We start from the raw sequence: 115,343 nt of genomic DNA, 5'->3' as shown, positions 1-115,343 counted from the left end.
GTATTGCTAGGCATGTGTTGTCTAGTTACATTAAGTATATGTTATTTAGGTAAAATATATGTTGATGAGTTAATTGGTGCACAGAATTCACGTAACCAATTTTTACAAACTCAGACAATTATTTTAGATCGCCGTATTGCAGAAATACGTAACATTAAAAAAGAAAAAGCAGAATTAGTGCGACGTATTAATTTGATTCAAGAATTGGAGGAGCGTCGTAATTTGATCACGCGTTTTTTTAATACCTTGCCCGTAGTGACTCCCGCGGGTGTTTATGTTGATTCAGTGACCTTTAAAGATGGACGTATCGATGTGAAAGGTCTTACTGAGTCTAATGGTCGAGTTAGCAATATGGTCCGAAATGTTGATAATTCTGGTTGGTTAGGCGATGCATCATTGCCTTCTATTGTTAGTGGTCCTGATAAACCGATTAAGCTTTATAAGTTTGCCATGAATTTTATTGTTCTTCCTGAAAAAGGATTAAAATAATGAATATTAATGAGTTGGATTTAGAAACTATCGGCAGTTGGCCTAATCTACATAAAGCAATTACCATTTTAATCGTTTGTATTTTGTTTGTAGGTGGTTTTTATTACTATGTTATTGATGATCAATTGAAACAATTGGAGCGAGTCGAAGCAAAAGAAATTGCCCTTAAAAAAGAATTTACTGTTAAAGCGGCTATTTCTTCAAATCTTGAAGCCTATCGTGAACAAATGAAAGAGATCGAAGTGATATTAGATGGCTTAGTTAATAAACTACCAAGTAAAAAAGAACTAGCAAGCCTGTTAGACGATATTAGCTTTATTGGTTCCAATAATGGTCTTCAATTTAATAGTTTAAATTGGGGGGTTAAAAAACAATTAGAGCTTGCTGAAGAAGTGCCGATTAGTATTAAAGTGGTGGGTACTTATGAGCAACTAGGTAAATTTTCAGCGGATATTGCAGCACTTCCTCGTATTGTGATATTGGATAACTTGCGTTTAAAACATAATGATAAAAATACTCTACTGTTAGAGATAGTTGCTAAAAGCTATCGTTATAAAGAGGAGCCTTAGTGAAAAAATTATTACCTTTATTAATGAGCTTTTCTTTGTTTGCTTGTGTTGATGTACAGGTCGATGATCTAGAGGTGTTTGTTGCTGATAGCAAATCTAAAGTCTATCCGCTAAATGATGACATTCCAGTGTTGAAAAAAATTGATACGCTGACTTACACTCAGGAAGAAGCCAGAAGCCCTTTTTCTCAGCCTCAAGCAGAAGTTGCTACAGAAGTCAGAAATACACCTAAAAGTTGTCCTCAACCTAACTTTGAGCGCAAGAAAGAGGCATTAGAAATGTTCTCTCTTAGCAATATGAGAATGCGAGGGACCTTAGAGATTAATGATCAACTGTGGGCATTGGTACAAGTTTCAGGCAATGAAATACATAGAGTTAAACCTGGATATTATTTAGGATTAAATCATGGGAAAGTATTAAAAGTGACCTCCTCACAAATTGATTTATTAGAGCTAGCATCAGATAGCAGCGGTTGTTGGCAAGAACGTATTACTCAGCTTACTTTACAGTCAGAATGAATTTAATCAGGGATGAAATTTAAATCATGAAATTTAGAAATATTAAACAAACAATGCTGTCATGTATTGGACTTACATTGTTTTTGTTGTCTTCCATTGCGGCTGCCGAGCCACAACTTAATAAGCTTGATGTCAACCCGATGACTGATGGCAGGTTAGAACTAAAATTTGGGTTTAATGCGTTGATTAATAACTACGTAGATAAGCTTCATTATCGCCCAAATAAATTGGTTATTGATATTAAAAATGCGAGTTCAGTGCTTGAGAAGAATCCTGTCGCTATCAATAAAAACGGTATCAATGATGTTGAAACTAGTCGAACCTCAGGCGGCCTACGTTTAGTGATTAACCTTGAAGGATTATTACCATATCGTATTTTTCAACAGGGGAATTATTTGACGGTTCGTTTTGGTGATGCGGTACAAAAATCGATCACAACGCAATCAGAAGCAAGTATTGCTGCTGCGATTTTACAAAATACAGGTGTTCAAACCTCGCAAAATACTGTCACTAAATCTGCTAAAGAAAAGTCAGCCACAGTAGCAGTTGAGAAACCTAAGGGTTATGTTAACACTATTTCAGATATCGATTTTAAACGTGGTTCAGAAGGTCAAGGTAAACTGTTTGTTTATTTAGATAACTCAAGTGTTGCTGTGGATATTAGACGCCGTGATCAACAGTTAATTGCAGAGTTTCAAAGTACTTATATTCCTAACGAATTATTATACATAATGGATGTGGTTGATTTCTCTACAATCGTAGAGAAGGTCGAAACCTTCAGAGAAGACGGTAAAACACGGTTTGTTTTTAATATCAAAGACGAGTACAACTACCGCTACGATCAGTTAGATACATTATTTATGATTGAAGTATCTGAAAAACCAAAAGATAAAAAAGAAACCGTTTACGAAGGAAAAGCTATTTCGCTTAACTTCCAAGATATTCCTGTACGTACAGTATTACAGTTGATTGCTGACTTTAATGGTCTTAACTTAGTGATCACGGACTCTGTAAGCGGCAATATCACATTACGTCTTGATGACGTTCCTTGGGAGCAAGCTTTAGACATCATCTTAAAAGTAAGAGGTTTAGGTAAACGCATGGACGGTAACGTGCTGATGATCGCACCTGCCACTGAATTAGCCGCTAAAGAGCGTGAACAACTAGAAACTAATAAACAAGTAGAAGATTTAGCTCCTTTATATTCAGAATTTATTCAAATTAATTATGCAAAAGCAGCAGATATCGCAGCTATGTTATCAGGTAATAGTGCAAGCCTGCTTTCTGAACGTGGTAATGTCAGTATTGATGCACGTACCAATACGTTATTAATTAAAGATACTGCATCCGTGATTGATTCAGTCAAAGAAATGGTTGAAGTATTGGATATTGCTGTGCGCCAAGTTGTTATCGAAGCGCGCATGGTCACCGTGAGTGATTCCGTAGGTGAAGATTTAGGTATTCAATGGGGAGTTTCAGGCAATGCAACGGATCCTTCATCTAGTACTACGCTATCTACTTCAGGAACTATTGCTGGTATTGAAGGAGGCACAACGGGTGATGTTAATGATCGTTTAAACGTTAATCTGCCTTCAGCATCGGTTGCCGGTTCTATTGCGTTTCAAGTCGCTAGGTTTGCAAATGGCGATATTTTGGATTTAGAGCTATCAGCATTAGAGCAAGAAAATAAAGCGGAAATCATTGCTAGTCCACGTATTACCACGTTAAATCAACAAACGGCTTATATTGAACAGGGTACCGAAGTGCCTTATGTGGAATCATCGTCGTCAGGCGCTACCTCGGTGAGCTTCAAAAAAGCGGTACTCAGCTTAGAAGTGACGCCACAAATTACACCCGATAATAAACTCATCTTGGATTTGGTGATCACTCAAGACTCTGTTGGGGACACTATCTCTACGGGTACAGGTGAAGTCGTTTCAATCAACACACAAGAAATTGCAACTCAGGTATTAGTTGATAATGGGGAAACCTTAGTATTGGGCGGTATTTACCAGCAAGAAGTTACATCTTCGACTAAGAAAGTACCTTTTTTAGGAGATATTCCTTACTTAGGTTATTTCTTTAGAAGCACTAGCCAGGATAATAAGAAAGCTGAGTTATTAATTTTTGTTACACCGCGTATTGTCATGCAAACAAAATATTAATTAGATACCGATATTTACTATCAGCCTGAGGTTTATCTTCAGGCTTATTTTTTTATGGCTTGCAATACCTTATTAACAATTGCGATAATAAGGCACTTCTCTTTAATTTTTAAGGGGCTTCCCAGTAATCAACCACTTGAGTAAACATTCAACATGGCAGAACAGCGTAATATATTTCTAATTGGCCCAATGGGGGCTGGTAAAAGCACAATTGGCCGTCAACTAGCACAAATGCTGCACTTAGACTTTCTTGATTCAGATAGTGAAATTGAACGTAAAACCGGCGCAGATATTGCCTGGGTATTTGACGTGGAAGGTGAAGAAGGTTTTAGAAACCGCGAGCAAGAAATGTTAGATGAACTAACTAAAAAGCATGGCATTGTTTTAGCGACAGGCGGTGGAGCGGTTATTCGTCAAGAAAACAGAACTCACCTATCTGCTCGTGGCATTGTCGTTTATTTAAAAACAAGCGTGCAAAAACAGTTAGCAAGAACGTTAAAAGATAAACGTAGACCTCTTTTACAAACAGATGATCCTCAATCAGTACTGGAAACATTGGCAGAAAATCGCAACACACTGTATGAAGAAGCTGCAGATTATGTTATCGAAACTGACGAGCAAAGTGCAAAAGTTGTTGCAAGTCAAATCATCGCTTTATTGGATTTTTAATGGAAAAATTACTCGTTGATCTAGGTGATCGTAGTTACCCTATCTCTATTGGACCAGACTTATTAGCTGATACTTCATTGTTTAGTAGTGCTATTAGCGGTAAAAAGGTCATGATTGTGACTAATGATGTGGTTGCTCCGCTTTATTTAGAAGCGTGTAAAAACACATTAAAAGATTATCAAATAGATGAAGTCATTTTACCTGATGGCGAGCAATATAAAAATCTGAGCACATTTGAGACGATATTAAGTGAGCTGTTAGCAAAAAAACATGCTCGAGATACTACTATTGTTGCATTAGGTGGCGGTGTTATTGGAGATATGGCAGGTTTTGCTGCTGCATGTTATCAGCGTGGTATTGCTTTTATACAAATTCCAACCACTTTGTTATCACAAGTTGATTCATCTGTGGGCGGTAAAACAGCTGTTAATCATCCTCTAGGTAAAAACATGATTGGGGCTTTCTATCAACCACAAGCTGTTGTCATTGATATTGAATGTTTAAAAACACTACCTGCACGTGAGTTTGCGGCGGGCATGGCCGAAGTGATTAAATATGGCATTATTTACGATCAAGACTTCTTTATTTGGTTAGAAAACAATATTGAAGCGATTAAGTCACTTGATGCAACAGCCATCACTTATATGATTAAACGTTGTTGTGCGATTAAAGCAGAAGTAGTGGCCTTAGATGAAAAAGAACACGGTATACGAGCGCTATTAAATCTTGGCCATACTTTTGGTCATGCCATTGAAGCTGAGCAAGGTTATGGCAACTGGTTACATGGTGAAGCTGTTGCTGTGGGAATGGTGTTAGCTGCGGAAACTTCTTATGTTTTAGGCTTAATCGAACATACAGAAGTAGAGCAAATCATTGATCTTATTGAAGCCTTTGATTTACCATTAGCCGCACCACCTGAAATGCAATACCAACATTTTGCAGAGCATATGCAACTGGATAAAAAAGTCCTTAACGGGCAATTACGTTTAGTTCTGCCGACATCAATCGGTACTAGTGCATTATTTGATAATGTGAGTGATGTTGTTCTTCGTGACGTTATAGAATCATAATCAATCATGGTCGAAAGGACATTAATTTCGCTCCCTTCTCAGTTGCAGCTGATAGAAAGGCTGCAACATCTGATTTACTTATCTTCTTCTCTTATCTTTGTGTCTGGCGAAGCTGGCGCCGGGAAAAGCACACTGACAGAAAACTTATCCAATACATTACCTACTGATTTAAAACAGGTTTATGTTTCATTGGTTAATGAGCCAACAGCTGCTAAATTGCGTCAGCAAATAATTTCTCAATTATTTGATAAAGCATTATTCAATGCAGAAGATAAGTTGTTGGATAGTATTTTACGTTTACAACAGGCTGAAAACCGGTCCCTTAATAGACTCATTATTATTGATAATGCAGATCATTTACCTACTGACTTTATCGCCGAATTATGCGAGCTATTTTCAGATAACAGCCTTGCCCAAGACAATACACTTAATGTCCTGTTACTTACTGAACAAGCAGCTACAGAGCAGTATTTAGACTATATAGATACACATCTAGCCAGTCGAACCAAAGACTTTTTAAACCACGTTGAATTAACGCTGCCAGTGCTTAACACACAGGAGGCGAATGCATTATTACAACATAACTTTCAACAAGTCGACTACCATGCAAAACTTCAACATCAAGACGCACTAAATCAACAACTTAGGTTATGTAATGGCAATCCACAAAAAATAATTAAACTAGCTGATGATTTAAGCCAAGGGTTGTTAAAGCCTATTACTACTTCATGGGTTCAAACACGATTACCTGCTATTGCCTTGATGCTTTTTTTAGTCGCTATTGTGAGTGCTATTGCAGTTTACTTATACCCAAAATTTATTCCCAACAAATCACTCTCGGAAGCTGAAAATGCACAGGCGCCAATTGATAGCACTTATATTGCCTTAGAAGAAATTAAGGAAGTAGAAGGAATGCCCGAAGAGCACAATAGCTCTGAAGTAAATGCTGTAGAGGATAACGAGGAAGACAGTGAAGACTCAAAAACTGCTGCTGCAGATACTCAAGCACCGCTAAATGAAGGACCAGAAAAACTAGCGGCTTCATGGGCAGATCTCGATCTTGATGTTATCGACAACCAAAGCCAGGTGGGTTTATCTGATGCAACAGAGAAGCGAGTGGTGATTTCTGGACAACAACTATTAGAATTGTCCGTTGCGATTGAAGCAAAAGATGCCGATGTAAATGAACAAGTATTGCTTGAGGATGATTCATCTACTCCTTTAACTGCTCCCTCAATTACCACTGAAACTAGCGTTGAAGCATCTACCGGTAAAGTTAATCAAACAGAGAATGAACAACAAGTTCCCTTATTGTTAAGGCTTCCGGTTGATAACGAAAATAATCTAGTTGAAAATGAAACAATTACAGATAATCTAAATGACTCCAAGGCTCTGTTAAACAGTGAGCAAACTGCAACTACGGCACAAGAAACAGTATTAGATAAACAAGATACTATTGAAACAGTTACAGACGCTAGCAGCGAAGGTTTAGTCAACGACAATGAGCTTGAGAATAAAGCACTTCCGTTAAGTATCGCAGAGCAATTACCTGTGAATATAAGTACCGCTGCAGCAGAAACCGCGGTACAACCAGTCAATAATATCAGCACAAGTGTTAAGCAAGAGAGCTTGTTTACCGACTCAGAGACTCTGTTTGCAAAGGATGCTAGTCATTACACGTTACAACTATCAGGTATGGCTTCTCGTGAATATTTAATTGAATTTCAAAACCAATATCGTTCATCGTTGGAAAATATATATATCTATCAGACAGTTCGTCAGGCGAAACCTTGGTATGTCATTATTTATGGTGATTATGACTCAGTAAAGTCTGCCCAATTAGCGGCTAAAAACTTACCCAATGCATTTAGAAACATGCCTTCTTGGGTTAAAAAATGGCAAGTAGTACACAATGATTTGCGGTTAAATAATGAATAAAAAAAATAGAGCTTTTTTAAAGTGGGCTGGTGGCAAATACACATTAACGGAGCAAATTAATGCTCGCTTACCTGCAGCAAAGCGCCTAATTGAGCCTTTTGTTGGTGCAGGTTCTGTGTTTTTAAACAGTGATTATGATGAGTATATACTCAATGATATCAATCCTGATCTCATTGAAATGTATAAGATTATTAAGCGTAAACCTAAGCAGTTTATTCGTGATGCAAAAGTCTATTTTCAGCCTGAATATAATCAAGAGGCTGTGTATTATGAATTACGAAATAAATTTAATTGCAGTCAGGATGTATATCTACGTTCATTATTATTCTTATACATGAATCGTCATGGTTACAATGGCTTATGCCGTTATAATAAAAGCGGTGGTTTTAATGTACCTTTTGGACGTTATAAACAACCTTATTTTCCAGAGGCGGAGTTATTATTTTTTTCTGAAAAAGCAAAAAAAGCTACGTTTACCTGTAAACCCTACCAAAAACTCTTTTTGTATTTACGTGATAGCGACGTGCTGTACTGTGATCCTCCCTATGTACCTTTAAGTAAAAGTGCCTCTTTTACTAGTTATGCAACGCAAGGTTTTAGCTTAGATGATCAAGCTCAACTAGCAAAATTGGCGCGGGAAAGTAAAGCGGCAGTATTATTGAGTAATCATGATACGACGTTAACGCAAGAGTTATACAGAGAGGCTGATTGTGACAAAATTTTTGTATCGCGAACGATCAGTAGTAAGTCTACAGATCGTAAACCTGTTGCAGAGTTATTTGCCTTTTTCCCCGCTAAAAATGGATCCTAGGGACAAACTTCAAAAATAACTTATTTAGTCGCCACATAGCAAATAAAAATTAGTGTGTTAGAGCCGCCTTAGGTAGAATAATGCACTCATTATTTAGCTCATTTCTATTTAGGGAAGCACTACCATGACTGATTATTTAATTGCACCTTCAATTTTATCTGCAGACTTTGCGCGTTTAGGTGATGACGTTCAAAAAGTACTTGATGATGGTGCAGATGTTGTGCATTTTGACGTAATGGACAACCATTACGTACCCAACTTAACGATCGGTCCAATGGTATGTAAAGCATTACGTGATTTTGGGATCACAGCACCTATCGATGTTCATCTAATGGTTGAACCAGTAGACAGTATGATTGTTCAGTTTGCTGAAGCGGGTGCCTCTATTATCACTTTCCATCCTGAAGCATCAAAACATGTGGATCGCTCATTACAACTTATCAAATCTTACGGTTGTAAAGCTGGGTTAGTATTAAACCCTGCAACCTCTTTAGAAGAATTAACACATGTTATGGATAAATTAGACGTAGTGTTATTAATGTCTGTAAACCCTGGTTTTGGCGGACAATCATTTATTCCCCATACACTTGAAAAATTACGTCAAGTACGAAAATTGATCGATCAAAGTGGACGCGATATTCGCTTACAAGTGGATGGTGGTGTTAAAACTGACAATATTAAAGAGATCGCAGAAGCGGGTGCTGATATGTTTGTTGCCGGTTCAGCTATTTTTAACCAATCTGATTATAAAGCTGTGATTGACGAAATGCGTGAGCAATTAGCACAAGCAAAATAGTGAAATTTTATTATGTCTCAATTAACTGATATTAAAATAATTTGCTTTGATCTTGATGGCACTCTCGTGAACAGTGTGCCAGATTTACGTTTAGCATTAAATGCAATGTTAGATGACTTAGCTTTACCTCACGTTAATGATCTATTGGTTAAAACGTGGGTTGGTGATGGCATTCCTAAAATGGTTGAGCGTAGCTTGCTGCATGTACAAGGTAAAGCAAGCTCTGAAGCTGAATTAACCCAAGCAGTGTCTATTTTTGAAGAGTATTACCAGCAATTTTTAAATACCGAATCTGGGTTATATCCTGCGGTTCGAAGCACTTTATTTTCACTCCAAGATAAAGGCTACAAAATTGCGTTAATCACTAACAAAGCGGAGCAATTTTTACCTAAATTACTGGCTTACTTTGGGATTAATCGTTGCTTTGATTTACTACTGGGTGGTGATACCTTAAGTAAAAACAAACCTGACCCAATGCAAGTAATCCATGCCTGTGAATATTTTAATGTACCATTATCTCAAGCGGTGATGGTGGGTGATTCACGTAATGATATTTTAGCTGGGCAGAATGCAAAGATAAAAACAATCGCACTAACATACGGTTATAACTATGGTGAACCCATCGCAGATATTAACCCTGATTATATTATTAATCATTTCGATGAATTATTAACATTACTATAAACGTAATGAAGGAAATTAAAGATGACTAAACCAGTTGTATTAAGTGGCTGTCAGCCTTCAGGTGGCTTAACTATTGGCAACTATATGGGCGCTCTACGTCAATGGGTTGCTATGCAAGAAACTCATGATTGCTTATTTTGCCTTGTTGATTTGCATGCTATCACTGTACGTCAAGACCCTAAAGCATTGCGTAGTGCTATCTATGATGGATTAGCAATGTACCAAGCAGTGGGCATTGATCCACAAAGAAGCACTATGTTTATTCAGTCACAAGTCCCTGAGCATGCAGAGCTTGCATGGATTTTGAATTGCTATACGCAAATGGGTGAATTGAATCGCATGACGCAATTCAAAGAAAAATCACAGCGAAATGTTAGTAATATTACTGCCGGATTATTCTCTTATCCTGTATTAATGGCTGCGGATATTCTTTTATATGGTCCACAAAGTGTACCTGTAGGCAGTGATCAAAAACAACACCTTGAGCTAGCGCGAGATATTGCTTCCCGCTTTAATAATGCCTATGGCGATACGTTTGTTGTGCCTGAACCTGCGATTCCAGAGCATGGAGCGCGCATTATGAGTTTACAAGAACCGACTAAAAAAATGTCTAAGTCCGATGATAATGAAAAGAACTTTATTGCATTATTAGAAGATCCTAAAAAGATCATGAAAAAAATAAAAAGTGCAGCAACAGACTCAGATGAAAAAGCACGTATCTATTTCGATACAGTTGAAAAACCTGGCGTGTCTAACCTACTGACCTTACTGTCATGTTCTACGGGTAAAAGTATAGAAAGCTTGATCCCGGAGTATGAAGATAAAATGTATGGGCATTTAAAATCTGATACCGCGGATGCTGTTGTGACATTACTTGAGCCAATTCAATCACGTTTTAAAGCATTACGTGCAGATGAACAGGCATTACAAGCAATGGCAAGAGTAGGCGCTGAAAAAGCACGTCAACGTGCCGCAGAAACACTTGCAAAAGTTTATGACAAAGTGGGTTTCTTACCAAAATAAGTGACTAATGCTTATATCTTGAATGCTAATAGTTATAAAAGGCTGATTTAAAAATCAGCCTTTTTGCTTTCAATTAGTCAAAAATGGCAATTTAAAGTGAGGATTCACCCAAACCTTTACCTGCATCTTTTTTATTGATCAATTCAATCATATAACCGTCCGGGTCTTTCACGAATGCAATCACTGTTGTACCACCTTTCACTGGGCCAGGCTCACGAGTTATCACACCACCTAAACGTTTTATTTTTTCACAAGTTTGGTAAATATCATCCGTTTCGATAGCAATATGACCGTAAGCATTGCCTAAGTCATAGCTCTCTGTTCCCCAGTTATAAGTTAGTTCGATAACCGTTGTATTAAGCTCATCACCGTAACCTAAGAAAGCAAGAGTGTATTTATACTCAGCATTTTCGGATTGGCGTAATAATTTCATATCCAATACTTGTTGATAGAAATCCAATGACTTTTGTAAATCACCTACACGCAACATAGTGTGCAATAAACGCATAATCTATTTCCTTTTCATAAAATAAAAACAAAAAAAGCGAATATCAATTCGCTTTTTTATTGAAGGAGCAGTTTAATTAGTTGATTAATATAAATCTTTAATTAAAAACTTAACTGTTGAAGCGATTTCATCATCGCTACAGTCGCTACAAGTGCCTCGAGCAGGCATCGCATTAAACCCTTGTATTGCATGGGTAATTAAAGTTTCTTCACCCTGTGCAACACGAGGCTGCCATGCATCAGCGTTACCTTTGATAGGTGCGCCAGCGGCACCAGTAGCATGACATGCTACACAGTATGTATTGTAAATTTTCTCACCTGATCGAGGGCCTGCTGGTTCACTTGAATCGTTCCCTGCACTTGCAGTTTCAATTTCACCATCAATATAAACGTCACCAATCGGGGCGACACGATTTGCAATCGCTTCTTCAGATAGATCTTGTGTAAAGCTTGGTGCACTAAATAGGCTCAATGAAAGAGCAATAAATAGGCTAAGACGTTTAATAAGGATCACGTGAACTCCTGTAAATGTTAATAAAAACTAATATTCAAGTTAGCTTGTTGTTAAAGTATTAATTATAACGAGATTGCCATTAACTACCAATCTCTTTATGGATATTATTGTTTCCAGTTCACTATTTTCTTTTCATTACCGGTCAGTAGCCGTCGAATATTACTGATATGACTAACAATAATTAAACACGACAACATTAGAACAGGTAATGTGAACTCCGGTTTAATATAATTGACAAAGACAGGAGCAGCAATAGCAGTGATGATTGCCGCTAATGATGCGTAGCCACTGAGAGCAACGACTATTAGCCAAGTAATTAGTGTTAATCCGGTCATGTCCATGCCTAAGGGTAATAATATGCCTAATCCTGTTGCTACACCTTTTCCCCCTTTAAAATCAAAATAAGGTGGAAAAATATGTCCTAAACAAGTCGCAATACCAATAAAACCGATAGCAAAAGGTGGGATACCCAGATAATAAGCAAAATAAACAGGAAAAGCACCTTTCAAAAGATCGAAAATGAACACTAAACTGGCAGCTTGCGCACTGTGAAGGCGAAGGATATTAGTTGCTCCAGGATTTTTCGAGCCCTGTGAGCGAGGATCTGGCCAACCTTTTATTTTACATAATAAAATTGCGCCATTTAACCCGCCAATAAAATAAGCAGATATGCTAAAAATAAGTGTAGCCAGTATAATCATGGTACTTATTTAATCCCAATCAGGTAAAATGTGGCGCATTATAATAGACACCAAGATAAAAATTTGAGTATCTTATTATAATATTTAATTTAACGTGTCGAGTTTACGCGTTAAGGGATATAAAAAAAAGCATCAGCGATTAAAAAACAGACACATCACGGGGTTTAAAATGGATATTGTTTTTATTAAACAGCTACAAGTAATTAGTACGATTGGGGTATATGGCTGGGAAAAGTCAGTACAACAAAAGCTGTATTTTGATTTAGAAATGGCTTTTGACAACCGTCCTGCTGCCGATAGTGACGATATCAACCTTGCTCTGAACTATTTCAGTGTCTCTGAATGTGTGTCCCAGTTTGCTCAGCAAAATCAGTTTGAATTAATTGAAACAATGGCTGAACGTGTTGCGGCATTAATTATGCAATCATTTCCAGTGCCATGGATTAAGTTAACGTTGCATAAACCTGGTGCGTTAGCTAATGCTCAAAGCTTAGGTGTGCAAATAGAACGCGGCAGTAAGTAGTGGCACATATTTTTATTGGCATTGGTTCAAGCATCAACCGTGGTGAAAATATTCGTGAAGGTGTTTTAATATTAAAAACCTATTTTTCAGACCTGCAATTATCTACTGTTTATGAAAGTGAAGCTGTGGGCTTTGACGGTGGCAATTTTTATAATTTAGTGGCTGAATTTAATAGCGATTTATCCGTCAAAGAAGTGATAACAATTCTTAAACGGATAGAAGTGCAATTAGGACGCCCAGAAAAAGCCATTAAATATGCACCGAGAACTTTAGATCTGGATTTATTATTATATGATCAAAAAGTTGACTCAAATAATGATCTCCCACGTGCTGAAATCACTAAAAATGCCTTTGTATTACAGCCATTAGCTGAACTAGCACCTACTTTAAAGCATCCTATATTGACTATCAGCTATCAGCAGCTGTGGTCACAGTACCCTAAAAACAAACAAAAATTATGGGAAGTAACCACGCCTATTTTCGATTAATAGCACCATCACTATTTTAATAAATGAGAACATAATGAGTATTTTAGAAGTTGTAGTCTTAGCCTTAATACAAGGTTTAACTGAGTTTTTACCTATTTCTAGCTCAGCACATTTAATTTTACCTTCGGTATTATTTGGCTGGCAAGATCAAGGCTTAGCCTTTGATTTAGTATTAAACATCGGCACATTAGCGGCAGTTCTTATCTATTTTTATCGTGAAGTGACTAATATGTCCGTGGCTTGGGTTGATTCAGTTAAAAATAAAAATCATAGCCAAGACAGTAAGTTAGCATGGTGGATTATTCTTGCCACCATTCCTGCTGCTGTAATAGGTTTTTTAGGCAAAGATTATGTGGAAATGTATTTGCGTAGCGGTTACGTGATAGCGGTCACCACTATTTTATTCGGTTTATTACTGTGGTGGGCAGATAGTAAAGCGAAACAAGTTAAAACTGAATATCAAACGGGATTAAAAGGGGCTATTTTTCTAGGTTTTGCGCAAGCATTAGCACTTATCCCTGGTACATCTCGTTCAGGCATTACTATTACGGCTGGCTTGATGTTAGGTTTAACACGTAATGCAGCGGCTCGTTTTTCATTTTTAATGTCAATTCCAATCATTTCTATGGCATCGGGTTATGATTTATTAAAATTTATTTTATCCGATGAATACGTAGATTGGCCATCACTACTATTAGGTGCAGGTGTATCATTTATTAGTGCTATTTTATGCATTCATGTTTTCTTAATACTACTGAACAAGGTCGGTATGCTACCTTTTGTTATCTATCGTTTATTATTAGGCGCTGCTTTATTTTATGTATTAGCGTGATTTTTAATAAAGGCCGACTTTTGGTAACTTTTTACTTTTACTAAACCCCGACTAAAGACTGCGTTATCTGTTCTTTAGTCGGGTTTAATTAACGTGAGTGCTGCTCTTTGAACGCTTGTACTTGCTGAATACGCTGTTCATTTAGTTTGTGTCTGATTTCAACGCCTTGAAACCCTTCTTTGATGATCTCTTGGATATCAACCTTTAGAGCTTGTTGAAATGCTTGCCACATATAATCGGCTGTCGGATAAGGTAATAGCTCAAAACCGGTGCGTCCTTTTGAGTCTGCAACACAACATTGTAACATTTGTTGGAATCGTTCTGGTTTACGCCATGCATCACATTTATCCATGATCCCAACCATAGTGCTTGCTCTTAATTCAAAAGCACTGTGGATATTGGTGTGGTGTTCGCTAACTAACAGTGCCAAATCTCGACAATCATTAGGTACCTTTAAGCGCTTACAGAATTTTTTGATCACTGATAAGCCTTTCATACCATGACCTTTATGACTTGGCCATTCACTCTTGGGAGTTAACGCTTTACCTAAATCATGCACTAAACAAGCAAACCGAAAGGCAACAGAATCAGAGAGTAGAGCCGCTTGCTCGACCACCATTAAGGTATGAATTCCGGTATCTATCTCTGGATGCCAGCGTTTAGGAGCGGGGACGCCATATAAGTTATCAACTTCAGGAAATAGTGCCGCTAAACCACCACAGTCTCGTAACACTTGAAAATATGTTTGTGGGCTATCGGTTTGTAAGGCTTTTTCTGTTTCGGTCCAAATTCGCTCTGGGCTTAAGCTCTGTAGCTCACCACCTTCAGCAATATTTGCCATTAATTGTTGTGTTTCTTCTGCGATACTAAAACCGAGTTTAGCGAAACGTGCTGCGAAGCGAGCCACCCGCAATACTCTTAAGGGATCTTCACTAAATGCAGGACTGATATGACGTAATATTTTTCTCTCTAAATCTTGTTGTCCACCATAGGGGTCAATTAATTGTTGATCTGTAGATTGGGCTATTGCATTGATCGTGAGATCGCGTCGTGCGAGATCATCTTTTAAACTGACATCTTGACCTGCGTAACAACTAAAACCCGTATAACCAATCCCTTGCTTGCGCTCTGTTCTTGCCAGTGCATATTCTTCTCCTGTTTTAGGATGTAAAAATACTGGGAAGTCTTTACCTACTTGATTGAAACCCTGTGCTAGCATGTGCTCTGGGGTACTATTAATTACCACGAAGTCACGGTCTTTAACTTCGAGCCCTAATAGTTGATCTCTAACTGCGCCGCCAACTAAAAATACACGCATAGTTTCCCCCTTAATGAATTATTTGGTTATTATACTGAAACTATCTGAAGATGCAGAAGCTTGTCACCATCTTTCTAAAATAATAGCAGGTATCTCGCTGAATAAAGCATCTCGATTGGTAACGGGTATATAACTCTTGTTAAGCTTGAGTAATGTCGAAGCAGTAATGGCTTTATAAAACGTTTATGATATTCATTAAGACAAGCTAGCTCTCTGATCTTGCGTCAATAGGGCTCAACACATTGTTTAAGGTTTAAAATGTATCAAGAATTTTTTTCGTTAAAAGAACAACCATTTTCAATTTCTCCGGATCCCGACTTTTTATTTTTGAGTGATCGCCATAAAGAAGCGCTTGCACACTTAATGTATGGCTTACAGGGCAATGGTGGTTTTGTTTTATTAACAGGAGAAGTCGGTACAGGTAAAACCACGGTATGCCGAGCACTATTAGAGGATATGCCTGCACAAACGGATATCGCTTTCATCCTGAACCCTGCTCAAACAGAAGTTGAGTTATTAGCTACTATTTGTGATCAACTTAATATTGAATATGAACAGAGTAGAGCGAGCTTAAAAACGTTATTTGATGCGATCAGTAGTTGGATGTTGCACAATTTAGAGAAAGGACGCAGTGCAATTGTGTTGATTGATGAAGCACAACATTTGAGCTTCTCAGTGCTAGAGCAATTAAGGTTGTTAACTAATATTGAGTCAAACAATAAAAAACCATTACAAGTTATTTTGATTGGACAGACGGAGTTACAACAAAAACTGAAAGAAAATCAATTGCGCCAATTAGCACAACGCATTACTGCACGTTATCATTTGTTGCCACTGACTTTGCAAGAAAGTGAATATTATATACAGCATCGCCTCAATGTAGCGGGGGCAAGCTATCCTATTTTTGAAACACCATTACTAAAGCGTATATTTAAATATAGCCGAGGCATTCCACGATTAATTAATCTTATTTGTGATCGCAGTATGCTCTGTGCATATAGCCAAAGTTCGCCTAAAGTAACGGCTAAAATGATCGATTTAGCGGTAAAAGAAATTGATTTAAGTCTAGATGATGGTCATGCAACTGAATCCGTGAAGCTGTTCTGGCGCTTTGTTTTATTATTAGTATTAACGGGGTTCACGATCTGGCAAGCACCTAAAATATATCATCATTTTAATCAACCTCAACAAGCTATCGAAACCCTTAGTGAGCTCGGTTTTTCTGACTCATCTACACCTACATCGCCATCAACATCAATGCAAGTAGCAGAAGTTAAAGTAGAGCCGTTGCAAACAGACTCAGAAGTTAGTCCCTTGCAATCTTCAACCACAGATAACCTCAACTCAGAAACTGATACTTTCACTTGGTTCGATAGTTATCCTGAATTAGACTTAAGCCAAGGTTATTTTGCAAATGCGCTGCAAACCCTATATGCGGTTTGGGGTTATCAAGTTGATTTAGCCGATGCAAGCTGTGAACAGGGAGAAGTTGCTTCATTGTTATGCTTTTCTGATAATACTTCGTTACAAAAACTACAGCAGTTAAATTATCCTGCTGTAATTAAGTTAGCTAGCGATCAAGATATTGTATATGCGGTGCTTTATAAAACCCAGCAACAAGATCAAGCGCAATATGAAGTATTAATAGGTAAGCAAAAAATATCCGTATCCGAAGCATGGTTAGAAGAGTATTGGAATGGCGGCCTGACTTTATTATGGAGAACACCCTTTGATATTAGTAAGCCATTAAAGTTTGGTGAAAAAAGTCAACGAGTTGTTTGGTTAAGCACGCAATTAAATAATTTATCTGGTCTGACAGTGGCTAATAAACAGCGCTTTGATTGGAAGCTTAAGGAGCAAGTAATTGAATTTCAAAAAGATAATGGGTTAGTTGCTGACGGCATTGTAGGGCGACGCACCTTGATGTTCTTAGTGCAACAATCAGAACCTAATATTCCATCGTTGTTATAGGATCATTATGTCTACGATATTAAAAGCTTTAGAAAAAAATAAGCACCATCCCCAGACGCTACTGATAGATAAATCAACGGATAAGAATTGGAAATTAGTCGTGGCTGCTGCTTTATTAGTGATCGCCTTGTTATTAGGACTGGTTTTATACTTATTATTTAAACCGCTAGAGCGTGTGATAGAAAATGCTAATAATGTAACCATGACCGCAACTCCTACACAAACAACTAGTCTTCAAGTTGCACCTGTAATATTACAACAGCCACAGCAGGTAAAAGAGCCTGTTAATACGGTTAGTGAAATCGATTTCAAAACTAAACCTTTACCAAAGTTACAGAAAAAAGTACCAGTGACGAGTACGGAAACTTTTATATCTGCAGAAAAAAACACACAGAATGAGAAATTAGAGCTTGCTGCAACAAGTGATGACGTTACAAATAGCCTTGCACTAGCCGATGTACCAAGTGATTTACAGCAACGTTTTGCGTTAGCTGTTGAACTTGAGCAAGGACAGCAATCAATACCGAACCAAGTTGCCAATGACCAACCTGTTGTTGAGTCAGATATTTCACAAATGTCCGCACAGTTCCAATATCAAGTCCCTGTGATGAGTTATGACTCCCATGTTTATTCCACTAAAGCCAATGATCGTTGGATCCGTATAAATGGTGTGGATATGCGAGTGGGTGATTATGTTGGAGCGGTTGAACTGGTAGAAATAATGCCTCAACAGAGTGTCTTTCGTTTAGGAAAACAGCGTTTTACTCTAGAGTCATTAAAGGATTGGAAAGGTTAAATAGGTTGGTTTCTCATGCGTACTATTGGCCGCATAATAAATAAACTAGGTATAAAAAAATAAAAAGAGTTTAATAAGCAATTTAGTGACTTTTAAACACCTTTTAGTTTTTATGATATGACTTGTTAGTTGCAAAACGCTTACTCTTTATGCCTTTAAGAGTAAGCGTGATGATTAGCTGCTATCGATTCTAGTTATGAATTACCAATTATCAGTACGTTTTTTACGGCGTGGTAAAAACGGAATAATTAAGCCAATTAATAAACCAAAGAATAAAACACTACCGCCGTACATTAACCATTCCATCTTAATGCGCTCATCTTTAGTCGATTGTAATAAATCTAATTCCATATTACGTTCTTCTAGATCAGCAATGGTATCGCGTAATGCTCTTTTTTCACTATCAAGCTGAGCGATTAAACTATCTTTATCGATAATAGCTTGCTCACTTTCTGTTAATGCTTGTTTATTATCATCGTTAATTGTTTTTAACTTGTCTTGGCTTTCTTGATACTTCTTTTGTAGCTCAGGTAATAAGGATTTTGCTGGAGGTTGCTCTTGAATCTCACCTGATTTTACCCACCCCACTCTGCCAGTCGAAGATCTGACTTGCATGAATTTTGTTTTGCTATTGTATTTTAAAGTGCTGACCGCTGTGCCGACTTCGATCGTACCAATAATGCGGTACTCAAGACTAGGACCTGAATGCATATAAATTGAAAGATTATCACTGACATATTGTGTGGCTGCAAAACTGCTTGAAGAGAACAGCAAACATAAGAAAAACTTAATTGATTTCAAAAGAAATACCTTTTTAGCAAATAAATTGAATGGTCATTCTAAAAGTTATTAAAGCTCAGTAAAAGTAAAAAGAGAGCCTAAGCTCTCTTTTTTCGATCAATACATGACTTAATGAGCAGCGATTAAGAAAAAATACTCTTTAAGATGTAGAAAAATATAATTGATAAACCAGCGCCGATAGGTAATGTCACTATCCAAGAGATAACAATATTACGAACAACGCCTAAGTTTAATGCCGCGATACCACGTGCCATACCTACACCCAATACTGCACCAACCAAAGTTTGCGTAGTAGAAATAGGTAAACCGGTACCCGATGCAATTACAACCGTTGAGGCAGCAGCTAATTCTGCGGCAAAACCTCGGCTAGGTGTTAAATGTGTAATACCATTGCCTATGGTCGCCATCACGCGCTTACCAAAGATAGCAAGGCCCAGTACAATACCAACACCACCTAGTGGTAAAATCCACCATGCAAGCTCTGCTTTTGCTGCAATTTGACCATTATGTTCAACGATACTTACTACCGCTGCAAGAGGTCCAATAGCATTTGCAACATCATTTGAACCATGTGCAAATGCCATTGCACATGCCGTTACAATCATCAATACCGCAAATATTTTTTCAACATTAGCAAAGTGCATACGTTTATCAGCTTGTGGATCAATTTTAACGCGATTAACAAAGAATTTACCAGTTATTGCCACTAGCAAACCAATGATCACTGCAGAAACTATTGCTTCGATAATACTAACATGTAACCCAACATGTTTAAGGCCTTTGGTAATCGTCACTAATGACAGGATAAAACCAGCCAAAAACATATAAAAAGGAACAAAACGTTTTGCATTAGCAATAGGATCTTTGGTATTAAATATTAGCTTTTGCGAACTCATAAAAATGAAATAAGCAATAATCCCTGAAATCAGCGGAGTGATTATCCAACTACCGATAATACCGACCACTTTGCTCCAAGTTACACTATCAACACCGACACCAACAGCAGAAAAGCCAACAATAGCACCAACGATAGAGTGCGTTGTTGATACTGGCCAGCCGAAGTAAGAAGCTATAATTAGCCATAAACCTGCGGCTAATAGCGCAGCTGTCATACCAAATACGAGCAACTCGGGTTGGTCAATAAAGTAAGCGACATCAATGATCCCTTTACGGATTGTCGAGGTTACTTCTCCGCCTGCTAGGTAAGCACCAGCAAATTCAAAAATCATTGCAATGATTATTGCTTGTTTAATGGTTAGCGCTTTTGAACCAACAGAGGTACCCATTGCATTAGCAACATCATTTGCCCCGATGCCCCAAGCCATTAAAAAGCCTACCGCACCAGCAAATATAACTAACATGCTGCCGTATGTGTTTAAAATTTCCATAAAAAGTCCTTAGAGCTACGATCTAGCTAGAATAAGTTCTAACTGGGTGCCGATTAATTCTGAGTGATCGGCAAGACTACCTACCCATTCGAGAATTTTATATAAAAACATGACATCTACAGGTTTGTAATTATCTTCAATGGCTAATAAGTTACGACGAAGTTTAATTTGCAATGAATCTGTATCATCTTCAATCGTTTCAAGTACTTCTATCATTTTAGTGACGATATCCACTTCACGACCTTTAAAGCCCGCTTCAAGTAATTCATCTAGCCCATTAATCGCATTTTTTGCTTGCTGTATCGCATCTAGGCTGCGTTGTACATAGGCCATAAAATCAACGAAGATTTCACTAGGGATCTGTAATTGGCGCCCAAAAGTACGCCCAGCAATGTCTTTTGCTGTATTGGCAATTTTATCTTGGCGATTAACTAGCTCTAATAAATCAGCGCGGTCAATAGGCATAAACAAACCCTTTGGCAGCGTCAAACGTAATTCACGTTTCAGCTCATCGGCTTGTTTCTCATATTGAGATATTTGCTTTCTCACAACTCCTGCTTCTACCCAATCATTTTTTGAACATGCTTCAAAAAATGGAAGTAGCAATTCGCTACAAGTCGCAACTTTGTCCATGTGTAATTGGATCGGTTTGATTGGAGATTTTGCAAACACTCCAAATATCGAATTAACTGGCATGATTCACCTTAATTTTTGATGGTTTGGTAACCACATAATGATCAAATAGAACATCTAATATGCGGCGCATGTTAACTTTCTTTTGCACACAATAGAACATCAATTTAGTATAATTGAGAAAATTTTACGATTAAAAATGATCTTGGTTATTAAATGAAGGGCTATTTTAGGTATAAATTATGGAAACAGAGATAGAAATTAAGTTCTTTTTTAATGCGCATTTTGCCGATGAACTATTGGCTAAAATAAGTCAATACACGGTTATTTCTCATAAAAACCAAATGCTATACAACGTTTATTTTGAGACGCCTCTGCGTGCACTAAGAACCATGGATATGGGATTAAGAGTACGTCGAATTGATGATCAATGTACGCAAACGATTAAAACCTCTGGTCGAGTGATAGGGGGGTTGCATCAACGACCTGAGTACAATGAACCAATAGAGGGGTTGCAACCAGAACTGTCCCGATTTAATAGTAAAATTTGGCCAGAAGATTGTAATATAAATCAATTGCAAGCACAGTTATCTCCTTTATTTAGTACTGATTTCAACCGTTTACATTGGTTGTTGGAAATGCCAGATGGGACGTTAATTGAAGTCGCTTATGATTGTGGAAAAATTATTGCGACGCAAGGCGAAGCTGATATTTGTGAAATTGAATTAGAATTAGTGAAAGGTGATGAATCTAAATTATTTGTTTTAGCACAAGATATTGCTTCATTACCGCAAGTACGTCTAGGTAATGTAAGTAAAGCTCAGCGTGGATATATGCTCACAGAAGGGGTTGATTTTGTCGTTAAACCAATCGACTTTTCTACTTTAAATCATGATATGAATTTACAAGAAGCGATGTCAGTAAATTTTCAACATGGTTTAAAACATTTGCAGTATCATGAAAATTGCTACCTTGAAGGAGGTGATTTTAGCGCCTTAGTTGAGTTGCAAAAAAGTATTATGTTTTTACATCAAAATATTCATCTTTTTAAAGAAGCAGGCGTTTCTTTTGTCGGTTGTGCTTGGATTGAAGACCTACAATGGCTTGCTAGAAGCTTTTCATGGGTAGATGAACGTTTAGTTTTTAGAAATTTATTAGAGAATAAAGCTTACTATATTCGAAAATTACCGAGATTAAAGCAATTACAGAAAAAACTACACTTAGCTGATCAGGCGCTGCCGAGTGAAGAAGATATTTTTAATATGTTGCACAGCTCTCGCTATTGCCACTTTGTTTTAGGATTAACAGAATGGTTAATTCAGCTTGAAAAAACACCACAAACTGATGCACCGCCAGTATCATTACTTTCTTTTTCAGATACCGCATTAACCGATGGATGGTCTAAATTAAAAATAGCATTATCTTCTGAACCCTTGCTAAGTATTGATAAACTACTCGCACACCAAGGGTTGCTAGCGGCAAACTTGATGACAGGGTTTAGCTTTGGTAATTTATTTAGCACGGAACGAATTGCTGAGTATTGTTATCCATGGTTAGATATTTATCAGGGGATTCATGAGTTATCGATGCTTGATACTATATATGAGTTAGCTCTTGATGAAGAAAACAGCGAAGCGAAAAATGAATATCTTAAGTGGGTTAAGCGTAAACAATATTCTTTATTAAGTGCGATTGAACAATCTAAACATCGCGCACTATTAAATGAAATGTATTGGATTGATCCTGATAATTAACCCAAATTCAAGGCAACTTGAACGACTCCCATCATTACCTTCTTTAATTTTTTAGGTTAGCTGATTGAGGCTATAAATAGTTATTGCTTCAATCAGTGCTTTTCAAAACCATGTCTTTTTGTATGAAATAGATACAAATTTTCTGTTTATATTTCAATTATGCGCAATAAGAAGTCAAGAGTAGGTAAATAATCACAAATGTGTTGGTTTTAACTATAATTGAGTAGATTTTAAGAATATTTCAACTAATATTTCTCGATGACAGTCGATAGATTACTATTCCTCTTTATTTCCCTTTTATTGAATCGAGTTAATATATGCCACAAGTACAGTTAAATAGCTTAGAAAAACAATTAGTTAATACATCTCCTCTGACCAAAGGTATTATTCTATTTTTCCTTGGTGCACTGTTTATATTAGTGATTAATCAGTTTTTTGTGGTTAATTTAGTGGCTACCTTTATTGTTGTATTTTTATTAGTTTTAGTCGTGGTATGGCAACATCACTGTAATCATAAACAACTCGCCGTTTTGCAACAATACCTTCAAGACCCTACCACCTCAAAACCAGAGCAATTAGAAGGTGCATTCTCTCAGCTTTATCTCGTTGCTAATGATCAGATCGCCGAAGCTACAAAGTATGGTGAAAGTACAGCTAGTACTTTGACTCAATTGCATGAAGTGACTGAGCAATTTGGTGCCTGCATGGAAGTTATTAATGAATCTGTAGCCGAAGAGTTTGAGCAAATAGAATTACTAGCGACGGCGATGAATCAAATGACGACTGCCGTAAAAGAAGTAGAAGGTAATGCAGAAAGTGCCTCAACTTCTACTTTGGAAGCGACAAATGTCGCTGAAGAAGGCCGCAGGGCTGTTGATGCGACGATCACTTCCATTAATTCATTGTCTAAAAATATTGATGATTCAGCGATTGCCGTTAATAACGTAGAAAGTAAGGTTGAGAGCATTGGCAGTGTAGTTGATACTATTCGCAGTATTTCTGACCAAACCAACTTATTAGCCTTAAATGCAGCGATTGAAGCTGCACGCGCCGGTGAATATGGACGCGGTTTTGCAGTGGTGGCTGATGAAGTGCGTAGCCTTGCTAAACGCACACAAGATGCGACAGTTGAAATCCAAGCAATGATTGAACAGTTACAAAAGAGTGCGCAACAAGCCGTTGGTTTAATGGATAGTAGTGTTAAAGAAGCAGAAATTGGCGTGAAAGAAGTGACCAAAGCGGGTATTAAACTTTCAGACATCGTTGGTAAAGTAAGTCATATTTCTGAGTTAAATTATCAAATAGCCTCTGCTGCTAAGGATCAGGCAACAGTTGCTGAAGAAATCAATAATAGTTTGGTACAAGTGAAAGAAACAGTAGAAGGTTCTGTGGTTGTATTGAAAGAAGTAACTGATATGACTGATGAAATTTATGGTTATACGGTATTTTTAACCAAAGTTTAATATTGCTAGATACTTTATAGGCCTGTTTGTAGGCGGATCTATTTTTAGCGTAAAGTCACTCGTTATAAATCTATAATCGGTGGTCTTGCCAACAAGTATTGTTGCTCTGTAGTGATGTACCCTTTACCATTCAAGTAGCTAAAGCCTTTTGATTGGTAAAGAGTATTGTATTTATTTTTCTTTAAAATATTCACTATTAGAAGCAAATTTAGTTAACTCCTCGATTACACACTTTTTAATATCTAATTGGTTTTCAGATGAAATATTATAGCGTTGGCCTAGTTGCATATAATCTTCTGCACTTAAACTCACTGTTAAACGCGGGCGTTTAGGCTTTTTGTGTGTGGTTAATTCTAATAAGTCTCTGATCTTTTCTGAAGGGCTGATCCCTTCATCTAATGCGCTACGGCGAATGCTATATTGCAGCTTGCTATCCATATCGAAAGCTATTTGCACTGCTTTGACAACTTTTGCTGATTGCTGCCATTTTTTAGGTAATTCACCAATTGGCATGTTTATTCTCCTTTGATCCATAATTCTGCAATATCACTTGCAGGGCGCAAGCTTGATAAATATACATCGGTATCACCATTCTCAAAAATAAAGATTTCTATCTTACGTAAACCTTCATTGCCTTCAAGTGAATAATATTCAAATTCTTGACCATGTTCCTGATCAGAATATTGTGGTGGTTTACTGTCCCGATAATCGGCTTGATGAATATAGCCAGATGTTGAAAAGTCTTGCTGGATATATTCCGTGGCTAACATATCTGCATAAGTGTGTTGTTTTGCTGTCGGTGTTAAACGTGCGTTGCCAGGAGCATTAAAAATATCAGAAAAAGCATCCATATCAAATAAAGCTTCTACTTCAGCACGAGTTAATAATAGGCTGCACTGTATAAGATTTTTAGGGTTTTTAGGAAAACTCAGATAAACCAATTTTTGATTACTACCTTGCGCAACCAATTGTACATAATGCTGATGTTTAAATTCAATGGTAATGACATCGTTAACTTGTAGCTGTTGCTTACGCATTACTTCAGGTAATGCAAAACTATCATCGAAACAAAAAATATCACCGATTAATAGCTGATCTGGTTGATTCAAAGCACGTGTTGGTGTTGTTGCTTGTTTACTAAATAACGATTTTAAAAAACGCATAAATATCCTTTAGCAAATATGTGATGGTAAGCGTTAGCTAGATGCAAAAAAACACGACTGCCTAAGCAAGTCGTGCTTTATTGTTATAATAACCGTATTAGTGATGTTTCAAAATAAAATTTATTTATTTTTTAAACGATCTAATACCGATTGTGCACTATTTTGTTGAGCCCCAATGCCTGCATCTTGCAGTTTATTTTTTAATGATTGGTCTGAGTTCTCAGAGGCTAATTGCTCTGCTGCCTGCAGTTTATCATCAAACATTGCTTGTTTTTGTTTGATTCGTTCTAGTGAATCTTTGGCATTTAATAATTTAGAGTTGCTTGCAGTAAAGTTATCTGAGATTGCAGAAGTTGCTTTTTGTACACTCTCAGTGGTTTTTACCATGGTTAACTGGCGTTTGTATTCAGTTAACTTACGTTCACTCTTTTTAATCAATTCTTTTAAGCGATCAATGCTATTTAAGAAGCTTTCATTTGCTTGTTGTTGATCTGCTGCATTACTTTCAAGTTCTGCTATTTTTTCAGCAACTTCAATAGCTAATGCTTCATTGCCTTGGTTTAGCGCTTGCATTGCGTAACCTTCATGCTCTTTGATGCTGGCTTGTAATTGCGCTAATTCACGAGCTGTTTGCATTTGTTTAGCCATCACTGAAGTCAAATCACGCTTGGCAATTGTGATATGTTTTTCTGAGTCACGAATTTCTTGAGCAAAAATTCTAGTTGAGTTAGCATCTACAATTGCTTCACCAGCTTCTGTTGCACCACCGCGTACTGCAGTGATTATTTTTCTAAATATGTTCATTTTTAAACTCCGAATTAATTTAAGTAGCTATCCATTTCACTGATCACTTCAAGGCTGTTATCGCTGAGAGTGACTAATTCAAGCTCTATATCTTCTAAGCTTGAGTTGATTGATAGCGCGCCAAAGACAACATATTTGTCTTCGACTTTAGCAAAAGAGGAAAGCGGCATAGGAATGTTCATTTCTAACATTGCTTCCATCATATTTGCTTTAAGTTCTGATTTAATTTCATCTTCACCCCATAAGTAGGCAATACATAAAATTTGGTTATCACTGATAGAAACAAAAATTGGGATCTCTTCGCGGTCAATAATTTCTACTTGTAGTACATCTATTTCACCATTGATTGGCGTACAGTCAAAATTGAAGCCCGTTTCGGTATCGTCTGCTAATTTATTTAAATGGGTAGCAATAGTATGAATATTCATCGTGTTCCTTAACCGTGTTTGACATTAAATGTCATGTGAGTATTAATTTAGTAGCCAAGCCATTATATGTCAATGGATTTCTGCGTTTATTTTCGTCGTTTTACTTAACTCGGTGTGAATGCTGTTATTAAAGTCTACTCGTTGTCATTATGTTAGTCAGCTACTTATCGGTTTTAAATTGTTGCTAGTCTCATAATAATGGTGCTTCAAAATTACTTTTCAATGACTGTCATTGTAAAAATGTAGAGCAGGTTTGTTATTCTTGTCTGTCATGACTGACTTTAGTGGTGCTTAGTACGTCATTAGTAATATTTTATTCTGTGCGTAGGATCATGCATTTCAGACTAGGGATCTGCTTATGATGCTTTTTTACCTCACTTTTTATTTTAAGGAAGGTAAACTCTATAAGAATAGCGCCTTCCTCAACTATCGAATCTTATTGTGAGCAATGTATGTCTTTATTAAATGAAGTAGCACAAAAATATATGCAACAACTTGGTGAACGTTTTGATTTATCCAGCTTAAGTGATGATCACTCTCAGCAATTATATGACGTTTTTGCATTGAGTGATTTTGTTGCAGAGTCTTTAATAAAGCAGCCAGCTCTTATTCCCTGCTTATTCGAAAGTAACTTATTAACCACAGCCGATCGCACTGAGCAATTGATAATAGAGCTAAAAACCGCTCTGTCAGAGACTGAGAATGAAGCACAATTACACCAAACATTACGTTTTTTTAGACGTAAGCATATGGTGGTGATTGCTTGGCGAGAGCTCTTAAACCTAAGTACTTTACAGGAAAGCTTTGTCCACATTTCGTTATTAGCAGATCAGTTAATTTTGCAAAGCTTAAATTGGTTATATCAGTTGCAATGCCAAGAGCAAGGTACGCCAATCGGAGAGTCCGGTGAGCAACAAACAATGTATGTCTTTGCCATGGGTAAGTTAGGTGGTAAAGAACTCAACTTCTCTTCTGATATTGATCTTATCTTTTCTTATCCTGAACGCGGCCAAACCGAAGGCGGGCGACGCGTTATTGAAAACTCTGCATTTTTCACTAAATTAGGGCAGCGTTTAATTGCTGCACTACACCAAATAACCGTTGATGGTTTTGTATACCGTGTAGATATGCGTTTACGTCCTTTTGGTGAGTCTGGGCCATTAGTGACAACCTTTAACTCTATTGAAGATTATTACCAAACTCATGGTCGAGAATGGGAGCGTTATGCGATGGTTAAGGCGCGTGTTTTAGGTAAGGAAGGGATTTACAAGCAAGAGCTCGAAGGAATGCTTAGGCCCTTTGTGTTTAGACGTTATATTGATTTTAGTGCCATTGAGTCATTACGGAAAATGAAAGCAATGATCAGTGCTGAAGTTCGCCGTAAAGGTTTAAAAGATAATATTAAATTGGGTATGGGCGGGATCCGTGAAATTGAATTTGTTGCACAAGCTTTTCAACTTATTCATGGTGGAAGGGATTTGCAACTGCAATGCAAAGGGTTACAAGAAACCTTAAAAGTAATTGCAAAAACTGAGGTCTTGCCGGCGGATAGAGTTACTTGTTTATTGGATTCATATCATTTTTTACGGGCAGTAGAAAATGTATTGCAGCAAATTGGCGACCAGCAAACGCAGACATTACCGAATAACGAATTAGATAAGCTACGCTTAATTAAAGTAATGAAATTTGAAGACTGGGAAAGTTTTTATACGCGCTTAAATCAAGTAATGGAAAACGTACACAAGGAATTCAACTGGGTTATTGGGGAATCTGAGGAGCAACAAAATGAACCGCAGGAAGAGTTTGTTGAATTGTGGGAGTTGCAGCTTTCTAGTGAAGAAATTGAACCTATTTTAAGTAAACATATTAAACCAAGCAGCAAAGCCGATAAGCAGGTTGTTGCATTTTCAAAAATGATTGTTTCTTTAAAAGAAGATATTAGTCGCCGTCCGATTGGCCCACGAGGACAAGCAACAATTGATAAATTATTACCAAGAATTATTGCTTTAACTTGTGCCTTTTCTCATCCGGACAGTCTTTTTGAGCGTATTCATCATCTGATTTTAAATATTATGCGCCGTACCGCTTATTTGGAGTTATTGAATGAAAATGAGGGGGCACTAAATCAGCTATTAAAATTATGTTCAGCTAGTCCTCGAGTCTCCGCGCAGTTAGCTCGTCACCCTATTTTACTCGATGAGCTGTTAGACCCTCAAAAACTCTACCATCCAACGGAGTTAAGTAATTATAGAAGCGAGTTACAGCAGTTTATGCTACGTATTCCTGAAGAGGATATGGAGCAGCAAATGGAAGCGTTGCGTCAATTTAAACAGATGCAATTTTTACATATTGCCACCGCCGATATTGCAAAGGGTATTAAATTACCTCAGGTAAGTGATCATTTAACTTGTTTAAGCGAGGCTATTCTTGAGTATGTGGTACAAATAGCTTGGGCTCAAATTACTGAAAAATTTGGTATACCGAGTAATGTTGCGGGCACTGACCGTAAAGGTTTTGCAGTGATCGGCTATGGTAAAATGGGCGGTTTAGAGCTTGGTTATGAGTCTGATCTCGATGTGGTATTTCTACATGATACTAATATATCAGGTGTAACCAATGGTACTCGTAGCATCGATAATCAGTTATTTTATTTCCGTTTAGCACAACGTATTATTCACCTATTTAGCTCGCGTACTAACTCTGGAATTCTGTATGAAATAGATATGCGTTTACGCCCATCGGGTGATTCTGGACCACTTGTCGCAGGTATGGCTGGGTTTCATCGCTACTTAAAAGAAAACGCATGGACATGGGAACATCAAGCTTTAGTTCGCTCCCGTCCAGTATTTATTGATAGCATTATGCAACAAGAGTTTACGCAAATACGGGCAGAAATATTAAGTCAAATGCGAGATCAACAGCTATTAAAAAAAGACGTATCGGAGATGCGCACTAAAATGCGGGATCATTTGAATCGTGCTGAAAGTCAGGAGTTTGATCTTAAGCAGTCTCCAGGGGGAATGGTCGATATTGAGTTTATTGCACAGTACCTGGTGCTAGCTCATGCCAACGAATTCCCTGAGCGCTTAACAGAGTGGTCGGATAATTTGCGTATTTTTGCTGCTTGCGAGCAGCTTGGGTTATTAACTGAGCTGCAAGCAAAACAATTGATTGATGCCTACTGTCATATTCGAGATGCGGCCCATCGTTTAAGCCTGGGTAAAAAGAAACGCATTACACAGGCAGATCAGTTAGTTGAAGACCGTAATGCTGTAATTGCAGTATGGGAGCAGCTTTTTTAGACTGAGTCAGTTCCTAGCTTAGGCTCCACTAATGTTTTTAAATAAATCAAGATGCAGCGGAGTCGGCAAACTAAGAGGGAGAAAAATAAAGGCGAGACTGCTTTGTAACGCAACTCGCCTTTATTCGTGTTTTTAATGCACATTAAATCAAACTTTATTAGTGCTATTGGTACACCGAAAGTTCTCCCTCTGGGCGGGTCTTAAAGCGACGGTGTAGCCACATATATTGATCATCACACTCGCTAACCATGCGCTCTATCTGTTGGTTAGTATAAGTGGTGTCAGCCTTTAAATCCTGGCTTGGAAAATCACTTAATGCTTCATAAAAAATTAATTCATATCCCTCTGAACCAGGCAGACGCTTTAAAAACACAGGAATAACAACACTATCTTTAACACGCGCTAAAGTACTTGTGCCAGATACTGTGTTAGCGCTCTCTACATCGAAAAATGGTGCAAATATGCTGCTTTTGTGTCGACCATAATCATGGTCGGGTGCGTACCATAATGCTTGTCCGGTTTTTAATACACGTAACATCGCTTTAAAATCTTTGCGATCTAGCATGGCTTTATGCTCGCGCATACGTCCCCAGTAGAACCAATAATCTAAGACTTCGTTACTATTTTTTCTATACACCGCATAACTTGGGTGAATCAAGCCTAATGCACGCGCGCCCATCTCTAAAGTTAAAAAGTGTGCACCTAAAAAGATAATACCGTTGCCTTGTCGGGTGGCTTGTTGTAGATGTTGAATGCCTCGCACACTTAGTAAACCACGTACACGCCAACTTGGCCAAAACCAAGCCATGCCCATTTCTAATAAAGCAATCCCCGTATTTTCGAAGTTCGCTTTTACTTTCTGATCAACTTGTTCCGGTGTCAGTTCAGGAAAGCATAATTCAATATTACGACGTGCAGTATGAAAACGTTTTTTAGCAAAAGGGATCGCTAGTCGCCCTAAGTATTTACCAATATTTAATATTGTTGAATAAGGTAATAATGACGATAAAAAGAGAATTAAGATCCCTAGCCAAGCTAACCAATATCTTGGGTGAATAAAGCTAGATTTTAATTTGTATATATCCATAAACTGCTCTCTGCTATCGGGGAGGTATGATTCTAACGAATAATATTAGAAATACCTATTATGTCTTTGAATCTTATTGTGTTGATTGCTCTTTTATTATTACTTTTGTTTAAGGCTAAACTTAATAGGCTGTTAACTAAAAATGTTGAAATACTTTTAGGCATTTCTACTTTTTTGTAATGATGCCGTTATCGCTTATCGCTTATCGCTTATCGCTTATCGCTAAAGAGTGATTACCTCACAGTGGTTTAATCGCTTCAAAAACAACCTTAAAATATCAACTGTGCCTACCCTAATTGATATATACTCATTATTATTTTTTGTATATTTATTTGGGTTTAAAATGTTGAGAGCAAAGCGTTTTCACTCTTCCGACTTTATTTTTGTTGTACTCACTGTCATCTTGATCACTTTTATTTTTATGTTCATGTCCAATGATCAAAGCCAAAAACAACAACGTCAATTAGTTGAGCGCGCAGTATACAATAGTTTTGTCTCTGCACTAGCTCAAGTGAAGTCTAATGCTGGCTTATTGTATGCTTTACAATATCATAATGAAGCTATTTTACCTTTACTAGAAAAGGCAAATAACAATATAAATGCTCCGCAAGTTTTAGCCTCGATTAAACAAAGTTTGTATGAAAAATTGCAGCCTTCATTTCGTAGTAGTAGCCAAAATTTTGAACATCAACAGGTGTATCTAAGTAATGGTGAATCATTGTTAACATTGCAACAAATTACAGAACCAACCAATAAAAATAACGTCGACAATACTGCCTTGAGAAAGGTACTACAAAATAAAGAAACCTCGTTTGGTTTGTCATTGAAAAATGGTCGTTACCTGTATAGTTATTTTTTTCCTGTTTTTAATCACAATAATAATTTTATCGCCGTGGTAGAAGTCGCTATGCCATTAACTGCAATGAAAAAAATATTAACGTCAACTAGCGCAGTAAAATCGCAATATTTATTAGCAAAAAGACCACTCTTATCGACCCAACAAAAAGCCAAGTTATATCAAGAAACGGCTTTTTCCGATGCTTTTTATATTGGCATCAACGAAAACAAATTAAACCCTCGATTAGGAGAGCTAAGTGCGGCTAATTTGGCGCAATTAAAACAAAGCCTAGGCCTAGCTGAAGAAACAAAATTAATGCAATTGAAACGCTTTTCAGTCAATACTCGTATTGCAGGAGAAGATGGCATCGCTGTTTTCATGCCCGTTCATGATACGCGTGGTTATGCGGTAGGTGGTGTACTCACTTTTTCTCCAATGATGAAGTTGTATCTTTCACAATCTGACAAATATGCGATCACACTTATTCTATTATTGATGGTGCTATTAACATTACTGTATACCTTTAGAAAGTACATGGCGTTGAGTCGTTTACAATTGCGTTATCAGTGTTTTTTAGATGGTTTACCTTTCCCTATTTTTGTTAAAGGTTTTAATAATGAATATATTGTTGCTAATAAGGCGTTTTACCGTTTCTTTAATGTTACTAGAGCGCAGTTATTAGATAAAAAACACAGTGCAGCCATTGAACCTGAAGCATTAACTATATCTATTGCGGATATTAATCAAGCTGGTGGATGCATTGAAGTAGAGCCCGAGAAATTAAAAGAAAATGATCCTTCAAGCTATAAAATTTTCTATTATGCAAATTCGCAATTGAGTAGAGAAATGATTGGCTATATTGGTTACATTAAGGATATTAGTGACCGTAAATCACTCAATCAATCTTTAAAATCATCAATATTCGATCAAACTCAATTTATGGATTTATTACCATTAGGTGTGCGTATTTTTAATCTCCAAGGACGCACTACTTTTGTCAATAAAATACTGGCACAACTAAGCGGCCATAAGGTAGATGATTTACTAGATACAGACTGTGATGCTCTGTTTACGTGCCTACAATGTAATAAAAGTGTGTGTCCTTTACTAAAAACCAAGAATACAGAGCAAGTGCATCGTATAGAAACTATTAAATATAGTGCCAAAGGCGAGGCTCGAACCTATGAGATTGTTCAGCATCCCTATTATTCAACAGAAAAACAAATTCAGGGGATTATTGAAATCACCCGCGATATTACCGTTGATAAATCATTATTAGATAAAAATAATGAATTGATGCTAAGCGACGAGCTTACTGGGTTATTAAACCATCGGGGTATTGTCAGTGCCGGAGATAATTATTTCCGTTTAAGCCAACGTGCTAACAAACCTTTCTTTGCCTTATATATTGATGTTGTTGGTATAACCAAGATTAATTTAGATCATGGTGAAGCAGAGGGAGATCAATTATTAATGTCTTTTGCAAATATATTGACTGACACCTTTAGAGAAACCGATTTAGTGGCGCGTATTGGTGGGGATGAGTTTGTTATTTTAATGACAGATAGTGAATATCATATTACCGATACAGGGCTGTTTCCTCGCTTAGACAATAATGTTCGAAAGTTTAATTCAAGCTCCATTAGAAAAAGTCGTTTAGTGATTGATACCGGAATCGTTGAGTATAAAAAAGAAAGTCATCCCGATTTACTGTCTTTGATTAATAATGCAGAACAATTGGTATATGAGCATAGTATCAAACGCACCTTAGGTTAGTCCTTGCTTACTTAAACTGTCTATGAAAACTTGTTTGGGCACTTTTAATGCTTGGTTATTTGCTAATTTCAAAGGCCAAGCAAGATAATGATCGGGTTGTTTAAAGCCGATCAGTTGTTGGCCAAGGTAATGTTTAAGTTGCTGACAATCTAGATCAAATTGAGTTGAGTCTGAAAATAAAACAAAGAGCGCAATGCGCTGACCATATTGTTGATCCTTGGTGGGACAAATATAAGCTTGTTTAACACGACCATATTGTAAACATACTCGCTCTATTTCCTCCGGCTGAATATTTTCGCCACCACTAATAAATTGTCTGTCTTTACGTCCTATAATAGATAATTGATGTTGTTTCAGTGTGCCCAAGTCACCACTTGCAACCCATTCTTCTGCTGCAATTTTATGTATTGCATTATCTCGGAAATACCCAATAAATCGTGTTTCGCCAGTTATATAAATTTCACCTCGGTGTATTTTTATTTCTCTATACGGTAAAACCTGTAGCTGACTACTGTTATCTGAGGTGGCAATTTGCGAGGCCATTTCAGTACTGCCGTAACTTAAGTGATAGTGAAATCCACGTGCAGCTAACGCTGTTAGGTGCTCTTCTGAAAAAGCGCTTCCACCCAATAAAACATGTTTAATGGCAGATTGTTTCGCATTAAATAAAGGATCTGCTAATAAGCGGATCAATTGCGTTGAAACTAAGGATAAGTGCGTGATCCTGTGTTGTTGTAATAAGGCAACAGTCAATGGATAAGTGGTTAAGTGTATGCATGCTCCTGCAATAATGGTTCGTAATACCGTTGCATATCCACCAATATGAAATAGTGGTAGGGACAATAAGTTATGATCCTGTGAAGCAAGAGGGATCAGTCTTTGTGAGCCCAGCGCACTAAAAAAGTGATTACGATAATTATGTACAATCGCTTTAGGAAAACCGCTGCTACCAGAAGTGAAAATAATATTGCAAGCTTGTTCTGGTTCAATCAATAAAGGCGTGAGCGTTATTGCGGAAGTGGAGATATTTGCAGTTGCTGCAATAGAAGATGAAGCCTGCTCATGAAGGTTTGATAACAGCAATTCAAAATCTATTTGTAATTGAGGTGACGAGGTCGGTAGGGAGTCTGCATCTTGCTCATTCTCAATCCAACAGTACGGCGTATTTAATACTGCCAATCTTTGCGACAACTCAGTAGCGGTAAAGCGTGGGTTTAGCGGACAAAATAGCCAGCCTGCTCGTACGCATAATAATTGCATTAATAGCAATTCAATACCATTACTGGCGATACAAGCCAGCCTGACCATTGACGGTGGAGTTGAAGTTGAAATTGGAGTAGTTAGGTTAATTTGTGTCAGTAATTGTCTTTGCAGTGCGCTTAATAGTTGATCTAACTGCTGATAGGAGATCGATTGCTGATCATATTGCAACGCAGTCCAGTGACTATGATAAATAGCATGCCAGCGAACGGGGCAGTGGTTAATTAAGAGTGCCATATACAAGTTGCCTGAGATGTAATGAATCTTTGTAAGTCTGAATTATCCTTAATAGCATGACTTATTTCAGGTTGGAAAGCGTGTAAGGTATCTAAGCCTAAGCTTACCTTTAATTGAGTTTTTTGTTGCCATTGCTTTGCTAGATAAGCCAGTTGCTGTAGAGCGATTGGGGATTCAAAACTCGCGCTCATGCTAAGACTTAATTGTTGCTGTTGTGCATGCGTTAATAAAGCCTGAATACGAGCAGAATAGCCAATCAATGTAGGTTTGATGATTAACGCTTTAATACATTTGCTGATAGGCAATAGATTGGATATTAATAAGCTCTCATCTAATGCGATGGAGACCTTAAATTGTGTTGAAATGGATATATTATCCATAGTAGAAAGCGTTGGCTCTTCAATATAATCAATACATTTTCTGTCAATCGCATCTAGGAAGTCGATATATTGAATTGCAGTCCACTGCTGATTGGCGTCTAAGCGTAGCTGAACAGCGGGATTAAGTTCAATAAGGCTTTGTATGACTTTAATATCCTCTGCCACCGATAAACGCGCTACTTTCAATTTTACTGTTGCTGGATAATTTAACTCTCTATAGCGCTTAATAATTTCGTTCAGGCTACCTTGCAATAAAGGTATGGTCATTAAAGCAATATCTTGCGCTACATTACTTGTTTGTAATGCCCAGGGAATACGTTGCTGTAGGCAAAATAAAGCAAAGCTTACACTCGGTAAAAAAGGCGCTGTAAAATCTACTTGTTGATGGTTTGCTTGTTGCTTGCTTATGCATTGATTGGTCAACGTTCCGGCTTGTAAGGCATCGATTAGTTGCGTTTGACATGCAGCAAGTGTTTCTTGGCTAAAACCGGGCAGAGGCGATACTTCACCAATATAATCTTGCCCATGCGGGCTGTGCTCAATTAACCATAGTCCTTCGCGGGTGCTTAAATGATGGCCTTTAAAATTGATGGTTTTTTTTAAAGGTAATGAGAAGCGGTACAAGCTTAACTTTTTATTTGAACAGTCAAATAGTTGATCAAACTTGTCCATCATTGTCCTTTTCTAAATTATTTAAGTTAGCCGTTAATTGTAGCGTAAGTCATATCCCACTTGAGTATCCGTAGCTTCTCAAGTGAGTAGTCATGGGCGCTATCAACTTTTATTATTCATCACCATGATAAGCAGTACCGGTGTAATCATCAAAACGAGAGTAACGCCCTTGGAACGTTAAACGTACCTTACCAATTGGTCCGTTACGTTGCTTACCAATGATGATTTCTGCAATGCCTTTGTGCTCACTATCTTCGTGATAAACTTCATCTCGATAAATAAACATAATTAAATCAGCATCTTGCTCAATCGCACCCGATTCACGTAAGTCTGAGTTAATAGGGCGCTTATCAGCACGTTGCTCAAGACCACGGTTTAACTGAGATAAGGCAATAACAGGACAACGTAACTCTTTGGCTAATGCTTTTAAAGAACGTGAGATTTCTGAAATCTCTAAGGTACGGTTTTCACTCAAAGAAGGGACACGCATTAATTGTAAATAATCGACCATGATCATGCTAACACCGCCGTGGTCACGTGCAATACGACGAGCGCGCGAACGTAATTCCGTTGGTGTTAAACCAGAGCTATCATCAATAAACATTTTACCGCGGTCTAATAAAATAGACATAGTAGAAGATAATGAAGCCCAATCGTTTTCATCTAATTGGCCGGTACGAATTTTACCTTGGTCTATACGCCCTAAAGAAGCCAACATACGATTCATGATCTGATCTGAAGGCATCTCTAATGAGAAAATAATGGTTGGCTTGTCTGCATTAAGGGCTGCATGTTCCGCTAAGTTCATGGCAAAGGTAGTTTTCCCCATTGATGGACGCGCCGCTACAATAATTAAATCACCGGGTTGGAAGCCCGTAGTCATTTGGTCTAAATCATTGTAACCAGAGGACAATCCGGTAATACCATCGCGAGGGTTTTTGCATAAATCATCAATTTTTGCGACTGTTTCTTTGAGGATATCTTTAATCGCTTGCGGGCCTTCATTTTGATTATTTCGAGCCTCTGCAATTTGGAACACTTTAGTTTCTGCAAAATCTAGCAGCTCTGCACTATCACGACCTTCGGTATCATAGCCTGCCTCTGCAATATCATTGGCTACACCAATTAACTCCCTAACAATGGCGCGTTCACGAACAATATCTGCATAGTTATTGATGTTAGCTGCACTTGGCGTGTTTTGTAATAGCTCCGCTAAATAAGCAATGCCACCAATGCCTTCTAATTCCTGTGTATCTTCAAGCTTTTCTGACAGTGTAACGATATCTACGGGAATATCATTGCTGCTTAGTTTTTCAATAGTTGAAAAAATAAGGCGATGTGCACGTGTATAAAAGTCACGGTCAACCACTCGCTCAGAAACATCTGACCAAGTATCATTGTCTAATAATAAACCGCCAATGACCGCTTGTTCGGCTTCAAAAGAGTGGGGAACCGTTTTTATTGGTGAATGCGTTTTATTTTTTTGTTTAGTAAAAGCAGGTCTATCCGCCATATTAGAATCCTAATGAGTGAAGTAAGTTAAATAAACAGGATTTCAATCCAAATATACGCGGTTAATAACAAACCAATTAAGACAGCTGATGAGCCCATATCTTTAGCGCGCCCAGAAAGTTCATGGAACTCACTGCCAATTCTATCTACAACGGCTTCAATGGCTGAATTAATTATTTCAAATATTAATACCAAGATCACTGGCGAAATTAAAAGTATGCGCTCTACTTTAGTGACATCTACTAATAAGGCAATAGGGATTAAAATAATTGCTAGTAAGACCTCTTGACGAAAAGCAGCTTCATGTTTAAAAGCACTTTTGATGCCTTTTAGTGAATAACCAAAAGCAAGAAATATTCGCTTTATTCCAGTATTTTTTTGCATTAATAAGCAATCTCATGTGTATTAATTGAAGCGCACACTTTAACAAATAGACATCACTTGGTCATCATTTAGCTGTTGATTGAGAGGAATCATTTGCTAGCGGTCTCAGAATGCTTGTCAACGCCTATACGCACTAGCTTTGTATGTTAAACTAAAGCCAATATAATGGACAATAACAAGGAAAGTATGTGCTAGTTAAAGGCTCTTTTTGGTCTAAGCTGATCAGTCGTTTTTGGGTGAAGAGTGTGGTGGTGCCACAAAACCCTGTTACTGAGTTAAAGTTAGACCTCTCTCGTCCTATTATTTATGTGTTGGAACAAAATAGTGCTAGTGATTTATTAGCACTACAAAAAGCCTGTATTAAGCAAGCTTTACCCGATCCTTATCAGCCTTTGCAATTGCATGGTATTACCCTGCCCGCTGTTATTTACCTGCATGATTGGTATTTCTTTAAAAAGAAACCGCTAAAGCAACAGCAGTCTGCTTATTTAGCGCAATACCAACACTTATTATCGTTGCATCAACAGGATACAGAGCTTGATGTGCAATTAGTACCAGTGACATTTTTCTGGGGTAGAAATCCAGGTAAAAGCAATCCACGAAAAGCTTTTCTGGGGCATCATAATGTAAGTAGCTTACAAAAAGCATGGTCTATTCTCACTGCGGGTAGTGATCATTTAATACGTTTTAATGTACCCATCTCTGTTCAATCATTAGTAGAAAAAAACAAACACTCGAAACATTTAGCGCATAAACTTGCGCGAGTAGCCTTGCATTATTTTAGTACCCAAAATCGTTCTAGTCGTGGGCCTCAAATTCCTAATCGCAAAGCGATGATCAAACGTGTTATCGCCAGCCCTATGATGCAACAAACTATTCAACAAGAAAGCCTGCAAAGTGGTCGAAGTGAGTTGCAGGTTACTCAGCAATGCCATGCTTATTTAGAAGAGATTAGTAGTAATTTTTCATATCGTTTTTTGCGTTTTTTCCGATCTATTTTGTCTAAAGTCTGGAATGGTATTTACCAAGGGATCGAAGTTAATCATGCACAAGCGGTGCGTGATGCAACACAAAGTGGGGCAGAAATTATTTATATGCCTTGTCACCGCAGTCATATGGATTATCTCTTATTATCTTATTTATTGTTTGGAGAAGGTTTAGTACCACCACATGTAGCAGCCGGAGTGAATCTTAACTTTTTTCCTGCTGGTGGTATTTTTAGACGCTCTGGTGCGTTCTTTTTACGTCGTAGTTTTAAAGATGATCCTCTCTATGGCAAAGCATTCAAAGCTTATTTTGCGATGTTATTTAAACAAGGTTATCCGATTGAGTTCTTTACCGAAGGAGGGCGTAGTCGAACTGGGCGTTTACTACCCGCTAAAACGGGGTTACTCGCAATGAGTGTACAAACCTTTTTAGACCAACCTGAACGTAATGTAATGATTGTGCCTGTGTATATTGGTTATGACCATATCATGGAAGTAAGCACTTACATGAAAGAGTTATCTGGGCAGAAAAAACAACAAGAAAGTGCGTGGCAAGTCCTAGGTATTGTTAAAAAACTACGTAATTTTGGGCGTGCTTTTGTTAACTTTGGAGAGCCTATTAATCTCAAGCAATATCTCGATCAACAACAACCTAATTGGCGACATCAAGCCCTTACTGAGCAGCAATTTGCTACACAAGTTAACCAGTTGGCCAATAATGTTATGCAGGGAATAAATCAAGCAACGGCAGTGAATGCTTTACCTTTGTGCGCAGCTATATTATTGGCAAGCACTAATCATCAGCTAGGTAAACATCGTATGCTGGCTTTATTGCAATTACATCAACAGTTATTAGCGAATACCAGCCAAGACTCTAGAATTACTTATCCAACACAATCTGTTGAACTCATTTATCAACAAGCGTTAGCCATGAATAAGTTTTCAGAGTCTAATTATGTGGTGAGTTGTGATCAAAAACAAAGCGCACATTTAACTTATTACCGTAATACCATTGTGCACGTATTTGCGCTGCCTTCATTGGTGAGTTATGGCTTAATTAAATTAAACAATCAAAACAATAAAATTAGTTGTGCCACATTAACCGAGTTGGTAGGTAGTTTATTAGGCTTTATCGATGCAGAATATTTCCTAGCGCCTTCAACAGAAACACTTAAACAGCGAGTCTCTCGTGCTTTACTACAATTACAACAGAATAGCTTTGTTCGTGTTGACGATGACGTGATCACGCTTAGCGATCTGTCATTTATCCAGACATTAAGTAGGCATTTAAGCGAAACTCGATTACGTTATCATTGTGTATTGAGTTTGTTATTTGCAGATTTTGATCAAAGCGATGAGACATTATTAGCCGCCAGTAAAAAACGATTATTGGGCAGTAGCATTGAACCGTTTGATGCCAAGGTGATTAATGTTTTTATTCAACAACTTGATAGAGAGACATTACAACCTAAGCAAGTTGAAGAGTTGTTAGCTTGTTTATCAATGAAGTAGAAGTGAATATGCTATAGAGTTGGCTGATTTCGCTCACAAGTGAACAGCACTGCTTAGTTATTATCTGGCGCACTAGTATATTAGCTGCAATATTATGTCAACAAAATTATGACAACAAATACTTTATCAAAATGTCTATTCCGTTGTTGATGGTTCTATGACATGCAAACACAAGGTCTTTTAGTTAACAGTGAATAAACCCTATTTAATTTTACAGAAAACGGTCTTTTTTCAAGAAGAAATTAAAAAAAGTCGATTTTTAACTTTCATCAGTCCAGCTCGAGGTAAGACTGCTGCGATGCAATACCTTGCTGACATAAAAGCCTTGCATAAAGATGCACGTCATCATTGCTGGGCTTATATTGGAGGCAGCCCTAAAGATAGCGTTAATATGGGGTGTAGTGATGATGGTGAACCCAAAGGGACTGCTGGAAAGCCGATGCTTGCTGTTTTACAAGGCACTAATGTTGGGGAAATAGTTGCTGTAGTAGTGAGGTATTCAGGCGGTATTAAATTAGGAACGGGCGGTTTAGTACGTGCTTACAGTAATGGTTTGCAGCAATTATGCCCAACCATGCCTACAATGGAGAAGCGTTTTTTCCAACAATTTAAGTTACAATGTAACTATGCCCAAATGGCAACGGTAGAGCATATATTAGCTTCGCATTCAGGAAGAATCATTAATGTCGATTATCAACAAGAAGTAGTGGCATTAATTGAAGTCGATAGTGAACAAATAATACAGTTTAAGCAAAAATTACAATCATCGATGCAGGGACAGATCATTGCGAAACAAATTAATACTTCAACTAATGCTAACTAGTTGGTCTAGCTAGTGGCCATTCGTTCAATTATCAGGATTGTAGCGATGTTGATCGGCCTATTCAGCCTGACCATGTTGCCACCTGTGTTTGTTGCTTTCATCTATCAAGATGGTGGCGGTAATGACTTTTTAGCTGCATTTTTTGTAACTTTATTTATCGGCTTTGTTTTTTGGCTTCCAAATCGACGTCACAAAGGTGAATTAAAGGCGCGTGAAGGTTTTCTAATTGTGGTGTTGTTTTGGGCAACACTGGGCAGCGTCGGTGCAATTCCATTTCTAATGAGCTCCAGCGTAGACATGAATCTTGCGACTGCCTTTTTTGAATCTTTTTCCGGGTTAACCACCACCGGCGCAACCACTATTGCTCAGTTAGATGATTTGCCAAAATCAATTTTATTCTATCGACAAATGCTGCAATGGTTTGGTGGCATGGGGATCATTGTATTAGCCGTTGCGGTACTGCCTATGTTAGGTATCGGTGGCATGCAGTTGTACCGAGCAGAAACACCGGGGCCAGTGAAAGATTCAAAAATGACCCCCCGTATAGCTGAAACAGCAAAAGCGCTATGGTATGTTTATTTATGCTTAACGGTTGCTTGTATGTTGGCATTTTGGATTGCCGGTATGAGCTTGTTTGATGCGCTTGGCCATAGCTTCTCAACCGTATCTATTGGTGGGTTTTCTACTTACGATGCCAGTATGGGCCACTTCGATAGTGAAGTGATCAATATCATCACCGTGGTTTTCTTAATTATCTCAGGCATTAACTACGCACTACATTTCACGGTATTCTCTGCAAAAAAACTCAGTTTTGACGTCTATCGACGCGACCCTGAAGTGCGCGCGTTTATCTTTATTCAGGTGATTCTAACTATTATCTGCTTTTGGATGTTAATGGGGCACGATGTTTATAACAGTATAGAAACCACCTTTTCCCATGCGTTATTTCAATCCGTTTCAATTTCAACCACGGCAGGTTTTACTACTACCTCTTTCTCTGATTGGCCTTTGTTGTTGCCTGTTTTACTTATTTTCTCAAGTTTTATTGGAGGATGTGCAGGTTCCACGGGCGGCGGTTTGAAAGTGATTCGTGTATTATTACTTAACTTGCAAGGGCAACGTGAATTAAAGCGTTTAGTGCATCCTAAAGCCGTGTATAAAATTAAGTTAGGTGATAAAGCTTTACCGGACCGTGTTGTTGAAGCTGTGTGGGGATTCTTCTCTACCTATGCATTGGTCTTTATTGTTTGTATGCTGGCATTATTAATGACAGGTATGGACGAATTGAGTGCGTTCTCTTCTGTGGTCGCCATGCTTAATAATCTAGGGCCTGGTTTAGGTGAAGTTGCGGTACATTTTAATGATGTTAGTGATGCTTCAAAATGGGTGATGATTATTGCCATGCTATTTGGTCGATTAGAAGTCTTTACATTGTTGGTGTTATTTACACCTGTATTCTGGAAAAATTAAATTATGTCTAATGAAACCCAAGCTAAGCAAGCTGAAACCAAGCAAACTGAAAGTAGTGTAGTAAGCAAAACTTTAGTACTTTATTCCTCTGTCGATGGACAAACATTAAAAATCATTAATCGTATTAAACAAACGCTTACTGGCGAAGTGATTGTATTGAATGTTGATGATAATCCGACCATTGATTTTTCTTTGTACCAAAAAGTCTTAATCGGTGCCTCTATTCGTTATGGCAACTTTCGTCCCAATATAATTAAGTTCGTTAATCAGCATAAAACGCAATTAGATGCAGTATGTAATGCTTTTTTTGTGGTTTGTTTAACAGCACGTAAACCAGAAAAAGCAGTGCCAGAAAATAATGCCTATATGAAAAAATTTGATCAGCTTTCACAATGGCAACCACAGTTCAAAGGTGTGTTTGCCGGAGCGCTGTTGTATTCACGTTATAATTGGTGGCAAACCCTGTTAATTCAGTTGATTATGAAAATGACGGGCGGCAGTACGGATAAAACACAGGACATAGAATTAACCAATTGGGAAAAAGTTGATTCTTTTGCTCAGGACTTTGCAGCACGTTAGTTTGTCTCATAAGAAAATTTAGGCTGAAATAATGTCGGCGCTGATTTACAATACGAGCCCGTTTCACCGCTTAGATTATCAATAGGTTGCTATATTTTGAGCCAGAGTATCACTAGTACTGCACATGACGTCTTATTTGATGTGTTTGGTTACAAGCAATTTCGAGATGGCCAAGAAACCGTTATTAACGAGTTGATCGCAGGGCGTGATGCGTTGGTGGTGATGCCTACGGGTGGCGGTAAAAGTTTATGTTTTCAAATTCCTGCGTTAGTAAGAGAGGGGATATGCATCGTTATATCACCTTTGATCTCACTCATGAAAGATCAAGTGGATACCCTACAAGCTTGTGGTGTTGCAGCGGCCTATTTAAATTCCAGCCTTTCCTATCAACAACAAAATGATATTATTAATTCCCTACATCGTGGGCAGTTGAAACTATTATACGTTGCGCCTGAGCGCCTTTTACGCCCTGATTTTATTGCTCGACTACAACACTTGCCTATTAATTTATTTGCCATTGATGAAGCCCATTGTATCTCTTCTTGGGGGCATGACTTCCGTCCCGAATATGCGCAATTAGGCAATCTTAAAGAACATTTTCCTAATATTCCTTTAGTGGCTTTAACTGCAACGGCTGACCATGCAACACAACAAGATATTTTACAGCGTTTACAGCTCAATCAACCTTTAATAGAAATTCGTAGTTTTGACCGCCCTAACATTGAATATTTATTGATTGAAAAGTATCGCCCATTATCACAATTATTTAATTATTTAGATCAGCATAAAGACGAAAGTGGAATAATTTATTGCACTAGTCGTAAGCGGACTGAAGAGATAGCACAAAAATTAGCTGCAAAGGGATTAAATTCACGTTGTTATCATGCGGGATTACCCTTAGAAGAGCGTCAAACGGTACAAGACTTATTTATTAAAGATGAAGTGGAAATCGTAGTTGCGACGGTTGCTTTTGGTATGGGTATTGATAAACCCAATGTACGTTTTGTTGTGCATTATGAAATACCTAAGAATATTGAGTCATACTATCAAGAAACAGGGCGTGCAGGGCGAGATGGTTTACCTGCGCAAGCGATGTTATTTTATGACCCAGCGGATCCTGCGCGTATTCGTAGCTTATTAGAAAAGAATCCAAATCAAGAGCAACTGCGTATTGAGTTACATAAACTGAATACAATGGTTGCATTTGCGGAAGCACAAACCTGTCGTCGTCGAGTTGTATTAAATTATTTTGGCGAGTACAGCCCTAAAGCTTGTGGTAACTGTGATATTTGTTTAGATCCTCCGCAAAGTTACGATGCAACGGTGGATGCACAAAAAATACTATCCTGTGTTTATCGAACTGGGCAATATTTTGGGATCACGCATGTGGTTGAAGTCTTACGTGGTGCGCAAACTGCACGTGTTAAAAGCCTTGGGCACGATCAATTATCGACTTTTGGTATTGGTAAGGATAAGTCAACCGAACATTGGTTTAGTATTGCTAGGCAATTGATCCATTGTGGATTATTGATGCAAAACTTAACTCGTGGCTCTGCTTTACAATTAACAGAAGCTGCTCGTTCAGTGCTTAAATCAGAGAATAGTTTGATGCTTGCTGTTCCAAGATTACAGCTAGTGAAAACCACTGCCAAACAAAAGCGACGTAGCGTGTCTGTTAATGCAGATAATAAGTTATTTGCTAAATTACGTCATTTACGCAAGCAGATAGCTGATCAAGCAAATTTACCACCCTATGTTATTTTTAGTGACGTTTCTTTGTCTGAAATGAGTGAGTTAATGCCCACTAATGACTCGCAATTTTTATCAATCACAGGCGTTGGCCATATCAAGTTAGATAAGTATGGAGAAGATTTTTTAGCTGAAATTAAACAATATGTTGATCAGCTATAATTTGCAGTAACATCATTACTGTATAGTCATGAAATAGATCTTTAATTGTGTCACCTGAATAAGCTTTTTATTGCAGTGTTTCCATTAATACTTCCCAACTCACCTCTGGTTCCGGCATTTTTTGCGATGGAATCACCAACCAGTTCTGATCCTGTTCTCGCTTTGCAATGCTAAAGGAAAATGGGTAATAAAGTGATAAACCAATACGTAAGTCCGTCGCAATCAGCCGACCTTGGCGCTCACTAAAGCTCAATAACCCATCACTAAACCATTCTAAGCGTTGTAACTCTGTTGAATTAAACTGCTTGGTCAGTGAACGGCCCGTTGCAAAGGCTTGCCATTCAGTGTTTTGAATATTTAAAACACTGCTGAAGGTTTCATAATATGTATCATCTTGATAGCTAATAATCCGCCATACAAAGATATTAAAGGGTGTTGGTGAGATAAATACCTGACTATTTTTAACTATTGGATCAATAGTTAGCTTTTGTTTTAAATACCAAAATTGTGCCTGGCCTAGTATTAAGTAAGCGCAACTAATACACAAAACAACGCTATTTATTTTGTACCACTTTAATGTGTTTTTTTGCAACCAAAGCCCTAAAACTGCGATTAATAATGGCAAAGTATAAAGAGGATCAATAATAAAAATACTTGACCAAGAGGTGGGTTGTACCGGGATAGGCCACCACAATTGAGTGCCATAACTGGTAAATGCATCTAATAACGGGTGTGTGATTAAAGGTAATAATATGGTCAGAAATAATGATTTTTTATAGGCTTTCCATTGTGGTCTAAAGTATAAAGCGAGCCTATATAAAAACACGCTGAGAGCACTTAATACGATCAAGGAGTGACTGAAACCACGGTGAAAAGTAAAGTTATCAATAGCCGTTTGATAGCTGATTAACACATCTAAATCTGGCAGTGTACCTAAGATAGCGCCAACAAGCAGCACCTTACGTCCAAAAGGTTTGAAACCAACTGCAGCTGCAACACTTGCCCCTAGGGCTATTTGAGTTAAGGAATCCATAATTACTCTACATGTTCATCGTAGAGTCAGTGTAATGCAACTGAGGCTAATAACAAATCAAATTGGGTAGTGTTTAATTTTTGAAAAAATGAGATGGGTTTATTATTTGAATCCAAGTTTAGCTTTTAAGCCAGTAACTTTTATTAAGTAAACTCTGTAAGTATTAACTTTAAACCTGACCACTAAATCAGAATAGCGCCGCTATTATCGTGTATTTCTACTTAACCATCTGCCAATCACTAACGATGGCTTCGATTCTTTTTTGATCAACATAATAGTAACGGCACTGTTTATTATAAATTAATTTACCTCTGAACCTCTGAACCTTTGAACCTTTAATTACACTATTCTTTTTCAGTTTTTTTACTCTTCTTTGAAGTTTGAATTCAAGTGAAAAGTGTTATTTAAAATCATTTAAACGCTTTAAAATAGCTTCAAATATATTGGGTTCTATGTTTTTTTCAATGTCATCTAACTGATTATTTTTAAATATTTCACTTAAAAATGCACATAAATAAGTTAAAGGGGCATGCGAAAATAGCTTTGGATTCGCTAAGTAATCATTACCTCTGTGGTTCATCCAAGCTGCATTGTCTTGCTCATCCATAAAATGGCTGCGTGACATAGTGCTATGCAGTTTCTCCAGAAGTTGGTGATAATCAAAATTATCACGTTCAAAGTCGTTGCTGTAAGAAGCAATTAAATTGATAGTCCTTTGCTCAGGTAAAATATTAAGTTGATGTAGATTGCTCATAGTAGACTCCTCTATTCATTGGACATTCAATTATTTTTATTACCGAAATCACCTATTACAGGCCACTACACTTGCCGTTCGCTTAATATTTAAAAAATAAAACGCTATATAATAGAAACTAATAAGCAATACGAGGCTAATAACGGTAACTTATATCCACTATTTTTTAGTGGTTATGAAGTAAGTATAAAGGATATTTTTTATAGATTCATGACGATATACTAATAATTTGATTATTATTTTGTGTTTTTTGTGTGATCTATTACTAATTGTTTTATAGTAAGTTTCTGATACTTTGAATTATAAAATTTTTTGATTTATACCGATTGTCTTAAGTAGGTGCTCAAAATTTAACAAACAGAATAAAGCACTTAATTACTCTGGTTGGTATTAGGAGTCGATATGCTATTGAAACACATTGAAGTAGTGGGGTTTCGTGGAATTAATCGCTTATCCATTAATATGCATGAGTTGAGTGCGTTATTAGGTGAAAATAGCTGGGGTAAATCGAGTTTATTCGAAGCACTCTCTCTATTTTTATCTGGAGCTAAAAAAAGTTATCGCTTCACCTTAGATGATTTTCATCGGCCCCCTATTTCCGACCTACCTATCATTAACCATATTTATCTTATCTTTACTTTTAAAGAGCAATACCCTGAAGAGTCTTTACAACGTCACTTTGCTAGTATTAGCGATGCCTGGGTAACATTACCCGATCGAAATAAATACATTATTTATCAAGTAGACGGCAGTGTGGACAGTAGCGGGGAAGTCTTTACGGACAGACACTTTTTAGACCAAGAGGGGCATCGTAAACACTTCTCACAAAGTGATTTGAATAATTTGGTGAATGAATTTATATCTTTTGTGCCTGTATTAAGATTAGGGAGTGAGCAAAATGATAGTGGTCAAGCTTACAGACCAGTTAAACATTTGTTAAATAGCCATAGAGCACGTTCTGAAGCGCGTATTAAACGGATTTTTCAGCGTATTACAAGTTCGTCACAGCAATTATCCGAAGTAGAATTAAAGAAAGGGTGTGATTCAATTGTGTATCTTTTTGATCACTATCTATGCAAGCGCTATGGTGATTTACCCAATTACCCTAATGATGAAAAACTAAGATATGTGGATCACAGTTTTTCCTTTAACGCATTAACGCGTTTTAATGATCTATTAAAGGATGGGCATAAAACAGATCGCGCCATGCTGCTGCTGGTATTAGGACAATTCTTAGAGGAACGAGGAGAGCACTTATTTCGTCGTGGGGCGACGCCTATTTTGTTATTAGAAGAGCCTGAAAATAACTTACACCCAGTTAATTTAGCTATCACATGGCGTTTCTTTTCCTTGTTACCAATGCAGAAGTTAGTCAGTACTAATTCTGCTCAGTTATTATCATTTTTCCCATTAAGTCGCATTCAACGTTTAGTGCGCAAAACGGATAAGATAAAAAGCTATACCGTTAATCGTAAACATTACTCTAATAATGACCTAAGGCGTATTGCCTTCCATTTGCGAATGAATCGCCCACAAAGTCTATTCGCACGTGCTTGGTTATTAGTTGAAGGGGAAACTGAAACTTGGTTGTTAACTGACTTAGCGAGGTTATGTGGACATCATTTATTAGTTGAAGGGATACAAGTTATTGAATTCGCACAATGTGGCTTAAAACCACTGATTAAATTAGCACAAGATTTAAATATTGAATGGCATGTGCTAACCGATGGTGATGGTGCAGGCCAAAAATATGCAAGTCGAGTCAAGGACATGTTAGGCGAATCGGATTCTATCCATACTCGTTTAACCGTATTGCCAGCGCATGATATTGAACATCTATTTTTTGAAAATGGTTTTGAAGAGGTTTACCTAAAAGCCGCAAATTACACTAAACAAGACTTAGTGAGACTAAATACCAATAAGGTGATTGAAAAAGCGGTGCACAAATATTCTAAGCCGGGTTTAGGGATTTCAATTGCTGAAGCGGTAGAGTTGCAAGGAGTTGAATCGGTCCCTCTGTTACTAAAACGCCTTTTTTCCCGATTGGTCGGTATGGCACGCAGTCAATCGGGTTAACAAAATAGGACTTTAAAACAGACAACAATTGCACTGTTGTGATTACTCACAGACCACGCAATTGAAGTTACTTAATGTTTCATTATTCTGTGATGGGATCCGCTAGCTGATAAGTTAATGAATGCTTTTTATTGCTAATAATTAATGTTTCATCATCAATCATAACATTTGCCCAGTGAGTTAATACTTCACTAACATCCATCTCTACATCATTTTTTAATGGTTCACACATTTTTCGTGTATTACCCATATCACCAATACGTAATTGATTATTGCTAAATTCAGCCATTCCAAAAAACTGATTACAACCTAAATTACCAGAACTTTTGTTAGCACTGTCTATATGTAATGAACTGTTAATAATGGTGGCTAATTGAATGTTATCAACGTGAGTCAACTTCCAATTATGCTGTAGTTGTTCAACGTTTACTTTTTGTGGTTCAATTTGAGTCTCAGAAGAGCAAGCTCCAAGCGCCATGATACTTGCAGTTAGTATCATCATTTTAACGGTTGTCATAATTATGTAATCCAGTGGGTATAAATTTTTACGATATAACATCAACTAACCTACTGGAATGAACGCAGCCTATAACTCGCAGTAGGTGATAATTGAAAATTAACTATTTTTATTACTTTTTATTGCTTCGTTTGACACTTTTAACACCAGTTAGTTTCTTAATTTGTCGCATAATACGTGACAAATGTACTCGGTTAATAACTGTTAATGTCACATTAATCGAATAAATTTGATTAGTGACTGCAGTTGTCTGTAAGTCCACTACATTGGCATTACTCTTGGCAATTACATTAAACATTCTTGCTAAACCTGCTTTATGATTTACCATTTGAATGCTCAAATCACTTGAGTATTCATATTGATTCATAAAGTTCATGTCCCATTCGACAGCAATATACTTATCTAGTTCATTTTCAAACCCAATTACATTATGACAACTTTTAATATGTACAACTAAACCTTTACCCGAGCTCGTATGAGCAACAATTTGATCGCCAGGCAATGGCTTACAACAGTTGGCATAGGACAGCATAATATCTTCAGCGCCCTTAATGGCACTTTGTCTAATTTGCTGTTTATGATGAGACTCAGTTAACTCGTCGGCATTACCACGTAAACGCCTTGCGATGATAATACTTAACAGTTTTCCACTGCCGATAGCATGTAATAGATCGTTGAAACCATCTAAATGATGATCGGCAATGACTTTATCAATATTCTCCTGTGGAATATCCGTCAAGTTGGTCGCATTCAGTGCTTGTTTTAATAAGCGTCTGCCCATTGGAATAGTGGTTGATTGTGGTAATTGCTTAAGATAATTACGCACACTGTTTCGCGCTCTGTGGGTAGCTGCGAAATTTAACCATTCAGGGCTTGGATTAGGCTTTTTAGCGGTAATAATTTCAATTGTTTGTCCGCTTTCTAATTTTTGGCTTAATGATGAGTACTCATTGTCCACTTTTGCACCAATACAGTGATGACCTATGTTTGTATGCAAGGCATAGGCGAAATCAACCGCGGTGGCTAATGCCGGTAAAACAATGATTTTACCCTGTGGCGTTAATACATGAATATCATTTTTACCTAACTCTTGTTTAATATTTTCTAATAAAACAACGGAGTTAGTATTCTGGTCTTCTTGCTCTGTTAAACCTTGGAACCAATTACGCGTTTGTAATTGAGCGGCTATATTAGAACTTTGTGCGCTTTCTTTATAACTCCAATGAGCTGCAATACCATGCTTAGCAACGGCATCCATATCTTCAGTACGAATTTGGATTTCTATATTCACACCTTCATGGGTAATAAGCGTAGTATGCAATGATTGATAACTATTGGTTTTAGGCAGCGCAATATAATCTTCAAAATATTCTAATTTAGGTTGGTACAAATGGTGTATTTGCCCTAAAACACGATAACAAGTATCTAAATCTTTAACTATGATACGAAATGCATAAACATCCATTACATCATGGAATTGACAGCCTTTCTTACGCATTTTCTTATACAAACTATAAAGATGTTTTTCTCGCCCAATCACTTGTGCATCAATTGACATCGACTCAAGTTGCTCAGAAATTTCATCACAAATACTGGCGATAAAATCTTTACGATTACCACGTGCTTTGGTGATTGCTTGTTTTAATACATGATAACGTGCTGAATTTTGTGCTTTGAAGGCTAACTCTTCTAATTCATTTTTTAAGTGATGTAAACCAAGGCGGTTAGCAATAGGTGTAAATATTTCAAAGGTTTCTTGGGCAATACGTTGACGCTTATCTAATCGAAGTGAATCCAGTGTACGCATATTGTGTACGCGATCCGCTAGTTTTATCAACATTACTCGGAAATCTTTAGACATCGCAATTAACATTTTTCTGATGTTTTCAGCTTGTGCTTGTTCGCGATTCTCAAAATTAAATTTATCTAGCTTAGTAACACCTTCAACCAGTTGTGCGACATTTGGATTAAACGCGTCGGAAAGTTCTTGATGGGTGGTATCAGTATCTTCTAATACATCGTGCATTAATGCTGCTGAAATAGCCTCATAGTCTAATTTCATAGCCGCAAGTATTTCAGCCACTGCAACGGGGTGAGTAATATAAGGTTCGCCACTTGCTCTTTTCACACCATCATGTGCTGCATATGCATAATGATATGCACGTTCGACAAAGGCACATTGCTCTTCTGTCATATAGGTTTGAATAGACGCTTTTAGTGTTTGAAACATAAATATCACTTTCCTTAATTTTAGTGCTACTTTAGTAGCATAATCGCTGTTTAATGAGTTTCAAAGTGTTTAATGCTATAAAGTAACAAATAGCTTTTAAATACAACCAGCCCAAAGTTTTAACTGCTTTATCTCTTGCGGCCATAAACTTTCATCAGTTGTTTCTAAAACTAATGGTATGTGGTTAAAACGATGATCTTTCATAATAAATTCAAAGCATTCCCAACCAATTTCTCCAGCACCTAAAGGCGCGTGGCGGTCAACTCTGCTAGCAAAAGGGACTTTACTGTCATTAATATGCATCGCGCGTAAATATTCAAATCCGACAATATCAGAGTAAGCTTGAAATGTAGCTTCAGTTGCTTGGTGGCCACGTAAATCATAGCCCGAAGCAAAAGTATGGCAAGTATCTATGCATACTCCAACACGTTGCTTATCTTCTACTTGCTCAATAATCGTTGCAAGTTGCTCGAAACGGTAGCCTAAGTTTGTGCCTTGCCCTGCAGTGTTTTCAATCACGGCTGAAACAGAGGTTGTTTGTTGTAGAGCAATATTGATTGACTCTGCAATACGTTTTAAACAGTCTTCCGGCGTCGCTTTTTTAAGATGGCTGCCTGGATGGAAGTTTAATAATGTTAATCCTAATTGTTCACAGCGTTGCATTTCGTCTAAGAAAGCAGCTCTAGATTTTTGCAAAGCTTCCGCTTCCGGGTGACCTAGATTAATAAGGTATGAGTCATGGGGTAATATATTATTGCTGTTAATGTTATAACGCTTGCAAGCCGCTTTAAATTTGCGAATGGTATTTTCATCGAGAGGTTTTGCTTCCCAGCGACGTTGGTTCTTGGTGAATAGTGCAAAAGCTGTTGCGCCGATATCATGGGCATTTTTTGGGGCGTTAAAAACCCCTTCTGCAGCGCTTACATGCGCACCAATGTACTTCATTAATAATAGCCTAAAATTTGAATGGATAACGAGTATATACTTAAACTACACCAAGATACAGGTTCACCGTTAGGCGTACGTGTTAGAATAAAAACTATAACAGGGGGGGGATTTTAGTTCGCTATCATTGATGGATGTTAATGGTTATCGACTAATAATGTCACTGAAAGAGAGGTAAAAATGTCTTGTGAATTTTGTGCCACAACACTGATTAAGCAAAAACTAGGTCGTTGTAAGCAATGTATGTGGATTAATTTTATATTGTTGGCGCTGACAGCAAGCATTTATTATTGGATTGATATTAGTGCATTACAAGCGGTGCAACGTGTTGCTTTAATCATGTTTCTAGGTAGCTTAGTGTTATTGATGTTAGCGCATTTAAGTGCTTGGAGTTTCTATCGCTGGAAAGACAGTAAAGATCTTTAATCGCATAGGAGATAAAAAACTTTAACTACATAACTTACATAACTACATAGCTTCGCCCTGCACTTCGTTTATAGCGTCATGGTTGTTAAGGTGGAAAGTTGTTAATGTAAAAAGTTGTTAATGTGAACTGTTTTTGAGGTAAGCAAGTTGTTAAGTTAAGCTGTATTTAAGACAGGCGGTTTTAAGGTAAGTAGACACAGCCTAAAATGGCATCTCGTAGTGCACCAGTCACTGCTTTTAACGGTACTGTCTTTTCTATTATCCGCTGTTCAGCTAACCAAGCAAATGCTACTGCTTCTACATACATAGGATCAATTGCTAAAGCCTGTGTCGTTTGTACTTTATGACCTGGCATTAAGTCTTTTAAACGCTGCATTAATAATGGGTTAAGTGCACCACCTCCACACACGTAAACATTACATGCATCACTTTGTTGCTTTATTTGGTCACAAATTGTCACCGCAGTAAATTCTAATAGGGTACGTTGTACATCTTCTTTACTTACTACGTGCGAGGTTAATTTTTGTTGTAACCAGTTTAGGTTAAATTTTTCTCGGCCAGTACTTTTTGGTGCGCTTAATACAAAGTAAGGATCGTTTAATAAAGCACTTAATAAGCTTTGATTAACTTTACCTGTGACGGCAAACCAAGCTTCTTTATCAAAGGCTTGTTGATGATGTAAATGAATCCATGCATCCATCAACATATTGCCTGGACCTGTATCATAGCCAAAAGCATGTTCAGTCCCATTGAGAATACTAATATTAGCAATGCCACCAATGTTGAGGATCACACGTTGTTGCTTTTCCTGTGCAAATAAAGCTTGATGAAAAGCAGGCACTAACGGCGCACCTTGACCCCCGTAAGCCATGTCCATTCTTCTGAAATCAGCTACACAGGGGATCTGTGTTTTAGCTGCAATTAAATTGCCATCACCAATTTGTTGTGTGAAGGCATATTGAGTATCGGGAGAGTGGAAAATAGTTTGGCCATGGCTGCCAATAGCAGCGATATTAGTGGCTTCTATGTTGTTACTTTTCAACAGTTCAAGGACTGCTTCTGCACAAGCTAAGGCAAACTGATGGTCGACTTCTCCTAATGTTTGTAAGGTCACTTTTTTTTCATTACAGATGGTGAGTAATTTTTCGCGTAATGATGGCGCTAGTGCTATCGCGGTGCCGGCGACTTGTTCAAAGCGAGTTCCTTGGCGCTGGCATAAAGCAACATCGATGGCATCTAAGCTAGTGCCAGACATTAAACCAATATAATAAATCGGCTGTGTTGGCACAGATGTTAGCGGGTTAGATGACACGCGAGAACTGCTGTTGACGTGCTTTACTGCGTAGGTAAACATCAAAACACATACAGATGTTACGTATCAATAATTGCCCGGTTGATAAAACTTGAATTTTTTCAGTATCAATCACCACAAGCTGATCATCGATAAAGGTCTGTAATAAAATGATATCTTCTGCAAAATAGTCTTCAAATTGGATATTAAATTGTTTTTCAATGTCACGTTTATTTAATTTAAAATTACAGATCAATTGTTTGATAACCTCACGACGAATTAAATCATCTTGATTCAGTGCGACACCACGCCATTGTGCATGACCTAATTCTTCAACTTGTTGATAATAATCACTAAGCTTCTTCTGGTTTTGCGAGTAACAGTGGCCAATCTGACTGATTGCAGACACACCCAACCCTAATAAATCGGCGTCTTCTTGAGTGGTATATCCTTGAAAATTTCGATGTAAAATACCTTTTTGCTGCGCGATAGCTAATTCATCATCGGGTTTAGCAAAGTGGTCCATACCAATAAATTGATAACCTGATGCGGTCAAAAACTCGATAGTATGTTGTAGCATGGCCAATTTCTCTGCAGGTTTTGGCATATCATCTTCATTGATTTTTCGCTGTGCCGCAAAAAGACTTGGCATATGTGCATAGTTAAAAATGGATAAACGTGCAGGATCTAGGGCTAAGACTTTCTCTAGCGTGAAAGCAAAGGTTTCTTTTGTTTGTAGCGGCAATCCATAAATCATATCGAGATTAGTAGATTGAAACCCTTGTTCTTTGGCGCGAGTTAAAAGTTGCTCAATGAAATCTTCATCTTGCTCACGATTAATCACTTTTTGAACGTCTTTATTAAAATCTTGAACCCCTAAACTAAGACGATTAAAACCCTCTTTTGCTAAGTGGTCGATAGTACTCAATTCAATTTCACGTGGATCAACCTCAATACTTAACTCTGCTTGTTCTGAGAAAGTAAAATGAGTGCGTAATAAGGTCATTAATCGTGTAATTTGCGGTGGTAATAAGAAAGTGGGAGTGCCACCGCCCCAGTGAAGTTGGCTCACTGTACGATTTTTGAAGTGAACTGCTTGGTTTGCTATCTCTTTTTCTAAATAATCTAAGTATTTGTCTGCTTTTTCTTGGTGACGAGTGATTACTTTATTACAACCACAAAAATAGCAAAGCTTATGGCAAAAAGGGATATGGATATATAAAGATAAAGGGCGGTCGGGATAGGTATCCGTTGCTTGAATTAAATCCGCATGTTCAAAGCTTTCAGCAAATTCCAACGCTGTTGGGTAAGAAGTATAACGAGGACCGCTATAATTATACTTTTCAATTAGGGCCTGATCCCATACAAGCTGCTGCATTTTCAACTCTCTTTATTATTTTGTAGGTTAGAAACGCAATAGTAGCATCGCTTGAAGCGAGTTATATTGCGTTATATCAGTCCATCTGACAAAAAGTATATTTAAGTTATTGTTTATACTATGCTCATTAACTATGCTCATTAACTATGCCCATTAGCTACGCACCTTTATACCAAGAGTCTATTCATTCCTCGGCTAGGTGACTTCTCACCTTGAATGGTAAAGGCTATAGAATAGTAAACTCAGCTAATTTTGCACTTTCTTTAATGATATCCTCTTCAACTTCTACTTCAAATAATTCGCGTTTAATATCCATTATTTTAATCTCTTTCACTGGATAACTCTTACGCTCATCATGGGTTGGCATGTCTTTTACTTTTTCATACATAGCCGTTAAAGCAGGGTAAGTAGCCGCGATATCAATGGGTTTTGACAGTTGTAATGTTTCTAATAATACCGTTAAACGAATAGCCGCTTCCGATACATTACATTGCTTTTGTGTAGTCGCTTTAGCGATAAAGCGAATACTTTCAACAATGTTATTGTTTCTATCTTCAATCTTCTGCTTTTTTGTTAACTCTTGTTGTTGCTCAAGTTTCAAAGCCTGTACTTTTTGCATTTTTAATTTATTGAGCAACATGCCAGCATAAAAAGCCAGAGCAAGTACTATCACAACCGCTAAGGTTGCTAATATCATCATCATGTCCATGTAGGGTTTCGCCTATCTAAATTCATCTAAAGCTGAGCTTGCATCTTCAAATTGCTGTAACAAGTCTTCTTCGCCTTGGTCATCAATCCAACCTAATTTCTTCATTAACTCTTGGTGACGCTTCATCTGTTTATCAACCCAAGTTTGGTCTTCTTTTGATAAAGCTTGATCCGTTTCCATTTGCTCTAATAAATCATTTAAGCGTTCATTATTTTCAAGCTCTGAAAGTTCTTTTTCCGGTGATAACTTAGGAGCTTGTTGTACTGTGCTTTTAATGACTTTCGCTTTGGGTTGTAATAGAACCTTTGGCTTAACAGCTTCTTGAGGTTGATCATTACTTGTTAAGGCAATTGGTTTTTTACTGCCAATACGTTTATCGTTATTGGCTTGTCGCTGATTTTTTTGCGCGCTTTGCTTTGATTCAACGGCATTACGGTTACCAGCTTTATTGCCTTTTAATTTATCTTTACGTTTTTTATCGCGTGAAGCCTGAGATTGTGATGACGTTTCTTTTCTACTGCCATCAAATTTAGGCTCAGAGTTACCTGCGCTACGGCTTTTTTTAGTACGAGACATGTTTAGTTACCTTTTATATCGATCATAATGTATGGCTACGGATAGCATTTTTCAACATCAATGATAGCGGTGCTATTAGCACCAAAATGGGGGATGTTAGTGTTGCGCAGAATAGCAGGTTTATAAAACTTAAAAAAGCATATAAAAAAAGGCATATCTCGAAAGATATGCCTTTTTAAGCGATTTAATCAGAAATGATTAATGTAACGCTGAAATATATTGAGATAATAATTCGATATCAGCGTCGCTTAACTTAACTGAGATATCTTTCATCATACCATTGGGTGCATTGTGGCGAAGGTTGCTACGGAATTTTTCAAGTTGAGATTTTAAGTAAGCTGGATGTTGCCCTGAAATTTTAGGGAATTTAGCAAGCTCTAAACCATTACCTCTAGGACCGTGACAAGCAGTACATCCTGGGATACCGCGATCTAAATCACCACCCATGTAAAACTTCTTCGCTGCTTCTGCCACTTCTGGAGAAACGGTTTCAGGCGTCATTGTTTGAGAAGAAAAATAAGCGGCTAAATCTTCCATATCCTGCTCTGAAAGCCCAGCTACCATACCTGCCATGATAGGATCTTCACGAACACCACTTTTAAACTCTTGTAATTGTTTTACAAGATAAGAGGCATGTTGACCTGCTATTTTTGGATATAGATTTGATGGACTATTACCATCAGCGCCGTGACAAGCTACACACGTCGTTGATTTAGTTTTCCCTGCTTCTATATCGCCTTGTGCTTGAGCTACGTTAATAAAACCCAATACTGCGATGACTGCTACTAATAATTTATTCATAACTATCCAATCTAATTCTTAAAGTTTGTTAATTTAGGCGTGCTACAATGTGCGCAAATAAAGCTTGTGTAGTTTACACAAGTTTTCAGTAAAGTAACAATTTTGCTACACAAACATATGAGGCATATCGTGGAATTTCCAAAAATACATTTTCAAAAAGCACATTTTTTAATTAGTGCGCCTGATATTCGCCATTTAGATAAGCATTTACCGGTGGAAAGTGGTATCGAGGTCGCGTTTGCTGGTCGTTCTAATGCAGGTAAATCTAGTGCATTAAATCGCCTTACTCGTCAAAAAAGTTTAGCAAGAACCAGTAAAACTCCTGGTCGTACGCAATTAATTAACGTATTTGAAATCGAAGAAGGTAAAAGGCTGATCGATTTACCTGGTTATGGTTTTGCAAAAGTACCATTAGCAATGAAGCTAAAATGGCAAAAATCGCTGGGTGAGTACTTGCAAGAAAGAGAATCACTAAAAGGCTTAGTGGTATTGATGGATATTCGCCATCCTTTTAAAGATTTAGATCAACAGCTAATATTTTGGGCTATTGATGCGAATATTCCAGTGTTAGCGTTGCTCACTAAAGCAGATAAATTAAAACAGGGCGCGCGTAAAGCAACATTGTTAAAAATGCGTGAAGAAGCTGAAAATTTTGAAGGCGATGTGCAAGTTGAATTATTCTCATCTTTGAAAGGGTTAGGTGTTGATGTATTAGAGCGTAAAATAGCGCAATGGTATGGCGAGCATGACTTACTAACGGCAACAGAAGAAGAAATTGAAGTAAATACCGATCTGGATTCAGAGCAGACAACAAGTATAGTTGAGTAAATCAGATATCACTGGGTAAAACCGGTATAACTTAGTAAGCTCGATACAGTGAAGTAAATCCGAACACTGCCGTTAGATTATCTTCGGCAGTTTTCATGTGCTTTATCGTCGTTTTTATATAACCCAAACTGACTAAGAATTCATACAAGCTCGATAAGGTATTCTCATCACAAAGTGCGCGCCGGGCGACGAGGGCATATATTCAATTTCTCCTTTAAACAATTGAGTCACAATATTATAAACAATATGCGTGCCTAAACCACTTCCTCCAGATCCTTTTTTAGTTGTTACAAAGGGGTCAAAGATCCGCTCTGTCATGTCTTCTGGAATGCCTCTACCAGTATCTCGATAATCGATCACAAGCGTTGTTTCCTGCAATTCAATATCAATAAAAATCTGACGTTGATCATCCCATTGTTGAAAACCATGGATCAGAGAGTTAATGATTAAATTAGAATAAATCTGTACAAAACTTCCGGGGAAACTATAAATAACAAGCTCTTCAGGACAGGTTATGGTAATCGTGGTTTGGCTTTGTTTGATTTTATACTTTAACGAAGTAACGACCTGTTCGATATTTTCTTTTAATTTAAAGGTATAACAAGCCTCTGAAGATTGATCCACAGCCACTTGTTTAAAACTATTAATCAAATCAGCCGCGCGTTTTAAGTTGCTGTGTAATAACCGACCCGATTCTGAAAAGCGTTCAATCAAACCTTGTAAATAAAAGTCTGAAAGTTGACCATCTGCAAGTTTGCCTTTTAGACCAGCAATCTCTTCCTGTAGCGCAGTTGCAGTGGTAACGCTAATACCAATTGGGGTAATAATTTCATGAGTGACACCGGCAACCAAACTACCTAAAGAAGCCATTTTTTCAGATTCTACTAATGTCTGTTGGGTGCGTTTTAGCTGTTCAACGGTTTGGATCATTTGGCTATTACTGGCGGTTAAAGCCGCTGTTCGTTTAGTGACTTTTTCTTCAAGTTGGTCATTAAGCAGCAGCATCTCTTGCTCTACTTGTTTTTGTGGTGTGATATCGTGACCGAATCCAATCAAATACTTAATATCCATGCCTTCATAAAAAGCGGAAAAGGTCCATAATAGCGTATTAACTTCACCCATTTGATCGTGCATCTCGATTTCAATACCCTGTAAGGGTTCGTTCTCTGCAAGTTTGTCTAGTAGCTCTTGTTTACGGCCTTCTGATACAAAAATATCTAACCAATTCTTTTGGTTTAACTCTTCCTGTGAATATCCCGTCAGAATAACCGCCGCAGGGTTTATAGTAGATATTTTAAAGTTAGCATCTAGACAGCAAATGATGGTACTTGATGAGTTGATTATGGTCGCTGAGAAGTCTCGCTCTTGCTGTAGTTCTTTAATGGCTGTTTCTTTGTCAGTGAGTTCAGCCACAATACGTTTTTTCATTTTATTTAGTAAATAAACAAGTTCATCTAGTTCATCACTTTTCGATGAAATATAACGGTCGCGTCCATCTAATCTTAAATCTCTATTACTTGCACTGAGTTTAATATTGCGGGTATAAACGGCAATTTTATTAATATGGCGGATAACCATGTAATAAATAATCATTAATATACAAATGGATACGACCATAGTTTTAATGGTTTGCCCAACTAGGATCAATAACGATTTCTCGATTAAATTATCGTAAACTTGCTCTAAAGAAGCCGCTACAAACAAGGTGCCAACGACTTGACCTTGATGTATTAGGTCAAACTTTTTACTAATATCGTAGTGCTCTTTGCTAGTACCTTGATGTGAAATCGCTACTTCGGTATTACCAACGACTTCCTGTACTTTTATGTATTGTATATAAGGCAAGTTCATAATGCCTTTACTCTGAATATCTATTTGTTCTTTATCAAAATTCCATAAGCTAACCGCGAGCGGCTGTATAAAGCTGGATCTGACCTGTTCAATACTATCTTCTATTTTTGCTCTATCTTGTTGATAATCTAATAATAATTGTAACAAGGTTATAATAATGGCTAGGGCGGTACTGCAAATTAAAATATAAGAAAGTAAACGAATGGATAAGCTGCTTTTTATTTTAAGAGGAGGCTGCTCTGCTAAAGAAGTTATTTTATTTATAGGCATTAATATCAATCCATTGCTTAAATGTATGTCGAGAACTCTACGATATTTGTTACATCTATATCGTCATCTGACAGTGTCTACGTACAGTGAGCGGTACAATTTTACTGTTGAGGGTAAAAAATATCAGTTAGCCTGAATTCAATACCTTGAATTTTATCATTTGTGACCGCATATTATCAGTTCCTTCTCAGATAAGATGAATGCTATGACTATAACAAAAGACTCGAGCTTAACAAAAACCGATGGCCTTCCTTTTTTCAGTCAGTTGAAGATTGATGAAATCGAACCCATTGTCAAACAAACGATTGCAGATAATAAAGCATTAATCGAACAAAAGTTAGCAGAATTAGATACTTATACCTGGGACAATTTTGTAGCCGTATTAGATGAAGCAGATGATCATCTTGGAAAACTATGGTCACCAGTGTCGCATATGAATGCAGTGGTTAGTAATGATGAGTTACGTGCTGCACATGATGCATGTATCGGCCTATTTTCAGAGTATGGTACTTTTGTCGGTCAACACCAAGGTCTGTATGAAGCGTATTTAAGCATAGCCAATAGTGCAGAATTTGCTGAATTAAAAGATGAACAGAAAAAAGTAGTTGAAAATGAACTGCGTGATTTTAAATTAGCAGGTATTGCATTAAGCGATGATAAGAAACAACGTTACGGTGAAATTAAACAACAACTTTCACAGTTACAATCTTCTTTTAGCAACAACGTAATGGATGCCACCATCGCTTGGAGTAAATTGGTTACTGATCTAGACACTCTAGCAGGCCTACCAAAAACAGCGATAGCAGCAGCTAAACAAGCCGCACAAGAAAAAGAGCTAGAAGGCTATTTATTTACATTAGATTTTCCAAGTTACTTAGCTGTGATGTCATATGCAGAAAATCGTGAATTACGTAAAGAGGTTTACACCGCCTTTGCTACACGTGCCTCTGATCAAGGTCCTAACGCCAACGAATTTGATAATAGTGAAAATATTGAACAGATATTATCGTTACGACATGAACTTGCTCAATTATTAGATTTTAATGACTTTGGTGAATATAGCTTAGCAACAAAAATGGCTGAAAAACCATCTCAAGTTATTGATTTTTTAACAGAGCTGGCGGATAAATCAATACTGCAGGCGAAACAAGAGCGCGACCAAGTATTTGCTTTTGCACAACAAAAAGACGGACTAGATAATTTACAAGCGTGGGATTTAAGTTATTACGCTGAGTTATTAAAACAGCAACGTTACAACATATCCGACGAACAATTACGCCCTTACTTCCCTGAGAGTAAAGTTGTCTCTGGGTTATTTGATGTTGTACATCGTCTCTTTGATTTAAATATCAAAGAGTTTAAAGATGTTGATACTTGGCATAAAGATGCGCGTTTCTTTAAAATATTTAATCGTCAAAAAGAGCATATTGGTAGTTTCTATTTAGATTTATACGCGCGTGCACACAAACGTGGCGGTGCTTGGATGCAAGATTGCCGTGGGCGTCGTCGTAAAGTGGATGGTAGCTTGCAACTGCCTGTCGCTTATTTGACCTGTAACTTTAATAAGCCAGTTGGTGATCAAGAAGCATTGTTTACACACAATGAAGTGGTCACGTTATTCCATGAATTTGGTCACGGTATTCACCATATGTTAACTAAAGTTGAATCATCAGGTGTTTCGGGTATTAGTGGTGTGCCTTGGGATGCAGTCGAGTTACCAAGCCAGTTCTTAGAAAATTGGTGTTGGGAGCCTGAGGCGTTAGCCTTGATTTCTGGCCATGTTGATACCGGTGATACATTGCCTGCAGATCTATTGCAAAAAATGCTAGAAGCCAAAAACTACAATAGTGCATTGCAAATGGTGCGTCAGCTTGAGTTCTCATTATTTGATTTTATTCTACATAATCAATACCAAGTGGGTGAAAAAGGTCAAGTTGAAAGAGTGTTAGCAGAAGTACGTTCTAAAGTGGCAGTCATTGATGCGCCTGACTTTAATAGATTCCAACATAGTTTTAGTCATATCTTTGCTGGGGGTTATGCAGCAGGTTATTACAGCTATAAATGGGCTGAAGTATTATCGGCAGATGCCTTCTCTCGCTTTGAAGAAACGGGTATTTTTAATGCAGAGACGGGACGTTCGTTTTTAACTAATATCCTTGAAAAAGGCGGTAGCGAAGCACCAATGGAATTGTTTAAAGCCTTTATGGGACGCGAGCCATCAATTGATGCGTTATTACGTCATTCTGGTATTAAATAACGTTAAATAACGTTAAATCGCTTTAAACGAGTAATAAAAAAGGGCTTGAAGTGAATCACTTACAAGCCCTTTTTCTAGGTGTTATATTACTCTTATATCACTTAGTGTTTACCACTCAATACCAGCTTGTGCTTTAACACCATCTTTAAAGGCATGCTTTTCAGCTAGGATAAGACTATAAGTATCAACTGCATCGATTAACTCTTGCTTTGGACCACGGCCTGTTAATACCACGTTCATATTTTTAGGGCGATTTTTTAGCGCATCTAAAGTTGGTTGAATCTCAAGATATTCATACTTAAACATATAAGTAATTTCATCTAATATAACTAAATTATATTGTTCATCAGCCATTAATTCAGCCGCTTTGTCCCAGGCTTTTTTAGCACTATCGATATCTTTTTGTCTGTTTTGAGTTTCCCACGTGAAACCGTCACCCATAGTGAACCAATCCACATTGTCGTGGCTGGTGAAAAATTTCTCCTCACCGGTAGACATCGCACCTTTTAAAAACTGTACAACCGCAACTTTATGACCATGGCCTAGTGAACGCGCTAACATACCAAAAGCAGAACTACTTTTACCTTTACCTGGGCCTGCTAAGAGGATACTCACACCACGCTCTTCCTGTGCTGCTGCAATTTTTTGATCTTGTTTTTCTTTTACCGCTTTCATTTTTTTTAAATGCTTTTCTTCTGAAATTTTATCAGCAGCCATGTTTTTTCCTTATTGTTACTAAATAGGTGATGAACATAGACCTGAATGGTTCAGGCCTATAGATGGATCAATATACCCGTTACCAGTCAAGATGCAAAAATCAGCAAGATGTGAGGTGAACAGGTACAAGGCATAAAGGTTAAAACACCGTTGTGGTTTTAATTTGAATTTATTTTGGTCGAATCGACTAAAAACTTGATTCAACTATTGTAATCTACAATGTTTTCAATAAATAATGAAGTAAATACACTCCTCAGGCAGGTCGATTTTGGATCTCACTAGAAGCCATTTTTTAATAAGGGCATAATGAAAAAATTATTTATCTCAATACTTGCACTGTTTTTTATCTCATTAGTGAGTACCTATTTTGTTGGTGAAATGGTACAAACTGAATTTGAGAAGCAGGTGATACAGTCACAAAACAAACAAACACAAGTACAGTTGATTAGTTATGAAAAATCATTATTAACAGCACATGCGAGAATTAAAATCAGGATCCCAGTAGAAGGGCAAGGTGTGCAATATATCGTGATTGATTCTGATATTCGCCATTACCCGTATAAAGCGATAGCAAATAGTAAAATTAAGTTATTAGATTCGCATCAAGCTCAAAAATTGACACAATACTTCAAAACTGATCAGTGGTTATTCTCGACAGAAGAACTCAATTTATTAGGTAATGTCACAGGAAAAGTAACATTGGTTGCAGGGGCATTTAATAATCAAGTTGAAAGTTTGAATAGCACACCGTTATTCTTTAACTATCAATATGATTTAAAAGATGATTCTGGTTCTTTTGATATTGATTGGGCTGGTTTTAGCGGCGCTATTTATGATGAAAAATTTGCTACGGATAATATCGCGATATCAGCGACTTTTTCACAGGTAAAAGATACTGATTTATTTAACTACCAATATCAGATGCATCTTGCTCAATTTAATTTCCAGCGTGCAGAGCAACAGTTACATCTTAAATCGGTACGTTTAGAAGGGAAAAGTGAAATAGGTCAACAGCAACAAACAGTTAATACAGTAAGTGACTGGCGCATAAAAGAGCTTAAAAACGGGAAGGAAACCTTCACTGATAATCATATTAAACTATTGTTATCAGGGCTTAATGTGGCAGCGCTACAAGACCTAAAATCGAGTTTAGAAAGGCCGCATTTAATTAAGCAGCAATTGGGACATGTTTTGAGCTTAGGAGGTAAAGTTACTTTACAAACACTCCGTTCAAATACGCCTTGGGGAGAGGTCAATGCTGACCTTGATCTCAATATTCAACGTGGTACAGGTCTCACCGAAGTAATGGATAACCCACTGGCTTTAATCGATTATAGCAACGGTGAATTAAATGTGAGTTTACCGGAAAAGCTAGCACAACAACCAAATGTTGGCGGATTCATACAAATGGGAATGGCTAGTGGTATCTTAAAACAACAGGATCAGCAGTTAACGCTAACCTCGAGTTTAGATAGAGGTGAGCTGAAGGTAAACGGGCAAGTTGTTCCTATGTAAAAGCTAAGGTTTATAAAGCGAGTGAAGAGACTGTAATAAAAAATGTGTCACTCGCTTTATACTTATTCACGCTTTTTAGTAAAAACTAACGTAAGTATGGATTGCTGACTTTTTCTCTGCCAATGGTAGTGGTTGGGCCATGCCCAGGAAAAACCACTGTCTCTTCAGGTAAAGTGAGTATTTTTTGCTTAATGCCTGAGATTAATTGCCCATGATCACCACGTGGAAAATCAGTACGGCCAATCGATCCATTAAATAAAATATCACCCACGATAATTTGCTTGCTGTTGGCATCAAATAAAGCGACATGACCTGGTGTGTGTCCTGGTACATGTAAAACGTCGAGTTTTATATCGCCTACTTCAATTACATCGCCTTCTTGTAACCATTGCGTTGGTAAAAAACTGCTTGTTTTAGGAAAAGAAAACATTTGGCTTTGCTGTTCGAGTGTTTCTAACCAGAACGTATCCTCTTTTTCTGGACCTATAACGGGTACATTTAGGCGTTGCATTAATGGTTCAGTGCCGCCCACGTGATCTAAATGCCCATGAGTTAAGATAATTTTGTCAACGGTCACTTGATGGTTTTTAATCGCGCTGATAATGCGTTCTACTTCACCACCGGGATCCACGACCGCTGCTTTTTTTGTTGTTTCACAAATGACCAAGCTACAATTCTGTTGATAAGGTGTAACTGGAATAACAACTATTTTCATTTTTCAGTCCTTAATAATGCAAAAGGCAACACTCGGTTGCCTTTTTATCAAACTCATTTTATCAGGTTATACTTGTGCTAAATGCTTTTTCTTAACTTCAACGGCTTTAGCAAGGTGAATATGGTTCATTACATGCACTAATGCCTTGGCAGAAGATTCAATAATATCCGTTGATAAACCAATACCATGGAATTTTTGTTCCTTGTAAGAAGCAACAATATCCACTTGTCCTAAGGCATCTTTGCCTTTACCTTTACTGCTAATTTTATAAGAGTCCATATTAATGTCTAGACCCGAGATGCGCATTAAACATTGATAAGTAGCATCGATTGGGCCGTTACCCGTTGCAGCTTCTACAACTCGTTTATCTTCGCCAATTTGCATCACAACCGTTGCAGTCGCCACTAAGCCAGAGCCAGATTGAACGTTGATGCTTGATAGTTTGTAGTGCTCAGGTTCATTATCGATTTGGTTAAAGAACATTAATGCTTCTAAATCGTAGTCAAATACTTGGCCTTTTTTATCCGCTAACGCTAAAAAGCTAGTGTATAACTCCTCTAAATCATAATCTGTATCGCGGTAACCTAACTCTTGCATACGGTGTTGAATAACGTGGCGGCCAGAGCGAGAAGTTAAGTTTAATTTATTCGTTAAAATACCTACGCTTTCAGGGGTAATAATTTCATAGGTATTCTGTGCTTTTAACACACCATCTTGATGAATGCCCGATGAATGAGAAAAGGCATTAGCCCCTACAATCGCTTTATTAGATTGAATAGGCATATTACAGATTTGGCTCACTAATTGGCTAGTGCGTGCAATTTCAACGGGATTAATCTTAGTTGAGTAGCCCATTTTAGCTTTACGTGTATGTAAAATCATCGCCACTTCTTCCAATGAACAGTTACCAGCGCGTTCACCGATACCATTCATGGTACATTCAATCTGACGCGCACCATTTTCAACGGCGGTAATAGAGTTCGCAACCGACATGCCTAAATCATCATGGCAATGTACAGAAATAACAGCTTGGTCGATATTTGGAACGCGCTCAAATAAGGTTTTAATAATACCGCCAAATTCACTTGGATAAGTGTAACCAACAGTATCTGGAATATTAATAGTATTAGCACCCGCTTTGATTGCTTGCTCAACCATACGGCATAAATTATCAATCGGTGTACGGCCTGCATCTTCACAGGAGAACTCAACGTCATCGGTAAAGTTACGTGCGTACTTAACAGCCTTCACAGCCATCTCTAATACATCATCAAATGAACGTTTTAATTTACTTTCTACATGGATAGTAGAGGTTGAAATAAAGGTGTGGATACGGAAAGCATCAGCAACTTTTAATGCCTGTGCTGCTGCATCAATATCTTTAGGCAACGCACGAGAAAGGGCGCAGACGCGACTATTTTTAACCTCTTTAGCGATGGTTTGAACAGATTCGAAATCACCAGGTGATGAAATAGGGAAGCCTACCTCCATAATATCCACCCCTAAACGCTCTAGCGCAAAGGCAATCTGAAGTTTTTCTTTCACTGTAAGGCTTGCACTTAGTGCCTGTTCACCATCGCGTAAAGTGGTATCGAAAATAATTACTTGCTCAGACATAGAAATCCCTCTTATAGATAGTGGTTTATCGTGGCTATAAAAAAACCCGCGCAGTGCACGGGCTTTTAGAGTTTAACTGATATTGATTCAGACACTCACAACCCGCACGCATTATACGTCAGCAGTAAACTTGGCAGGAGTGCAGTTAGAAAGGTCATCAATTCACCCAAAATATGATAGTGGCATGAATAATTACGGTTTTTAAATTGTGCGTCAAGTGCTTATTACCATAACCGAGATAATGCACGCAGTGTTTATCGCCTTTAGATCTTCATCTTGATATTCACAGCTTGAACATCTCAATACCTGCTGATTTTTGTATCTTGAATGATAACAGGTATAACATTTTATTCTGGTCAATAAAGTCGTATTATCGAATACATTGAACAAAGAGGAAAAATAATGAGTGAATTTAAAAAACCATCACAAGATGAATTGAAACAACAATTAAGTGATCTGCAATACCAAGTGACGCAACAGGAGGGCACTGAGCCTCCTTTTAATAATTTATATTGGGACAATACCGCACAAGGTATTTATGTGGATATTGTATCGGGCGAACCTTTATTCAGCTCACTAGATAAATTCGATGCACACTGTGGATGGCCAAGTTTTACACAACCGATTGCTGATACAGACCTAGCTGAAAAAGTAGATAACAAATTATTTTCACAACGCACTGAAATTAGAAGTGTGGCAGCTGATTCACACCTAGGGCATGTGTTCGACGATGGCCCTGCTCCAACAGGTTTACGTTATTGTATTAATTCTGCTTCATTACGCTTTATTGAAAAAGAAAAAATGGCCGAGGAAGGTTACGCTGATTTATTAACGTTATTTCCAGCGTAAATCATACAAAGTAAAGGTTTTCGACTGTTATAACGTTGGTACTGAATGCCGAGTTTTTCGGGTAGTGTTGCCGCTTCCAACGTTTGAAACCCAAGTCGTTGATAAAATATCTGCAAATGTGGATAGGGAAAACAGTAAATAGTCTGCATTTGAGCGCTAAGCAATTGGGTTAGTAAGTTACTTGCCAAACCTTGTCCTCTTAGTGCAGGTAAACAAGCCACACCGGTTAAGAGTGTTGCACCTTGTACCGTTTTTAGCCGTGCTGCACACAGTATTTGTTGATTTTTTATAACAAATACTTGTTCACTTTTATTCGCAAGCCCTTTTTTATAGACTTGCTTATAAAATTGATTGACCAAAGGTATTTGGTGTTTCTGTAATTGACAAAATTGCAGTGAGTTAAGGTCCATCTAAATCCCGAGTGACTTGTTTCAAGTGATTGATAAGGTAAACTATCTCACCGTGGCCTATTTAATTTTTATAATAACGATAAAAAGTGACGATAAAAAGAGATCATAAATAGGGGCGACTATATTAATGCCATAAGGGATTATCATGATTGAAAAAAACAGCTCACTCAAGGCTTTTAACAGCTTTTCAATTGATGCTCATGCGCATCTTCTTTTTCGTTTTCAACAGCTTTCGCAATTACCCGAATTATTAGCATTGATCAAAGAAATGCGTGCTAATGAGAAGCCTATCTTAGTATTAGGTGGAGGGAGTAATACTTTATTCTGTGACGATTTCAGCGGATTAGTGATAAAAGTAGAATTAATGGGCGTGGCTCATAGTGCAGATCAAACTCATCATCTACTCAACGTGAGTGCAGGTGAAGATTGGCATCAACTTGTTGAAAGTACCATCGAACAAGGTATTTATGGCTTAGAAAATCTGGCATTAATACCGGGAGTCGTGGGCGCAGCGCCAGTACAAAACATTGGCGCTTACGGTGTTGAGCTTAAAGATTTCTGTGTCAGTGTTGATTATATTGACCTCATTGACGGCAGTCTCAACACACTCTCCAATGAACAGTGCTTATTCACCTATCGCGATAGTATTTTCAAAGGGGAGTTAAAAGATCGCGCTTTAATTACGTCAGTATCTTTAAAATTGCCTAAGCAATGGAAAGCACATTGTCGTTATGGTTTGTTGCAAGGCCTCAATGAAACTGAAGAGTCAGTAAGCGCAAAACAGATATTTGATAGTGTCTGCCATATCCGTAGCGAAAAATTACCTGATCCTAAAATATTAGGTAATGCCGGTAGCTTCTTTAAAAACCCAATTGTCAGTGAACATTTAAGCCAACAGCTTTTATCCCATCATTCAGATATGCCACATTATCCACAACCCGATGGCAGCGTTAAATTAGCGGCAGGTTGGTTAATAGATCAATGTGGTTTAAAAGGTAAAAAAGTAGGTGGCGCAGCAGTACATCTACAGCAGGCTCTGGTGCTTATTAATGACAATGGAAAAGCAACGGCAGAGGATGTGATTGAATTAGCATGGTTTGTCAGAGAGCAAGTATTACAAAAATTTGCGGTGCTATTAGAGCATGAAGTGCGCTTCATTGATGCCGTAGGTGAAACATCGCTACAACAGGTGATCCAAAATGTCTGAATTAAATGAGCAAGGTAACAAGTTATTAACGCTATTAGCTGACGGTGAATTTCATTCCGGTGAAAAAATCGGTGAGCTATTAGGGGTATCAAGAACCTCGGTTAATAACTATATCAAAGCCTTGCAAGAGATTGGGTTAGATATTTATAAGGTCACTGGAAAAGGTTATTGCAGTGCCACCCGCTTAGCATTATTGGACGAACAATCTATTAAGCTTGTGAGTGGCTCAGAGAATGTACATGTAGAGCAAATTCTGGAGTCAACTAACCAATACTTATTAGATAAAATTCCCTCGCTTAATAACGGCCAAACCTGTATCGCAGAATATCAAACAGCTGGACGAGGACGACGAGGAAGAGAGTGGATCTCACCATTTGCTTCTCACCTCTACTTCTCAATGTATTGGCGGTTAGATGCAGGAATAGACAAAGCCTCCGGTTTAAGTTTACTGGTCGGTATTGCCACCGTTAACGCATTGGAAAAGCTAGGAATTCACGGCGTAGGGTTAAAGTGGCCTAACGATCTTTATTATCAAGGTAAAAAGCTTGCGGGTATTTTAATCGAACTCAACGCGCAGGCCTCTGATGTTTGCCATACCGTGATTGGTATTGGTATTAATGTGAGAATGCCAGCTGAGCAAGGTAAATTGATTGATCAACCTTGGATTGATTTAAATAACATCAGCACCCAACCGGTTGACCGTAACAAACTGTCAGGGTTATTAATTAAAGAGTTGCATACGCTATTGCATGCCTATGAAGAAACAGGACTAGCTCCATTTTTAGCGCGTTGGTTTGAATTGGACTGCTTTATTAACCAACAAGTAAATTTGCTGGTGGCTGATAAGGTGCAAAAAGGCATTTGCAGAGGAATTAATGATCAAGGTGCTTTGTTATTGGCAATAGATGAACAAGTGAAAGCGTATATTGGTGGAGAAATTTCGTTACGCTTGGCGAATAATTAGGCTAAATGTTAGAAATTGATTTTTTTTTAAGCAAACAATCAAAAAACTCCAATTTTTTACTAAGAAACACTTGCAAGGTGTGCTCAAGTTCTTTAATATTCGCGGCACTTAGACAGCGCCGACTTAGCTCAGTAGGTAGAGCAACTGACTTGTAATCAGTAGGTCACCAGTTCGACTCCGGTAGTCGGCACCATCTAAGTACTGGAGGGGTTCCCGAGTGGCCAAAGGGAACAGATTGTAAATCTGTCGCGAAAGCTTCGGTGGTTCGAATCCACCTCCCTCCACCATATTTTTATCTCACTTGTCACAGTGAGTAAGTAGATAACAATGCACAGCATTGTTTTTTGCTTGGTAGCTTTTGCTACTAGATGCAGTTTGCGGGCATCGTATAATGGCTATTACTCCAGCCTTCCAAGCTGATAATGCGGGTTCGATTCCCGCTGCCCGCTCCAAGTTTTATCTACATAAAATCAACCTCTTACGGTTGATTTTTTCGTTTATGGACCCTGATAAAATCAGATGAGGGACCAAAAGTCGCCCATTTGTAGTCCAAACCTATTTTTACTTCTATTCAAGTTTAATTTCTCTTATTCGTCATGAACTTCAAGCAACTCTCCAACAGTACAATCCAAATATTTACATAACAACTCTAACGTTTCAAAATCGATACGATTATTTGTCTCATGAAATAGTCGTGTAACAGTACTTCTATTAATCCCTGTATCTCTCACTACATCAGCTATTTTTAACTTCTTTGCTCCTAGGAGTGTTGATAAATGGCATTTGATCATTTTAAATCACCTTAAATGTTTCTCTAAAGATACAAAATAGTGTTGACAAGAGCTATTTTGTGCCTTATTGTATCTCTAAAGCATCATTTTGGTGCTAATAAGAGGAGTAATATTATGGAACAGACATATCTTACTACAGAAGAATTATCTTCGAAAATAAAATATGACCCACGTACGATTCGTGAACAATTGAAGGATTCAGTTCTTTTTGAAGGAGTTCATTATATTCGCCCTTTTGGGGGACGAAAAATTTTGTTCATTTGGGAACGAGTAGAGAAAGAAATGCTTGAGGGCATTTCAAATAATTCGTTAGTAATTTTATAAGAGGTATTTATGGGATCTATAAATGCAAAAAGCAAAAAGTTATATATTGACTTCAGAGCTCAAGGGAATCGTTATCGTGAGTATACAAAGTTAACAGATACGCCAGCAAATAGAAAACGCTTAGAGAAATTACTAAAAGTTATTGAAGCTGAAATTATGTTGGATCAGTTTGATTACGTTAAGTACTTTCCAAATTCAAAGAAAGCGATTCAATTTGCAGAGCTTCAACAACGTAAACAAATAGCTTCACATCATTTCAGTAGTGCAAATGCACCAACCGTAAAAGAGTTTTCTGAAATATGGTTTAGTGAAAAAGTGATAGAGTGGCGTAAAAGTCATAAACAATCGATTGAAGGTATTTTAGATTCTCATATTCTCCCTGCATTTGGGAAAATGAAGATCAGCGCCATCAAAAAACAAGACATCTTAACGTTTCGAGCTGCTCTCGCCAAAGTCCAGACTCGAACAAAGAAAACACTATCCGCCTCTCGTATCAATCATATTATGACACCACTAAGAATGATGCTTAACGAAGCCGCTGATCGATATGAGTTTACGACACCTTGGAAAAATATAAAAGCGTTAAAAGTTCCAAGAACAGAAGTTGACCCATTTTCACTTGAAGAGGTTGAGCGACTTATCAATACCGCTCCTGATGATTTTAAGCCTTATTACACAGTGCGTTTCTTTACCGGTTTACGTACGGGTGAAATTGATGGCTTATATTGGGATAGAGTTGATTTAGATAAGAAGCAAATCTATATCGATCAAAGTTTGGTCAAAGGTGAAATGACTGATGTAAAAACGGATGGCTCTAATCGCGTTATTAAACTAACTGATCGCGTTGTCTCTGCTCTGAAAGTACAAATGAAGTCTACTAAACATAAAAGTAAATTTGTTTTTTGTAAAGCAGATGGTAAAGCATTTAATTATCAAACGATAAGCCGTGTTATTTGGGAACCAATGCTTCAACGCTTGAACTTGAAATACCGAAATCCGTACCAAACACGCCATACCTTTGCGACCTTATTACTTGCAGCAGGTGAGTCTCCAGAGTGGATTGCACAACAAATGGGGCACAGCACCACAACTATGCTTTTCCGCGTGTACTCGCGCTATGTCCCTAACTTAACGCGTCAAGATGGTAGTGCGTTCGATCGTTACATCGAAACTCAAGGAGAAGCTGATGCTTAGTGTCCAAGATCATCCTATTGTGAGGCAGATAGATAATGAGATTTCACAACGTGAAGCGTGTTTGTCTGAGTTGCAAGTGCAAAGGATTAAATTAACCAAAGCGTTATTAAAATCAACCTATGAAGTTGCCCAGGTTCTTTGTCAAAATTTAAACATCCAACAAAAAGAAAGAGCCGTTGCGTTGCTCTGTGGTTATGAATATCTCACCAATATACAAGTTATCGAACAGTGGTTACTTGAGCAATTGGTGGAATTAAATCAATGTGAATTTTGTTGCCCAATAAGTGAATTACAGAATCGACTATTGATGCGACTTAATCGTATGCAGCAAGATTTATATTTATATTAATAACCAATAAAGCGGTGCATTTAGCACCGTTTGTTGTTGATTATATTGTTGAGGTGAACATGAAAGAAAGTATTAGTTTAGAGGTTGTTGAGAGTATTGTAGAAAAAATGATTAAGAAAGTATTCCTGCCATTATTTAATGATATTGATGTCAGTGAAAGAAGAGTTAAGCAAGAATTGCTATATCGGCAATCTTTTGTTTTTGACACAGGAGAATGGCCTCAGCATATTAAATCTGTGAGTGAATCAGTTAAAGCCCAGTTAAACGCATTAACAGGTCACCATTTAATAAAATTATGGGACACATCTATTGATGCGACATTTTTAAATATCTGTGAACAAGCTTGTGTTGAAGATTGGAAAGTACTTAATTTAATACTGACAGATAAAATTTTAGAGGATGATGGTTTAAGTGGTAGCGAATATCGAAAAATAAAAAAACTGCCCGATTTCTCACCTTTGCATTACTATAAATTTAAAATTAAGTGCACATTTTGTGATAATAATTGGGTTCACAAATCATTAGGAAAGACGAATCCTAATGCCGCTTTTATTGCGAGCCAATGTCCGACATGCGGTAATAATGGAAAATCCTTACCTAAAAGTGCTCGTGAAGTATTTTCTGATGCAATGTTGTCGAACATGATTAAAGAATTGAATAAAAGTCTATCAGAATTACAATTCAACTTGCCTTGTGGCTCTCATGAGACACCCGATAAATTTATTCAATATGATAATTTTATAAAGCATCATTCTCAGATACCACCCGAGTTGCACGATATTATTTTTAAATTGCAAAAATTGTATAAAAATAAGCAACGAAATTATCTCACCATTAATGAGTTTCCTCTGGAAGAGGCGCACCCACTATGTGAAAAATATATCCATGCTTTACAAAAATGTGGCGTTATCGATATCGTAAAAACGATAGATTGGAATAGAACAGTAATAGGTATAGCTTCAAGCTGGTTTGTTCATTGTTATGCAACCAATCGTCGTGGGTCTAGTTCTCATGTCACTTATTTTACTGCAGAAGAGATCCCCAAGTTAGACAATAATATGGATTGGGAGGATTGGAGAGTTGAAACGATCATTAAAGGGCATAATCCCGAAATCAGTATAAAGAATATTTATGTTCTCAATAAACATTTTATGGAAGCAGTGATTAAAAAAGAAGTGCCCAAAGAAATAACACTTGCTTCAGAAAAAAGTAGTATCCAAAGCGTCATCAGTGATGAAAGACGAGTTATTGTGGTTACAACAAGTCATCATTCGGATGGTTTTATCGACTTTATTGAACGCTTACGCATAGAGCAAACTTGTTTAAAAGTCTTTCTAGGGAGAGAGGCTTCAAACCACAATGCTTTAAGCCAGTATCTTGCAAATATAGATTTTCATGATCAAGATATTGTCGCTATTGTAAGAGGTGGGGGAGACTTAAGTCATAAGACATTTACTGCCTTTAACTCAGCTGATGCTAAGACGTATATTTCTAGGTTAACTGAGAAGGGAATAATCGTAGTAACTGGCCTAGGACATTCGACTAATACTTTAAGTATTGATGAGGCGGCAAATTATTCTGAGTCTACGCCAACCAAAGCTGCAGAGCGTGTTAATAAGTTGGTTAATGTGAGGAGTGATTTTCCAGCTGTAGCTAGCTAAGTCAATCTAGCGATAAATTTGTAAATATATAAGGCTAAAAAGAGCGTATTGCACTTTAGTAAAATTAGCTTTCGTAGGTGCTTTAGAGACAAAATATTCCTTGTGTATTGGCTAAATGGTGAGTAAAGCCACTATGTTTGTTGTTTTGTTTGATTAGAGATCAAATAAAACTCAGAGTTTTTTGATGGTAAGTCATAAAGGAGCATTTTTCTCCATCATCTATCTCTGAAAGTGGCACATATCGAGATCGGAAGCATCATCATTTACAATCTGATATGTGAAGTTAATATTACTTTTTAGCGATATATTTACTCACTAATAATTTAATGGAATTAATTTGAGGTATGTGATGAAGGAATTAAAGCAGATAGATGTTTTAGATAAAGCGTTCAACAATGCATGGTTGACCTTAGTTCAAGATCCATCAAAAAAAGAAATCCCAATAATTTTTGACTCACAGAAAATGCGTTTATATTTTATTGAAATATATAAACAGTTATACGCAAAATCAGGTGGTGATAAGAGTTTTATGATCCACTGGTTTAATGATCTAAATAAAGCTTTTAATTGCACTCCAATTGATGCATGCAAAACTGAAGCAGGATTACTGACAGTAAAAAAATACTTTGAATCAAATCGGTAAAATAAGAAAAATACTTAACTAACTTTATCTGCTACTTCACATATCGGGCATTGTGACTTAGCCATCTAGGGCGCTTCGGGGGAGTTTGAGACTTGGTGTTCTGGGGCAGAAAGGGGCATATATGGACGCCCCGGTTATTGCAAGTTTTAATGAAGATACAGTCTGCTGTCATATATCCGACGTCTTGGTAGGTTATCAATAACCTGCGCCATGATGTAATCCGAATCCTGTCTCCTAATCACAAAGTCGACATTTAAATGCCAAGCCCCAAAGCAGGTTTTTACAGGAACGGTTGACCGTTTTTCATCAAGCATTGCAAACTTAAACTAGGGTGTAAACTTTTATCACTTAAAACCTATCTGCTTAACTACGCAGTTTTAAATGCACAATTCGCTTTAAATTCATCATTCGTCGTAACGATTACCCAAGCAATACGCGTTAACTTGTTTGCTAGAGCTACAATTGCTTTTGTTTTACCGCTTCTCAATGCAAGAGCATTGAACCATCGGCTGAGTGCATCCGTTCGTTCAGGTGTATATTTAGAGACAGATCTTGCTCCATGGATGAGTAATGCCCTTAGTTCGTTGTTGCCATTTTTGGTTATCTTTCCAAGTTTGGTTTTACCACCAGAACTAAACTGTCTAGGGACTAAACCACACCATGCAGATAATTGTCTGCCATTTGAGAACTGTTTTCCTGAACCAACCTGACTTAAAAACGCTGCGGTTACAATTGGACCAAACCCAGGAATAGCTAATAAAGCTTGATAGCGTGGTTGTTGTTTGCAAAGTGCTTCAAGATCTAAAGTTAATGACTTTATTTCATCGGTAAGTGTGTTAATTTCAGTAAGTAAGCCATGAAGCATTCTTCTCATTACTATAGATAATTCATTATCAGGATCTTCTAAAGCAATAGGTACTTGTTCCCTCAAGCATTTAAAACTTTTAGCTATTATGACGCCATATTCACTGGCTAAGCCTTTTAATTGATTTGCAGCTGCTAGTCGTTGTTCTACTCTTCGTTGCCTGATACACCTTATTGATTTAATGTCTTGTAACTCAATTGTTTTAGTTGGGACACCATGCACATCAGGCCTAAATGCTGACTCACATATTGCACGGGCATCATTTGCATCATTTTTTTGATGGCCAACAAATGGTTTTACATGTTGAGGAGGAATGAGTTTGATTTCAAAACCCATTTTAGCAAATGTACGAGCCCAATAGTTTGAACTGCCACATGCCTCCATTGCGATTAATGTCCCTTCAGGAAACTGACGGACGACATCTAATAGACGAGTTCTGGTCACTTTCTTATTGGAGTGGATCTTATTTTCATCAGTAAGAACGCAGACCTGAAAATAATGCTTTGCTAAATCAATACCAACCACTTTAATATTCATGCGATGCTCCTTTGATTAAACGAACTAATCTAATTATGGCAAATGTGACGCCATTAGCTACTAGGGAGGGGCGTCCATCACATCACTTAGAGCCTTAGGTAATTATTTTAGATGCAACCTTAATAGAATATTCAGACTAAGAGTCTAATGTACATTATTTTGTTTCAATGGTGATCAAATGGACATTCAAAAAATTATTGATATTGCGCGTCAACTTCAAGAAGCACTGCCGTTTGACTGGGATGGCATTACATCAAAAGAACAATACGAAGAAGCTATAGCCCTAACTGATAAATTGACAGACTCTCATGATGACAATAATTCAATCCTATACGAAGTATTGTGGCCAGCAATCTCTAGGTATGAAGATTCAGCTCTTGAATTTACTGAGCTCAACAAGAGTTTAATTAAATTGGATGACGATGAATCAGAACGATATGCTAAAGTTTTAATTTCTGCGGTTCAATTCTTTGAAAATGAGAAAGAGGCTTTGATATGGTTAAAAACGCCAGTAAAGGCTTTAGGAGGCAGGTTACCTATTGATATGCTATCAAATGATAAAGATGCTGAGATCGTTTTGAATGTCATTGGCAGACTTGAGCAAGGTATTTTTAACTAAACGGTTCAGTTTACTCTGCTGTAATACAAACGACTATCTCAACTTTTTTTGATTATAAGAAGTTACGATGACTTTACTTATCCAGACTTCTATCTCACTTCAATTAGCTTTCTAAGGCGCAAAGGGGCTTATGTTCTTTTAACTATTGATACTAGTTTTGAGCAGGTGAAAGTAGTTAGTTTACGTGATTATTTCTAGCTATAAAACAACAAAGTCGCTGATATCATCGGCTTTGTTGTGTCCATCGGTGGGCTACCTAGTTTTTTCAAACCATAAATCTATGTCAATGCTAGGCATTTCGGCCGAAATGTCTAAAGCAAATTTATTAATAATCAAGTCACTCATAATTTTTATTTTGGTGAGCTGATCTTCTATCTCTAAGGGGGCTTTAGCGAATTGGCTTTCTGAGGCGCAATGGGCACAAACCGCCCTAGGATTTATCTGCTATTTTAAAATATGTAACGTCAGCTGTTCCGACAGGCCGTGTAAAAACTATTGATCACCTTTTGGTCTAAGCACGAGGTACTTATGATCAAACAATCTTAGCCAGCGATCCAACTTCGAGGCCAATTTTAGTATAATAATGTGGTAAGCCAAACCAGAGGAAATCTGATATGTCTCACCATATTAAAGGTCAACCAAGACACCAATCGACACTCTTCCCAGAAGCAATAGATGACTTTGTTACCCAAGATAATTCAGTTCGAGTAATCGATACGTTTGTCGACCATCTTGATTTACTCACGCTGGGTTTTGATAGCGTTAACCCAAAGCGAACCGGCCGACCAGGCTACCATCCTGCCACCATGTTGAAACTCTATATTTACGGTTACTTAAATCGTATTCAATCATCTCGCCACTTAGAAAAAGAAAGCCATCGCAACGTTGAATTGATGTGGTTGCTTGAACGTTTAAGACCTGACTTTAAAACCATCGCCAACTTTAGGAAAGATAATGGCAAGGGGCTTAAAAATGTCTGCCGCCAGTTTGTTGAGTTATGTCGTCAACTCAACATGTTTGAGGATTCAGTGTTCGCTATCGATGGCAGTAAATTTAAGGCCGTTAATAATAAATCTAAAAATTATACACCCACCAAAGTTCAAGCGCATATCGAGCGAATAGAAAAGAGTATTCAACAATACTTAAACCAAATGGATACAAAAGATGGGGATGAGAAGGATATCGGTACGACGGTATCACCTTCGAAATTAGCATGGCTTGAGGCGCGTTTAATAGAACTTAAAGCAATTGAAAAAGAAGTGAATGAACACTCAGACAAGCAAGTATCACAAACCGACCCTGATGCAAGGTTAATGAAAACGCAAAGTTGGGAAAGGCAGGTATGTTATAACGTACAAAGCGCGGTAGATAGTAAGCATCACTTGATTGTTGAACACGATGTTACTATGACAACAGATAGAGGACAGCTTACCTTAGTGGCAGAGCAAGTCCAAAAAACATTAGGCAAACAAGACATCACCATCATCGCCGACAAGGGCTACTTTAGTCGCAACGATATTAAAGCCACACAAGACTTAGGCATGACAGCAAATGTGCCACAAACTGATACCTCTGGCTCAGAAAAGAAAGGCATATTCAATAAGTCGCTGTTTAAATACGATAAAGACAAAGACCTTTATATTTGCCCCGCGGGTGAGGAATTATCGCATCGACGTAACGTAACTGAACGCGGTCTTGAGCAAAAGGTGTACGTTAATTTTTATGCTTGCCGAGATTGTAATATCAGAGACAAATGCACGAAATCAGCGAAAGAGGCAAGGAAAATGAGACGCTGGATTCACGAAGAAGAGATAGATGCGATGCAACAGCGGCTCGATGACAATCCCGAGATATCGGTGCTAAGAAGACAAACCGTGGAGCATCCGTTTGGTACGATTAAGATGTGGATGGGCGCGACGCACTTCTTAATGAAGCGCAAAAAGAATGTGAGTATCGAAATGAGCCTGCATGTGCTGGCTTACAACATGAAACGAATGATGAACATAATGGGAACGACTGGGTTAATGGCAGCCATCAGGCAATAAGGAGGCATATATCCTAAACTCGAGCTATAAAATAGCCTCAAAACGTCACGTTCATCATTATTGGCTGACTATAACAGTGCAAAAAGGGTATACCGCGCTAATGATAATAATTAAGGACAAAGTTGATTTGGAACGTTGAGCCTCACACACAACAAAGGTTGACGGTTGAATTCCGAGTTTTTACACGGCCTGCCGACATAGCGGACATTACTGTTAAGTCGCTTTCGCCCACATTAGCGAGCCAGCGATTAGCAACCATAGTCATTTGTTAAGTTTTGGTGCACCAAAATCAATGAGCACACTATATTTACCATCAATCTTATGAACTACTCCACCTCTACGTTTTGTGGAAAGAGCTTCAAGAACTCGTTCTATCTCTAATATTTTTTCTGGATTTGGTTTATAAAACGTCTTTTTAAGTTTATCCAGAATAATTATTATCCCTATTCTTGCAGAAATAATTATCATGAGCCCAAAAAATTATTTAGTTCATTTATTAGGGCTTTCTTCAAACCTAATACTACTCAACATAAGAAAAGTGGCATTAGTTTATACTGAAAAGTAAATACCTGTGTATGAAAATCAGGATTTGAGATTATTGCAATCGTTAGTTAATGCTTTTACAGTATCAAATGGAGGAATTAAAATTCTCCATAAATTTGGTTTAATTTTCTTGTTTTTATTTTTTTTTAACCACCGATAGTTCTGAAAGAGAGTCTGATAATAGATCGAACACAGCACGGATACGCTTACTACTCTTGAGTTGTTTATGAGCAACTAACCAGATCGGGAAAATAATTACTTTAGAATCAGAGAGTACACGTTCTACTAGTGGCTCTCTGTCTCCAACTGCCTCTATCATCATTCCAAGTGTTATACCTAGTTTCGTATTCTCCCACTGAACCAAGTGGTTTTCAGAAACTACTGAAAAATTATTTGGTGTAACGGATAGACCGAGATCACTTAGAGAGATTATCGATTCATCGCACCTATTAAAACCTGAAAACTCAGCTTTGTTGAGTTTGGCAACGGTAATAGGGCGACCTAATTTGTCGAGGTATTCTTTAGAACCATAAAGGCGAGCTGCCACATCACAGACTTTTTTTGCAACAAGATCAGGATGAGTAGGTTGGATGTTTCTAATGGCAATATCCGCTTCTCTTTGACCTAAGTTGCTAAGCTCGTTTGACGCAATAACATTAATTTTAATACCTGGATAAGAAACTCGTAATTTTTTAATTATCGGTGGCAAACAAAGTACCGCTATTGAATCAATCGCAGATATGCAAACTTCTCCGTCCAGCTCCTGAGATTGACCGCTTACTGCTATTGATACTCTAGAAGCCGCTTCTGACATCTGGCGAACATAATCAACTAACTCGAGCCCAATCTGGGTCAATACTAGCTGCTTGCCAACCCTGTCAAATAGAATGACATCTAATTCTTTTTCTAAAGCTGCAACTTGACGACCCACTGTCGGTTGTGCAATTCCGAGTGCGCGACCTGCCGCCGAAAGAGATCCCTCTTCTGCCGTTACTAAGAAGGCCATTGCATAATTCCAATCGAATTTTATTGAACTCCAGCTCATGCGTATTTGTATATTCTATAGGCGCTTTAAGTATATTGACCATACTTTTTAGCATGATATTGTTGTTGTTTCAATAGTCTGTAGGTAGATAAATCATGTTGGATATTTCATTATTAATGGCGATGCATATGCTAATAGGTTCAGTTGTCGTATTTAGCGGAGCTATTGCACTTTTGCTAAGTAAGGGATCTTCTTTACATAAATTAGCGGGACGATTTTTCGTCAGTTCTATCATCTTAATGGGGACTGTTATTGTTGCTGAAGCCTGGTATTCACCTGGGAGTATATCTCCATTAGGAATTCTTTTTGTGTTCTTTATGGTCTATTTGGTTGTAACGGCTTGGTCCACTATTCATCGTTCTGAAGCTACTGTTGGTACTATAGATATTCTAGCGCCTGTGGTCGCATTGTGCATTTCGATTGCCGGTCTTATTATGAGGGGAAATGTGGTTAATATACAGAGTCAAGCAGAAAGCTTACCTCCAAATGATGCTTATTTTTTCTTTTCTGCTCTAGCATTTATGTCTATGATTCTTGATGTTAACAACCTTAAAAAAGGCGGTGTTCAGGGAAAACATAGAATTATCAGACATATTTGGAGAATGAGCTGCTGCCTATTTTTTGCTATCTCGAGCCTTTTTACTGGTCCAGGCTCCATCATTTTTCCGGAGTCGGCCCGAGGAAATTATCTTTTATCCATTCCTCAATTACTAGTTGTTATCTTTGCTATTTATTGGATTTCTCGTTTATTATTTTTAAAAAATTATCGGAAAAATATAACCATAATACATAAATAATAAAATTCCATTAACGTCTAAAATAAGAGGAAATATCATGAAAATAGTTCTGTTGTTGTGTTTGAGCTTTCTAATATTAGGGTGCAGTAATATAGTGATGAGTGGTGCTATCGTTGAAGCTCAAAATGCTTTTAATATGAATAAATATAATAAAGCAATTGAAAATATCGATATTGCAGAATCCTTTGGTGATCTATCAGAAGCAAATGTCGTAAAACTACAATATTTACGAGCCCAGTCATTGGATGCTCTAGGACGGCAGGAAGAAGCAACTCTAATATATGAGTATTTAGTTGATCAATACCCTAGAAGCGCTTATGCGAGATCATCTCTACAGAGGCTTAATGCTCCGAGAATATTTTTTAAGTATTGATATTCACAGCTATACGAGGGGGATACTGTCAAGTTAAGGCAACTTTCAAAAACATGCGATAATCGAGGCATGAAAAATTCCAATATCTATGCAGGTTATCGTTATCCTGCTCAAATCATCAGCCACACAGTTTGGCTTTATCATCGTTTTACACTCAGCTTTCGTGATATCGAAGAGTTACTTGCAGCTAGAAGAATTGTTGTCAGTTATTAAACGATTCGTCAGTGGTGTAAAAAATATGGTTCGACTTACTGTAATCAGATAAAAAAGAACCGCGGTCAGCTTGGTGATACTTGGTACCTGGATGAGGTTTTTATTAAAATAAATGGAGTATTACATTACCTGTGGCGAGCAGTGGATCAAGACGGTGATGAAATAGATATTTTAGTACAAAAGCGCAAGGATAAAAGGGCTGCCATGCGTTTCTTTAAACGATTATTAAAAGGGCAAGGAGTGATGCCGTTGAAAATTGTGACAGATAAATTGGCAAGCTACTCTGTAGCAAAAAAGAATTAATCCCAACCGTAGAACACTCAACCGTTCAATATGAAAATAATGGATGTGAGTTATCACATCAGCCTACTCGGCAACAGGAAAGGCAAATGCGGAGGTTTAAATCCCAAGGACAAGCACAACGTTTTTTGAGTTGCCATGGTGTGGTAAATAATCTGTTTCGTTTTGGGCGTCATCTAATGCAAGCTAAGCACTACCGTGAATTTCGTGATCGCGCCTTTTTTGAATGGAATAGGGCTAGTTGTGTCCAAAATTTAGATTAAGGGCTGTTTTTTTTGCTTTTAATCATCCCGTTTGGGTAAGTTGACAATGCCCTGCTCGGCAACAGGAAAGGCAAATGCGGAGATTCAAATCCCATGGACAAGCACAACGTTTTTTGAGTTGCCATGGCGTGATTAATAACTTGTTTCGACCTGGTCGTCATTTAATACAAGCGAAACATTATCGTATTTTCCGCGATCGCTCCTTTGCCGAATGGTGTAGGGTTAGTTGTATCCAAAATTTAGTTTAGAGCTAATTTTATTGGATTTGTTTGGTTAAACTCGATAAGTTGACAGTATCGGCCAGTGCAATACTTTACAGTGTTGTCATGACTTGTCGTGCTCATGACATTAACCCGTACTTTTATTTCCAGAAGTTGTTCGAAGAATTGCCTAACCGCGCAAAACATGCTGATTTAAGTGATTTGTTACCATGGCATGCTCAGTTTAAACCTTGATATAGTTGGTCGCACTGCTTAACTGCGCGCTTACAAATAAATCGTGATAAACCTCATGTTTGTTAGTAAGCAATAGTATTTATTTGCTAAATAAATGGACAATCCTGCTACTGAAAATGTTAATTAATATTTCCATGTTATGTTTAGATTGTTAACAAAAAAACTACTTAGTTTAACAATAAATGGAGAATGGAATGATGAAATTAAATAAAAATGCAAGTCGTACACTAAGGAAAGTATTTGCTCCAAGTTTACTGCTTTTATCGCTATCTTGTTTTTCTGCTACTACCTTTGCTGAAACTTACGGTTTTTCGCAACTAGGCTCTGAAAGTGGCTGGAGAACATCTGAAACTGATTCAATCAAGAAAGAAGCAAAAAAACAAGGAATTACTTTAAAGTTTTCTGATGCTCAACAAAAACAAGAAAACCAAATTAAAGCAGTTCGTTCTTATATTGCTCAAGGTGTAGATGGAATATTGATTGCTCCAGTTGTTGAAACCGGTTGGGATCAAGTTTTAAAAGAAGCTAAACGTGCAGCTATTCCTGTTGTATTAATCGATAGGGGAGTTGATTCAGATCCATCTTTATATCTAACTAAGATTGCTTCTGACTTTACAGAAGAAGGTTCATTAGCTGCTGCATGGTTAGCAGCAGAAACAAATGGTAACTGTAAGATTGTTGAGCTTCAAGGAACTGTTGGTTCTTCTGCTGCTATCGACAGGAAAACTGGTTTTGAAAGCATTATCGCCTCATTCCCTAATATGAGCATTGCACGTTCACAGTCTGGTGATTTCACGCGTAAAGGTGGTAAAGAAGTAATGGAAAGCTTTATCAAAGCAGAACAAGGCGGTGATATATGTGCTGTATACGCTCATAATGATGATATGGCATTAGGTGCTATTCTTGCGATTAAAGAAGCTGGTCTAAAACCAAGTGAAGATATCATTGTTGTTTCTATCGATGGTGTTCCAGATATCTTTAAAGCGATGGTTGACGGTGAAGCAAATGCAACAATCGAGCTTAACCCTCATTTAGGTGCACCAGCATTTGAAGCTATTCGTCAGTCTAAAGCTGGTAAAGATGTTCCAAAATGGATAAAAGCTAACGGTCCACTATTCTTACCTGCAACAGCTGCTGAAGAATATAAAAACAGAAAATAGAACCATATAACGTCAAAGTAAATAAGCGTCTTTATTTCTAAGGCGCTTCCTAGCTATATAGGACTATCTTCATGGCCAATAATGATACAAGTAAAGAAAACCTATTGAGTATTAAAGATATCTCAATCGATTTTGCAGGCATCAAAGCATTGGATTCAGTGTCAATTCAGGTTAAGCATGGGGAGATTCATGCCCTACTTGGTGAAAATGGTGCTGGTAAATCTACATTAATCAAAGTCTTAACAGGTGTATACGCAAAAAATTCTGGGCAAATATATTTGAATGGAAGTGAGATCTCTCCACAAAATGTCGGCGAGTCACAAAAATCAGGGATTAGCACTGTTTTTCAAGAAGTAAACCTTGTTCCCACTATGACAGTGACTGAAAACCTAACCTTGCTAACTCAAGATAGAAAGTTGGGATTTATAAACTGGAAGCATGAGAATCTCAAGGCTGTTGAAATGCTTAGGAGGGTTGGACTAGACATCGACCCATCGCATTTACTGAGCCGATATTCAGTTGCTATCCAACAAATGATCGCGATTGCGCGCGCATTAGCATTCGAAACCAAATTATTAATTTTAGATGAGCCAACGGCGAGTTTAGATAAAGAAGAAATTGTGCGTTTATTTAAGCTCATGTTGCAATTAAAAAGCCAAGGAATAGGCATCATTTTTGTGACGCACTTTTTGGATCAAGTCTATGAAGTTACAGATAGAATTAGTGTGTTGAGAAATGGTTGCCACGTGGGATCTTTTGATACAGCTGATTTACCCCGTGGTGATTTAATTAAGTGTATGGTGGGCCATGCAATTTCTGAGAGTGATGATAAAAAAGTAGTTAATTTAGATCTTCCTGAATTCATCCGTGTAGAAGGCTTGAGCCGTAAGGGGGCAACTTTACCTGTCGATTTTGATATTCGCCGAGGTCAGGTTGTTACCTTAGCTGGATTACTGGGCTCTGGCCGTACCGAACTGGCTGAGCTGGTGTTTGGTGCTGTTGCTTATGACGCAGGCAATATCTGTGTTAATAAACGTATCGAAAAGATACATACGCCTAAACAGGCAATTGAGTTAGATTTTGGTTTTTGTCCGGAAGACAGGAAGAAATCAGGCATTATTTCAGAGCTTAGTGTAAGAGAAAATATTATTATTGCACTGCAGTCTCGCAGAGGATGGCTCCGCAAGATCCCATTCCAGCAGCAGAAAATATTTGCTGATGATATGGTGAAAAGTTTGCGTATCGCAACAACAGATATCGAAAAGCCAGTTGGTCAGTTAAGTGGTGGTAACCAGCAAAAAGTAATTTTGGCTCGTTGGTTAGTGACCAACCCTGATTTACTGATCCTTGATGAACCGACTCGTGGTATTGATGTTGGCGCACATCATGAGATTATTCAGCTGATTCGTAAATTATGTGAGGATGGAATGAGTATGTTGGTAGTGTCCTCTGAATTAGAAGAACTGGTTGTTTTCGCTGATAAAGTATTAGTAATGAGAGATCATAAGGTGATTGCGGAACTAAGTGGCAAGCAAATAAATCAAACGACGATTATTGATGAAATTGCCAAATAAGTAAATATCCAAACAACTAAATAAAAATGAGTTATGGCTCCAAATTTTAGTGGATGTAAGGGACAACATGGACAACTTAAATAAAATGAAACTCACTTCAAAATGGTTCAGTAGTAAGAATATGGGACCCGTCATTGCGCTTCTTGTGGTGTTCTTTGGTAGCTCAATTTTTTCAACGGGATTCTTAGAAATTAAAATGATTGATGGGCATTTGTACGGAAGCATCATCGACATCTTACATCGAAGCATGCCAACCGCGTTGATTGCTTTAGGCATGGCGGTAGTGATAGGCACAGGTGGTATTGATTTATCCGTTGGTGCCATAACTGCTATTTCAGGCGCTGTCATGGCGACCTTATTGACCCAAGCTGGATTATCACCGGCAACGATCCTTGTGTTTGCACTGCTATCGGGTGTGGCATGCGGTTTATGGAATGGCTTATTAGTCGCCTACATTGGTATGCAACCAATCGTTGCCACCTTGATATTAATGGTTGCCGGCCGTGGTATTGCGCAGATGATCACCGGCGGTAAGATTGTTACCTTCCACTCAGAGTTCTTTGAGTTCCTCGGTAATGGCTCATTTATGCTGCTACCTACTCGAGTCTGGTTGCTGATTGCGGTGGTCAGCGTAGTTATTTTTATCATGCGTAAAACTGCACTCGGTTTGTTCTTTGAAGCGGTTGGTGTGAATGCTAATGCGAGTCGCTTAGTGGGTATCGACTCTAAAAAATTAATCGTGTCTGCATATATTTTCTCAGGCATTTGTTCTGCACTAGCGGGCATTATATTGGCTTCAGATATACGTGGAGCGGATGCTAATAACTCCGGATTATGGCTTGAGTTGGATGGAATTCTCGCGGTGGTGATCGCAGGCGGTTCACTTGCTGGTGGTCGATTATACTTAGGATTAACGTTAATCGGTGTGGTGATTATTCAAACATTAACAACAGCAATATTAACAAGTGGTATCCCTGCACAATATAATCTAATTGTTAAAGCAACCATTATTCTGCTAGTTCTTTTGATTCAATCTCCAACGACTAAAAATAAGATCAAAACGATTTGGAATAATAGAAAGAAATCTAAAAAAAGGAGTGAACAATAATGTTTAGTGAAAGGACGCTACCCACGATAGCAACTATTATCGTGTTTTTATCTTTGTATGGTTATGGAATGGTGCAGTATCCAGGTTTTCGAGATTCGTTAGTATTCACCAATCTATTGACTGATAATGCTTTTCTCATCATTACCGCGATTGGAATGACGTTTGTTATTTTATCTGGTGGTATTGATTTATCGGTGGGTTCAATGATTGCCTTTATCGGTGTGTTGTTGGCTTATATGATCACTTCATTAGGCATTCACCCAATTTTTGCCTTTGTATTGGCTCTTATTATTGGTACTGGATTTGGCGCCATCGTGGGTTATGTTGTGGCGGTATTTAAGATTCAAGCCTTTATCGTGACGCTGGCTGGTATGTTTTTATTACGTGGATTAGCATTTTTGATTAGTTTGGATGCGGTCGCCATTAACCATCCGTTTGTAAGCCAATTATCGGATTTTTATATCAGCGTACCAGGTCGAGGAGGGTTCACCTTTATCGCTATAGTAATGTTGGTGGTACTTGCTGTAGGTATTATTCTCTCAAGGAAAACAAGCTTTGGTACTAATGTTTATGCGATAGGCGGTGACTCAGTTTCCGCTGAGTTGTTGGGTGTTTCAATCAATAGTACAACCATCAAGATATATGCACTAAGTGGCCTTTATAGTGCACTTGCGGGCATTGTCTTTTCAATCTACACCGGCTCTGGTTATCCGTTAGCAACCGTAGGTGTTGAACTTGATGCTATTGCTGCTGTGGTTATTGGCGGAACGTTATTAAGTGGTGGTGTGGGTTTTGTCTTAGGCACGTTTTTTGGCGGTATGATCCAAGGACTCATTCAGACGCTTATCTCTTTTGACGGAACATTGAATAGCTGGTGGACAAAAATTGCCATTGGCGTATTACTATTCTTCTTTATTGTTTTACAAAAAGGCATAGTAACTTTTAGCCGTCGCTTTACTTGAGTTACCTTTTAACGGAAGTAAAAAAGCAGCTTATTAATAGCTACAGATAATTTAAAATAAGAAAAGATAATCAGCGACTTCATTGAAGTCGCTTTTTTTTGCTTGTTTACTTAACTCTATCCAATACTACCTTTTATTGGATGGTTCTGCTTTGACCTTATGTAACGACTTACTTTTCATTAAATATGCCTCTTTACTCACTCTGACCATGTTAGCGGAATAGTCCATAAATTTAAGTTGTAAGTTAATCTCTGCCTACGAGTAAAATGTTAAAATACTTTGAGTTTCATATCTGGGAGTAGCTTTATTGTCTATGTTTTTTTATGTTACTTTTGCTTGTGATAGAGTTGGTTTATGATTCATTCTAAAATGGTAAGGTGCAATAGGATAATTTTGATAGTTGATAGAACCATTATTTATACTATTGAAAAATTTACAGAAATTTCTGCATTAAACCAGTTTCTTTTGTCTGCGTAATATTTGATTATTAAATTAATGGATTTGGTATATTGAATTGTGCTGATTCTAGACGAAACACTGGAGTGAAATTACGTTTTTATTTTCTACTCATTTTATTCACCTATAAAATTATTGAGATGAATAATATTACCTCTAATTAGGTGCTCAAAATTAATCCACTATTACAAAATAAATAAATTATAGAGAACAAGTATTTGAAGTTGGATTGTAGCGAAATAATCCATGTAAATTTGGTGTGGATCTTATTTTAGGCTTTATTTTTGGGTTTTTTGATATTTTTACTATAAAATACTCAGCGAATTAGTCTATCTTTTTTGAGGCATAAATATGAAGTATAAATTACTTGCTATTGATTTAGATGGCACAATTCTTAAAGATAATCATCAACTAAATCCTTACAGCCAAAAGCTTATTCAGCAGCTAAAAGTGCACTACCATGTGTTGATTGTAACTGGTCGTCACCATACTGCCGCAAAACCATATTACGAACAATTACAACTTGATACGCCTATTATTTGTTGTAATGGAACATATATTTATGACTATCAACAGGATACGGTATTGTATGAAAATGCAATTAATAAAGATTTAGCCACATATTTTATACATTCTTCAGAGCAACATCAGTTAAAAATGGTGATGTATATTACAGATGCGATGGTCTATTCCTTAGAAGACCCAATTGCATATATGAAACCTCTAGATGCTTGGGCGAAAACTTTTCCTAAAACGAAACAACCCAATATTTATCAAACTGACGAATTTACTTCTCTAATTACAGCAACTGATTACATATGGAAATTTGTTGTTGAAGGAGATCTCCTCACATTGCAAAAATTTTTACAGCAAGACTGGATTAAGGATAAATTTGAAGGGGCTTGGTCTGCCTCTTCACGTATTGATCTTGCTAAAGTAGGAAATAATAAAGGTAATGCTTTGGCGCACTATGCAAAAAAAATAGGCATTAAGCCGGAAAATATTGTCGCAGTGGGGGACAACTTTAATGACATTCCTATGTTACGTTTTGCGGGTGTTGGTATCGCGATGCAACAAGCAAATGCAGAGGTGAAAGTTTGCGCTGATATTATTTCAGATACCGATAATCATGGAGATGGTGTGGCTCGAATCCTGCAACAACATTTTCCAATTGATGGCGCTGAGGAGTAAATATGCGTGATACATTACAAAATGATCCCTTAAAACCTGGGTATGATTTTAATGCCCATCTTGTTTCTGGTTCGACTCCTATTGAAGCTGGGGGGGAACTTGATTTTACGATAGATCGCCCTAATGGAATGAAAGGGTATATTCTTAATATGACCACAAAAGGAGCAGGGACGGTTTTTAAAGGTGATGACCGTTTTGATGTTGAAGAAGGAGATCTTCTTTTGCTACCTGCTGGCGTGCCACATTATTATCATCGTCAGCAAGGCAGCTTAACCTGGCATCATCGTTGGATATACTTCCGTCCTCGCGCTTATTGGGATAATCGTCTCAAGTGGCAAGAATGCATAAATGGTGTGTACTATACCAAAGGTATACATATTGAAGACCAATCTACTATTGAAGTATTACTTAAAAAAATCGAAGTATTGAGTAAGAGTATCGAGCCTTACTCTGATGAACTTACACTAAACTTGCTGGAACAGATCTTGATCCATTGTAAAATGAATCAACCGTGCTTGATTAAAAAACGTATTGACCCACGAATTTCAGAAGTGATTCTTTATATGTCTTCTCACCTTAGTGAAGAATTCTCTAATGAGCAGTTAGCGGAGTTAGTCTTCTTATCGCCTTCAAGGCTTGGGCATTTATTTCGAGATGAAGTCGGTATGACGATTACCCAATGGAGAGATGATCAGAGGATCAGCCGAGCTAAGCAACTATTAGTGACATCCAACTATTCTATAAGTCATATATCACGCTTAATTGGCTATTCTGATCCCCTTTATTTTTCTCGTGTATTTAAAAATAAAACTGGCCTTAGCCCTAAACTATATCGAGAGAAAATCTTGTGATGAATGATATCCGTCATAAACTCATCGGAGAGTCGCTTAAAAATAAAATTGATAACTTGTTTGATATTGATAAAAAGATTTCTTAGCAATAAAAGGCTTATTTTCCTTGGGCCACGCACACTGGTTGGGCGCATCAGGTAAAAATTGGGTCTCTAATGCCACACCTTGGTAGTTCTTGTAGATATTAACTCTAGAGGGGGTTTGTGCTAAATAATTGCCTGTGTATAACTGAATCGCGGGTTTTTCGGTTAGTACGGTCATGGTCACCTTATTGTCTCCTGAAATGAGTGTGGCAACGGGAGTGGCACCATCACACAACTCAGGTGAAAATGTAAATGCGTGGTCATACCCGTTAGCTAATTGTTGATCTTTGCCTTGAAGTAAGTGTGATCCAATAGTTTTAAGCCTAGTGAAGTCGAAAGAAGTATTTTTAACGGGATTTAATATTCCTGTTGGAATAAGTGATTTATCGGTAGTGGCGTAAAATTCTGATTGAAGTTGTAATTTATGATTCAATATCAAGTGTCCAGATTCAGAACCATCGAGATTAAAGTATGCGTGATTGGTTAAATTTATAGGGCAGTCTTGATCGCAAAGCGCAGAGTATTCGATACATACTTGGTTACACTCAGTAAGTGTGTAAGCGACTTCTATCGATATATTACCCGGGAAACCTTGATCTCCATCGGGAGAGGTTAATCGAAAGACTGTATGGTTATCACTACGTTCTGCTATTGTCCATCTACGTGTATTAAATCCTTCTTTTCCACCATGAAGCGTATTTCCATCGTTATTTATAGAAGTTTGATAAACTTTATTATTTAACATAAATTTACCTTTATTAATACGGTTAGCGAAACGGCCTATAGTCGCCCCAAGATATGCAGAATGATTTATGTACTCATCTAACTTCATCATACCGAGTAATACTTCTCGTGTGGATCCATCAACTTGCAATTGGCAACTTACCCATGTTGCTCCTAAGTCCATGATGGTAATAGACATTCCATTGTTATTTTTTAACGTGACAACCTTCGCGGGTTTGCCATCAGGAGCAATATCATGTGTAAGAGATTGCTCGATTTGTTTCGTCGTGAATCCTTTTTTTGAGCTAAGTGTGGTTGAAATCTTATTTATTGGCATAGAGCGCTTCTTTATTTTTTATTTTATATATAAGTACTTCCATAGCGGTGAAAGTGAGATGCTATATTTGGTTACGATAACAAAGTACTTAAATAAAAAGCTAACGGACGTAGGGTTAAATTATTATCGACTTAATCGTTTTATAATTTTGGCGGTTGAGTAATTGCTTAAGCATTGTATTTGCACGACTAGCAGTGGTTTATTTGTGTAATCAAACTTCGTTTATTAAGCCTGATTACACGGTATTAATTATTTTTGTTGCTTATATCTATCAAAGATTACAGCTGCTAATAAGATACCCCCACGAACTACGTATTGTGCGAATGGTGATATATTTAGTAAGTTCATTGCATTTTCTACCGTACCTAAAATAAGCACACCAGCAATAACATAAGATATTTTACCAATACCCCCTTTAAGTGATACGCCACCAAGTACACAAGCCGAGATAACGGTAAGCTCAAATCCCACGGATGTCATTGGCTGACCACTTGTCATGCGTGCAGCTAAAATAACCCCTGCCAGTGAGCTAATAAGTCCAGAAACGGTAAATATAATTAGTTTTGTTTTGGTGACATCTACACCAGCAAGTCTGGCGGCTTCTTCATTACCACCAATTGCTAATGTATTACGGCCGTAAACGGTTTTATTTAATAAGAAAGTAAATACCGCGAACGTAACAACTGTTAACCAGATTGGTAATGGAAGACCCAAAAATGTGGCATTACCTACTGCAAAAAAAGCTTCTTCAGTAATACCAACTGCTTTACCATCGGAAATAATGTAACCCAACCCACGAGCAATTTGCATCGTTGCTAAGGTAGTGATAAGTGCGTTTACTTTTAATTTAGCGATGATGAAGCCGTTAAATAAACCGAATGCCACACCCGATAATAATCCGGCGGTGATACCTATGACCACACTGCCAGATGCGTTGATTGCAACCCCAGTAACAACACCAGAGCAAGCCACAATAGAAGCAACGGATAAGTCTAAATCACCACATGCTAAGCAAAATAACATAGCACAAGCTATCATGCCACTCATTGAAATCGCGAGTCCGAGACCGCGCATATTAATCATTGAACCAAAATTGGGTACAAAAATAAGGCAGATTAAGAACAAGCCAGCGAATACGCTAAGCATACCGAACCTATCCCAATATTGATCAATCTTAAAGTGCGACTTCTTAACCACTGGAGTAGGTAAAACATTTGAATTTTTGGTTGTCATTGACTTAATCCTCATCGACAAGTTGGGGCGTATGCATTTCTAGCATCGCCAAATTTAGGGCAGATTCTTCACTAAAATCTTTACGTTTTAGGTGACCACTAATGCGGCCTTCTTTCATTACTAATAAACGGTCTGCGACACCAAGTACTTCAGGTAAATCACTGGAAATCATTAATATTGTTACGCCTGATTCTGCTAATGTAAAAATTAATTCATAAATTTCAGATTTAGCTCCGACATCGATACCACGGGTTGGCTCGTCCAAGATGAGAACTTTCATGTGAGTTGACAGCCAACGGCCAAGGATAATTTTTTGTTGATTACCACCCGATAAATTTCCGATGCGCTGTTCAAGATTAGGTGTCTTCACTTTAAGATTACGTACTTTTTCGTCGGCATTAGTATGTTCCCAGTCTTCGTCGATCAAGCAGCCTAATTTGATGTTGCTACGACGAGCAGTAATGTTCATATTTTCTTTTACTGATAGAATTGGCAATATGCCACTTAGTTTTCTGTCTTCTGGGCAGTAGGTAATACCGGCTTTGATTGCATCTATTGGGGAATTTACTTTTACCGGTGAGCCATCAATAAATATCTCACCTTGTAATTTGGTTTCAGCCCCAAAAAGTAATCGTGTTAACTCTGTACGACCAGAACCAACAAGCCCAAATAATCCAAGAATTTCACCACATTTAATATTTAAAGAAACAGGCTCTTTAACACCTGGTCCCATTAGATTCTTCACTGTTAGTCCATCAAAGCCGAAGTCACGAGTTCGATAGTTATAAATATTTTTTAATTCTCTACCAACCATTAACTTCACTAAACGGTCATGAGTGAGAGTGTTTAAATCGTAGAATGTTTCAACATGAGTACCGTCTTTAAAGATAGTTAGAGCATCTGAAATTCTAAAAATCTCTTCCATGCGATGTGAAACGTAAAAAATAACCTTACCTTGATCACGCAGTTCAACAATCACTTTAAATAAATTTTCTATTTCACGCGAAGATAAGCTACTTGTTGGTTCGTCAAAAGCGATAATTTTTGCATCTCGACTAAGCGCTTTAGCAATTTCAACCATTTGCCATTGACCTATCGATAGACGCTTGACTGGCTGAGATGGATCTATATCTTCTCCTAAGCGAATTAGCTGTTTACGAGCCATTTCATTTAGTTTTTTGTAATCTACAGTTGCGTTCTTTGTTGGCAGTTGTCCAAGGAAGATATTCTCTGCCACACTCAGCTCAGGAATAAGATTAAGTTCTTGATAAATAATTGCAATGCCGCTATTTAATGAATCAGTTTCATCTTCAAAAGTGGTGATTTTCCCATCAATAACGAGCTCACCTTTGGTAGGGTGGTTTATACCGCTTAATATCTTCAGCAGTGTCGATTTTCCAGCGCCGTTTTCTCCCATCAAGGCATGAATACTTGCTTCTTTAACACCAAAGCTCATTCCATCTAAGGCTTTAACACCAGGAAAATATTGGCAGATATTTTTAAATTCAACATGGTAATTTGGGGATGACATAATAACCTCGAAAATAGAGCCCAACACTTTAGTCATTGAGCTCTGTAGTATGAAAGACTGAATTACAAACCTTTTTTCTTCAGTTCTTCTTTGAAATTTTCACGAGTAATTAACACTACGTCCGTTACTTCAACGAATTTTTCTGGCTCTACATCGTTAACTACCCATTGATAGAGCATTTCAGTTGATTTGTACCCGTGTACGTCTGGGCTAGGAAGCAATGAACCGTGAAAGCCTGTTGCTTTGCTTTTTGCTAATTCATTTACCGCATCGACACCGTTGATACCGATGCCAATAATATTTTCAGCCGTAAAACCTTGGCCTTCAGTTGCACGTACACCACCTAATACAGTGTTGTCATTCATACCAACAATTAACCAATTTTCTACATTTGGGTATTGAACGAGTAGTGAGTTAGCAGCATCAAGTGCGCCAGGGATATCATTCGCTTTTGTTGGAACTCGATGAATTTGATCAACAGGGAAACCATCTGATGTTAATGCAGAAATAGAGCCGTTAACGCGACGACGCGCAGTATCTAATTCATCAGCGGTGATTGCCATAACCGCACTTTTAGCTATATTCCAACCGCGTTTTGTCATTTCTTTATAAAGTTCATGACCTTGGCGTTCACCAATTTGTACAGCAGCCATCATAACTAATGGCACTTGAGTCATTGGCTTGCCTTTAGGATCTAAAAGTTGGTCATCGACAGTAATCACCTTTAAGCCATAGCTTTTTGCTTTTGCCATGATAGCTGAACCTAATTTAGGATCTGGCGTACATATAACAAAACCTTTTGCACCACTTGCAGCAAGGGTATCAATCGCATTTAATGTTTTTTCGCCATCTGGTACTGCCATTTTAATAAGTTCAAACTTATTCGCTGCTGCTGCTTTATCTGCAAAAGCCCATTCAGTTTGGAACCAAGGTTCTTCAGGCTGTTTTACTAAGTAACCGAGTTTCAAGGTATCATCGTCATTACCCCAAAATGCAGCACTTGCGTTAACACTTAAAAAAGCGGCACCTGCCAGCAAACAAGTTGTTAATATTTTTTTGATTTCCATATAAATTCTCCATTATTGTTTTTTGTGTAGGTTGGAATTAGACCGAAAATCTAATCCACGCCAATAGAATAGAGGAAAATAAATAATTATTGAGTGTTCCGAATTCACATTTTAATCGAATAGCAAATTAATCCATGCATCCAGCAAAATGTTGCCATGCTGTTAATTTTTACGTTTTAAAATTTACTAAAAAACAATTAAACCTTTGAATTTAAGTGTGTTTGTGTTTTTTTAATTTTTAAGGGAAATGTACATATCTGTAATGATACCGTCTTCACTTCGCTTGTTTTTAAAATGCGATCAAACTAGCTCTGCGAATAAAAAAGTTATCTCCCCTCAAAAAGAAGTTTTAAAATTCCATCATTAAAAAGTAAGTGATGGCAATAAGGGGCCAATTAAAGTTCTTTTATTATACTTTGAGGGGGCAGCCTGCGTATTCATTAATCAACACTAATTTAGCTCATTAATGGATTATTTAGACCCTATAAAAAATCAACATCCTTTTAGTTATAAATCGCTTAAATTCATTGCAACTTAGTGAGCTGACCGGTATCGCTCTGATGTGATTATTGATAAGGAAAAATATCTTGGTATAACACTTGCCATGTTGCTCTTTACAGCTCAGACCTCAAACCAATTGAAAGATTAGGGGCGGTAATGAAAATAATCGTTATTTTCTACCAGTAATGAATTTCGAGAAACTATCAATTACTTTTTGAGGCTCTTTTCCCTGATTTGGGTGTTAAATTTAATCGCCGTATCTCACTTAAAGGTAAAACATCCTTATGGCATAAATTTTGTAAAATATGACTGAAGCCATGGATAATAAGCGTGGTGCATCCTGCTTTCTTGCCCTCATCTAACTAATTATTAAAATCAGACACATGCATGAATATGGTCAAGCTAGCGAATTCGTCTATGTTTCTAGCGGGTAGTTTAATGGCCGATATATCTTTATTGAGGTTAAATAAAATAACATTTATTTAAATAATAATATTGGTGGTTTTCATGAGTGAGAATAAATTTACAATTGGTTTGGACTTTGGATCGGATTCAGTGAGGGCATTATTAGTTAATACATCATCGGGGCAAGAAGTCGCATGTAGTATTAATAACTATTCCCGTTGGATGAATAGTTTATATTGTTTACCAATTCAATCACAATTTCGTCACCACCCTCAAGATTACATTGATTCTATGACAATGGCAATCAAGGATATGCTCGGGCAGGTATCTGAAAATGTTATCAAAAAAATTGTTGGCATTGGAGTCGACACAACAGGTTCTACACCCGCTCCTATTGATAAAGACGGTAATATTCTTGCTCTCTTACCTGAGTTTCGCGACAACCCAAACGCAATGTTTATTTTGTGGAAAGACCACACATCAATTCAAAAAGCAGAACTCATTAATCAGTTAGCGCACAGTGGAAAATTTGTAGATTACACTCGCTATGTCGGTGGTATTTATTCTTCTGAGTGGTTCTGGGCAAAAGCTGCTTGGGTTAGTGAACAAGATACTGAAGTTGCTAAGCATGCTTATAGTTGGGTAGAACTATGTGACTGGATCCCCGCTATTCTTTCTGGCAACCAAGCACCAGATAAATTACGCCGAGGTATTTGCGCTGCAGGACATAAAGCGCTTTGGCATGATGACTGGAATGGTTTACCTGAACAAGATTTTTTATCTGCTATTTCTACAACCTTGGATGGTATCCGTGAGCGTATGTTTGATTGTGTTTATACCTCAGATCAACAGGCCGGTCATTTAACTTCTGAATGGGCAGAAAGGTTGGGTTTGCCTGAAGGCATTGCTATTGCCATTGGTGAGTTTGATTGCCATATGGGCGCCGTCGGTGCGGGAGCGAAAGAGCATGACTTGGTTAAAGTCATTGGTACTTCGACCTGCGATATTTTGATGGTTAAGCCAGAGTTGATTGGTGATAAAACTATTGCGGGCATTTGTGGCCAAGTAAAAGGCAGTGCATTGCCTGGATTAGTTGCTCTGGAAGCAGGTCAATCAGCCTTTGGTGATATATACGCTTGGTACAAACGCTTATTAATGTGGCCGATTCAGCAGTGGGTGAAAGAGCATCCTGATGATCAAGCTATCCTCGATAATATAGATGAACTTCTCATTCCTATGCTTGCTGATATGGCTGGGGGGAAGCCACAAACAGATAACTCACCATTAAGTATGGATTGGCATAATGGCCGACGTACTCCAATTGCCAATCAACGCCTAAAAGGTGTCATCAGTGGTTTGAATTTAGGTAGTACTGCACCGGATATATTCTACAGTTTAGTTGAGTCTACAGCCCACGGAGCTAAGGCCATCATGGACTGTATGGTAACGCAAGGTGTTGATGTGAAAAGAGTACTTGCCATCGGTGGCATTGCACAGAAATCTAAACTGGTAATGCAGACCTGTTCTGATGTGATGGGGACAGAAATAGCTGTTGTTGAATCGGATCAGTGTTGTGCACTCGGGGCTGCGATTTTTGCATCAGTAGCTGCTAGTGCACACCCAAGTGTTGATGCTGCACAGCAAGCAATGGCAAGCCCGATAATGCGCATATACACGCCAGATAAGCAGGCAGTGGAATTCTATCAAAAACGTAGCCAAGCCTATCATTTATTAGGCAACAAAATTGAATCATTAGTTACAAAAGATGGTGTTTAATTTATGAAATGCGCACAGTTAAGAGAGCAAGTATGGCAAGCCAATATGGACTTGCAAAAGCATCAATTAGTCACTTTTACCTGGGGTAATGTATCCGGTATTGACCGTAAATTGGGATTAGTTGTTATCAAACCCAGTGGTGTCGCCTATGAAGCCTTATCCCCTGAAAATATGGTAATAGTTGACTTGAAGGGTAACCTTATTGAAGGAGATTTAAATCCATCATCAGATACTGCTACACATTTAGCTTTGTATCGAGCATATGAAAGTTTGGGTGGTGTCGTTCACACTCATTCTTCCTATGCAACTTCGTGGGCACAAGCAGGCGCACCTATCCCTGCTTTAGGCACCACACATGCGGATTATTTTTTCGGCAACATTCCATGTGCCCGAGCGTTAACAGTGGAAGAAATTAAGAACGATTATGAGCTTAATACTGGGAATGTGATTATTGAAACTATTGCTAATAGTGACCCTATGGAAATTCCTGGAATTCTAGTTCGTGAACATGCGCCATTTACGTGGGGTAAAGATGCTCATGATGCTGTCCATAACGCCGTAGTGATCGAAGAGGTTGCAAAAATGGCCTATCGCACTTTACTTCTCAATCCAAAGGTTACGTCTATACCGCAATCACTGCTTGATAAACATTACCTTCGTAAACATGGTAAAGACGCTTATTACGGTCAGAAGTAGCGTAACAAAAGAACAAAATACAGCAAGTAATTCAACAAGTTGAATAAATAACCTAAGAGGTCACTATGACAAATAAAACGCAAAAATCTGTTTGGTTCGTAACAGGATCACAACATTTATATGGTCCTAAAGTCTTAGAGCAAGTAGCGGCAAATAGCCAAACTATTGTAAAGGGGTTGAATGAATCGAATAGCGTAGCAACACTTATTGAGTGCAAAGGTACGGTTAAAACACCTGATGAGATTCTTGAAATCTGCCAACGTGCTAATAATGACAAAAATTGTCTTGGTCTGGTTCTGTGGATGCATACTTTCTCTCCAGCTAAAATGTGGATTTCTGGATTAAACCAATTAAATAAACCCTATGTTCATTTTCATACTCAATTTAATGATGCTCTACCTTGGGATAGCATTGATATGAACTTTATGAACTTAAATCAAAGTGCACACGGTGACAGAGAATTTGGTTACATCTGTACACGACTCGGATTAGATCGTCGCGTTATTGTAGGGCACTGGCAGTCAGAAGCTGTTCATAAACAATTAGACAACTGGTGTCGTGCGACTAAAGGGTGGCAAGAAAGCCAAACACTACGCGTTGCCCGGTTTGGAGATAATATGCGACAAGTCGCTGTTACTGAAGGTAATAAAGTGACTGCTCAAATTGATTTAGGCTTTGAAGTCCATGCTTATAGTTTAGGGGAATTAACAAAAGCTATTGAAAGTGTTGATGAAGTAGATGTTGATATTTTACTTAAAGAATATAGCCAGCAATATCGAATTACAGATGCAATTTATGATGATATTACATTATTAGAAATTCTAAAAAATGAAGCGCGTCTCGAATTAGGCATGCAAGCATTTCTAAGTGATAAAGGTTGTATGGCCTTTACTAATACCTTTGAAAATCTAACTGGCCTAACTAACTTACCTGGACTTGCAACACAGCGTCTGATGGAAAAAGGTTATGGTTATGGCGGTGAAGGTGATTGGAAAACGGCTGCAATGACGCGTATTGTTAAAACAATCGGTGAAGGCCTACCTGGTGGGACATCCTTTATGGAAGACTATACTTATAACCTAGTGGGTGAAGGGCAGGTATTAGGTGCACATATGTTGGAAGTTTGTCCGAGTATTTCTGCTGACAAACCATCGATTGAAATTCATCGCCATACCATTGGGCAAACCAACGATGTCGCACGCGCTATCTTCAGTGCTAAAGACGGACCTGCACTCGTTATCACCCTGCTTGACCTTGGCAGTCGCTACCGTATGTTAGTGAATGCTATTGATACTGTAACGCCTCCAGCATCTCTTCCACATCTTCCTGTCGCACATGCGCTCTGGGAGCCTCAACCTAATTTAAGTGTTTCTGCAGCTGCATGGATACATGCAGGTGGTGCTCATCACAGTGTTTATACTCAATCAGTGACAATCGAAATGTTGGAGGATTTCTCTGAATTTGCTGGTATTGAATTGATTGTGATAGATAACAATACTAATATCCGCGACTTCAAAACCAACCTGAAACACAATAGCTTATATTATCGAATGAAATCAGGCATTTAAGTTTTTTGTTATTAACTTAATAAATGTCTTACTAAATGAATGATAATCCAGTAATGAAAAAATTTAATATTTATTCGGATTATCGTTCCTTCAAATGAATAAAAAACCTTGCGGATCGATTTAGTTCTGATCGCCATTTACTTAAAATCAAGCACTATCGTGATGGTTTTATAGCTGAGCTGGATAGGGTTATTTGTGTCCAAAATCTAGGGGAATGTGTATTTGGTCGAGTTTTCTTTGTTTAGGTTGCTAAATTGACAATGCCATAAGGTAGTCGCTCGGTATGCAGTTAAAGCACTTTAGAGCCAGCGCTACTTGGTAATGAATCACATCATTAATAATTATAAGGTTTAACTTTATGTCTAACAAATTAGAAGCATTACGTAAATTAACAATGGTTGTAGCCGATACTGGTGATATTGAAGCAATAAAGCAGTATCAACCTGAAGATGCAACTACCAATCCATCTTTAATATTAAAAGCCGCGCAAATTCCTGAATATGCACCGTTAATTGAAGATGCAATTAACTATGCTAAAACACAAAGTGATTTAATTACTCAACAGATTTTAGATACAGGAGATATGTTAGCGGTAAACATCGGGAAAGAAATTTTAAAAGTTATCCCTGGTCGAGTGTCTACAGAAGTTGATGCTCGCTTATCTTATAACACGGAAGCAAGTTTAGAACGAGCCCGCAAGTTAGTGAAAATGTATAACGATGCAGGTATCACTACTGACCGTATTCTTATCAAATTGGCTTCGACGTGGGAAGGTGTTAGAGCTGCTGAAATTCTCGAGAAAGAAGGTATTAATTGTAATCTTACTTTGTTGTTTTCTTTCGCTCAAGCTCAGGCCTGCGCTGAAGCTGGCGTATATTTAATCTCTCCTTTTGTTGGGCGTATCATGGACTGGCATAAAGCAAAACAAGGTCGTGAATTTGTTGGCCATGAAGACCCAGGTGTACTGTCTGTCACTAAGATCTATGATTACTACAAGAAGAATAATTATAACACTATTGTTATGGGCGCAAGCTTTAGAAATATAGATGAAATATTGGAATTAGCAGGTTGTGATCGTCTAACGATTAGCCCTGAATTATTGCAAGTACTAGCAAATACTGAAGGTGACATTGTAAGAAAATTAGTTCCAACATCTGAATGTATTACTGCTAAAACGGCTTTAACGCATTCTAAATTCCTGTGGGAACATAATCAAGATGCTATGGCAGTAGAGAAACTTGCTGAGGGCATTCGTAATTTTGCCCTTGACCAAGACAAATTGGAAGTGATGATCTCTGAACGATTATAAATTACTTTATCAAATTAATTCTAATACTTTATCTATGTAACTTGGGGAAAAAATGAAAAATAAACATCTTTCGAACGCCATTCGAGCACTAAGTATGGACGCAGTGCAACAAGCAAATTCAGGGCATCCTGGTGCACCTATGGGGATGGCTGATATAGCAGAGGTATTGTGGCGTGATCATTTAAACCATAATCCTAGTAACCCAGGTTGGGTAGATCGTGACCGTTTCGTTCAATCTAATGGCCATGGTTCAATGCTTATTTACTCTTTATTGCATTTATCTGGATACGAATTATCAATTGAAGATTTAAAGAACTTTCGTCAATTGCATTCTAAAACACCAGGACATCCTGAGTTTGGCTATACACCTGGTGTTGAAACAACCACGGGCCCATTGGGGCAGGGTATTGCTAATGCTGTCGGTATGGCATTGGCTGAAAAATCCCTAGCAGCACAATTTAACCGTGAGGAAATAAATATTGTTGACCATTATACATATGTATTTATGGGGGATGGGTGCTTAATGGAAGGAATTTCTCACGAAGTTTGTTCGTTTGCAGGTACTCATCAACTAGGAAAATTGATTGCATTTTGGGATGACAATGGCATATCAATTGATGGTGACGTTGAAGGGTGGTTTACTGATGATACCGCAAAACGTTTTGAGTCATATGGCTGGCATGTTATTGCTGCGGTAGATGGGCATAATCGAGATGAGATTAATGATGCTATTTTACTTGCTAAACAAGAGATTAGTAAACCAACCTTAATTTGTACTAAGACAATTATCGGTTTTGGTTCCCCTAATAAATCAGGTACTCATGACTGCCATGGGGCACCACTGGGTTTAGAAGAAATAAAAGTAACTAAAGAGGGTTTATGTTGGTTACATGATCCTTTTGAAATTCCACGCGAAGTTTATGAACAATGGGATGCAAAAGCAACAGGGTTAACTAAAGAGAAAACGTGGAATAAGAAACTGTCTGAGTATACTCAAAAATATCCCGATTTGGCTACTGAATTCAAGCGCAGAATGATTGGAGAGCTACCTGCTGATTGGAAAGAAAAAACAGAAAAAATAATCACTGATTTACAAGCTACTCCTGCCAATATTGCATCACGTAAAGCATCACAAAATGCATTAGAAGCATTTGGTGCTTTGATTCCTGAGTTTATGGGGGGCTCTGCAGATCTTGCACCTTCAAATTTAACAATGTGGTCAGGTTCAAAAGCAGTAACAGCGGATGATGCATCTGGTAACTACATTCATTACGGTGTTCGTGAATTTGGCATGACTGCAATCATGAATGGTATTACATTACATGGTGGTTTTGTACCTTATGGTGCGACATTTTTGATGTTCATGGAATATGCTAGAAATGCGATGCGTATGGCAGCTTTAATGAAAATTCAAAATATTCAGGTATATACACATGACTCTATTGGCTTAGGTGAGGATGGTCCCACTCATCAACCTGTAGAGCAAATTGCTTCATTGCGGTTAACGCCAAATATGAGTACTTGGAGACCGTGTGATCAGGTTGAGTCAGCTGTTGCATGGAAACTTGCGATTGAAAGAAAAGATGCCCCATCGGCATTAATTTTTTCTCGTCAAAGCCTTGCTCAACAAGATAGAACGGAACAACAAGTTAATGATATATCGAAAGGTGCTTATATCTTAAAAGATTGTCAAGGTATGCCCGATTTGATTTATATCGCTACAGGCTCTGAAGTTGAACTTGCTGTTCAAAGTGCAGAAATAATGAAACTTGAAGGTTATCTAGTAAGAGTTGTTTCTATGCCATCAACCGATACATTTGATCGACAACCCGCGACTTATCGTGAAATAGTTCTTCCTGCTAAAGTAACTGCGCGTGTTGCTATTGAAGCTGGAATTGCAGATTATTGGTATAAGTATGTAGGGCTTAATGGTCGTGTCGTTGGAATGACAACCTTTGGAGAATCTGCGCCAGCAGATGAACTATTTAAGATATTTGGTTTTACAGTTGAAAATGTAATCAAGGTGTCTAAAGAAGTTATGATGTAAAATAAATTACATTATTTTCTGGTGAGTTTCATTTTGTACTGTCAACTTAACAGTCCCTCAACCAATTGTGCGATAATCTGCTGATGAAAAATTAAAATATCTATGCAGGTTATCGCTATCCGGTACTGTCACTTAACAATAACCTCGCAGTTTGGCTTTATCATGGTACTGTCAAGGGTACTGTCAAGTTAAGGGTTTTTTCAAAAAACATGCGATAATCAAGATATGAAAAATTCCAATATCTACGCTGGTTATCGTTATCCTGCACAAATTATTAGCCATACAGTTTGGCTTTATCATCGTTTTACACTTAGCTTTCGAGATATCGAAGAATTACTTGCAGCACGGAGTATTGTTGTCAGTTATGAAACGATTCGTCAGTGGTGTAAAAAATACGGTTCTATTTATTGCAATAAGCTCAAAAAGAACCGCGGTCAGCTTGGAGATACTTGGTATCTGGATGAGGTTTTTATCAAAATAAATGGTGTATTACATTACCTGTGGCGAGCAGTAGATCAAGACGGTGATGAAATAGATATTTTAGTACAAAAGCGTAAGGATAAAGGTGCTGCCATGTGTTTCTTTAAGCGGTTATTAAAAGGGCAGAGAATGATGCCGTTGAAGATTGTGACAGATAAATTAGCAAGTTACTCCGCAGCAAAAAAAGAATTAATACCAAGTGTTGAGCACTCAACAGTTCAGTATGAAAACAATGGATGTGAATTGTCACATCAGCCTACTCGGCAACAGGAAAGGCAAATGCGGAAGTTTAAATCCCAAGGACAAGCGCAACGTTTTTTGAGTTGCCATGGTGTGATTAATAACTTATTTCGACCTGGTCGGTATTTAATGCAAGCGAAACATTATCGTCTTTTCCGTGATCGTTCCTTTGTCGAATGGGATAGGGTGAGTGCTGTCCAAAATTCAGATTAAGGATTATTTTATTACTTTTAATCACCCCACTTGGATAAGTTGACAGTATCCGGAAGTCATAATAGACTGTCATAGCGATGAGGATAATAGGTGCGCAAACATCTTAGGCTAGAGGGTAGCTCTCTCAATAAAAAGCCGTATATACGAACGCATCTTAATGTTTATGAAAAATTAATCGTTGTAAAACAGGTGGAGTCCATATACGCTTTAGCATGGTTGATGCGTATGCGGTGAATGTATTTTTTTATAGAAATGCGCATTACTTTTTTAAATTGGTTCATCGCATAATTGGGATGTAAGCCAACCTGTTTGGCAATATCTTTTGTGGTGATCGGGGTGTTGTAATTATGGGCAATGTAATCAAGCATCCCCTGCACCTGATCAAGCCCCGTACTTGCTCGGGTAATCCGTTCCTCGGGCTGTAACTCGGCGTTCAGCAGGGTTTTCCAGCCATAAAATGAAACCCGTCTAAGCATGATTTGTAGCTCGTCTGCAACTAAGGCAGATAACGTTTTATCTTGCTGCATAAAGTCCTTTATCCATTGCCTTAACTGATCTTTCGATAACTTGTACACATGTCTTGAACAGAGGGTTGCACCATTAAGCACGTCATTAAAAAGTTTATCTTCCAGTGGCCAACAGAGAAATTCCTGAATAGGGATATATGCAATCATCATTTCCTGGCATTGATGCCGGTTATACAACATATGTGGGTTGGCCGCCCAAAAAATGCCGATATGTCCCTCTGCTATGGTGAATTTTCGGCCATTAATCAGATAGTCCACCTTGTCTCTAAAGGGAAGGTTGATTTCCACATGGCCATGCCAGTGGTAACATTCCATATTCCCAGGCGTACCGCTTTCGATATGGATCCGCTCAGGGTGGTAATGCACGTCTGATGTGCTATTGGCAAAGCTGTCATCGAGACATTCAATATCTTTAAATATATCTGTAATTTTGTTCTCCCAGTAATTTTTAAATGGATTAAATTCACCAATAATAGTTGTTTTGTGAAGCCGATGCCTTATTAATCTTAGTTTTCGATAATAACATTCTCTAAAACGAGAAGTTGTTAAGACTTGTCCTCTGTATATTCTCTCCCTGCTAAGAGCAAAGTAAAAATGTATTCAACATCATTTGATTATTGTTAACCGGGTATTGTAAGAACCTAAAGGAATCTAACTATGAAACAACCTAAAATATGTGTGATCGGTGCCGGCAGCACAGTATTTGCCAAAAACATCCTAGGTGATGTTTTGCATCTTCCTGCATTCAAATTATGCACGATTTCTCTATTTGATATTAACCAAGCACGTCTGGATGAATCGAATTTAGTGGTCAGTAAACTCGCACAAAGCTTGGGGGCTACGCCTTCGATTACGGCAACCACCGATCGTCGCAGCGCGCTGAAGGATTCCGACTTCGTCGTGACTATGTTCCAGGTGGGAGGGTATGAGCCATCAACAGTGCTTGATTTTGAAATTCCCAAATCCTATGGCTTACGCCAAACCATTGCCGATACTCTCGGTATTGGCGGTATTATGCGCGGATTGCGTTCTATCCCTGTGTTCTTAGATATTGCCGCGGACATGCGAGAAGTCTGTCCTGATGCAACCATGCTGAACTATGTTAATCCGATGGCAATGATTAGCCGGGCAATGACTCGTTTGTGTCCAGATATCAAATATGTCGGCCTGTGTCACTCAGTGCAGGGCACCGTACATGAGCTAGCCCATGATCTGGACATAGATCCTGAGAGCGTGCGCTATAAAGCAGCCGGTATCAACCACATGACGTTCTACCTTTCATTAGAAGTTAAAGATGAAAACGGCGATTACCAATCACTTTATCCAACTTTGATGGCTGGGTATGCTGATGGCCGTTTTCCTAAACCCAACCCGGAAAACCCACGCTGCTTGAATAAGGTTCGTTATGAAATGATGAAACGCTTGGGTTACTTTGTTACGGAGTCTTCCGAGCACTTCGCTGAATACACACCTTGGTTTATTAAAGAGGGGCGTGAGGATCTGCTTGATAAGTTTTCAATTCCACTTGATGAGTACCCGATTCGCTGTGTAGAGCAGATAGCTAACTGGAAGAACGAAGCGTAAGCGTATCGTGATGCTCAGGTGATTGAAGTCAAACAGTCCAAGGAGTATGCCAGCAAGATTATGAACTCAATGTGGAGTGGCGAGCTGTCGGTGATTTACGGTAACGTGGCGAATGCGGGACTGATTGATAATCTACCGAGACAATGTGCTGTGGAAGTACCATGTCTGGTCGATAATACCGGGATTAACCCAGTTAAAATTGGCGAGTTGCCAGCTCACCTTGCAGCCCTAATGCGCACCAATGTCAACGTGCAGGAGTTGGTGGTGGAAGCATTTGCCAAGCAGAAGCGAGAGCACGTTTACCATGCCGCTATGCTCGATCCCCACACTGGTGCTGAGCTGGATCTCGACCAGATTTGGGCTATGTGTGATGAGCTAATTGCCGCTCACGGTAACTTTATGCCTGAATTCTTACAAGCCAAGTAAATAACCTACTGCTTGCTATTTGGGGTCGAATTTCGTTTCGACCCTTGAGCTGTTATTAAGCAAACAGCTAAAAGAGTTCAAGATATTCAGATCGGGGATTGAATAACAATATAACCCTCAGGGAGGGGAGCGACGTATTCAGTGCGGGATGCTTCCTCTTTTGCTGACACCCGACAAATTTATTATCATAGCGGTATAAACGCAATAGTTGATTAATACTCGGTTTAATCTACCCTGCGATTTTTATAGTTGGCATCAGAAAGTCCAATTTTTTGACTTTCTTCCCGATACTCTTGCGGGGTAACACCCACATGGGTTTTAAATGCTGCGAAGAATGAACTGGGGTGCTTAAAGCCGCTGTTGGTTGCAATATTTTTGATAGGATTTCGGGTATTGCCGAGCATTACCTTAGCGTTGTTGATACGCATAATAATCAAATACTGTTTTATCGAAAAACTGAGCATGTTTTTGAATAAGCTCATTGCGTATTTAGGGTGAAGCTTTACATAAGCGGCAACATCTTCAACTTTGATATCGTTTTTGTGATTATTAGCAATAAAATCAAGCATTAACTGAACATTTTTATAACCAGTATAATTGGCCTTATGTAAAGTAACATCACGTAAAAAGCTGAACATTTCTACCTGATAATTGTAAGAGCACAGCCGGCGGAGCATTAAGAACACCTCTTCCTGAACAATTACGTTGCGGTTTTCATTGTTTTCGCGATAACAGTTTAGCCAGCGCTTGCTTTCGCCAAAACTGACAATGCCATCAATACCGTATGTGACTACGCCACCGTGCATGACCTGTTGCATAAACTTCTGAGGCAGGGCCCAGCCAAGGAATACCTTTAAAGGGATATTGGTGATGCCCATCAGTGCATCCTCACTGACTTTACTTACTTTATGGGGAGCTACCGCCCAGAATAGTGCCATTTGTCCGCTTTCGATACGGACATTAGAGTTATTAAATATGTACTCTATGTGGCCTCTATAGATAACGTTAACTTCGACTTGCTGATGCCAGTGATACTCTTCCATATACGTTGGTCGGCGTAGTTCAAAGCTTAACTCATCAGTTTCACCATCAAGGAGTGGCGCTTCACGCATACTTGATGCAATATCGGTGATGTTTTCCGACTCATGGGTAGATAAATCTCTCATGCGGTACCTCTTGTTTTTGTGTGTAAACGTCACCTAGCTTGTTTTTTTTGGAATTAGAAAAACTTTTCACTAAATAGCTATATATCGGATGTCAGATATATAGCTATTGAAGTTTACCACTATCCCACCCAACTTATCGATTGTTTTTCACCCGCATTTAAAAGAAAAGGTCATAAAGCAGAGTTGTCAACCTACTTTGTAATATCATTTTACTACACTACCAGGTTATGGGATTACCCTTTGTTGTCCTGAAAGGTAAGGTTGCGTGATGTGCGCTCTGATCTCGGTTTGCTGACAAATCCGGAGTCCGTTAAAGTGTGTGGCATAAAGCAAGAGTAACCCTACATACAACAGCAAGAGGAAAAGCACATGAAAGTTAGAAAGCATCTTTTGGGGCTGACCATAGCAAGTATATGTTTACCCACAATAGCAGCGAACACCTTACCAGAAGGTGCAACCGCTATTCCTGAAGCGACACCGATTCCTAATCGGTTAGCTATCAAATTCTTTTCACCAAATGAGATTGTCGAATTTAAAAAACTTGACCATTATTCCGAGCCGGCCTGGGTTACAGAGAAGTATGTAAAAACCGGGAAATTACCTCCAGTTGAAGAACGCTTACCAGAAGTACCAATGGTACTGAAAACAGCGTCCATGCCGGATGGTATCGGTGAGTACGGTGGTGTATTTCGCCATGTAATTGGTGGTCGTCCTCAGGGGTGGAACTGGTCTGCAGCTCATTCACAAGGGTATGGTGGCATTAACTATACGGTTCAGCAATGTCTGACTCGTACCGGTCCTATGTATCAGCTGAATTCGGATGAGCTTGAAGTACTGCCGAATCTGGCACAGAGCTGGGAGTGGTCTGATGATGGTATGTCCCTGACCATGCATCTGATTAAAGGCGCCAAGTGGTCTGACGGCGAACCATTTACTTCTGAAGATGTGCGTTTTTACTGGGAAGATACGGTGTTAGAGGCACGCATTTCTTCTTTCTCTTCGCAAAATGCGTTAGGAAAAGATGCAAAGCTTGAGATTGTTGATGAGTCTACCATTCGCTGGCATTTCTCGAAGCCGAATCAGAAGCAGGCGCTGTATAATATGTCATTCATGACTTTCTGCCCCGGTCCGGCTCATGTCCTTAAACCCCTTCATCCTAAATATAATAAGCAGGTGACTTTTGAGGACTTCAATAATGCGCTGCCGGCCTCACAAGTGCCCGCTGTGACTATGGGCGCATGGATCCCTGTTGAATATAAAGAAGATCAAATTGTTGTATTACGCCGCAACCCTTATTACTGGAAGGTCGATGAAGCCGGGCATCAACTGCCGTATATGGATGAGATGCATTTCAAATTGTCGACCTGGGAGTCACGAACACTAGATACAATGTCCGGTTCGGCAGATTTTTCCAATATGGAAAACCCGCCAATCTACATTGAAACCCTGCGTAAGCTGGCTTCCCCTAAATCACCGACAAAAGCGATGTTTGGTCCGCGTAACCTGGCGTATCAGATTCACATGAATATGAACCCAACGCTATCTGTGGCTGATGACCGGGAGGCGGCTGTTCGTCAACTAAACCGTAAGCTGAAATTCCGCAAAGCTATTTCTCACGCTGTGGATAGAAAAAGCCTGGGCCAGGCCTTCGTGAAAGGGCCGTTTACGACTGAATATGCTGGAGGATTAGTGCCTGAAACGTCATTCTACAACAAAGATGACGTGGTTTATTACTCATATAACCCGGAGCTGGCGAAGAAATACCTTGCTGAACTTGGGCTGAAAGACACTGATAATGATGGGATTGTTAATTTCCCGGCTGATGTCGTTGGTGGCGAAAACTTACAGATTGTTTTCCTCACGGGTAACAGTACCTCAGACACTGTTTTTAATGAGAATCTGGTTTCCATGATGGCGGATGTGGGCATCAAACTTATTCCTCGTCCTGCGGATAGTATTCAGGGAGATGCTACTCGCGATTCTGGTGACTTTGACTGGCGCTTGAATCGCAGTGGTAAAGAGTTAATTGTACCGATGCAGCGTATGGAATGGGTTGCGCCTATTGCGGAAAGTGGTCCGCTTTGGCACCGTGGAACTAAAAACAATCCGCAGGTACTACAGCCGTTTGAAGAAAAACTGGTTGAGCTGGCCGATGCAATTGTTCAGGAGCAGGACCCGGTGAAACAGACTCAGTTAATCCGCGAGCTTAACCGTGTAACTACGGAAAATGTTTATCACATTGGCTTAGTCGCTTACCCGGGTGCTTTGTTAGTTAACAAGCGAATCAAAAACGTGCCGAATGCGCCAATCATTGCCTATCAGTGGGCTGAGGATGCAGTGATGCGCGAACGTTTCTGGGTTCCCAAAGCGCAACAAACAAAAGAGTTGAGACCTCAGTTACTTCCTGAATATAAATAAAACCCTGCCAGTGGGGCCGTGCCCCACTTTTTTAAGGTATCAGTATGATTGAATTTATAATTAAACGTATAGGCAGCACCATTGGCTTATTGCTGGTGTTAAGTGCTATTACATTCGTCATCATTCAGCTCCCGGAGGGGGACTATGGTGACCTGGTAAAAAACCAAGCAATAACGATGGGCGGAGCCTCACCTGAACAAGCTCAACTGCTTGCAGAATCGGCAAGGGCCCGTTATGGACTAAATGAACCCATCTTAACTCAGTATGTGAACTGGTTAAGCAACATTGTTTTTCACTTTGATTTTGGTCACTCGTTTGCTTACAACAAACCGGTAATGGATGTTGTCGGAGAGCGCCTGCCACGAACTATTATTATTGCGCTTGGCTGCCATATTGGTGCAACGCTTCTTGGGGTGTTTGCTGGTATTTATGCCGCAACAAACCAAAACCGCCTGGGCGACCGCGTAGCAACACTGCTTTCATTTATTGCAATGACAGTCCCGCGTTTTGTAATGGCTATTATTATCGTCTATTTCATGATTTTTGCCTGGGATGTGGGATCAATAGGGGCGATGAATTCACCCGGATATTTATTCGAGCCCATGTCATGGGGTAAGTTTATCGATACGCTTGTGCATATCTGGCCGGTTATCTTTATCGCTGCCTTCGGCGGGATGGCATTTAACCTGCGCCTGATGCGAGGCAACCTGCTCGATGTACTTAAACTGCAATATATCGAGACTGCCAGAGCAAAAGGGCTGCAGGAACGAAAAGTTATTTTCCGACACGCAGTACCGAATGCGCTACACAGCCTTATCTCTTACCAGGGGGTAGCGCTGCCGTACATGATCACAGGTGAAATGGAAGCTGCCATGGTGCTTGGTATTCCGACGGTTGGTCCGTTGATTATCTCTGCTATGGCAGCGCAGGACACATATGTTATCGGCACGATCATGTTGTTAATCGCAGCACTGCTCCTTGTCGGCAACCTGATAGCAGATCTGCTACTTGCCGTTCTAGATCCACGTATCCGTTTATCGTAGGTGTAAACATGAAACAATCACAAAATTATTCCAGTTTAGTCTGGATTCGATTCAAACGAAATAAAACGGCGTTAATGAGCCTGGCACTGTTAGCCCTGCTGGGGTTGACCTCGATATTTGCTCCATTCTTTTCAGCAAATGATCCAGCTCAACGTTTTAGTGAAAATATATATGATGCTCCGGCGCAACTTCATTTTTTTGATAGTGAGGGAGACTTCCATCTTCGTCCGTTCGTGTATAAGAAAACAGTGGATATGGATCCGGTTACCTTTTTGCCGGTGGTAACAGAAGATACGAGTCAGCCTATCCATTTAGCGTTTTTTAACGAAGGTTGGGAATATTCCTTTCTGGGTATGAATTTCGACACCCATTTACTGGGGCTTGAGGATGGTTCATCAATTTTCCTCTTAGGTTCAGATAACTTAGGGCGTGACTTACTTGCCCGCTGCTTTTTTGGCAGTCGTATAACCCTGATGTTTGCTATTGCGGTTGTTCTTGTTGTCGTTGTAGTAGGAACCGTGGTCGGCATCTTTTCGGGTTATTACGGAGGACGCTTTGACTTTGTTACTCAGCGTATCGCCGAGCTTGCTCTGGCATTCCCGGCTCTTCCGCTTTATCTGGCATTGATTGCAGTACTACCGAAAACGGCAGATTCAACCTTAGTGTTCATCATGCTGATAGTGATTATGTCATCACTGCAGTGGGCATTTGTTGCACGTCAGGTCAGGGCGCAATCTCTGTCGATGAGGCACCTGGATTACATCCGTGCTGCAAAATCGGTAGGGGCGACAGATATGCGTATTGTGCTGCGCCATATACTGCCGAACATAACCAGTAACATTGTTGTACTCGCTACCATTATGTTGCCGACGATCGTGTTAACTGAAAGCTTCTTCAGCTTCTTAGCCGTCGGCGTAAAAGCGCCAATGATTAGCTGGGGTTCATTGCTTAATGCAGCAGGGCAGTTCCAGACCATCGGGTCATACCCCTGGTTACTTTACCCGGTTGCTTTTATTTTAATCACAGTATTAGGTTTTAACGCTTTGGGCGATGGGCTGCGCGATGCGGTTGATCCTTACTCTAGCCGCTAAAGACGAGGAATAATTATGGAAAACAGACATATATCAGACTTAGGCAGTAAACATTCTGGTGCGGATACTATTGCCCGAGTCAGTGACCTTGACGTCGGCTTTGAAACAGAAGATGGCCTTGTGCAGGCACTAAAAGGTGTCAGTTACAACATCAAAGCAGGCGAAATGGTCGCCTTGGTTGGTGAAAGTGGCTCAGGTAAATCAGTATCGGTACGCTCACTGATGGGGCTGTTGCCTAAATATGCCAAGATCGGCGAAAACAGCAGAGTGACCTACCGTGAGACTGATATCACAGCTTCGTCAGAACGACAGTTGCTGAAGTTACGCGGTAATAAGATCTCTATGATTTTTCAGGAGCCAATGACGTCATTAAATCCGCTGTATACATTGGGTGAGCAGGTTGCTGAAGCCATGCTGGTTCACCAGAAGATATCAAAAGCGGAAGCGCGCAAGAAAGTTATCGAGCTGTTTGAGGCGGTACAACTGCCTCATCCGGAAGAGCGTTTTGACCAGTATCCGCATCAACTATCAGGCGGACAGCGGCAACGGGTGATGATAGCGATGGCGTTAACCAATAACCCGGACCTGTTAATTGCTGACGAACCGACGACGGCATTAGACGTAACCGTTCAGGCAAATATTCTGCGCCTGATTAAAGATCTTCAGATGCAAAAAGGGATGAGTGTTTTACTGATCACTCACGATCTAACTATTGTACGTCAGTTTGCTGATTACATTTATGTTATGAAGCAGGGTGAAGTGGTAGAGCATGGTGCTACGGAGCACATATTTACTAACGCCGAGCACCCATATACAAAGATGCTGATTGATTCCGAGCCTAAAGGTCTTGCAGATCCGGTACCTGAAGAATCACCTCTCATATTGCAGGCTGACAATATGCGGGTTGAGTTTGAGTTAGGTAAAAAAAGCTTGTTCGGTCGCAAACCACAAAAGACCTTAGTAGCGGTAGATAATATTTCTATCTCGCTTAAAAAAGGCGAGACACTTGGTATTGTAGGGGAAAGCGGCTCAGGAAAAACGACTCTGGCAATGGCTATTTTTAAACTGCTGACTGATGG

At 38.3% G+C, this 115,343-nt stretch carries 99 protein-coding genes, 3 tRNA genes and 4 pseudogenes (2 of these 106 cut by a window edge); 66 read left to right on the top strand and 40 right to left on the bottom strand.

All coding sequences use genetic code 11. From position 1 onward, the window contains the following. The 11 genes from MT390_RS02740 to trpS form a co-directional block, all read left to right on the top strand. Positions 1-489 carry the 3' portion of a PilN domain-containing protein gene (locus MT390_RS02740; RefSeq protein ID WP_166368872.1) on the top strand. Its footprint begins 66 nt before the window's first position, so only the last 489 of its 555 coding nucleotides appear in the window; the start codon falls outside the window, past its left edge; it ends in the stop codon at positions 487-489. Next, positions 489-1,058, top strand: coding sequence for a type IV pilus inner membrane component PilO (locus MT390_RS02735; RefSeq protein ID WP_166369017.1), 570 nt, complete (start codon positions 489-491; stop codon positions 1,056-1,058). The genes MT390_RS02740 and MT390_RS02735 overlap by 1 nt, the downstream gene beginning before the upstream one ends. Beyond that, complete coding sequence (locus tag MT390_RS02730; RefSeq protein WP_166368870.1) at positions 1,058-1,576, top strand: pilus assembly protein PilP; 519 nt, start codon at positions 1,058-1,060, stop codon at positions 1,574-1,576. Before MT390_RS02735 ends, MT390_RS02730 begins: the two co-directional genes overlap by 1 nt. Before the next feature lie 26 nt (positions 1,577-1,602). Beyond that, positions 1,603-3,741 (top strand): type IV pilus secretin PilQ, encoded by a 2,139-nt coding sequence (locus tag MT390_RS02725; RefSeq protein ID WP_166368868.1) that lies wholly within the window; start codon positions 1,603-1,605, stop codon positions 3,739-3,741. A 153-nt stretch (positions 3,742-3,894) separates the two neighbouring features. Next, positions 3,895-4,410: a shikimate kinase AroK gene (aroK, locus tag MT390_RS02720; protein WP_166368866.1), complete on the top strand. Its 516-nt coding sequence runs from the start codon at positions 3,895-3,897 to the stop codon at positions 4,408-4,410. After that, the gene (aroB, locus tag MT390_RS02715; protein WP_166368864.1) at positions 4,410-5,480 is read left to right on the top strand and encodes a 3-dehydroquinate synthase; all 1,071 of its coding nucleotides are present in this window, start codon (positions 4,410-4,412) and stop codon (positions 5,478-5,480) included. The genes aroK and aroB overlap by 1 nt, the downstream gene beginning before the upstream one ends. A 6-nt stretch (positions 5,481-5,486) precedes the next feature. After that, positions 5,487-7,418, top strand: a complete 1,932-nt coding sequence (locus tag MT390_RS02710; RefSeq protein WP_499439450.1) for an AAA family ATPase — start codon at positions 5,487-5,489, stop codon at positions 7,416-7,418. Next, entirely contained in the window at positions 7,411-8,229 is an 819-nt protein-coding gene (locus MT390_RS02705) for a Dam family site-specific DNA-(adenine-N6)-methyltransferase (protein WP_166368860.1), read from the top strand. Before MT390_RS02710 ends, MT390_RS02705 begins: the two co-directional genes overlap by 8 nt. 124 nt (positions 8,230-8,353) lie before the next feature. Next, the gene (gene rpe, locus MT390_RS02700; protein ID WP_499439448.1) at positions 8,354-9,025 is read left to right on the top strand and encodes a ribulose-phosphate 3-epimerase; all 672 of its coding nucleotides are present in this window, start codon (positions 8,354-8,356) and stop codon (positions 9,023-9,025) included. Between the two features lie 12 nt (positions 9,026-9,037). Beyond that, on the top strand, positions 9,038-9,709 hold the full coding sequence (locus tag MT390_RS02695) for a phosphoglycolate phosphatase (RefSeq protein WP_499439447.1): 672 nt from the start codon (positions 9,038-9,040) through the stop codon (positions 9,707-9,709). Between the two features lie 21 nt (positions 9,710-9,730). Then, positions 9,731-10,732: a tryptophan--tRNA ligase gene (gene trpS, locus MT390_RS02690; protein WP_166368854.1), complete on the top strand. Its 1,002-nt coding sequence runs from the start codon at positions 9,731-9,733 to the stop codon at positions 10,730-10,732. 91 nt (positions 10,733-10,823) lie between these two features. On the opposite strand, the gene gloA is transcribed toward trpS, so the two are convergent. The 3 genes from gloA to plsY all read right to left on the bottom strand — a co-directional run bounded on the left by gloA (position 10,824) and on the right by plsY (position 12,454). Next, on the bottom strand, positions 10,824-11,240 hold the full coding sequence (gloA, locus tag MT390_RS02685; protein WP_499439445.1) for a lactoylglutathione lyase: 417 nt from the start codon (positions 11,238-11,240) through the stop codon (positions 10,824-10,826). A gap of 84 nt (positions 11,241-11,324) precedes the next feature. Then, positions 11,325-11,753, bottom strand: a complete 429-nt coding sequence (locus tag MT390_RS02680) for a c-type cytochrome (protein WP_166368850.1) — start codon at positions 11,751-11,753, stop codon at positions 11,325-11,327. 104 nt (positions 11,754-11,857) lie between these two features. Further along, positions 11,858-12,454: a glycerol-3-phosphate 1-O-acyltransferase PlsY gene (gene plsY, locus MT390_RS02675; protein WP_299663682.1), complete on the bottom strand. Its 597-nt coding sequence runs from the start codon at positions 12,452-12,454 to the stop codon at positions 11,858-11,860. Between the two features lie 169 nt (positions 12,455-12,623). On the opposite strand from plsY, the gene folB reads away from it, so the two are divergent. Genes folB through MT390_RS02660 form a run of 3 tightly spaced genes read left to right on the top strand, consistent with a single transcriptional unit; the run spans position 12,624 to position 14,297 of the window. Next, positions 12,624-12,977, top strand: coding sequence for a dihydroneopterin aldolase (gene folB / locus MT390_RS02670; RefSeq protein ID WP_166368846.1), 354 nt, complete (start codon positions 12,624-12,626; stop codon positions 12,975-12,977). Continuing rightward, entirely contained in the window at positions 12,977-13,465 is a 489-nt protein-coding gene (gene folK, locus MT390_RS02665; RefSeq protein ID WP_166368844.1) for a 2-amino-4-hydroxy-6-hydroxymethyldihydropteridine diphosphokinase, read from the top strand. Before folB ends, folK begins: the two co-directional genes overlap by 1 nt. Positions 13,466-13,499: 34 nt before the next feature. After that, on the top strand, positions 13,500-14,297 hold the full coding sequence (locus MT390_RS02660; protein WP_166368842.1) for an undecaprenyl-diphosphate phosphatase: 798 nt from the start codon (positions 13,500-13,502) through the stop codon (positions 14,295-14,297). 88 nt (positions 14,298-14,385) lie between these two features. On the opposite strand, the gene MT390_RS02655 is transcribed toward MT390_RS02660, so the two are convergent. Then, positions 14,386-15,615, bottom strand: a complete 1,230-nt coding sequence (locus MT390_RS02655; RefSeq protein ID WP_499439442.1) for a multifunctional CCA addition/repair protein — start codon at positions 15,613-15,615, stop codon at positions 14,386-14,388. 258 nt (positions 15,616-15,873) lie between these two features. On the opposite strand from MT390_RS02655, the gene MT390_RS02650 reads away from it, so the two are divergent. After that, on the top strand, positions 15,874-17,586 hold the full coding sequence (locus tag MT390_RS02650; RefSeq protein ID WP_499439440.1) for an AAA family ATPase: 1,713 nt from the start codon (positions 15,874-15,876) through the stop codon (positions 17,584-17,586). Positions 17,587-17,593: 7 nt separating this feature from the next. Continuing rightward, entirely contained in the window at positions 17,594-18,382 is a 789-nt protein-coding gene (locus MT390_RS02645) for a general secretion pathway protein GspB (RefSeq protein WP_499439438.1), read from the top strand. Between the two features lie 201 nt (positions 18,383-18,583). On the opposite strand, the gene MT390_RS02640 is transcribed toward MT390_RS02645, so the two are convergent. From MT390_RS02640 to MT390_RS02630, 3 genes are all read right to left on the bottom strand, one after another. After that, positions 18,584-19,183: a TIGR04211 family SH3 domain-containing protein gene (locus tag MT390_RS02640; RefSeq protein WP_499439437.1), complete on the bottom strand. Its 600-nt coding sequence runs from the start codon at positions 19,181-19,183 to the stop codon at positions 18,584-18,586. 122 nt (positions 19,184-19,305) lie between these two features. Then, a complete protein-coding gene (locus tag MT390_RS02635) occupies positions 19,306-20,571 on the bottom strand; it encodes an inorganic phosphate transporter (RefSeq protein WP_499439435.1) in 1,266 nt (421 codons plus the stop codon). 15 nt (positions 20,572-20,586) lie between these two features. Continuing rightward, positions 20,587-21,267, bottom strand: coding sequence for a TIGR00153 family protein (locus tag MT390_RS02630; protein WP_166368830.1), 681 nt, complete (start codon positions 21,265-21,267; stop codon positions 20,587-20,589). A 179-nt stretch (positions 21,268-21,446) separates the two neighbouring features. Between MT390_RS02630 and MT390_RS02625 the strand changes: the two genes are divergently transcribed. Together MT390_RS02625 and MT390_RS02620 are read left to right on the top strand one after the other, a co-directional pair. Beyond that, positions 21,447-22,958 carry a CYTH and CHAD domain-containing protein gene (locus tag MT390_RS02625; protein WP_499439433.1) on the top strand — a complete coding sequence of 504 codons (1,512 nt, stop codon included), beginning with the start codon at positions 21,447-21,449 and terminating at the stop codon, positions 22,956-22,958. 317 nt (positions 22,959-23,275) lie between these two features. Next, positions 23,276-24,421 (top strand): methyl-accepting chemotaxis protein, encoded by a 1,146-nt coding sequence (locus MT390_RS02620; RefSeq protein ID WP_499439431.1) that lies wholly within the window; start codon positions 23,276-23,278, stop codon positions 24,419-24,421. 171 nt (positions 24,422-24,592) lie between these two features. Here the strand turns inward: MT390_RS02620 and MT390_RS02615 are convergent, their stop codons facing one another. From MT390_RS02615 to MT390_RS02600, 4 genes are all read right to left on the bottom strand, one after another. Beyond that, positions 24,593-24,934, bottom strand: a complete 342-nt coding sequence (locus MT390_RS02615; RefSeq protein WP_166368824.1) for a hypothetical protein — start codon at positions 24,932-24,934, stop codon at positions 24,593-24,595. A gap of 2 nt (positions 24,935-24,936) precedes the next feature. After that, positions 24,937-25,584 carry a hypothetical protein gene (locus MT390_RS02610; protein WP_166368822.1) on the bottom strand — a complete coding sequence of 216 codons (648 nt, stop codon included), beginning with the start codon at positions 25,582-25,584 and terminating at the stop codon, positions 24,937-24,939. Positions 25,585-25,704: 120 nt separating this feature from the next. Continuing rightward, on the bottom strand, positions 25,705-26,388 hold the full coding sequence (locus tag MT390_RS02605) for a PspA/IM30 family protein (RefSeq protein WP_166368820.1): 684 nt from the start codon (positions 26,386-26,388) through the stop codon (positions 25,705-25,707). Between the two features lie 14 nt (positions 26,389-26,402). Further along, the gene (locus MT390_RS02600; RefSeq protein WP_166368818.1) at positions 26,403-26,816 is read right to left on the bottom strand and encodes a YjfI family protein; all 414 of its coding nucleotides are present in this window, start codon (positions 26,814-26,816) and stop codon (positions 26,403-26,405) included. Between the two features lie 452 nt (positions 26,817-27,268). Between MT390_RS02600 and glnE the strand changes: the two genes are divergently transcribed. Further along, positions 27,269-30,118 (top strand): bifunctional [glutamate--ammonia ligase]-adenylyl-L-tyrosine phosphorylase/[glutamate--ammonia-ligase] adenylyltransferase, encoded by a 2,850-nt coding sequence (glnE, locus tag MT390_RS02595; protein WP_166368816.1) that lies wholly within the window; start codon positions 27,269-27,271, stop codon positions 30,116-30,118. Positions 30,119-30,281: 163 nt separating this feature from the next. Here the strand turns inward: glnE and lpxL are convergent, their stop codons facing one another. Further along, entirely contained in the window at positions 30,282-31,205 is a 924-nt protein-coding gene (gene lpxL / locus MT390_RS02590) for an LpxL/LpxP family Kdo(2)-lipid IV(A) lauroyl/palmitoleoyl acyltransferase (protein ID WP_499439429.1), read from the bottom strand. Between the two features lie 343 nt (positions 31,206-31,548). Here lpxL and MT390_RS02585 point away from each other — a divergent pair, with 343 nt between their 5' ends. Beyond that, positions 31,549-33,819, top strand: coding sequence for a sensor domain-containing diguanylate cyclase (locus tag MT390_RS02585; protein ID WP_166368812.1), 2,271 nt, complete (start codon positions 31,549-31,551; stop codon positions 33,817-33,819). Here MT390_RS02585 and MT390_RS02580 read toward each other — a convergent pair. The 4 genes from MT390_RS02580 to MT390_RS02565 all read right to left on the bottom strand — a co-directional run bounded on the left by MT390_RS02580 (position 33,811) and on the right by MT390_RS02565 (position 38,264). After that, a complete protein-coding gene (locus MT390_RS02580) occupies positions 33,811-35,316 on the bottom strand; it encodes an AMP-binding protein (protein ID WP_499439427.1) in 1,506 nt (501 codons plus the stop codon). The genes MT390_RS02585 and MT390_RS02580 overlap by 9 nt on opposite strands. Continuing rightward, positions 35,304-36,371 carry an o-succinylbenzoate synthase gene (gene menC, locus MT390_RS02575; RefSeq protein WP_499439425.1) on the bottom strand — a complete coding sequence of 356 codons (1,068 nt, stop codon included), beginning with the start codon at positions 36,369-36,371 and terminating at the stop codon, positions 35,304-35,306. The genes MT390_RS02580 and menC overlap by 13 nt, the downstream gene beginning before the upstream one ends. 109 nt (positions 36,372-36,480) lie before the next feature. Next, positions 36,481-37,881: a replicative DNA helicase gene (dnaB, locus tag MT390_RS02570; RefSeq protein WP_166368806.1), complete on the bottom strand. Its 1,401-nt coding sequence runs from the start codon at positions 37,879-37,881 to the stop codon at positions 36,481-36,483. Positions 37,882-37,907: 26 nt separating this feature from the next. Further along, positions 37,908-38,264, bottom strand: coding sequence for a diacylglycerol kinase (locus MT390_RS02565; RefSeq protein WP_166368804.1), 357 nt, complete (start codon positions 38,262-38,264; stop codon positions 37,908-37,910). Positions 38,265-38,452: 188 nt separating this feature from the next. Here MT390_RS02565 and plsB point away from each other — a divergent pair, with 188 nt between their 5' ends. From plsB to recQ, 5 genes are all read left to right on the top strand, one after another. Then, complete coding sequence (gene plsB / locus MT390_RS02560) at positions 38,453-40,762, top strand: glycerol-3-phosphate 1-O-acyltransferase PlsB (RefSeq protein WP_499439423.1); 2,310 nt, start codon at positions 38,453-38,455, stop codon at positions 40,760-40,762. Between the two features lie 190 nt (positions 40,763-40,952). Then, positions 40,953-41,585 carry a YigZ family protein gene (locus MT390_RS02555; protein ID WP_499439422.1) on the top strand — a complete coding sequence of 211 codons (633 nt, stop codon included), beginning with the start codon at positions 40,953-40,955 and terminating at the stop codon, positions 41,583-41,585. A gap of 12 nt (positions 41,586-41,597) precedes the next feature. Then, positions 41,598-43,055, top strand: a complete 1,458-nt coding sequence (locus MT390_RS02550; RefSeq protein ID WP_299663721.1) for a TrkH family potassium uptake protein — start codon at positions 41,598-41,600, stop codon at positions 43,053-43,055. Between the two features lie 3 nt (positions 43,056-43,058). Continuing rightward, entirely contained in the window at positions 43,059-43,634 is a 576-nt protein-coding gene (gene hemG / locus MT390_RS02545) for a menaquinone-dependent protoporphyrinogen IX dehydrogenase (protein WP_299663723.1), read from the top strand. Positions 43,635-43,715: 81 nt separating this feature from the next. Continuing rightward, a complete protein-coding gene (gene recQ, locus MT390_RS02540; RefSeq protein WP_499439505.1) occupies positions 43,716-45,545 on the top strand; it encodes a DNA helicase RecQ in 1,830 nt (609 codons plus the stop codon). Positions 45,546-45,612: 67 nt separating this feature from the next. Here the strand turns inward: recQ and MT390_RS02535 are convergent, their stop codons facing one another. Then, positions 45,613-46,578, bottom strand: coding sequence for a metal-dependent hydrolase (locus MT390_RS02535; RefSeq protein ID WP_499439420.1), 966 nt, complete (start codon positions 46,576-46,578; stop codon positions 45,613-45,615). Positions 46,579-46,978: 400 nt separating this feature from the next. Then, positions 46,979-47,332: a hypothetical protein gene (locus MT390_RS02530; protein ID WP_499439419.1), complete on the bottom strand. Its 354-nt coding sequence runs from the start codon at positions 47,330-47,332 to the stop codon at positions 46,979-46,981. 402 nt (positions 47,333-47,734) lie between these two features. On the opposite strand from MT390_RS02530, the gene MT390_RS02525 reads away from it, so the two are divergent. Continuing rightward, positions 47,735-49,408, top strand: coding sequence for a DUF2813 domain-containing protein (locus tag MT390_RS02525; RefSeq protein ID WP_499439418.1), 1,674 nt, complete (start codon positions 47,735-47,737; stop codon positions 49,406-49,408). An 82-nt stretch (positions 49,409-49,490) separates the two neighbouring features. Here MT390_RS02525 and MT390_RS02520 read toward each other — a convergent pair whose 3' ends face one another. From MT390_RS02520 to nfo, 3 genes are all read right to left on the bottom strand, one after another. Beyond that, positions 49,491-49,925, bottom strand: coding sequence for an META domain-containing protein (locus MT390_RS02520; protein ID WP_299663733.1), 435 nt, complete (start codon positions 49,923-49,925; stop codon positions 49,491-49,493). Between the two features lie 112 nt (positions 49,926-50,037). Further along, positions 50,038-52,161, bottom strand: coding sequence for a RelA/SpoT family protein (locus MT390_RS02515; RefSeq protein ID WP_166369013.1), 2,124 nt, complete (start codon positions 52,159-52,161; stop codon positions 50,038-50,040). A gap of 90 nt (positions 52,162-52,251) precedes the next feature. Further along, positions 52,252-53,100: a deoxyribonuclease IV gene (nfo, locus tag MT390_RS02510; RefSeq protein WP_499439416.1), complete on the bottom strand. Its 849-nt coding sequence runs from the start codon at positions 53,098-53,100 to the stop codon at positions 52,252-52,254. 180 nt (positions 53,101-53,280) lie between these two features. Here nfo and MT390_RS02505 point away from each other — a divergent pair, with 180 nt between their 5' ends. Next, positions 53,281-53,526 carry a DUF3624 family protein gene (locus MT390_RS02505; RefSeq protein WP_499439415.1) on the top strand — a complete coding sequence of 82 codons (246 nt, stop codon included), beginning with the start codon at positions 53,281-53,283 and terminating at the stop codon, positions 53,524-53,526. Positions 53,527-53,707: 181 nt separating this feature from the next. On the opposite strand, the gene MT390_RS02500 is transcribed toward MT390_RS02505, so the two are convergent. The 5 genes from MT390_RS02500 to MT390_RS02480 all read right to left on the bottom strand — a co-directional run bounded on the left by MT390_RS02500 (position 53,708) and on the right by MT390_RS02480 (position 58,281). Then, positions 53,708-54,838: an anhydro-N-acetylmuramic acid kinase gene (locus MT390_RS02500; protein ID WP_499439414.1), complete on the bottom strand. Its 1,131-nt coding sequence runs from the start codon at positions 54,836-54,838 to the stop codon at positions 53,708-53,710. Then, positions 54,828-56,195 (bottom strand): oxygen-independent coproporphyrinogen III oxidase, encoded by a 1,368-nt coding sequence (gene hemN / locus MT390_RS02495; RefSeq protein ID WP_205962932.1) that lies wholly within the window; start codon positions 56,193-56,195, stop codon positions 54,828-54,830. The genes MT390_RS02500 and hemN overlap by 11 nt, the downstream gene beginning before the upstream one ends. 226 nt (positions 56,196-56,421) lie before the next feature. Beyond that, a complete protein-coding gene (locus MT390_RS02490) occupies positions 56,422-56,904 on the bottom strand; it encodes a DUF2489 domain-containing protein (protein ID WP_166368780.1) in 483 nt (160 codons plus the stop codon). A gap of 12 nt (positions 56,905-56,916) precedes the next feature. Beyond that, positions 56,917-57,480, bottom strand: a complete 564-nt coding sequence (gene yihI / locus MT390_RS02485; RefSeq protein ID WP_499439413.1) for a Der GTPase-activating protein YihI — start codon at positions 57,478-57,480, stop codon at positions 56,917-56,919. A gap of 198 nt (positions 57,481-57,678) precedes the next feature. Further along, positions 57,679-58,281 carry a c-type cytochrome gene (locus MT390_RS02480; RefSeq protein WP_499439411.1) on the bottom strand — a complete coding sequence of 201 codons (603 nt, stop codon included), beginning with the start codon at positions 58,279-58,281 and terminating at the stop codon, positions 57,679-57,681. 117 nt (positions 58,282-58,398) lie between these two features. Between MT390_RS02480 and yihA the strand changes: the two genes are divergently transcribed. Next, on the top strand, positions 58,399-59,109 hold the full coding sequence (gene yihA, locus MT390_RS02475) for a ribosome biogenesis GTP-binding protein YihA/YsxC (RefSeq protein ID WP_499439503.1): 711 nt from the start codon (positions 58,399-58,401) through the stop codon (positions 59,107-59,109). Positions 59,110-59,241: 132 nt separating this feature from the next. Here yihA and MT390_RS02470 read toward each other — a convergent pair whose 3' ends face one another. Next, on the bottom strand, positions 59,242-61,230 hold the full coding sequence (locus tag MT390_RS02470) for an ATP-binding protein (protein WP_499439409.1): 1,989 nt from the start codon (positions 61,228-61,230) through the stop codon (positions 59,242-59,244). A 205-nt stretch (positions 61,231-61,435) separates the two neighbouring features. Between MT390_RS02470 and prlC the strand changes: the two genes are divergently transcribed. After that, complete coding sequence (prlC, locus tag MT390_RS02465) at positions 61,436-63,487, top strand: oligopeptidase A (protein ID WP_166368772.1); 2,052 nt, start codon at positions 61,436-61,438, stop codon at positions 63,485-63,487. Between the two features lie 108 nt (positions 63,488-63,595). On the opposite strand, the gene cobO is transcribed toward prlC, so the two are convergent. After that, positions 63,596-64,204 carry a cob(I)yrinic acid a,c-diamide adenosyltransferase gene (gene cobO, locus MT390_RS02460; RefSeq protein WP_166368770.1) on the bottom strand — a complete coding sequence of 203 codons (609 nt, stop codon included), beginning with the start codon at positions 64,202-64,204 and terminating at the stop codon, positions 63,596-63,598. Positions 64,205-64,510: 306 nt separating this feature from the next. Here cobO and MT390_RS02455 point away from each other — a divergent pair, with 306 nt between their 5' ends. Beyond that, the gene (locus MT390_RS02455; protein ID WP_499439408.1) at positions 64,511-65,719 is read left to right on the top strand and encodes a DUF945 family protein; all 1,209 of its coding nucleotides are present in this window, start codon (positions 64,511-64,513) and stop codon (positions 65,717-65,719) included. A gap of 85 nt (positions 65,720-65,804) precedes the next feature. Here the strand turns inward: MT390_RS02455 and MT390_RS02450 are convergent, their stop codons facing one another. Both MT390_RS02450 and leuA read right to left on the bottom strand, forming a co-directional pair. Next, positions 65,805-66,434, bottom strand: a complete 630-nt coding sequence (locus tag MT390_RS02450; RefSeq protein ID WP_499439407.1) for an MBL fold metallo-hydrolase — start codon at positions 66,432-66,434, stop codon at positions 65,805-65,807. Positions 66,435-66,500: 66 nt separating this feature from the next. Then, entirely contained in the window at positions 66,501-68,051 is a 1,551-nt protein-coding gene (gene leuA, locus MT390_RS02445; RefSeq protein WP_499439406.1) for a 2-isopropylmalate synthase, read from the bottom strand. Between the two features lie 411 nt (positions 68,052-68,462). On the opposite strand from leuA, the pseudogene msrB reads away from it, so the two are divergent. Further along, a pseudogene (msrB, locus tag MT390_RS02440) lies at positions 68,463-68,900 on the top strand (peptide-methionine (R)-S-oxide reductase MsrB); the annotation flags it as partial. Here the strand turns inward: msrB and MT390_RS02435 are convergent. Further along, positions 68,867-69,310, bottom strand: a complete 444-nt coding sequence (locus tag MT390_RS02435) for a GNAT family N-acetyltransferase (RefSeq protein WP_499439405.1) — start codon at positions 69,308-69,310, stop codon at positions 68,867-68,869. The pseudogene msrB and the gene MT390_RS02435 overlap by 34 nt on opposite strands. Positions 69,311-69,452: 142 nt before the next feature. Here MT390_RS02435 and murB point away from each other — a divergent pair, with 142 nt between their 5' ends. The 5 genes from murB to MT390_RS02410 all read left to right on the top strand — a co-directional run bounded on the left by murB (position 69,453) and on the right by MT390_RS02410 (position 71,933). Then, complete coding sequence (gene murB, locus MT390_RS02430) at positions 69,453-70,517, top strand: UDP-N-acetylmuramate dehydrogenase (RefSeq protein ID WP_499439502.1); 1,065 nt, start codon at positions 69,453-69,455, stop codon at positions 70,515-70,517. Continuing rightward, positions 70,510-71,481 carry a bifunctional biotin--[acetyl-CoA-carboxylase] ligase/biotin operon repressor BirA gene (gene birA, locus MT390_RS02425; RefSeq protein WP_499439404.1) on the top strand — a complete coding sequence of 324 codons (972 nt, stop codon included), beginning with the start codon at positions 70,510-70,512 and terminating at the stop codon, positions 71,479-71,481. The genes murB and birA overlap by 8 nt, the downstream gene beginning before the upstream one ends. A 117-nt stretch (positions 71,482-71,598) precedes the next feature. Then, positions 71,599-71,674: transfer RNA gene (locus MT390_RS02420), tRNA-Thr, on the top strand. Between the two features lie 10 nt (positions 71,675-71,684). After that, a tRNA-Tyr gene (locus MT390_RS02415) sits at positions 71,685-71,768 on the top strand. 90 nt (positions 71,769-71,858) lie between these two features. Continuing rightward, positions 71,859-71,933: transfer RNA gene (locus MT390_RS02410), tRNA-Gly, on the top strand. A gap of 135 nt (positions 71,934-72,068) precedes the next feature. On the opposite strand, the gene MT390_RS02405 is transcribed toward MT390_RS02410, so the two are convergent. Continuing rightward, positions 72,069-72,272, bottom strand: a complete 204-nt coding sequence (locus tag MT390_RS02405; RefSeq protein ID WP_499439403.1) for a helix-turn-helix domain-containing protein — start codon at positions 72,270-72,272, stop codon at positions 72,069-72,071. A 114-nt stretch (positions 72,273-72,386) separates the two neighbouring features. On the opposite strand from MT390_RS02405, the gene MT390_RS02400 reads away from it, so the two are divergent. The 5 genes from MT390_RS02400 (at position 72,387) to MT390_RS02380 (ending at position 76,443) form a co-directional block, all read left to right on the top strand. Continuing rightward, complete coding sequence (locus tag MT390_RS02400) at positions 72,387-72,596, top strand: hypothetical protein (RefSeq protein WP_499439401.1); 210 nt, start codon at positions 72,387-72,389, stop codon at positions 72,594-72,596. A 9-nt stretch (positions 72,597-72,605) separates the two neighbouring features. Then, complete coding sequence (locus tag MT390_RS02395; protein ID WP_499439399.1) at positions 72,606-73,790, top strand: tyrosine-type recombinase/integrase; 1,185 nt, start codon at positions 72,606-72,608, stop codon at positions 73,788-73,790. Next, positions 73,783-74,139, top strand: coding sequence for a hypothetical protein (locus MT390_RS02390; RefSeq protein ID WP_499439397.1), 357 nt, complete (start codon positions 73,783-73,785; stop codon positions 74,137-74,139). Before MT390_RS02395 ends, MT390_RS02390 begins: the two co-directional genes overlap by 8 nt. Before the next feature lie 59 nt (positions 74,140-74,198). Next, positions 74,199-75,800: an exodeoxyribonuclease VII large subunit gene (locus MT390_RS02385; protein WP_499439396.1), complete on the top strand. Its 1,602-nt coding sequence runs from the start codon at positions 74,199-74,201 to the stop codon at positions 75,798-75,800. A gap of 349 nt (positions 75,801-76,149) precedes the next feature. Then, on the top strand, positions 76,150-76,443 hold the full coding sequence (locus tag MT390_RS02380; protein ID WP_499439394.1) for an antitoxin Xre/MbcA/ParS toxin-binding domain-containing protein: 294 nt from the start codon (positions 76,150-76,152) through the stop codon (positions 76,441-76,443). 367 nt (positions 76,444-76,810) lie between these two features. Here MT390_RS02380 and MT390_RS02375 read toward each other — a convergent pair whose 3' ends face one another. Then, the gene (locus MT390_RS02375; RefSeq protein WP_499439393.1) at positions 76,811-77,845 is read right to left on the bottom strand and encodes an IS110 family RNA-guided transposase; all 1,035 of its coding nucleotides are present in this window, start codon (positions 77,843-77,845) and stop codon (positions 76,811-76,813) included. A gap of 178 nt (positions 77,846-78,023) precedes the next feature. Between MT390_RS02375 and MT390_RS02370 the strand changes: the two genes are divergently transcribed. Continuing rightward, positions 78,024-78,464, top strand: a complete 441-nt coding sequence (locus MT390_RS02370; RefSeq protein WP_499439392.1) for an antitoxin Xre/MbcA/ParS toxin-binding domain-containing protein — start codon at positions 78,024-78,026, stop codon at positions 78,462-78,464. A 614-nt stretch (positions 78,465-79,078) separates the two neighbouring features. Beyond that, positions 79,079-80,509: an IS1182 family transposase gene (locus tag MT390_RS02365; RefSeq protein WP_499439390.1), complete on the top strand. Its 1,431-nt coding sequence runs from the start codon at positions 79,079-79,081 to the stop codon at positions 80,507-80,509. A gap of 679 nt (positions 80,510-81,188) precedes the next feature. On the opposite strand, the gene MT390_RS02360 is transcribed toward MT390_RS02365, so the two are convergent. Next, on the bottom strand, positions 81,189-82,058 hold the full coding sequence (locus MT390_RS02360) for a LysR family transcriptional regulator (protein ID WP_499439389.1): 870 nt from the start codon (positions 82,056-82,058) through the stop codon (positions 81,189-81,191). 134 nt (positions 82,059-82,192) lie between these two features. Between MT390_RS02360 and MT390_RS02355 the strand changes: the two genes are divergently transcribed. From MT390_RS02355 to araC, 12 genes and pseudogenes are all read left to right on the top strand, one after another. Continuing rightward, positions 82,193-82,894: a DUF2306 domain-containing protein gene (locus MT390_RS02355; protein ID WP_499439388.1), complete on the top strand. Its 702-nt coding sequence runs from the start codon at positions 82,193-82,195 to the stop codon at positions 82,892-82,894. Between the two features lie 37 nt (positions 82,895-82,931). Beyond that, positions 82,932-83,267: a tetratricopeptide repeat protein gene (locus MT390_RS02350; protein ID WP_499439386.1), complete on the top strand. Its 336-nt coding sequence runs from the start codon at positions 82,932-82,934 to the stop codon at positions 83,265-83,267. A 69-nt stretch (positions 83,268-83,336) separates the two neighbouring features. Continuing rightward, entirely contained in the window at positions 83,337-83,480 is a 144-nt protein-coding gene (locus tag MT390_RS02345; RefSeq protein WP_499439384.1) for a hypothetical protein, read from the top strand. Positions 83,481-83,483: 3 nt separating this feature from the next. After that, positions 83,484-84,043 (top strand): annotated as a pseudogene (locus tag MT390_RS02340) (IS6 family transposase). A gap of 74 nt (positions 84,044-84,117) precedes the next feature. Beyond that, on the top strand, positions 84,118-84,291 hold the full coding sequence (locus MT390_RS02335) for a hypothetical protein (RefSeq protein WP_499439383.1): 174 nt from the start codon (positions 84,118-84,120) through the stop codon (positions 84,289-84,291). A gap of 51 nt (positions 84,292-84,342) precedes the next feature. Beyond that, positions 84,343-84,498, top strand: a pseudogene (locus tag MT390_RS02330) (transposase domain-containing protein); the annotation flags it as partial. Positions 84,499-84,692: 194 nt separating this feature from the next. Further along, the gene (locus MT390_RS02325) at positions 84,693-85,658 is read left to right on the top strand and encodes an ABC transporter substrate-binding protein (RefSeq protein ID WP_499439381.1); all 966 of its coding nucleotides are present in this window, start codon (positions 84,693-84,695) and stop codon (positions 85,656-85,658) included. A 71-nt stretch (positions 85,659-85,729) separates the two neighbouring features. Next, a complete protein-coding gene (locus MT390_RS02320) occupies positions 85,730-87,232 on the top strand; it encodes a sugar ABC transporter ATP-binding protein (RefSeq protein WP_499439379.1) in 1,503 nt (500 codons plus the stop codon). A 67-nt stretch (positions 87,233-87,299) separates the two neighbouring features. After that, entirely contained in the window at positions 87,300-88,340 is a 1,041-nt protein-coding gene (locus MT390_RS02315; RefSeq protein ID WP_499439378.1) for an ABC transporter permease, read from the top strand. After that, positions 88,340-89,302, top strand: a complete 963-nt coding sequence (gene yjfF, locus MT390_RS02310) for a galactofuranose ABC transporter, permease protein YjfF (protein ID WP_499439377.1) — start codon at positions 88,340-88,342, stop codon at positions 89,300-89,302. The genes MT390_RS02315 and yjfF overlap by 1 nt, the downstream gene beginning before the upstream one ends. Before the next feature lie 807 nt (positions 89,303-90,109). Continuing rightward, a complete protein-coding gene (locus MT390_RS02305; RefSeq protein ID WP_499439375.1) occupies positions 90,110-90,949 on the top strand; it encodes a Cof-type HAD-IIB family hydrolase in 840 nt (279 codons plus the stop codon). A 2-nt stretch (positions 90,950-90,951) separates the two neighbouring features. Then, positions 90,952-91,800 (top strand): arabinose operon transcriptional regulator AraC, encoded by an 849-nt coding sequence (gene araC, locus MT390_RS02300; RefSeq protein ID WP_499439373.1) that lies wholly within the window; start codon positions 90,952-90,954, stop codon positions 91,798-91,800. Positions 91,801-91,836: 36 nt separating this feature from the next. Here the strand turns inward: araC and galM are convergent, their stop codons facing one another. The 4 genes from galM to MT390_RS02280 form a co-directional block, all read right to left on the bottom strand. Continuing rightward, positions 91,837-92,943 (bottom strand): galactose-1-epimerase, encoded by a 1,107-nt coding sequence (gene galM, locus MT390_RS02295; protein ID WP_499439371.1) that lies wholly within the window; start codon positions 92,941-92,943, stop codon positions 91,837-91,839. 249 nt (positions 92,944-93,192) lie between these two features. Further along, positions 93,193-94,176 (bottom strand): L-arabinose ABC transporter permease AraH, encoded by a 984-nt coding sequence (gene araH, locus MT390_RS02290; protein ID WP_499439369.1) that lies wholly within the window; start codon positions 94,174-94,176, stop codon positions 93,193-93,195. Between the two features lie 4 nt (positions 94,177-94,180). Further along, positions 94,181-95,743, bottom strand: a complete 1,563-nt coding sequence (gene araG, locus MT390_RS02285; protein WP_499439368.1) for an L-arabinose ABC transporter ATP-binding protein AraG — start codon at positions 95,741-95,743, stop codon at positions 94,181-94,183. 26 nt (positions 95,744-95,769) lie between these two features. Continuing rightward, positions 95,770-96,774: a substrate-binding domain-containing protein gene (locus MT390_RS02280; protein WP_499439367.1), complete on the bottom strand. Its 1,005-nt coding sequence runs from the start codon at positions 96,772-96,774 to the stop codon at positions 95,770-95,772. Between the two features lie 1,008 nt (positions 96,775-97,782). Here MT390_RS02280 and MT390_RS02275 point away from each other — a divergent pair. The 6 genes from MT390_RS02275 (at position 97,783) to MT390_RS02250 (ending at position 106,009) form a co-directional block, all read left to right on the top strand. Continuing rightward, a complete protein-coding gene (locus MT390_RS02275; protein ID WP_499439366.1) occupies positions 97,783-99,456 on the top strand; it encodes a ribulokinase in 1,674 nt (557 codons plus the stop codon). Between the two features lie 3 nt (positions 99,457-99,459). Further along, positions 99,460-100,152, top strand: coding sequence for an L-ribulose-5-phosphate 4-epimerase (locus MT390_RS02270; protein ID WP_499439364.1), 693 nt, complete (start codon positions 99,460-99,462; stop codon positions 100,150-100,152). A 65-nt stretch (positions 100,153-100,217) separates the two neighbouring features. Continuing rightward, positions 100,218-101,720, top strand: a complete 1,503-nt coding sequence (araA, locus tag MT390_RS02265; RefSeq protein ID WP_499439362.1) for an L-arabinose isomerase — start codon at positions 100,218-100,220, stop codon at positions 101,718-101,720. 358 nt (positions 101,721-102,078) lie between these two features. Further along, complete coding sequence (tal, locus tag MT390_RS02260) at positions 102,079-103,029, top strand: transaldolase (RefSeq protein WP_499439361.1); 951 nt, start codon at positions 102,079-102,081, stop codon at positions 103,027-103,029. Positions 103,030-103,081: 52 nt separating this feature from the next. After that, positions 103,082-105,076: a transketolase gene (gene tkt, locus MT390_RS02255; protein WP_499439359.1), complete on the top strand. Its 1,995-nt coding sequence runs from the start codon at positions 103,082-103,084 to the stop codon at positions 105,074-105,076. Between the two features lie 225 nt (positions 105,077-105,301). Next, positions 105,302-106,009 carry an IS6 family transposase gene (locus tag MT390_RS02250; protein WP_499439358.1) on the top strand — a complete coding sequence of 236 codons (708 nt, stop codon included), beginning with the start codon at positions 105,302-105,304 and terminating at the stop codon, positions 106,007-106,009. Positions 106,010-106,170: 161 nt separating this feature from the next. On the opposite strand, the gene MT390_RS02245 is transcribed toward MT390_RS02250, so the two are convergent. Next, positions 106,171-106,902, bottom strand: a complete 732-nt coding sequence (locus MT390_RS02245; protein ID WP_499439357.1) for a hypothetical protein — start codon at positions 106,900-106,902, stop codon at positions 106,171-106,173. A 291-nt stretch (positions 106,903-107,193) separates the two neighbouring features. Between MT390_RS02245 and MT390_RS02240 the strand changes: the two are divergent. Then, positions 107,194-108,546, top strand: a pseudogene (locus MT390_RS02240) (alpha-glucosidase/alpha-galactosidase). A gap of 224 nt (positions 108,547-108,770) precedes the next feature. Here the strand turns inward: MT390_RS02240 and MT390_RS02235 are convergent. Further along, on the bottom strand, positions 108,771-109,712 hold the full coding sequence (locus MT390_RS02235; protein WP_499439355.1) for a helix-turn-helix domain-containing protein: 942 nt from the start codon (positions 109,710-109,712) through the stop codon (positions 108,771-108,773). Between the two features lie 369 nt (positions 109,713-110,081). On the opposite strand from MT390_RS02235, the gene MT390_RS02230 reads away from it, so the two are divergent. The 4 genes in view from MT390_RS02230 to MT390_RS02215 are tightly spaced (at most 44 nt apart) and all read left to right on the top strand, a layout consistent with a single transcriptional unit that may run on beyond the window. Beyond that, on the top strand, positions 110,082-112,130 hold the full coding sequence (locus MT390_RS02230; protein ID WP_499439354.1) for an ABC transporter substrate-binding protein: 2,049 nt from the start codon (positions 110,082-110,084) through the stop codon (positions 112,128-112,130). A 44-nt stretch (positions 112,131-112,174) separates the two neighbouring features. Next, positions 112,175-113,173: an ABC transporter permease gene (locus tag MT390_RS02225; protein ID WP_499439353.1), complete on the top strand. Its 999-nt coding sequence runs from the start codon at positions 112,175-112,177 to the stop codon at positions 113,171-113,173. A gap of 8 nt (positions 113,174-113,181) precedes the next feature. Further along, positions 113,182-114,264, top strand: coding sequence for an ABC transporter permease (locus MT390_RS02220; RefSeq protein ID WP_499439352.1), 1,083 nt, complete (start codon positions 113,182-113,184; stop codon positions 114,262-114,264). A gap of 15 nt (positions 114,265-114,279) precedes the next feature. Further along, on the top strand, positions 114,280-115,343 hold the 5' portion of the coding sequence (locus tag MT390_RS02215; protein WP_499439351.1) for an ABC transporter ATP-binding protein. The gene runs 598 nt beyond the window's last position; 1,064 of the gene's 1,662 nt are visible here — the first part of the coding sequence; it begins with the start codon at positions 114,280-114,282; its stop codon lies off the right edge, out of view.

The sequence above is a fragment of the Vibrio sp. 2-Bac 85 genome, assembly GCF_037546705.1.
In the GTDB taxonomy this organism is placed as follows: Bacteria; Pseudomonadota; Gammaproteobacteria; order Enterobacterales; family Psychromonadaceae; genus Psychromonas.
Note: the sequence above shows the minus strand (reverse complement) of the source record. Positions and strands in the feature narration are given on the sequence as shown.

Excerpts from the sequence above, each read along its gene's own strand:
- MT390_RS02735 (WP_166369017.1), top strand. The coding sequence starts at position 489 with ATGAATATTAATGAGTTGGATTTAGAAACTATCGGCAGTTGGCCTAAT.
- MT390_RS02725 (WP_166368868.1), top strand. The coding sequence starts at position 1,603 with ATGAAATTTAGAAATATTAAACAAACAATGCTGTCATGTATTGGACTT.
- aroK (WP_166368866.1), top strand. The coding sequence starts at position 3,895 with ATGGCAGAACAGCGTAATATATTTCTAATTGGCCCAATGGGGGCTGGT.
- aroB (WP_166368864.1), top strand. The coding sequence starts at position 4,410 with ATGGAAAAATTACTCGTTGATCTAGGTGATCGTAGTTACCCTATCTCT.
- MT390_RS02710 (WP_499439450.1), top strand. The coding sequence starts at position 5,487 with ATGGTCGAAAGGACATTAATTTCGCTCCCTTCTCAGTTGCAGCTGATA.
- MT390_RS02705 (WP_166368860.1), top strand. The coding sequence starts at position 7,411 with ATGAATAAAAAAAATAGAGCTTTTTTAAAGTGGGCTGGTGGCAAATAC.
- rpe (WP_499439448.1), top strand. The coding sequence starts at position 8,354 with ATGACTGATTATTTAATTGCACCTTCAATTTTATCTGCAGACTTTGCG.
- MT390_RS02695 (WP_499439447.1), top strand. The coding sequence starts at position 9,038 with ATGTCTCAATTAACTGATATTAAAATAATTTGCTTTGATCTTGATGGC.
- trpS (WP_166368854.1), top strand. The coding sequence starts at position 9,731 with ATGACTAAACCAGTTGTATTAAGTGGCTGTCAGCCTTCAGGTGGCTTA.
- gloA (WP_499439445.1), bottom strand. The coding sequence starts at position 11,240 with ATGCGTTTATTGCACACTATGTTGCGTGTAGGTGATTTACAAAAGTCA.
- plsY (WP_299663682.1), bottom strand. The coding sequence starts at position 12,454 with ATGATTATACTGGCTACACTTATTTTTAGCATATCTGCTTATTTTATT.
- folB (WP_166368846.1), top strand. The coding sequence starts at position 12,624 with ATGGATATTGTTTTTATTAAACAGCTACAAGTAATTAGTACGATTGGG.
- MT390_RS02660 (WP_166368842.1), top strand. The coding sequence starts at position 13,500 with ATGAGTATTTTAGAAGTTGTAGTCTTAGCCTTAATACAAGGTTTAACT.
- MT390_RS02655 (WP_499439442.1), bottom strand. The coding sequence starts at position 15,615 with ATGCGTGTATTTTTAGTTGGCGGCGCAGTTAGAGATCAACTATTAGGG.
- MT390_RS02650 (WP_499439440.1), top strand. The coding sequence starts at position 15,874 with ATGTATCAAGAATTTTTTTCGTTAAAAGAACAACCATTTTCAATTTCT.
- MT390_RS02645 (WP_499439438.1), top strand. The coding sequence starts at position 17,594 with ATGTCTACGATATTAAAAGCTTTAGAAAAAAATAAGCACCATCCCCAG.
- MT390_RS02635 (WP_499439435.1), bottom strand. The coding sequence starts at position 20,571 with ATGGAAATTTTAAACACATACGGCAGCATGTTAGTTATATTTGCTGGT.
- MT390_RS02630 (WP_166368830.1), bottom strand. The coding sequence starts at position 21,267 with ATGCCAGTTAATTCGATATTTGGAGTGTTTGCAAAATCTCCAATCAAA.
- MT390_RS02625 (WP_499439433.1), top strand. The coding sequence starts at position 21,447 with ATGGAAACAGAGATAGAAATTAAGTTCTTTTTTAATGCGCATTTTGCC.
- MT390_RS02620 (WP_499439431.1), top strand. The coding sequence starts at position 23,276 with ATGCCACAAGTACAGTTAAATAGCTTAGAAAAACAATTAGTTAATACA.
- MT390_RS02615 (WP_166368824.1), bottom strand. The coding sequence starts at position 24,934 with ATGCCAATTGGTGAATTACCTAAAAAATGGCAGCAATCAGCAAAAGTT.
- MT390_RS02610 (WP_166368822.1), bottom strand. The coding sequence starts at position 25,584 with ATGCGTTTTTTAAAATCGTTATTTAGTAAACAAGCAACAACACCAACA.
- MT390_RS02605 (WP_166368820.1), bottom strand. The coding sequence starts at position 26,388 with ATGAACATATTTAGAAAAATAATCACTGCAGTACGCGGTGGTGCAACA.
- MT390_RS02600 (WP_166368818.1), bottom strand. The coding sequence starts at position 26,816 with ATGAATATTCATACTATTGCTACCCATTTAAATAAATTAGCAGACGAT.
- glnE (WP_166368816.1), top strand. The coding sequence starts at position 27,269 with ATGTCTTTATTAAATGAAGTAGCACAAAAATATATGCAACAACTTGGT.
- lpxL (WP_499439429.1), bottom strand. The coding sequence starts at position 31,205 with ATGGATATATACAAATTAAAATCTAGCTTTATTCACCCAAGATATTGG.
- MT390_RS02585 (WP_166368812.1), top strand. The coding sequence starts at position 31,549 with ATGTTGAGAGCAAAGCGTTTTCACTCTTCCGACTTTATTTTTGTTGTA.
- MT390_RS02580 (WP_499439427.1), bottom strand. The coding sequence starts at position 35,316 with ATGGCACTCTTAATTAACCACTGCCCCGTTCGCTGGCATGCTATTTAT.
- menC (WP_499439425.1), bottom strand. The coding sequence starts at position 36,371 with ATGATGGACAAGTTTGATCAACTATTTGACTGTTCAAATAAAAAGTTA.
- dnaB (WP_166368806.1), bottom strand. The coding sequence starts at position 37,881 with ATGGCGGATAGACCTGCTTTTACTAAACAAAAAAATAAAACGCATTCA.
- MT390_RS02565 (WP_166368804.1), bottom strand. The coding sequence starts at position 38,264 with ATGCAAAAAAATACTGGAATAAAGCGAATATTTCTTGCTTTTGGTTAT.
- hemG (WP_299663723.1), top strand. The coding sequence starts at position 43,059 with ATGTCTAATGAAACCCAAGCTAAGCAAGCTGAAACCAAGCAAACTGAA.
- MT390_RS02535 (WP_499439420.1), bottom strand. The coding sequence starts at position 46,578 with ATGGATTCCTTAACTCAAATAGCCCTAGGGGCAAGTGTTGCAGCTGCA.
- MT390_RS02530 (WP_499439419.1), bottom strand. The coding sequence starts at position 47,332 with ATGAGCAATCTACATCAACTTAATATTTTACCTGAGCAAAGGACTATC.
- MT390_RS02525 (WP_499439418.1), top strand. The coding sequence starts at position 47,735 with ATGCTATTGAAACACATTGAAGTAGTGGGGTTTCGTGGAATTAATCGC.
- MT390_RS02520 (WP_299663733.1), bottom strand. The coding sequence starts at position 49,925 with ATGACAACCGTTAAAATGATGATACTAACTGCAAGTATCATGGCGCTT.
- nfo (WP_499439416.1), bottom strand. The coding sequence starts at position 53,100 with ATGAAGTACATTGGTGCGCATGTAAGCGCTGCAGAAGGGGTTTTTAAC.
- MT390_RS02505 (WP_499439415.1), top strand. The coding sequence starts at position 53,281 with ATGTCTTGTGAATTTTGTGCCACAACACTGATTAAGCAAAAACTAGGT.
- hemN (WP_205962932.1), bottom strand. The coding sequence starts at position 56,195 with ATGCAGCAGCTTGTATGGGATCAGGCCCTAATTGAAAAGTATAATTAT.
- MT390_RS02490 (WP_166368780.1), bottom strand. The coding sequence starts at position 56,904 with ATGGACATGATGATGATATTAGCAACCTTAGCGGTTGTGATAGTACTT.
- yihI (WP_499439413.1), bottom strand. The coding sequence starts at position 57,480 with ATGTCTCGTACTAAAAAAAGCCGTAGCGCAGGTAACTCTGAGCCTAAA.
- MT390_RS02480 (WP_499439411.1), bottom strand. The coding sequence starts at position 58,281 with ATGAATAAATTATTAGTAGCAGTCATCGCAGTATTGGGTTTTATTAAC.
- yihA (WP_499439503.1), top strand. The coding sequence starts at position 58,399 with ATGAGGCATATCGTGGAATTTCCAAAAATACATTTTCAAAAAGCACAT.
- MT390_RS02470 (WP_499439409.1), bottom strand. The coding sequence starts at position 61,230 with ATGCCTATAAATAAAATAACTTCTTTAGCAGAGCAGCCTCCTCTTAAA.
- prlC (WP_166368772.1), top strand. The coding sequence starts at position 61,436 with ATGACTATAACAAAAGACTCGAGCTTAACAAAAACCGATGGCCTTCCT.
- cobO (WP_166368770.1), bottom strand. The coding sequence starts at position 64,204 with ATGGCTGCTGATAAAATTTCAGAAGAAAAGCATTTAAAAAAAATGAAA.
- MT390_RS02455 (WP_499439408.1), top strand. The coding sequence starts at position 64,511 with ATGAAAAAATTATTTATCTCAATACTTGCACTGTTTTTTATCTCATTA.
- MT390_RS02450 (WP_499439407.1), bottom strand. The coding sequence starts at position 66,434 with ATGAAAATAGTTGTTATTCCAGTTACACCTTATCAACAGAATTGTAGC.
- leuA (WP_499439406.1), bottom strand. The coding sequence starts at position 68,051 with ATGTCTGAGCAAGTAATTATTTTCGATACCACTTTACGCGATGGTGAA.
- MT390_RS02435 (WP_499439405.1), bottom strand. The coding sequence starts at position 69,310 with ATGGACCTTAACTCACTGCAATTTTGTCAATTACAGAAACACCAAATA.
- birA (WP_499439404.1), top strand. The coding sequence starts at position 70,510 with ATGTCTGAATTAAATGAGCAAGGTAACAAGTTATTAACGCTATTAGCT.
- MT390_RS02405 (WP_499439403.1), bottom strand. The coding sequence starts at position 72,272 with ATGATCAAATGCCATTTATCAACACTCCTAGGAGCAAAGAAGTTAAAA.
- MT390_RS02400 (WP_499439401.1), top strand. The coding sequence starts at position 72,387 with ATGGAACAGACATATCTTACTACAGAAGAATTATCTTCGAAAATAAAA.
- MT390_RS02395 (WP_499439399.1), top strand. The coding sequence starts at position 72,606 with ATGGGATCTATAAATGCAAAAAGCAAAAAGTTATATATTGACTTCAGA.
- MT390_RS02390 (WP_499439397.1), top strand. The coding sequence starts at position 73,783 with ATGCTTAGTGTCCAAGATCATCCTATTGTGAGGCAGATAGATAATGAG.
- MT390_RS02385 (WP_499439396.1), top strand. The coding sequence starts at position 74,199 with ATGAAAGAAAGTATTAGTTTAGAGGTTGTTGAGAGTATTGTAGAAAAA.
- MT390_RS02380 (WP_499439394.1), top strand. The coding sequence starts at position 76,150 with ATGAAGGAATTAAAGCAGATAGATGTTTTAGATAAAGCGTTCAACAAT.
- MT390_RS02375 (WP_499439393.1), bottom strand. The coding sequence starts at position 77,845 with ATGAATATTAAAGTGGTTGGTATTGATTTAGCAAAGCATTATTTTCAG.
- MT390_RS02370 (WP_499439392.1), top strand. The coding sequence starts at position 78,024 with ATGGACATTCAAAAAATTATTGATATTGCGCGTCAACTTCAAGAAGCA.
- MT390_RS02365 (WP_499439390.1), top strand. The coding sequence starts at position 79,079 with ATGTCTCACCATATTAAAGGTCAACCAAGACACCAATCGACACTCTTC.
- MT390_RS02360 (WP_499439389.1), bottom strand. The coding sequence starts at position 82,058 with ATGGCCTTCTTAGTAACGGCAGAAGAGGGATCTCTTTCGGCGGCAGGT.
- MT390_RS02355 (WP_499439388.1), top strand. The coding sequence starts at position 82,193 with ATGTTGGATATTTCATTATTAATGGCGATGCATATGCTAATAGGTTCA.
- MT390_RS02350 (WP_499439386.1), top strand. The coding sequence starts at position 82,932 with ATGAAAATAGTTCTGTTGTTGTGTTTGAGCTTTCTAATATTAGGGTGC.
- MT390_RS02345 (WP_499439384.1), top strand. The coding sequence starts at position 83,337 with ATGAAAAATTCCAATATCTATGCAGGTTATCGTTATCCTGCTCAAATC.
- MT390_RS02335 (WP_499439383.1), top strand. The coding sequence starts at position 84,118 with ATGCGGAGATTCAAATCCCATGGACAAGCACAACGTTTTTTGAGTTGC.
- MT390_RS02325 (WP_499439381.1), top strand. The coding sequence starts at position 84,693 with ATGATGAAATTAAATAAAAATGCAAGTCGTACACTAAGGAAAGTATTT.
- MT390_RS02320 (WP_499439379.1), top strand. The coding sequence starts at position 85,730 with ATGGCCAATAATGATACAAGTAAAGAAAACCTATTGAGTATTAAAGAT.
- MT390_RS02315 (WP_499439378.1), top strand. The coding sequence starts at position 87,300 with ATGGACAACTTAAATAAAATGAAACTCACTTCAAAATGGTTCAGTAGT.
- yjfF (WP_499439377.1), top strand. The coding sequence starts at position 88,340 with ATGTTTAGTGAAAGGACGCTACCCACGATAGCAACTATTATCGTGTTT.
- MT390_RS02305 (WP_499439375.1), top strand. The coding sequence starts at position 90,110 with ATGAAGTATAAATTACTTGCTATTGATTTAGATGGCACAATTCTTAAA.
- araC (WP_499439373.1), top strand. The coding sequence starts at position 90,952 with ATGCGTGATACATTACAAAATGATCCCTTAAAACCTGGGTATGATTTT.
- galM (WP_499439371.1), bottom strand. The coding sequence starts at position 92,943 with ATGCCAATAAATAAGATTTCAACCACACTTAGCTCAAAAAAAGGATTC.
- araH (WP_499439369.1), bottom strand. The coding sequence starts at position 94,176 with ATGACAACCAAAAATTCAAATGTTTTACCTACTCCAGTGGTTAAGAAG.
- araG (WP_499439368.1), bottom strand. The coding sequence starts at position 95,743 with ATGACTAAAGTGTTGGGCTCTATTTTCGAGGTTATTATGTCATCCCCA.
- MT390_RS02280 (WP_499439367.1), bottom strand. The coding sequence starts at position 96,774 with ATGGAAATCAAAAAAATATTAACAACTTGTTTGCTGGCAGGTGCCGCT.
- MT390_RS02275 (WP_499439366.1), top strand. The coding sequence starts at position 97,783 with ATGAGTGAGAATAAATTTACAATTGGTTTGGACTTTGGATCGGATTCA.
- MT390_RS02270 (WP_499439364.1), top strand. The coding sequence starts at position 99,460 with ATGAAATGCGCACAGTTAAGAGAGCAAGTATGGCAAGCCAATATGGAC.
- araA (WP_499439362.1), top strand. The coding sequence starts at position 100,218 with ATGACAAATAAAACGCAAAAATCTGTTTGGTTCGTAACAGGATCACAA.
- tal (WP_499439361.1), top strand. The coding sequence starts at position 102,079 with ATGTCTAACAAATTAGAAGCATTACGTAAATTAACAATGGTTGTAGCC.
- tkt (WP_499439359.1), top strand. The coding sequence starts at position 103,082 with ATGAAAAATAAACATCTTTCGAACGCCATTCGAGCACTAAGTATGGAC.
- MT390_RS02250 (WP_499439358.1), top strand. The coding sequence starts at position 105,302 with ATGAAAAATTCCAATATCTACGCTGGTTATCGTTATCCTGCACAAATT.
- MT390_RS02235 (WP_499439355.1), bottom strand. The coding sequence starts at position 109,712 with ATGAGAGATTTATCTACCCATGAGTCGGAAAACATCACCGATATTGCA.
- MT390_RS02230 (WP_499439354.1), top strand. The coding sequence starts at position 110,082 with ATGAAAGTTAGAAAGCATCTTTTGGGGCTGACCATAGCAAGTATATGT.
- MT390_RS02225 (WP_499439353.1), top strand. The coding sequence starts at position 112,175 with ATGATTGAATTTATAATTAAACGTATAGGCAGCACCATTGGCTTATTG.
- MT390_RS02220 (WP_499439352.1), top strand. The coding sequence starts at position 113,182 with ATGAAACAATCACAAAATTATTCCAGTTTAGTCTGGATTCGATTCAAA.